The following is a 115,343-nucleotide window of genomic DNA, read 5'->3' on the forward strand; positions in this document are numbered from 1 at the left end:
GGCCCCGTCCGGCACCCCTCCGGACCCCGTGACTGTCAGGCTGGGGGCAGAATAAAGGGCATAATAGTCATTGATCCCGTCGTAATCCAGGTCCTGCGAGGGGATGTTCCCCAACCCGTCCCCGTCGGGATCTGTCCCGCTGCGAATCTCGGCGATGGAATGCTCGACCGCGGACTCGGAATTATACAGCGCCTTGAGCGCGCTGCGGTAATTGTTGGCGATCAGGATCTCGGTGCGCATGTTCGACAGATACCCCATCCCCAGGGTGATCAGGACCGTCATGATGGCCAGGGCGGCGACGAACACCACCCCTTTTCTGTTTGAACGCACAATCATTCCCTGCCCCCGTCATTTGTTGCGAAAGGTCACCCGCGAGACCATATCGACCTGGCTGACACTGGTGTCCAGCGCCTGGGCCCTGATATAAAGATCGACGGCGATCGCCAAGCTGAGAGGGTCCGCCACCGCCAGCGGGACCATATCCCCCGAAGCGTTGAGCTTAAGGGGAATCGTCTCCAGCAATATCTTGACTTCGCCCGAGCGTCCGGCGACGGCCACGGGGACGCCCCCGTCAACAGACCTGTCCAGGACATCTCCCGTGGCTTGATACCGGATCCGTTCCGTGGTCATCTCATCGGCGTCAACCAAATTGTTGGTATCGAACTCCAGGATCTGGTTGGGGATATCGCGGGTCACCAGTTGTGTCGCGTAACGCATTTCCGAGGTCATGCGGGACAGGGCGGCCTGCCCGTGCTGGATCATCTCGGCGCGTTGCGTATTTTTCCGCCAGCTGCGCCGGCCCGTTTCAAAGGTGGCGGTCAGCGTCGCCAACGCCACCGCGCCGATCGCAAAGGCCAGCATCACTTCCAGAAAAGTGAACCCGTTCGTCCGCGTCTTTTGCATCGCTGTCAAGAGATCCCTCCTCCTCGTCAACGGTCCGACACCAGAAAGCAGACGCTGTCCTGCTTGTTCGTCCCCAACGCGGTCGTCCACCGGCAGGTGACGACCACGCGCTTCAAATACTGGTTGCCGCCATAGTTCGTCGCCTGCGAGACATCGAGCCGATACTGCGTGTACGGAGCCATGAACACATCCGTGGCGGTCACATTTTTGCTGAACTCCTGGCCTTTGATCTCTTCGACCTTGGCCTGCAGCACGTTCGTGACGATCATGTCTTCCTGGATCATGGTCAGGCTCCGATTGCCGAAGGTGAACATCATCATCACAGAGACCGCCATCACCTCCATGACGGCCATCGCCGCCAGGATCTCGATGAGCGTGAAAGACCGGCGCGAACGCGGCCATTGTCCATGTAAGCGGCTAAAGAACATTGACTTTTCCCGTGACCTCCAAAATGATCAACGTCATGGTTTTCCCCTGCGGGTCGCGCAAGAGCACGCTCCCGCCCTCCGACGGCGCGCCGAACTGGTCGAAATCGACCAGGTCCGTTCCGGCGACGGTGAATGTGGTCGAACTGACGGTCACATTGTTGCGCATATCCAGGTTCTCAATGGCGGAAAAAAACGTCCCGTTATACTCATAAATGGAATAGGCGGTCGAGTTCCAGCCCACGCGGTGCGGCTTCTGTTTGGTGATGGCCAGCTGCTGGGCCTGCCGGATCTTCGCCCGCATCCGGTTCGCCTCGGTATCCAAACTCCAGGCATTGGTAAACCCGGCCATTCTCGGAAGAACGATCGTGAACGTCATGAGGATCACCCCCATGACCAAAAAAAGCTCCAGCAAAGAATACCCGGAACAGGAATCTCTCCTGCGCAGACCGGTCATGGCCATGCCCCCTCTGAACGTTTTCCTCAATAGGTACTGTACGGCGTCCCGAAAGCATCGGAACCCGACAGATTGGGATGGATGACATGGTTCCCCGGATCCCAGTGCCACCCGCCGCTGTAATTCGGGACGCTGTAAACAGTGGCCGTCCCGCTGATCGCCTCCTTGGGGATCGCGGGAAGGTATTGCGTGCCGCTGGGGGACCCGCTCACCAGGTCGGACAAACTGCTGTTCGGCCACTGCCCCTCCTCTTCATAGAACATGGCGACGGCCATGCGGATACTTTCCAGATTGGCTTTTGTGACGTTCACGTTGGTGCGCTTGTGGTGCGACTGGAAATTGGTCACAGAGATGGCCGCGATCATTCCGATGATGGCCAGGACCATCAGGATCTCGATGAGCGTGTGACCACGGCGTTTGAATGCGAAGATCATCATGCGGCACCTCCTCTCCCCGCGCATGCTTCGGCCGCCCCTAACGGATATTCTGCAGGAGACTGGCCATGGGAAGGAATATGGCGATCGCGATATACCCGATGATCAGGGCCATCGTGACCATCAGGATGGGTTCGATCAGCTTCGTGAAGGCGTCAATGGCCGCGTTCACTTCTTTGTAATAGAACTCCGCGATCTTGTTAAGCATCTTCTCGAGCGACCCCGTTTCTTCACCGACCCTGATCATGTTGACGACCATCTCCGGGAACAGCCCGCTTTCCTCCATGGGCTGCGTCATGGGCTTGCCCTGCTCAACGCTGACGGAAACCGCCTTGAGCGCCTTGACCACGGCCTTGTTTCCGATGGTGTCGGTAACAACATCCAGCGCGGTCAGGATGGGGATGCCGGAACCGGCCAGCGTGGCCAGCGTCTGGGTGAAGCGGACAGAAACGTCCTTCTTGAGGAGATCCCCCACGACGGGCACGTTGAGCTGGAACAGGTGGAAATGGTATTTCCCTTTTTCCGATGAGACCAGGATCCTCAGCACCCCGGCCGCCCCCAGCACCGCCCCGGCCGCAAGAAACCAGTACCCGGTGATGAGGGAGCTAAGGGAGAGAAGGAACCGCGTTGGACCGGGAATCGGAACGCCGATATCCCGGAAGATAATGGCGAATTGCGGGAGCACGACGGCGACCAGGAACAGGATGACCACCAAAGAAACGGTCAAAAGCATGGAGGGATAAATCATCGCCGAGAACAGCTTGGACCGGATCTCCGCCTGGCGCTCATAGAAGATGGCCAGGCGATTGATCATCTCGCCCAGGACCCCGCCGACTTCGCCGGCGTTGACCATCTGGACGTATAAGCGGGAAAAAATCCTGGGGTGCTCCTTGAGGGCATCGGAAAAAGTCGAGCCCTCTTCCACCCGCTGGCAGACCGTGCTCAAGACGTATTTGAATCTTTCGTTCTTGGCCTGCACGATCAAGACTTTCAGGCTCGTGACGAGCGGAAGGCCGGCATCCAGAAGGGTGTACAGCTGCCAGCTGAAGACCGCGATATCAATCAGCCGGACGCGCGGGGAGACCGAGAACAGACCGGAGAGGCGGAATTTCTCCCGCTCCTTTCTCTCAAAATAATCGATGATAAAGTATTCCCTCTCGACGAGCTTGCGGCGCAGTTCTTTCCCGTCGACGGCATCCAACTGGCCTTGGAGAACCCGCCCGGCTTTATCGCGGACCTTGTAAAAAAAGACCGGCATGACGAAAGGTCATTCCTCCTCGGTAAACGTCACTCTTTTCAGCTCCTCCAAGGTCGTTTTCCCCTGGAGGACTTTCTCGACACCATCGTCCCACAGCAGCTTCATCCCTGATTTTTTTGCGGCTTCGCGGATCATGTCGTTGGATTTCTGCTCGTGGATCAGCCGCCGAAGCTCCTTGTCGACGACCATGAGCTCATAAAGGCCGGTCCTCCCGCTGTAACCGGTATTCGCGCATTGGTCGCACCCTTTCCCGCGGTAAAAGGTGTATTCCTGAGGGAGGCCTTTCAGCATGACCGCGTCCAGGACCTCCTGTGTCGGCTGAAAGGGCTCTTTGCATTTTTCACAGATCGTGCGGACCAGACGCTGGGCCAGCACGCAGCAAACGGACGACGTTACGAGGTAAGACGGCACCCCCATGTCGATCATCCGGGTGATGGAGCTGACCGCGTCATTGGTGTGAAGCGTGCTCAGGACCAGGTGCCCCGTCAGGGCGGCACGGACAGCGACATCGGCCGTTTCGAGGTCACGCATCTCGCCGACCATGATCACGTCCGGGTCCTGGCGAAGGATGGACCTCAAGCCATTGGCGAACGTCACGCCGGCTTTGACGTTCACGGCGATCTGGTTAATGCCCCCCAGATCGTATTCCACCGGATCCTCGATCGTGATCACATTCTTGTCCGGCGAATTGATCGATTGGAGGGCCAGATAAAGGGTCGTCGTCTTTCCGCTCCCGGTCGGCCCGGTGGCCATGATGATCCCGTAGGGCCTCTTGATCATCTCCTCAAAACGGTTCAGGCACTCCTCGCTCAGGCCCAGCTGCCTCATCCCCATCCGGATCGTGCTCTGGTCCAGGAGGCGCATGACCACCTTCTCGCCGTAAATGGTCGGCACGGTGGAAATCCTCACGTCGATATTCTTGTTTTCGACGCGGATCCTGAACCGTCCGTCCTGCGGGGCCCTTTTGATCGAAATGTCCATGCCGGCCATGATCTTGATGCGGGAAACGATCGGGGCCTGCAGGCGCTTGGGCGGCGACATGGTCTCCCGGAGGATCCCGTCGATGCGGTAACGGATCCTCAGCCCTTTTTCATCGGGCTCGACATGGATGTCGCTCGCCCGTTCCTTGATGGCCTGGCTGATGATGGTGTTGACAAGACGGATGATCGGGGCGTCCACGGCGTCCACGACGTCCTCCGCCTCCTCCTCCCTGTTCTCCCGGATGATCTCGAGCTCTTCGGCTTCCTGGGCCATGCCTTTGACGATCTCCTCCAGTTGTTCCTTCTGTTCGAAGAACACCGCTATCGCCTTATAGATCTCGTCCTTCTTGCTCAAAACCGCTTCGATCTTGCAGCGGGAAATATTTTCCAGGTCATCAATGGCAAAAACGTCCATCGGGTCCGCCATGGCGACCGTGAGGACGTTCGCGGTTTTATAAAGCGGGAAGACGTGGTACTGCCGGCAGGTTTTCTCGGGGATGATTTTGGTGACTTCGGGATCCGCGACTTTGCCGATGAGATCGCTGCAAACCTGGATCCCGAGGACACCCGCCACGAATTCGACCATGCGGTCTTCGGTGATGAATTCCATATCGATCAGAATCTGGCGCAGCGGGACCTTCGTCTCCTGGTGCTTCTTGAGCGCCAGGTCAAACTGCTCCTGCGTGATATGCTTTTCCTCAACTAACCTCTCGCCGAGTCGCTTTCGAATATATTCAGGCATAACAGAAGGATCACCTTTTGGGATTGATTTCGATTTCCCGTATCGCCCGGACCAGTTCTTCATAATGGCGCGGGTCGTCAACATATTTGGCGGCCCCCGCCTTCAGGCTGGCCCCCTTACAGTCCACGATGCCGGAATAGGAATAAACAATAACGGGAATATCTTTAAGCGCGGGATGGCCTTTGAATGCCCGGATCAACTCATCACCGGAGATCCCTTTCTGCATGAATTCCATGAGGATAAATCTCGGGAGCGGCTGGGGGACGGCGTCCTTGAGCTGCTGGATGCTGCGGAGAAAGACCACCTGATACTGCTCTTTTTCCAGGGCTTCCGCGATCTTTGGGGAGTGGATGTTCTCGGCAAGTTCAACCAGGAGAACGGCGGGCCGGTGGAATTTCGCGAGGATCCTCCCCGTCTCGGACAGCAAATGCTCGACCAGAAAGGGTTTTGCGACAAAACCCGCCGCTCCCATGTCCTGAAAGATCGCCTCAAATTCGGCCTTGGAGGTCAGAATCAGGACAGGATAACGGACATGCCCATAACCGGTGATGATGTTTTTAAAAAACTCCAGGCCGCTCATCCTGGGCATATGGATGTCCAGGATGATGAGGTCCGGCTGAACGGACTTCAGCTTCTCCAGCCCTTCCTGGCCGTCAGGGGCCGTGACAACAGTATGACCTTGAGCCTCAAGCTGATACTTCATCAGCCCGACCAGGCTTTGGTCGTCATCGACAATCATGATGACCTTGGGTATCGTCATGGAGTCACTCCAGCATTGTGTCGATCTTTTTTTTCAGCTCCTCGACATCAAAAGGTTTGGCCACACACACGTTCGCGCCGGCCTGGAGCATCTTGTCCTCTCCCTCGCTTGCGAACGACCCTGAAACGGCAATGATCTTGACGTCTTTATTGGCGGGATCTCCGCGGATATGGGCGCAGACCTCATAACCGTCCACCCCGGGCATCTTGATGTCCAAAACCACCAAGTCCGGGTGAAAACTCGAGAATATACGGCCGGCACTGAAACCGTCGTAAGCGACATTAATATCGTAACGGGTGTCTGTTTCGAGAGTTTTTCTGACCAGTTGGACGATCCTGCGGTCATCATCCACAATCAGGACTTTTTTCTTGAGACTGACCCTCTCGAGCCCCTGGGGAATGGGCATGCGGTACTTCTCAAGGAAGTCAAGAAAGTCATTGATCCCGACACGGCTGTGCTGGCCGGGAGTGCGGTAGGCCTTCAACTTACCCTCAGCGATCCATTTGAGCACGGCCCTGTAAGTCACATGGCAATATTCCGCCACCTGCCCGGTTGTCAACGGCTCCTTGATCATATGGATCCCCTCATCCTGTTTATAAATATAATATACTATTAAGAATTTTTATACACTAAATTCCATTTTCTCGTATTGAAATCCAGCTCCCGGATTTCCGTGTAAGTCTCCTGGCTCAACAGGCCCTTGGCAAACTCAAAAATCGTGGGTTCCTGGATCTTCTTGAGTTTCATATTGTCAAAATAATAATAGTGCCCTTTGTCCTGAAAAACACAGATGGCATGCCCCTTTTCCTCTGAATGGAAGGTGAAAAATTTTGGTGAGTATCCCATGACCCTGAGCACAGCCACATTCAAAAATGCAAAATCCTCGCAATCACCAAATTTTCTGGCCAAAACACTCAACGGATCAGCCCATGCCCCTGCTTTACTATCTTTCCTATATACAATGTGCTTCTCCAACCATTTTGCATAATCTTTAGGTGTATATATTTTATTATTTTTCAATAGTTTATAGATTTTTTCGTCTATTTTACTGGGACGGGAAACGAGGACGCCGTCTTTCTGTGTCTTGACATGACGTATGCGAAATTTATATTTATTATCGGCTGAATATGCATAATCTGCTGTAAACAAATAGGATATGAAACATACAAATAGAATGATCCCCTTCATTCTTCGCATCGCAGCGCTTGGTTTTATCCTGATTTTTGGATTGATTGTTTCCATGTTTTATGTATACCCTGTTCCTGTTGTTCATTCTGTTCCTCTAATCTACATTGTATACCATATTCCTGAAGTTGTCAATACCACCACACAATATTTCACAGAAATCACAAATATAACTAATCTAATGAGTTGCGAAAAACACAAGGCTTATAAACAAAAACACTCAAATGAATAACGTCCGTATTATTGAAAACCGTATTGGGAGGGAACGCTTAAAAGGAAGGAATAATGGCAAAAAAGCGGCATCCGATACTCAACCAAGCTGCTTCTTTACTAATTCGAGAAATTTTGTCTGGTCCAGGGGTTTGGCCATGACTTGATAGCTCACGTCTTGGACTTTAATGTCCAGGTCTTTCGCGACTTCTTCCGCTCGCGTTATCATAGCTGTCAAAAAGAGGACAGGGGCACGGCAGGAGTGTTTCTCGCGAATGGCCTGGATGATTTCCGCGCCGTTCATGTCCGGGAGCATCAGGTCAACGATAATCAGGTCCGGCGGGTCTTTTTCGACTTTTGCGATGGCTTCCGCGCCGTTTGAGGCCTCCACAACCTGATAACCTTCCCGGCTGAGAATCAGAGAGCACAATTTGAGCACATGCGGCTCATCATCGATAATCAATATTTTCCGGTTTTTCATATCCATCTACCTTGTTTAAGACCATTGAATGGAACCTCACCGCCGGTATTTAACTGAATTTTATATTAACATAAAAACAGGACTTTGAAATGCGAATATTATATAAAAAGCCGCATCCACGGACGCCATCAGGCGCATGCGTTGACACAGCCATGACCTGCCCTCAAAGACTCCTGAACCGCCTATAAATCGTTTTTAACGCTTTTGGCTTTGGAGCCCCTGTGAAAAACATAATAAAGCACCGGAAGAACGATCAGCGTCAGCGCCGTTGAGGACAATATCCCTCCGATCACAACCGTTGCCAACGGCCGTTGAACTTCGGCGCCGCGCCCCATGGCCAGCGCCATGGGGACAAAACCCAAAGAGGCCACAAGCGCGGTCATCAAGACCGGACGCAGGCGGGTCAAAGCGCCCACCCGGATGGCCTCTCTGATCTCATGACCCTCCTGCCTCAACTTCTTGATAAAAGAGACCATGACAACGCCGTTGAGCACCGCGACCCCGGAAAGGGCGATGAATCCCACCGCGGCGGAAATGGACAGCGGGATGCCCCGCGCCCACAGCGCCGCCAACCCTCCGGTCAACGCCAGCGGGACGCCGGTGAAAACCAGCAACGCGTCCTTCACGTCCCCGAACATCATAAAAAGCAGAACAAAGATCAAAAATAACGCCAACGGGACAACGACGCTCAGCCGATGGCCGGCCGAAAGCATCTGTTCAAATTGCCCGCCCCAGTCTATCCAATATCCGGGAGGGATCTTGACCTGTTCCCCGATCGCGTCCCTGGCGTCCTGCACGAATGAACCGATGTCGCGGCCGCGGACATTGGCTGTAACGACGATCCGGCGTTTACCGTTCTCCCGGCTGACCTGGTTCGGCCCCGGGGCGATATGAAACTCCGCCACAACGCCGAGGGGAAAATAATTCCTGACCGGCTCTCCGTCGGGGGAGAGGTCCCCGCCCTGAGGCAGAGGGATCGGGATCCTTTTCAGCGCCTCGATGTCCGTCCGCAACTCTTCCGGCAATCGCACCACCAGCTCGAATCTCCGGTCTCCCTCAAACACCTGGCCGGCGCTGGCTCCCCCCAGGGCGATGGACACGGCCTCCTGGACGTCCGCCAGGTTCAACCCCAACCGCGCGATCTCCTGGCGGTCCACCATGATCGTGAGAACCGGAAGGCCGGTCACCTGCTCGGCCTTGACATCGGAAGCCCCGCGGACCTTCTTCAGGACTCTTTCAATGTCCTTCCCCGACCGCAGAAGGACATCCATGTCATCGCCGAATATCTTGACGGCCACGTCGCTTCTCACCCCGGCGATCAATTCATTGAACCGCATCTGGATCGGCTGGGTAAATTCATAGGCATTCCCGGGAATTTTCCGGACCATGGTTTCCAGGGCCGCCACAACTCCGGCCTTGGTCCGTTTCGGGTCCGGCCACTCGGACCGCGGCTTGAGCATGATAAACGTGTCCGCCACGTTCGGAGGCATCGGGTCCGTGGCGATCTCCGGCGTCCCGATCTTGGAAAAAACGGTTTGCACTTCCGGGATCTCCCTGATTTTTTCCTCAATGACGCGCTGCATCTCGACAGACTGCGAAAGGCTGGTTCCCGGGATGCGCAACGCGTGCATGGCGACATCGCCCTCGTCGAGGCTGGGGATAAACTCCCGTCCCATGAACATGGCCAGCAGGGCGCTGGCCAGGACAAAGGCCCCTGTCCCCAGGAACACCAACCGGCGATGCGCCAACGCCCAGTCCAGCGACGGGGCGTACCCCGCCTTGAACCATTTCATGACAGGCAGGTCCTTCTCCGACATGTCCCCGGACAGGAACACGGCCGCGGCGGCCGGGATGAAGGTCACCGAGAAAATCATCGCCCCGGCCAACGCCATCACGACCGTCAACGCCATGGGCACAAACATTTTGCCTTCGACTCCGGTCAAGGACAAAATGGGCAAATACACGACCATGATGATGAACTGCCCGAAAAGGATGGGCTTTTGGACTTCCTTGGAAGCGGCCGCCACAATATGCAGCCGCTCCTGCAAGATCAACCGCCGCCCCAAACGGTGCTGTTCTTCCGCAAGCCGGCGGATGCAGTTCTCGACAATGACAACGGCGCCGTCGATGATGATCCCGAAGTCTAACGCCCCCAAACTCATCAAATTCGCGCTGACGCCGTTGGCGACCATGCCCGTCACGGTAAACAGCATGGACAGCGGGATCACCGCGGCCGTGATCAGCGAAGCGCGGATATTCCCCAAAAAAAGGAAGAGGACGAAAATCACCAGCAGCGCGCCAAGCGCGAGGTTCTCTTTCACGGTCTCGATGGTGGCATCCACCAGAGTTGTCCGGTTATAAACCGGCTTTACAAAAACCCCCTCCGGCAATGTCTTATTGATCTCTTCGATCTTCCCGGCCACGCGCTCTGATACGATCCTGCTGTTTTCCCCCATCAGCATAAAGACCGTCCCCAGAACCGTTTCCTGCCCGTTTTCCGTGGCGGCCCCGGTGCGCAGCTCCTGACCCTGCAGCACATCGGCGACATCACGGACATAGATCGGCAGGCCTTCCTTATATCCCACAACGATCCGGAGCAGATCCTCCGCCGTTTTGACCTGCCCGGGGATACGGGCCAGATACTGCTCTCCAGCCCGCTCAATGTACCCCGCGCCGACATTGGCGTTGTTGTTCGCCAGGGCCTCCAAAACGTCGTGAAAAGTCAGGCCGTACGCCACCAGCTTTTCCGGATAGGGAGTGACATGGATCTGTTTCTCATACCCGCCGATCGTGTTGACTTCCGTGACGCCGGGAACGTTTCGCAATTGCGGTTTGACGATCCAATCCTGAATGGTGCGCAAGTCCGTGATGGAATGGGCCATGCCGTCTTCCTTGACGGCCCCCGGACGGGCCTCAACCGTCCACATGAAAATTTCGCCGAGCCCGGTCGCGATAGGCCCCATCACCGGGGCAATCCCGTCCGGAAGATTTCCCCTGGCCTCCTGGATCCGCTCGTTCACGAGCTGCCTGGCGAAATAAATATCGGTCCTGTCCTTAAAGATCACCGTCACTTGAGAAAGGCCGTACCGGGAAAGCGAGCGGGTCTCCTCGAGATTCGGCAGTCCGGCCATGACCGATTCGATCGGGAAGGTGACCCTCTGCTCAACTTCCAGAGGGGAATATCCCGGGGCTTCGGTATTGACCTGGACCTGGACGTTGGTGATGTCCGGAACGGCATCGATCGGCAGTCGCAGAAAATTATACACGCCCAGGACCGCCACACCCAAAACGCTGGCCAGGACAAACCAGCGGTGCTGGACAGCAAATTTGATCCCTTTTTCAAACATGGGTTCTCCTTGAGTGATTAATGGCTGTGCGCGTGTTCCATTTCGCTTTCCAGGAATTTGGATTTCAGGATAAAAGCGCCTTTGACGACGATCTCATCCCCCTCGGCAAGCCCTTCCACGGCGACAAATTCTTTTCCGGGTTCCCTGACGACGATTTCCCGCGCCTCAAACCCCCCGCCCCCGTCCCGCTTGAAAACGACGCTCTTGTCCCCCAGGGTCTGGACGGCGCTGGCCGGGACAGAAAGAAAACCCTCCTCTCCTCCGGCGACAATTTCGCCCTTGAGGAACATCCCGGCTTTCAATAGATTGTCCGGATTTTCAACTGCGACCTTGATCTTGACGGTGTAGGTCGATTCGTCCACGCGCGGCGAGATAAAAACGATCCTCCCCTCAAACACCCGGCCGGAATAGGCCAGCGGATAGATCAGGACCCGCTGATTCAACTGGATATGGGAGATGTCCTGCTCGTAAACGTCGAAATTGGCGGGAAGGACGCTGACATCGGCAATGGTGTGAAGCGATGTCGTCGGATCGACCCTGCCTCCCTCGTCGATGAAGTCCGCCATCACCATGCCGGAAACCGGGGCCTGGACCTCAAGATCTTCACCCCCGGCAGACCGGATCAGACACAAACGGTCGCCTGTTACGACCTTCTGCCCCAGTTCCACGAAGCACTCCTTCATGGCTCCGGACACGGGAGAAAAGACGTGCTCAACATTGTCCACATCCTGGGCTATCCGTCCGGTGACTGAAATCTTTCGCGCAGAGGACCTCTGTGTGACAGCCGCCGTCTCGATCCCGGCCAGCTCCTGCGCCTCCCCGGAAAGCGTCACCCGATCTTCCGCGGCCTCGTCATGATCGTCCTCATGCCCCTCGTGTCCCGCGCCGCCGTCGTGTTCGCCGTGCGTTTCGTGATCCGCCCCATGTTCGTCCCCATGCTCATCGGCGTGGTCCTCATGCTGCGCGACAGATGTCCGGGGCCCATCCTCCCTTAAAGCCGATGCCGTCCACATCCCGGCGAGAAAACAGGCCGCCATCAATGCGATCAATTTAAAATTTTTCATGCAAAAAATCCTCCTGCCTTAAAGGCGTGTAAATCGCGACTTCCAAGGAATTGATACTGCGTTCCAGATCATAGAGCGCCTCATAATAGTTCACTTTGGCCTGCGCGGCGGTCTTGACCTGGTCGAGATAATCCGTAAAACCGATCTTCCCCTCCCGATACCGCAGATGCGCCAGGCTTAAGAGCTCATTGGCCTCCCGCAGGGATTGGTTCAACAGATGGATCTGACTTTGGGCATACTCCGCGTTGAGAAAAAGCCGATAGACCTCCAGGCCGATCTCGCGCTTTAAGGCGTCCGTCTTTGTCTCCTCGATCGTTCTCCGGGCGCGCGCCTTTCGGACATCCCCCTGGTTCAGGTTCCACAGCGGAACATTGATGGAGACAAGGGCCGCATAATCCTTATCGTACGCGGTGTCGGTTTTTTCAAACCCGAGGCTGAAGGACGGTAACCGGCCAAGCTCCGCCCTGACCACGTCCTTTCGGCTTGAGTCGAACTGCAGCGCCTGTGCTTTCAAATCCGGCCTTTGCGCGATCGCCCGCCGGATCAAGTCCTCAAGATCAAGGGATAGGCTTTCCTCCCGCAATTCTTCCCGGATCTCGAAGGGACGGTCATAGGGGCGGCCCAGCAAAAAATTCAAGCCGGCCTTGTTCACCTTCAAGTTTCTCTGGGCGGCCAAAGATTCGCTCTCGGCCTTTCGCAATTCGATCTGGGCGCGGTTCAAATCATTTTTAAGAACCTGCCCGCTTTGATAGCGGATCTGGACGTTGCTGAAAAACTGCCGCAGGGCATTGGCATTATCTTCAGCAAGCCTGATCGACTGCTGATCGAGGACGATCTGGCTAAAGAGGCCCCTGACATCGGCATAAACCGCGGCCCAGGTCAATTTCACCATCTCCTCTTGGGCAAGAACGTCATTGCGGGCCATTTTTGTCTGGAGATACCGCACACCCACGGGGGAAAAAGGCTGTTTTATGGAAATCGAATCCAAATGCCCTCTGCGTTCCTCCGCTTCATTCTTCTTTAATCCGCCGACCTCGGCTTCCAGTTCCGGGTTAAGCCATGTCCGGACGGTCAGAAGGTCCCCTTGCGCCGATCCGATACGGGCACGGGCCTCGACCATCTGCGGATTGTCCTGATAAGCGGCGGCCAGCGCTCCCTTTAAGGACAAAACCTCTTCCGGGTCCTGTCCATGGCCCGGTCTCGGCCAAAGCAAGGCGCCTCCTATCAAAATGGCGCATAATGAGAAACGTTTAAGCATAGTTCCACCCCTGTTCAATGGACAGACTTCGGAGGTTAGAGAGCTGCGAAGGAATTACTGCGATGATTACGAGGAGACTCTCGGGGGCTGGATCTCTTGAGGCAGAACAGGCGCCTCATAAAGGAAATGCATGCCTTGGGACAAGAAAAAAATTTCGGAATTGTTGCCGGGGAGACTGGCCGTCCGGGGAAGGGCGGCGGCATGACAGGAGCAAGGACACACAAGAACGCAGTGATGGTGATCATCCGGCTGATGCTCTTCGCAGAGCGCGTCGAGAGGGATCAGCGCGATTGTCCAGGTGACGATCACAAGAAAAATGATCATTCGCATAGGACAGAATATACATTTTTTCCAGCCGTTTGTCAACAATACAGTCCCTTGAGGGGAAATGCCGCTAAAAAATCCGGAGGAACTCTTGCCTGATTTTGTCCGAGAAAACCGCCGCGCCGGTTTCCGGAAAAGGTCCCAGGGCTGCGCAGGGGCCGCCTGATCAAATCGATGGAGGAACGCGGCATTTTCAGCGGTCAATCGGGCATGAACGCTCAGGTCACCGGTTGACCAGCCAAAGAGGGACGATAAAAAGGACAAAGATCGCGGCCCCGATGATGAAGACAGCGATAAACGGCGAGACGGTTCTGCTCGATGACGCTCCGGGGTTGTGTCCGGCCGGATGGGAACCGGCAAGATAGGATCCGTTGCCGCTCTTTCCAAGTTCGTCCAGCCGCACCATGATCTCGTTCAATTTTTTATTCACTTCGTGGCACCAGATCAGGGCGACGGCCAGCAGCATCACCGCGCCCAGAATCCACAGCCCCCACATGCTCACAAAACGCAATCCCGCGGAATCCATACGCTCCTCCGTTTTTCACATTCTACCCCAAAGAAAAACCCTCTGCAACCAATCCGGTCACAAAGGGTATCGGCCATCCGGGCGGCGTCCCTGGTTATTTTTTAACGTGGGCCCTCTTGCTCCGCCCGGACACAATGTGCCAGACAAGAGCCGGCGGCAGCAGACAGCCGGCAATGCTGTGAAACCCGCTCATCCAGGACCGGACAGTTTCACTGCCGGAATAATAAAGGCCATAACCGGTCAGGACCATCAATCCGCACAATGAAAGCATGGCAATGGCCGTGGCGCGGTTTTTGCCCGCCTCCCAGGCCCTCTGCATATGGGTCGGGATCAGGGCCCCCAGGACAACCAGGGATGCCATAGCCGCCGCGCCGTGGATCCAGAGCAGCCGGGACTGGAAAAAATAAAATTTCCCGTCGAAATCGGCCTCCTCCCCTCCCCCATAATGCGCGGCGAGCCAGAACAGGCCTGAAAAAAATAATACGCCGAAAATCCCGTAAAACCACCAATTCATGGACCGGCTGAACCGGACATTACGCCTCATCCGAGTCCCCTCCATAGCGGACCACCCGGCCATCCGGATAGACGGCCAATGCCGTTGCCTGAAACTGCGGCAACACCGTCTCCGATTCCTCCTCCAGGGCCAGCACCACTTTGGTCAGGGCGTCGGCCATCAGGCAGGAACCCGCGCGAACCGACACGCTGAAGGGACGGCGCAACGGCTCCCGCGTTTGCCCGTGGATGTGCGCGCAGGGCTGTTCCCGCCACAAATAAGCATTGGCCGACGTCGCCAGAGCGCCGTTTTCCAAAGCTGGCAGCGGCAGGAATTCCCCGGGATTGCGAGGGTGCCTCACCCAGACAGGCCTGGGTTCGCCGAAACAGGCCATGTCGCCGCCCGCGTTGACGAACCCGCTGTCCATGCCGCAGGCCCGCAGTCTTCCGACGGCTTCATCCACGGCGAATCCTTTGGCGATGCCGCCCAGATCAATGCACAGCGGCCGCGAAAAGCGAACTGTCCCGCCGGGCAGGAACCGGATGTCCGCCGTCCGGCCGCAATAATCTGTCCGGCCGCCTAAAAACGTGTGACGCGGCAGGGTCCGATTCTCCATCAACTCCGGGGCAACGGCGATGTCGAAAATCCCTCGTGTCCGCTCATGCAGCTCCAAAGCGCATTGGAGGACCCGGAATGTTTCGCCGCTGACAGCGACTTCCCCGGACGCCGCCCAACGGTTGAGCCGGGAGATCTCGCTTTCAGGATCATGGAAACTCATCAGCCGGTGAACGCGTTCCACGGCGGCAAAAGCCGCGCCGATGGCCGCGTGGGCCTCTCCCGGGTCGTCATGCCCGACGGAGATCTCCACAAACGTCCCCAGGAGGGGACGGCAGCGACGGACGTTATTTTTTAATGATAAGGTCATATAGGGCCAGGGCGCGCTTCACTCCCTCCGTGACATGCCGGCAGGACAGTGTGGCTCCGCTGATATTCTTGATGTCGTCATTAAGAGAAAGCTCCGAAGCGCCGGTCTTTCCGATAAACTGCCGCCGCCATTTTTTCTGGCGGACCTCAAAGCCGTACGCCTCCCGGTAATTCAGGATCTCCACCTGGCGCACGCTCCCGTCCGGGTTGATGCCCACGGCGAACGTGATGAACTCGTGCTTGCCGATCACGTCATCAATGATGAGATGTCCGCCCTCGTCGGTCCGCCAGACCCTTTCCTGCCGGGCGCGCACCGGGATACCGCTTTTCTCCTGGACCGTTTTGCGCTGGTCTTCCGACAGCGTGACCGGGACAAGCGTAAAGTTCCGGTCCGGGAAGATCAGCTGCTGGGCCTCTTCCACGGTCAGGTAGACCGCGGCCAGCGCCGGGACGCTCGTGGACGCCACCAGGGCCGGGGCCCAGATGACCCAGGCTGGAGACATCCTGAACTCTCTTACGACAACCATACCGTCCTCATGATAACAGTTGCTAAAAACCGATGGCCATGGACGTCAGGAAGCCGTTGTTGTTTCCGCGCTCCAGGGCCTCATTATCGGTTTTATTCCATTGATATTCCAGTTTAAACACAAGATTATCGACCGGACGGTAGTTGAAGCCGAGCGTCTTCCGGGTTTCCTTATTATCTCCCAAAGACGCGTCGCTGTCATCGCTGATCAGGGCCCAGTCATAACGCCCGACGAGCGTGAACTTCGGGTCCTTGAAGCCCCGTCCCAGGAAGGAATGGTCGAGGAACCTGGGCCAGAAGTCATAGTTCAACTGCGTGTAGGCCCCCTGGTAGAAATTCGCCACGTCCGTGGTCGTCTGCTCGACGTCAAAGTAAGCATACTCGTTGATCAGTTCAAACGGTCCCCACGTGTTCAGGGTATCAAACCCGATGCCGGCCAGGCCGTTCTCGGAATTGTCATAATTGCCGTAATAACCGCTGACAGCCAGTTCCTGGTTGAGCCAGGGGCTGACGGTCAGGCGGCCGACAAAAGATTTGTCCTCGTTATTGTCCGCTTTCAGGCTGGAGCGGCCTCCGCCGAGACTCGTGTCCGTGATCCCGGCGTCAAGGCCGTTGACCACGTAAAGCTCATATTCGAGGTTCAGGTCCTCATAACTCCCCAGCGTCGGGTTGAACTGCCCGAAGAACCCGGCCCCGGCCTCGGTCCACGTCGTGGGCACGACGTCTCTGGCCATAATCGGCCGGTCCGTCAGATTCTGCAGATCGGAATCGTGATACAGATTATACCGCCCGAACGGGACCAGAAGCGCCCCGGCCCTCAAGTTCACCGCGTCCGCGATGAGGAAGTCCATGTAGGCCTGCTCCACCTTGACTTCACCGTCAGCGTTCGGGACATTCGGCCCGCCGTATTCGATTTCCAGCTCCGAGTTGAAACGCAGCCGCTCATGAGGGAAAGCGCCGATGTTGATGATCCAGCGGTGCTGGGTAAACGTGGAATTCGTGTTTTCAAAATCTCCGTATTCCAGGTCGGCATAGCCGCCCACGGAAACATTGCCGAAGCCGAACGGATTCTTGACAACCAGCCCTCCCCGGCCGACCGGCGCGTTGCCCCGGCCGACATACTCGACGTCCAGGCCCTGTTTCTCCGGCTCTCCGGCCGCGGCAACCTGATCCTCCTGCCGGGTCGTGATGGCCTCGATCCTGGCGCTGTCCTCCTGCTGCTGGGCGTTCAGATTCTCGATCTTTGTTTCCAGCTCTTTGATGCGGGCCTCGTAATCGGCCTTCATCTGCTGCATCATGACCTTGATCTCGTCAAGGTTCTCGGCCCGGGCCGGGCGCGGCCATAAAACGGTTAAACAGCAGAACATCACCAACAGACTGACTCTTCTCATAACGTTCGTCCTCCTGACGATTGGCCCCCTCTGCTTGTGCAACCGGCGGCCAAAAACATTCCGGGATATGGCCCCACGCGCGTGGTAGCTCTAAGTAAAACGCTTTTTCTTCCTTTCCTCGATCTGAACGACTTTGGAGTCGTGGACCGTGACCACCACTTCCCCGAATTTGATCCTTCCGACCGCCTCCGCGATCTCCTCCAGGATTTTCGGGTCAATCTGTCTTTGGTCGTCTTTCATAACCCCTCAAAAATGCCACCCGTAAAAATAGAAAAGCCCACACATTTTGTATGTATGGGCTCTGGATTCGAGATCGCCGTCCTCTTTACAAAAACGACAAGGCGAAATACGCCTCGTAATGACTTATATAATTCTCTTAATTTACCACGACCTTGCCATCTGTCAAGAATAATTTTTTACGCGGGAAGGCCGCGGGAAGAAAGGTTGACGGCGATGACGCCGCCGTTCGGCTTGAAACAACGCGCGGCATTGCCGGGCCAGGGCCGATATACGCCGACGCATATCGCATTTCGTACCAAGACAGGGCTAATAGACGATTTCCATCCTCAGCATCACAACGGTCGCGTTTTTCAGGGCCGGATCGGCGGAGGGGGACATGACATACTGGATGTCCGGCTGAACGGCCACGTTGTCGTTGAACACGATCCGGTAAGTTCCCTCGACCGTTGTCTCCGCTTCATCCAAATCTTCCGCCTTCCGTTTCTTGCCGCTGATGGACGCGTGGGTCACGGCGATCCCGGATCGGTCTTGGTTGCGGCCCGGAATAAGGCCGGTATAATTCAACCCGCCCGCCGCGTGAAGGGCCACGGTGTTGCGGTCCTCCGGGGCTCCCCCGCCCATCAAAAACGCGCTCAGCCCCTGCCCTTCCGCCTCCTGCCAAAGCATCTGGTCGATGATGCCGTAAGCGCCGTAATCATTGCGGTGACGGACCGGATCGCCGTTGTCGTCCACAGAGGACACATCATCAATGTCCCTGGAATGGAACCAGAATCCGGCCTTGCATGTGCCGGGAAGCCCGGCCCTGCCCCACGGGATCCGGTAATCGAAAGCCGCCTCGCTGACCACGAACGTCCCGCCCTTGCCGTTCCAAGAAAAATCCGGGCCGCCTGGATGATCGGTGCTGTCCCCCGGATCGCCGTCATAAACGCCCGTCCGCAAGGACAAACCTTCCCGCAGGGTGAACAGCACCCGGACACCGAGCGCCGGATAAGGATAGGTCGGAACGGCGACGTTGTTTGCGATGGACGGCGTGAGGCCGAACCCGCTGTTCATATACAGCCACCCATTTTCACTCACGGCGAACTCGAAATTCATGTCATGGACGCCGCCCAAAAGCGTTAGGCGGTCTTCCTGCCACGAGTGCTGATACCACAATTCCTGCAACCGGCTGATCCGGGGGGATTCATTGCCGTCGACGCCCTGAAGGTCGCCAACCAGTTCCCCCGATGGTTTCTTGTGGCCGTGGACATTCACCCCGCGGACATAAAATTGCCCGCCGGCCCACAATCCCGCTTTGCCGGTGTCGACCGACATGTCCATATCCAGCACGCCCAGCCACGTCGATTTCGTCTGTTGCCCGCCTTTGACATTGCTGACAAAATCTTCGACAGAGATCACATTAAAGCTGATCCCCTCCTCTTCCAGGAGAGGACGCTCCTTCCACAATAAATGCGTCTCCCCGGCCTGTGCGGCAGAGGACAACCCCAAAAACACAAGACACCCCAAGATCGCCTTAAAACGCCCCATGGATCTATCCTTCTTTCCCAAAAATGCATTTTGATTTGAAAACCAGCCCGCAGACTTTCCCATTATAACCTGCGAACGCGGCCAGGGCATCCTTTTCCGGGGAAAAATCATTCCCTGCTCAAGTCACCCCGGCATAAAAAAACCCCCGGCAGGGTGGGTGTCCCTGCCGGGGGAGACGTGAAACATTCCATCCCGGAAAATGATTGCTCCTAAACCCTCACGCGCTCAGGCACAGCAAAAACGCGAGGTCCTGATCGGCCTTTAACGCGTGGGGCGCGTTGGCCGGCATAAAAATGCAAACCCCTTCTTTCATCGCGATGTCTTGGTCGAAAAGCCTGAACACGCCTTTCCCCTGGATCACATAGACACAGCCGTTTTTGGTCGAGGTGTGGGTGTCGATGTCCGTCCCCCTGGCCAGGCACATCAGGGTGTAATTGTACGTCGGCGATTTCGCCAGCACTTTACTGAAGATCCCGGACTTGGGGAACTGGATCTCTTCTTTGACGTTCAAGGAAAAACCTTTCTCGGTCATCATATTCACCTCCGGCTTAGCCATGGTGGCATTGGCAGCCGCATGTTTTGTATTGGGCTTCCGGCAGGGACTCCATGCCGGCAAAAATCGCCTGTTTCTCCTCAGGGGACGTCAATCGGTCCAACGCGGGATACAGGACCTCTTCCTCTTTACGGTTATGCTCCGCCAGGATCGACGACAAAAGCGATTCCTCCTCGTCGCTGGCCGGGTCCGCCCTCCGGACCTTCTGATGCAGGAGCTCCAGCACCGCCTCGATCTGACGGTGCTCTTCGCGCATCACCCATGTGGGGCCGGAATCCACAAGCCCTGTTTTATTCTCAAAGCACGGGAACAGGATTTCTTCTTCCCAGAGGATATGGCGCTGCAATCCGAACTTGAATTGCTTAAAGAATCCCTTGGCCATCGGATAATCCAGATGTTTGCTCGCTTGGAACTCTTTGAAAAATCCGTCCAGCTGGTCATGGTCGTGCGTGTAAAATACGCTGACCGCGGCCTTTTCCCCCAAAACGTCATTGTCCATGTCTCTCTCCTTGATGGTTCTTACGGGTGCACCAAACACCCCTCGCAAAGGACCGCCTCCTGGTCCGAAACAAAGATGTCCGGATTGGACGGCCCTTCCACGTTCAGAAAACCGACAGCGCCCTTTTCCACCCGGAAAATGGCGTGGTCCACCAGCGTATATGTCCCCGGGACATCCAGCGCGAACTCGACAACGGTTGCCCCTCCGGTCGGGACCAGCGTCGACTGAATGCCTTGTCCCGGCGGGGAGATCAGATCCCCTTCCCGGTAAACCTTGTCAAAGATCTCGCCGATCACATGGAAGGACGAGATCAGGTTGGGCCCGGCGTTGCCGAAATAGATCCTCACCTTTTCGCCGACCTTGGCCTTCAAGGCCCCCTCGCCCATCAGGGAACCGTATTTGCCGTTAAACACGACGAACGTCGGGTGCTCGTCCAGCCCGGCCTGATGTGAGAACTCCAGTAAAGTGGGGCCGGTCTCGGCGCCCGCTTCATCTCCCCAGAACTCGTCCTCCGCCGCTTCTTCCTTTTTGTCCCCATGATGCTCGTGGTCCACCGGCTTCGCTTCCATCGACGCGATCTTGTTGGTGTAGAATTCACTTTGCAGGACATAGAATTCGCGGTCAACCTTCGGCAGGCCCTTCGCGGGTTCGACCAGGATCAGGCCGTACATCCCGTTGGCGATATGGTCCATGACCGGCGGCGCCGCGCAATGGTAGATATAAAGCCCCGGCGTCAGCAGTTTGAACCACGCGACCCGTTTTTCCCCTTTGACCACCGTCGTGACCGGCGCCCCTCCGCCCGGCCCTGTCACCGCGTGAAAGTCGACGTTATGCGGCATGCCGCTCGCGTCGGTGCTGGTGTGGTGGATCTCCAGGGTGTCCCCCACGCGGGCGCGGATGAACGGCCCCGGGACGTGGTCGTCAAAGGTCCAATATTTATATTGCAGGCCCTGCTTGATCTCCGCGATCTGAACGCTGGAGTTCAAATGCACCTCGACAACAGCGGGCTTCTTCCTCTTAATAGGAGGCGGGACCTCCGGGGCATACGTCACGATCGCCTTCTCCCTCAACGCCGGCAGTCGGAGATGGACCCTGTCCTGCGCCCAGCCCGTGCCGGCCCCGATCAACGGCAGCAATGACATCACGATCATCCCCAACATCATCTTCTTATTTTTCATGCCGGCCTCCTCTGCGTATAATCGCATGTTCATGTGTTATTATTACGTAAAAAAATCACTTTGCCAGGTCCTCCAGGGTTGTCGCCTTCAAGAACGCCAGATAGGATTCCCGCACGGAGGACCAGCGGCTATGGACCGCGCAAGGGGCGTTGTCCGAACACTGCTTCTTGCCCATGAAGCACCCGTCCCAGCGGCTGACCCCTTCGATGGGTTCCATGATGTCATACAGGGAGATCTTCTGCGGGGGGCGCGCCAAGCGGAAACCTCCACCGAAACCCTTCTGGGACTCCACCAGCCCTTCATTGCAGAGCCCCTGGAGGACCTTCCCCAGGTAATTCTGGGGGGCGCGGATTTTTTTGGCAATGCTGGCCGCCCCTTCCCATTTGTCATCGGGAAGTCTGGCCAGCTCGGCCAACGCCTTGATGACCTGCAGACTTGTTTTGCTGAGCATCGTTTCCTCGGCCCTTTCCGGGGGATTCCTTATCTCCCCAAGACAATAATAGCATATCTACATGCTATTATGCAATTACAAACAGGATTGTCAAGAAAAATTCCACCGGATTGAGAAACCCTCCCGGCTCTCTGCCGGTCCCAAAAAATCCCCGATGGAGAAACTCCATCGGGGATCGTCATCTGGTCTCGCCTCAACGGCCCGCGGATTTAACCGGCCGTCTGAATGCGTGGCTCTTTACACCCAGCCCCGGGCCTTCATGGCCTCGACGACGCGCCGCACCGCCACAACGTAGGCGGCCTGCCGCATGCCGATCTTGTGCTTTTGAGACGTCTCATAGACAGCCTCATAAGCGTGGCTCATCTTCCGGTCGAGTTGTTTGTGGATCTCAGCCTCTTCCCAATAATACATGTTGAAGTTCTGGGCCATCTCAAAATAAGACACGGTCACACCCCCCGCATTGGCGAGGAAGTCCGGGATGATGTGGATGTCCCGGCTGTTGAGGATCTCATCCGCCTCCGGAGTGGTCGGGCCGTTGGCAAATTCCGCCACGATCTTGGCCTTCACGTCTCCGGCATTCAGGCCGGTCAGGACATTCTCCATCGCCGCCGGGATCAGGATGTCCACGTTGAAGGTCAGGATCTCCTCGTTGTGAAGGGACGACGTTCCCGGGAAATTGACGACCGAACCGCTCTTGATCTTGTGCTCATAGACCGCCTGGGGATCGAGCCCTTTCGGATTGCAGATGCCGCCCTGGCTGTCGCTGACCGCCACGATCCGGCAACCGAACAGGTCCCGGCCCAATAACGCGGCATAATACCCGGCATTGCCGTAGCCCTGGATGGCGACGGTGGCGTCCTTCAGGTTGATGCCGCGCTTCTTCGCGGCTTCCCGGATGGTGTACCAGCCGCCGCGGGCCGTCGCGTCCCCCCGCCCGAGAGATCCGCCGACACACAGCGGTTTTCCGGTAATGACGCCGAACTGATTTTTCATGTAGATCTTGGAGTATTCATCCATCATCCAGGCCATGATCTGGGGATTGGTGTACACATCGGGCGCGGGGACGTCCTTCTCCGGCCCGATGATCTGGCAGACAGCCCGGATATACCCGCGGCTCAGGCGTTCCAGCTCGCCGAAGGACAGTTCCTTGGGATTGCAGATCACGCCGCCTTTCCCGCCGCCGAGCGGCAGGTCCAGCAGAGAAGTCTTCCAGGTCATCCACGCGGCCAGGGCGCGGACGGTATCAATGGTTTCCTCGGGATGGAAACGGATCCCTCCCTTGCAGGGACCGCGGGCATCGTTGTACTGGACGCGGAAACCTTTGAACACCTCAACTTTACCATCGTCCATGCGGACAGGGATCGTGAAATGCAGTTCGCGCAGAGGTTCGCGCAGGACTTTGTGGACGCTGGGATCGAGTTTCAGGATTTTCACGCATTCGGCCAGCTGGCGCTGGGCGATATCAAACGGATTCAATTTGGCAAGATCGACAACCATAATCAATTCCCCTTTCTTCGTTGACGAAAACACACCGTTGACCGATTCAAAACAGACTTCATCCTTAAAGCAAAGACAGAGACTCCCTCCTTTCTAATATAATACGGAGCAGCGGCTCTTCTGTGCCTTAAGGACTTTCTGTCTCGGTTCGCGGAGATTCAACGACGGAGGAAACGCGTTCCGGGGCCTTTCCCGGATCAGATAAACGTAACCCGAGGAAAATGCTTAAGGGACCAGGTTAACTTCCTGTCAAATAACACCACGCCTGCTGGCTATGCGGATCGGCGGCGATCTCGGCACGTTTGCCGCCGGATGATTCCGGGATATCAATCACTTTGATAAAATCGCTGAACTTCTGATGTTCCGGAAGAAGCCGCCCGAGGGCGTTGGGGGCCTCTGCCAGATAACGGCTGTTCAGGCTCCCTTCCTCTTCATCCGGATAAACGGACAGGTAAAGGATCCGGGACTCGACCAAGTCCAGGAAAAAATGCGTGCCATAGGACACCTCCGGGGTCTGCCCGGATTCCTCATAAGCCACTTCCACAATCGCCTTGGCGTTGTCGATGTCCGAATAACTGACGTTGACGCCGAGGTCGATATTGCTGCTGCCCCAACGGCCGGGCCCGATCATGATGATCTTCTGATCGTTGTCCCCCAGCTTCGCGTTGACGGCCCCCACCACGCGGCCCAGGGATTTTTTCAGATGGATGTCCTCCATCTTCGCGTAAATCTTGGGATCGACGTAAATGATATACCGAATGCCCCCGACAATGCCCCCGCCGAGGAATTTGCGCGTCAAAAACAGGAGATGTTCCGGAGGGATGTTCTTGGGATGGGCGACATCGGCCCCGAGGTCCGGGACCATCATGGGACGGCACTGGAGGAGATTCAACTTCAAACTCCCTTCACGCAGGATGGAAAACGTGAACTCGATTTCGACCGGCTGGCGGTAAACGCGCTCGAGCTCGGTGAGCGCTTTGTCGATCATTGTAACAAATAACGTCCTTTCAATCAACGGGTTAAACGTGAGGACATAATTCTGAATGGGCCCGTCGAGCAATTGTCCCACCGGATCAGAAAGAAAGCCGCTTTTCATCTCCGAGACAAACAGATTCAGGTTGGGGTAGTTCAGGTCCGCGACCTCCCAGACCGGGAGAGAATCACAGCAGTTGTCCTTGACATTGATCACGTCCGCGATCTTCTGCGAATAGCGGGGGATTTGCTTGGACGACTCCGGCCTCAGCCCGGGATGGCTGACGGCGATCATCCTCGGGTAGTCGTTCCCCACCCGGTTGACGGCCCGCGTCCCCAGGCCGAACACCAGCCGGATCATGCCTTTTGCGGGATTGATCCGGCCTGTCCACACGTAAAGGTTGCGCGACATCGCGACCCCGGCCACGGACGGGAAGAAAAAATGTTTATACGGCACGCCGGCCACGCGCTGGACCAGGATGGCCATCTGCTCGTCGCGGTCGCTTAAGCCCCGCTTGCGGCGATAGCTCAACGCGTCGGGACTCAGGGCGCTGGCGTAGATCAATTTGACCGCCCGGACCAAAGCGTCCAGCCGCTGATGATGCCCGCCCTGGTTCACGCAAAATTCGCTGAGATACTTGCCGGCAAAGGCGTTTCCGAAACTGTCCTCCAGCAGGCTGCTGGAACGGACGATGATCGGGGCCTGACCGTAGTAGTCCAGCATCCGGCTGAACTGCTCGAGGATCTCCGGCGGGAACCTCCCGTCAAGAAACCGCGCCTGGACATCCTCATAATCCTCATCGCCGTATTTCAGATTTTCGGACAACTGCAGGCGGAGGCGGAACAGATTGTTGTCGATGAGAAACGTAAAAAAGACATCCGAACCGATATGAAAAGAATCGTGGGGTTCCAGGACTTCGTTGAAATTGACCGGCCCTTTGCATTTCGACAAAATGCGCCTGGCCACCAGCATCCCGGCGGCCTTTCCGCCGATCTTTCCGGAACCGATCAGCCGGTTGCGGATCCGGAACAGGTCGTCCACCGTCAGAAACTGGTCGACCAGCCGGTCAAACGTCGGATGGCTTCCGAGCATCATGCGGGAGAATTCCTTCTTTAAACTTTTGACCTCGGGAGAACTCTCCGGAAGCGGCTGGTCCATGTCCCGGAATTTCATGAGCTGACGGTAAACAGCGTCCCACGGCGCGATCGAGGCCACCTGCAGGTCCAGCGGTTTTTCGCTGGCCAGGGCCGCGGCGTCCGGGGCCAAGTGGCGATGGAACACCGGCTGCCATTCCTTATCGGTGATCTCATGCGGCAGGAACATCTCGGACGAATACCGGTCCCAGACCTTCAGGGGATGGATATACCATTTGTTCTTGCCGTGAAAAACGCTTAACAGCACCTGGGTGGTGTCCCGGATGCGGGCCACGGCCGTGTACGAGTGTTTCCCGCGTGTTAACGCGAAAAAGGCCACCGTGTCCAACTCGAACAAAAACGGGCAGGTCACCTGGAAGAAAGCGGCCAGCAGCTCATCCGTCGCCCATTCCACGGCCAGGGCCGAAAGGTTGTCAAAAACATAAAACACCTCCCTGCCCCGGTTCTCGATGATCTTATGGACCGCCGTGCTGAAAACGTCGAAACCTTCGGCAGGGTCGACTTCGATGATCTCCAGCCCGTCACAGGGATCGAGGATGGGGGGATGCGAGGCAAACCGGAGATAAACACATTTTTTTCTATCCTGGAGGGACTGCGCAAGGAAGGCCCGGGTGAAGTAGCGGTAGTCTTCGATGTCATCCACTTTCCAGACGACATTGTCCCCGAGGCGCAGATCGTCGATGATCCGGTCAAGCCCCGGGACCCCTGTCTTGACGCGCGCCTTCTTGCTCTCTTCAGACATATCTTTCCTTCCGGCCGGCGAAATGATTTTTATCATTGTAAGCCATCCATAATATTACCGCAACACTTACATTTCCACCCCCTGCGCCGGCAGGCATAAAAAATCCCCAAATGCACACGTCAACGGGCAGGACGCTCTCCACATCGCCCCCTCTCGGCACTCAACAAAAAATCCTTCGGTAAAAGCCGAAGGATTCTATGCTTGGATATCAGGACGGCAGGGGACAGACACAGCCATCCCCTGATCCATCAAAAATTTGTCTTTAACCGCAGCTCCAGATTCCTGACCTGCTCCTGGAGTTCCGCTATCTTCTTAAGCTCGGTGATGTCTTTGATCGTGATAATGATCAACTTCGTACGATTGGCCTGCAGATAAACTCGCCGGGCATTCAACAGCATAACTCTTTTACCGATACGAGGGAACTGATGTTCAATTTCAAAATTATCAAAACTGGTTGTTTTGGGAAGGATCTCTTCCAATAACTGCTTCAGCTTCGGGATATCCCATTGGCGGTTCCCGAGCTCATAGATCAACTGCCCTTCGGTCTCCCCGGGTTTGACCTCGAAAGTCTGATAGAAAGATAAACTGGCTAAGGCCACCGTAAAATCTTCATACAGGATGATTAAGGGATCGTGCACGGCATTGATGATGCTCCCGGCATACTTAAGGGCGTCCTGAATATCCAGCTCTTTCAGCTTATTTTTGTGATCCATGCCTCACCTCTTGGTCAACGTCGCCCTGACTTCGGGCCGCGACCGCAAAGCCATCGTCGTCAGCGCGGGCCAGGTCCTCGGCCAATCCCCGCGTCGGCTCCTTTTCCATGTTGTCCACGGCCCTGTTCTGCAATGGACGCTATCGGGGCAGGATCTTCATTGTTAGGCAAGACAACAGACCCCGTCCTTGCCGTCTTTCTTGGCCTGGTAGAGGGCCTGGTCGGTCTTAAGGATAAAATCATGAACATTAATATTTTTACGGCTCGTCGCGATTCCCATGCTGAGAGTGACCTCCCGCTTTAATTTCAAATTGGCGACGGCTTCTTTGATCTTTTCCGCGATAGCCTTCACCTGCAGAATGTTTGTCTCGAGCAAGATGACCATAAATTCGTCGCCCGCGTATCGGCAGACAATGTCGACCTCCCGCAGGCTTTCCCTGACCACCCGGCTGATTTCTTTAAGCAGCTGGTCTCCTTCCAGATGTCCATAGGTGTCGTTGTATGACTTTAAATCATCGACATCAAACATCAAAAGGCATAACGGATTACCGTACCGGTTAGATCGCTCGGCTTCAGATCTCAGGACCTTCATGAAATGCCGGTGATTATATAACCCGGTCAAGGGGTCCGTCGTGGAAAGATGCTCCAATTCCCGGCAATAATTGGCATTTTCGATGGCGATGGCGGCCTGCTGGATGATCATCGAGATGATCTTCAGGTCCGTTTGCGTAAAAACATCCTCCCCCGTTAAACCCTTATCACACGCGCAGAAAACCCCGACGACCTTATTGCGCAGTTTCACGGGAACGCAGAGGAAAGACTTGCTTTTATAGGGCGGACTGTTTTTTCTCGCGATATTGGGCTCAACCTCAATATCCGTCACCAGGAGGGGGTTACCGTCCCGAGCGACAACCCCCGCGATAGACTCGCCGAGCTTGGTCCTCGTATTGACGACGACCTCTTCGTCCAGCCCCTTGGATCCCTTGATCAGAAGTTCCTGTGCGTCCGGGTCCAGGATCATCAGGGAGCAGCGCTGGACCCCCAGGATCTGGGTCGCTTTTTCAATGATAAAATCAATGAGGTGGTGCAACTCGAGGATCGCGCTGATCCGCTGGTCGATGACCAGAACCTGCTCGATCTTCTTTTCCGCGAACAGCGAATTTTCATACGATCTTTTCAGCTCCGCTTCCGCATGCTTGCGGGCCGTGATGTCAACCCCTGACACAACGATGCTGTACGGCTCTTTCCCCTCCTGGAATAAAAGCTGGGTCGATGAGAACAAGACCGTCTTGACGGACCCGTCCTTGGCATAAATGCCGACCTCAAGCTCGGCAGGGAACTCGCCCTTGAAACACCTTTCAAATTGAGCCAGAAAAACTCTCCTTTCATCTTCAACGATAAAATTGATCAACGGCTGGCCGATGATCTCACTCTTTGAATAATTCAAATTCGCGAGGAACGCCTTATTAGCGTTCTCGATCTTGCCGTCCGGCATGATCACCACGCTGAAGGCGAGGTTCCGTTCAAACAGCAAATCGTCCCGTTCTTCAATATTCTTGAGATGCTGGCGCAATGACGACAGTTCGGTCGCAAGCTTCACAAGATCCACCAGCGCCCGGTCATTGAACGGCTTTTGCAGAAAACCCACAGCCCCCGCTTTTAAAGCCTGCTCCGCAAAGCCCCCGTCCTTATCGACGGTTATCATAATGACCGGGCGTTGAGAACCGGATTTGACAAGGATCTTTTGCGTCTCCCAGCCGTCGATCCCGGGAATGTGGATATCCAGGATCAGGCAGCCGGAAACACTGTTGGGGACGGTGCTGAGGAATTTTTCCGCGGAAGGGAAGGTGTCCACGTCAAACCCGTATGCCAACAACAGGAATTTGAGCGCGCGGCACACCGATTCGTCGTCATCGACAACAAAAACCTGTTTGCTTTTCACAGGCGTCTTCCCCCTCTCTTGTATTGGGGTAATAACCGTTTGTCTGTTCGCCATCCTGCTCAAGGGCTCGGGACATGGACCTCTCAAACCGCTATTTTCCATTTATTAATCCTTAATCCGATCAACCTAAAAACGTTAACGATGATGTCCCGCCGGTCATAAAATGACAGGCAGGCCCTTTCGCATGGCCGCGCGATGCCTGGCCCGGATATGTCCCCCCAAGGCCTTGCCGGCCTGGCGTTGGGCCGACGGTCTTCGGCTTACGCCTCTTCGGCCCACCCCTGGATTTTTCTTTTTCATCTTGCACCCCTGTTAGAATCCTTCGCCTGAAGAACGTTTGAAAAACTTTTTTCCATTTCCCGGTTCTTGCGCATTGGGGTTCCCTTCATTGATAAAATCAGCGGTGGCCTGGGAATGCCCCATCAATATCCGCTCCGCTTCCAGCCAGTTATCCAGGGCTGACCCCCCTTTTTCAAGATAAATTTGATACGCCCGAAGCTGGATAGAACTGTCATCCACGGCCGCCATCGTCCGGATTTCCCCCGGCCCCCTCAGAAGCTCATTGGCCTGATCCGGTGTCTTCTCGTAATCAAGCGGCGCCGCGCCGCGCGATTTGCCGGAAATCCGCTCTGCCTGTCTTTGGTGACGGTGCTTTGACATTTTCTTCTCCTTTGGTTGGCACAGTGGTTATTTGCGCTGCCCGAGATCCTGGTCAAAAACCGCGATCCCTTCAACGGTATTCTTAACGAGTTTGAACTTCTCAACATTGTTTTTGGCCGTTTCCTCTTCCTCGACCTGCTCGGAAACAAACCACTGCAACATGATCTCCGTGGCATAATCACGCTCTTCTCTCGCCAGGTCTACAAGGTCATAAATCAAGGCGCTGACCTTTAATTCCTGCTCATAAGCCTCCTCCAAAACGGACAAAAAGGACTTCCACTCCGCTTTCGGGGCTTCCAGAGCGGTCAGGACCACCTTCCCGCCTCTCGCGCAGAGATACTCGTTGAATTTCATAGCGTGCTGAAATTCCTCGTTGGATTGGATCTTAAACCAATGGGCGGAACCCGGCATATAATGGGATTTAAAATGCTCGGCCATGGATAAATAGGAATAAAAAGCGCTTAACTCCGCGTTAGCTTGCCTGTTAAGCGCTTTCTCCATTTTGGGTTTTATTATCATAACGTTCTCCTTGGCCCATGGGGCCGGATTGGTCCGCCTGACCTCGCCATTCCTCATCCCAGGAACGGCGGCCCCCGGTGACATTTGCTATCGCCCAAATGACATCCAGGGGATTCAAGGGTTTCTTAAGATGCCTTTCGATGCCGCATAGAGTCAGGAGGAACCTGAATTCCTCCTTAAAATATTCTGACATCGCGATAATGGGGACTTTCCTCGTTTCCAACACGCGATTGATCTCGTCGGCAATCACAAATCCGTTTTTCCGCGGCATTTTCAACTCCAACAGGACCGCATCCGGTTGCTTCTGAACGACGACATCGACCGCTGATAAAGCGTCATTAACGACAACCGGTTCATGCCCGGTCGAGGACAGGACTTCCTCAAGATTCCCAAGGGATTCCCTGTCATCATTGATGATGACGACGACTGTTCTTCTCCCCACGCCCCCCTCCTTGTCATATTGTGAACAACCGGCTGGCCGCCACTGCCGCGCACCGGATGTTCGTTGTAATCCAAAACGATTGACTTTCCTTTTCTGGATTGCATTGTAGGCCTCACCCAAAAAGAATCAATTGAACCAAGGTATAACCACAGATCGGCAAAGTCCGCGAGAAGCCAAGGTTGCCCTTCCGGGCGCCGCTCTCCCCGGCGAGACTGACATGACCGGCTTTAGGAGCCATCGATTGTATGCGCCCCAAGAAAAGTGACATGGCCCGCCACATGGGTGTTTTTCGGGACTATGGCTCCCGCGGCGATCACGGCATGGTCCCCGATTTCTGCTCCGGGCAAGATCACGGAGTTTAATCCAATAATGACATTCCTCCCGATTTTGACTTTTTTGAGTTTTAACCCGCCTTTTTCAAAAGAATGGGCAACGATCGTGGCGTTGCCGCCGATGGCCGAGTTATCTCCGATCTCCAACAATGAAAGATCGCCCACATTTTTCGAATTGATCAGCACATTCCTGCCGATCCGGGCTCCCATCAACCGATAAAATAAGGCGCAATAGGGTGTCAATAAGATCAAATCCAAAAAGACGACTTTCACAACCATAAAAAAGGCGTTAACGAAAATCCATTTAAATATTTCGGGCGAACCGACCTGGAATTCCCCTTCTTTTAATCTTAGCCGAAAGATGACCCTGACAAGGCTGACGAGCGCCATGAGCATAACACCGGAAAAGAAATATGCCGCCACAAACCCAAAACAAAAGTATAAAACCCTCAACCCGGCGGTTAAAGACGCCGTGCAGGTCCAAAGCTGATTAAGAAAATACACCCCGGGAAAAATCGACAGCCCCAGGACCACAATGCCGGCCATATACATAAAAAGAGTAAAAAGGATTGTAACGAGTGACAGCAGGAAACGGCTTTCCGCCCGAGATCCCATAACCACGCCTCCGCGTGACCGTCTTAACTCAAAGTTTCATGGAACCATCCCCGGATCAAATGCAGCATCTCTTCGTTATGCTCCCTGAAAAGGTGTTCGGCATGCGGCCCATTCTTAATAATACTTAATCGTTTAAAAGCGGCGGTATTCTTATAAAGCTCCTCGGAATGCCAGGGCCGGACGATCCAGTCAGCATCACCATGAATATAAAAAATCGGGATCCCCGCTTTCTTAACGATCTCCAGGGGCTTTTCCTTCTTGTGCCAGAAGGGCCCTGGCCGGATCCCTTTCCCATGTTTTCCCTCGCCGAATAAATTATAGAAAAAATCGTTTTTAACATCGAATCCCCAGAGGCGGCAGTCGATTCTCGCGAATTCCGCCGGAGCGCTGATCGAAACAATGCTGTTGATGGACATCGTCTTGGAAGCGGCAATGATGCTTGTCGCCGCCCCCAGGGAGAACCCGATCAGCCCGATCCTCCCGTAATTCTTGCTGGCAAGTTCGACAATGCCTAAAAGATCCAAATATTCTTTTGCCGTCCAGGAAAAAAGTCCATCGCTCCGTCCGTGACCTCTGAAATCGAACAAAATGACGTCGTATTCATTGGCCAACGATTCCCCAAGCCTCCTTAACAGAACGGCCTGTTTGCTGTTAAAAAAGCCGTGGGCGATTATGATGACCTTCTCGTGACCGGACTGATAATGGTCATAGGAAACCTTGTGCCGATCTGCCGTGACTAAATATCCCGATAATTTCATGGCTGAGAAATCATGGCTTGAGCTTGACATCCACAATCAACGGAAGGTGATCCGAAGCTGTCTTATCCAGGTCTGTCCTTGATACGTCCACATGCGTTACCTCAATGTCCGGACCGACGAATATATGATCGATCCTTCCGACAGGATAGTGGCTGAACCAGGTCGCTTTAGGGCTATGGTGATCAAGCCCTCCTTGAGCATCGCGGAAAACCCTCTTGATGTTGCGGTATATCTGGGAATAGGGCAAAGCGTTAAAATCGCCGCACAAAATGACCGGCCCCCGGCAGTCAGGGTGAGAGACCCATTCCGGCCCCAGGAAAGCCTTGGCTTGACGGATCCCCTCCCGGGGGAAAAGCCCAAAATGCGTATTAAAAACATTGATCGGGACCCCCGCGATATGGACCGTCATCCAAATGATCCCTCTTGGTTCCACGATGGGCCTTTTAAGAATGCCCGGCAATGCCCCGGCGCGGATCAATTGCATCGGATAGCGGCTTAGCACGGCGATGCCATAACGCTCCCCGCCAATGACAACGGAGGGATGAAAATGGCAGGCCATGCCCAATTTATGCGCGATCATGCGCGGCTGATCCATCCCCCCGGTGCGCATACGTCCCGCATCCAGTTCCTGAAGCGCGACGATGTCCGGTTCGTGCCGCCCAATGACGCGCGCGATCCTGTCCGGTGAAATTTTTCCATCCATCCCGATACAAGAGTGAACGTTATATGTCATGATCCGGATCGTGTCCGAGGCCAACCTGATTTTTTCAGGAACAAGGAATTCCGCGCTTTGTTTCAGCCCTTGCGGGACCGGACGCTTTAAAAATCGCAGGGCTTCAACCCGCAGGTCCCTTGGCGTTAAATACTCCCGCCCCCCCCGTTTTGGGATGATGTCGATGGGAAGCAAGGCAAAACCATTTGTTTCCTCCGGGCCTGGCCCGCCGTGAGAGCCGTTCTCCACGGGGAAGGTCATCGGCTTATGATCGGGTTTAAACCCCATAATAGTGAAATCTCCCGCGTTGGGATGATGGCACACACGGACCAGGTCTTCCGTCAACGGCGCCAAAAAGGGGTGCCCCGCCCCTAATATCTTTTTGGCATCTTGCGGCAGGGTGAATTCCCCCTCCTCGGTCCAAACGCGGACCCGGCCCGGCTCCAGATCTTCGATCTCCATGGAGGGGTCCAGCCATCTCAGGACCTTCCACGGCATCATTTCCAGGCTCGCTTCCGCGCGGTACTCATCCTTTAAACGATACTGCAAAACCTCAAATTGCAACGGGCCCACCGCGCCTAACAGCGGCGTATGGTGCCTGGTTTTTCGCAAGAAAATGGGCTGCACAATGTCTTCCGCCAACAGGTGGTCCAGCCCTTTTCGGAACGATTTGTATGTTGACGCCGCCTTGTTATGCAAAAAGGCGAAACATTCAGGCGCAAACCGCGGGATTTCCTCGAACACCAGGGCGGGATCGACGCTGATCGTGTCGCCGATGCGATAATCCAGCTTCGTGACAAAGCCGATCACGTCTCCGGGAAAGGCCTCGTGGATCACTTCCCTCTCGCGGCCAAACAGATTGTAAGAGTCTGATAAACGTATGTTTTTCCCCGATCGGGCATGATACACCGTCATGTCCCGGCAAAACTTCCCCGAACAAACCCTGGCGAACACCACACGGTCCCGGTGAAGAGGGTTCATGTTCGTTTGGACCTTGAAAACAAACGCCGAGAAATCCGGATGGTCCAAAGGGATCACGCCGTTTTTGCCCTTCCGGGGTGTCGGCTCTGAAGAATGCTCTAAGAATCCCCTCAAAAGGAGCTCCACGCCGAAATTATTGCCGGCGCTCCCGAAGAAAACAGGCGTCGTCTTCCCTTGAAGCACGGCATTCCGGTCAAAGCCGCCATGGGCGCCGTCCAGCATCCCCAATTCCTCGATAACTTCGCGATAGGCCTGCTCCTGCAGCATGTCCTTGATAAAAGGGTCGGAAAGATCATGCACCGAGACCGGCGCGATGTACGCACCTCCCGGGACCCGCTCAAAAAGATGAACCTCCTTCTTCATCCGGTCGTAAATGCCTTTAAACCCCGGACCGTTTCCCAAAGGCCAGGTCGCCGGGAAGGCGTGTAAGTTCAGGACCTTCTCCAACTGGTCAATGAGCTCCAGCGGCGGCTTGGCGGGCCGGTCGAGCTTATTCATAAAAGTGAATATCGGAATGCCGCGCTTCCGGCAAATCTCAAAAAGCTTGAGGGTCTGGCTTTCGATCCCCTTCCCGGCGTCGATCACCATGATAACCGCATCCACGGCCATCAACACACGATAAGTGTCCTCTGAGAAATCCTTGTGGCCCGGTGTATCCAGTAAATTCAGCCGGTAGTTTTCATAATCAAACTGCAAAACGGTTGAAGAAATGGAGATCCCCCGTTTTTTCTCCAATTCCATCCAATCGGACGCGGTCTCCCTCTGTTTCTTTTTTGCCGCCACCGATCCGGCCAGGTCCAGCGCCCCGCCGTACAATAAAAGCTTTTCGGTAAGAGTTGTTTTCCCCGCGTCCGGGTGGGAGATGATCGCGAAGGTCCGCCGGCGCGCGGCCTCTGCTTTGACTTGACGACTTATCTGGGGAGAATTTTTATCCATGGCCATACCTTGGTTATTAATAAAACAGGGAAAATCAAAAACCGTATACTCATTAGCGCATCACGGGGAAAAGCAAATTGTAAACCGTGGGGACAGAGCCTAAGGTGGGGTGAGGGCGAAGAAAACAGGATTTTGTTTTGCAGTAAAAATCATGGTGCAAGTATATATGAATGGGCTAAATCCGTCAACAGCCATCCCATTGCCGGCTCATTTCCTGTCATGGAGATGGAGCATTTCTTGAACATCTCTTGAAATTGGCGACTCCGCAGATATGGAATCCCGGATTGAGTTGAGGTCTTCTTAAATTTCCTCAATTTAATTAAGGATCTTCTCAATCCGAGGCCCGAACTCGCCTATAGCATCTTTCCCGGACTGCAGTCGGGTTGCTTCATCCAATCTTCACCTCCGCAAAATGCTCTACCCGGTCATCGATAAGCCGCAAGACCTTCTCTCCCTGCTCAACGCCGTCTACGCTCACGGAAATCACCTGATCCGATGGTCCCGACCGGAGGAAAACAATGTGATAGAAGGTTTCCCGGTACCGGTAATGGAGCTTCCAAGCGGACCAACCCGCGGGAAGGCACGGCTCGAAACAGAGCCTGTCCACTTTCAACCGGATCCCCAGCAAATGCTTCACGATAAGCTGATACATCCAACCCGCGGATCCGGTGTACCAGGTCCATCCTCCGCGCCCTGCAAGACCAGGAGAGGCATAAACATCTGCGGCCATCACAAACGGTTCCACTTTGTAAACGGCGCACTTATCCGCGGTATCGGAATGATGCACGGGATTGATCATATCGAGCAACTCCCAAGCCCGCTTTTTGTCCCCTAAGACCGTGAACGCGATCGCCGCCCAGACCGCGGCATGCGTGTACTGTCCCCCGTTCTCCCGCACCCCGGGGACATAGCCTTTGATGTATCCCGGACTGGGGAGATTCTTTTTAAAAGGAGGGTCAAACAATCTCACGAGCGCATGTTTCCGGTCGACAAGCTGCCGGTCCACCTGATCCATGGCCTTTCGGGCCCGCTCCGGCTGAGCCGCGCCGGAAAGAACCGCCCAGGATTGCGGGATCGAATCGATCCGGCATTCGCTGTTCAGGGAAGAACCCAGGGGGTCCCCGTTGTCAAAATAGGCCCGGCGATACCACTCGCCGTCCCAGGCATGCTCTTCAATATTCCTGGCGAGTTTCCCGGCCTCCCCAGCACAGAGCTCCGAAAAAGCCTTGTCCTCATGCTGAGCGGCCAAGACCGCCATCGACTTAAGAACATCAAAAAGAAAAAAAGCCAACCAGACACTTTCACCTTTTCCTTCGTGTCCGACGAGATTCATCCCGTCATTCCAGTCCCCGCTTCCCATAAGCGGAAGGCCATGGACACCGAACCGCAGCCCCCTTTTCACGCTTAAAACACAATGTTCATAAAGGGTCCCGGCACGGGCAGAGGTTCTCGGCATATCGTAGTAAGATTCTTCTCCCGGATTGACCAAGGGCCCTTCCAGGAACCCTATCCTTTCATCAAGGACCCCGCTATCCCCGATCTCTTTGACATACAGGCAGGTCACAAACGGAAGCCATAAATAATCATCCGAACAGCGGCTCCTGACCCCGCGGCCCGAAGGCGGGTGCCACCAGTGCTGCACATCTCCCTCCACAAACTGGTGCGCGGCAAAGGTCAGCAATTGCCCCCGGATCATGTCCGGTTTCGAATGGATCAGCGCCATCACATCCTGGAGTTGGTCCCGGAAACCGAAAGCCCCTCCGGATTGATAAAAACCGCTTCGCCCCATGAGACGGCAGGCCAGGACCTGATATTGCAGCCATCCGTTCACGAGAAAATTGATCGAGACATCCGGCGTTTCCACATACACAACACCCAGGGTGCGTTTCCAGTATTCCCACACCCTTCCCAGTTCCTGGCGCGCCGCCTCAATACCGCCAAAACGCCGAACGAGGTCCCGCGCCTCATCCGCCGTTCTCCCGGACCCAAAAGTAAAAACGACCTCTTTCTGCTGGCCGTCCTCAAGTTCAAATTTGACCTGCGTGGCAACGCAGGGATCGATCCCCGCGCCCACTTTTCCGGAAAGCCTGTCCCGGCGCATCACGGAAGGCGAGGCCATCGTCCCGTTCCTCCCGATAAATTCGATCCGGTCCCCCGTCACGAACCGCGTCTGTTCACTGACATCCAAGAAAACAGCCCGATTCGGAAATTCCTTGTTATAAGGATTGCGGGCCAGCAAGGCACCGCTTTTAGGATCGATCTCGGTCAGGATATGCGTGTGGTATTTATCCCGAAATGTCCCCATAACCAGCTCACAGTACGCCGTCACGGAAAGACGCCTCCGCCGCCCGGAAATATTCCTGATCTTGCAGTGCGAAAATTTGACGCAATTCTCCAGGGAAACGAATACCGTCAATTCTGAAACGATCCCGTTCTCGGTATGTTCAAAAACGCTGTACCCGAAGCCATGGCGCGAGGTGTAACCGGTCTGCCCCTTCGCGGGAAGCGGGGTCGGAGACCAGAATCTCCCGCTCTCGTCATCGCGAATATAGATCGCCTCGCCGGAAGCATCCGAAACGGGATCGTTCTTCCAGGGCGTTAAACGAAACTCGTGCGCGTTCTCGCTCCAGGTGTAGGCACTGCCGCTTTCGGAAACCACCGTGCCAAAATGTCGGTTCGCCAGCACATTGACCCACGGGGCGGGGGTGGTTTTCGATCTCGAAGTCATGATCACATATTCCCGGCCATCCCCGGTAAACCCTCCCACACCATTAAAATGAATAAGGTCGGAGCGCTCCACGGGACCTTGGGCCGCTTCTTCCGGATCATCTTTCCTGGTTGGAACGAACGGCAGAAAGTTCACCTTGGGCTGTGTCATATCCGCCACCTGCTCCCCCAGCGTACCCCGGCGATCCGAAATAATGATCCGCGCGACCGTTTGAATGAGGATCCGGTCCTCCTCCGACATCTGATCGGCGCGCCTTAAGAAGACACCGCCTTTTTGGTCCTCTCGTTCTTTGGCATTCGCTGCGATCAACCCGCTGATCCTCTCCCCCAGACTGTCGCGATAAATGGAACTGTCTTCATTCCATATAACCAGATCGACCGTGAGACCTTTCAAGCGCCAATAGGCATGGGCCTGCATCATCTGCACGATGAGATCGAGATTGTCCTGATTTTCGATGCGGACGAGAACGATCGGAAGGTCCCCCGAGATACTGTGTCCCCAAAGATCGGACTGGCCCCGGTTATTCCGCTGCAAAATACTCGCGTTCGCCCGCCACGCAGGATTCGCGTACACAATGGCGCTTGATAGACGGCCGTAGAGCTGGGCGGCCGCTTCCGTGACATTGATCTGCTGCAAGCCAACCTGCGCGTGGATCCAGGCCAAGTTAAAAACACGGTCGGCGAGATTTCTGTCCCGGTATTTTTCTATGAACGCTCGCGCCGCTTCCTGGCTCTCGCACATTCCGGTCACATAATCGATCACGGCCGATTCATCGGGCGCCAGTTCGATCCGGCTTCGTATCGAAACGATCGGGTCCAGGACAGAACCCTCACTGTCCGAAAGCCGGCCGAGCCCCTCCATCGCCACGGGATCGGTCACCGTGCGGCCCCGTCCAATGAACTTACTGCGGTCCGTTTCATAGGAAGCGCCCATGACCGCATTCCCATGGACCGCCATCAGGTGAAACATCCAGGGGAACGCTTCTTTGTCGGAGCGCGGCCGCCGCCGGCAAAGGATCGCCTGGTGAGACCGGATAATTTCGGTCTGAACGAACAGATTGCTAAAGGCCCGGTGGGCTTGGTCACTGGCGGGATCATTTAAGACGACCTCCGCGTAACTGGTCACTTCGATGACCCGCCGGCCGGCGGACCGGTTGCTGATCGTCACCCGGCGCAATTCGATGTCATCTTCCGGAGAAACCGTGATCTCCGTATGCGTCTCGATCTGATGGTCCTGCCGCTTGAACTCCACCCAGGCCTGGGAAAACAAGGCTTCATAGTTCTTGGGTCTTTTTTGTGTTGGCTGATACGCCGAGGACCAGAACTGGCCGGACGCCACATCCCGGAGATAAATGAAGGTCCCGTCATTGTCCAGGGCCGGGTCCTCGCTCCACCGCGTCACGGCGATATTTTGCCAGCGGCTGTAGCCTCCTCCGGCGTTGTTGACCATCACCTGGTACCGGCCGTTTGAAATCGGATGGACTTCAGGCACCGGAGTTTGAGAAGTCGTAAAGACCCGCAAAAGGGTTTCCCGGTCGCCGGATTTTCTAAGCATTCCGGTGACTTCAAAATCATAAAGGAACGGCTCGGCCGTCGGGACCCGTTCCTGGAGAAGGAATTCAGCCGATTTGAACATCGGCTCCGCAAGAAAACGTCTTTGCATCGGGCGGCCCAGAAGCACTGAGGAGAGAGCCAGCAAACTCATGCCCTGATGATGCGCCATGTAGCATTTTACGATCGCCCGGGTTTCGTCCGGAGCAAGGCGCGCGGCCGTGTAATCGATCGCCTCGTAAAGGCCGTAAACCCCTCCGGCTCCTTCCGCGGATAACCGCTCGAGATTCTCGCAGGCTTTTTCCGGCTCCACCATCAAGGCCAGCATCGAGGCATAGGGGGCCACGACCAGATCATCCGCGAGGCCCCGTTTGAAACCCATGCCGGGGACTCCAAACGAGTGATACTGATAGACCATGTTCGCGTCGATCTTATTGTAGGCGGACTCGGAGATCCCCCAGGGGATATTATTCTTGGCCCCATACAGGATCTGACCGCTGACCGCGGCCTTGTAGGTCTGATCCAGCAGACTGCCTTCATAAGTCGACATCACCAAAAGAGGCATGAGATATTCGAACATCGACCCGCCCCAAGAGACCAGGACAGGATCTCCCTCGAACTTTGCGATCATCCGGCCGAGCTTGAACCAATGATCCTGAGGCATTCTCCCCTGGGCGATCGCGACAAAACTGCAAAACCGGGCCTCGGACGCCAGCAGGTCGTAACAGCCGCGATCCACCTTGTGCTCGCTGACATTGTATCCAATAGAGAGAAGATGCGTGCTCTTGTCATACAGAAATTCATATTCGATACTGGAAATTTCGCTGCACCGCAACACGATATAATCGATCGCCTTGATCCTTTCGGCGGACCGCGTCCCGGCATCTTTGATCGTATCGCGAAATTTTAGAAACCATTCCTGGGCCCTTTTTGACGCGTCATCCGTGACCGGCATGGCGCCCGTGATCTCCTCAATAAGCGGGACCAGCTTTTGCTCGAGTCTCGCGACTTCACCAAGGGCCGGGATCTCGTCCAGATACCGCAGCGCCTCCCGGAGCTGAACAAGGCGCTCCCGCTGGGGCTCGTCCCCCCCGTCCCACATCCCCGGAATTTCCGGCGCCACCAGGATCCAGGGCGCGATAAAAGACATGTCCTCCAGAAAATCGTAACACTGCCGTTCGAAGGCTCGGGCCCATTTTTTACTTTGCTCATAATGTTTTTGATCCAAGCCCGAAAGGACCTTTGAAATATCCGTTGAAAGCTGGCGCAAAAGCGTATAGATCTCCGAAAGACACGCGGGGGAAGATTTGGTCTTTTCTTGAAATTGCCCGATCCTTTCAAAAACCAGCCGAAGAGATCCGGCAACACCGCTCTTTTCGCTTTTCTCAAGGCCCGCGAGACTTTGATGCAGGATCTCCAGGGTATCTTCAAGCCCATCAAATATCTTGGTGGAGACGATCTTCTGAGAGTTCATTTCCGCGAGCCCCGAGCGCAGGACCATCAAGTGCCCGGCCAGGTTTCCGCTGTCCACCGATGAAATATAAAGAGGCATCAAAGGCTTAAGTGTCTCCGTGTCGTACCAGTTATAAAAATGCCTCCGGTACTTTTCCATAAGGTTCAGGGTGTCAAAAGTTTTTTCTGTCCGGTTGAACATCATCCCCATTGAAATGTAGCAAAAATCATAGGCCGTCAAATTCGCGAGAAGCGACAGGCCGATATTCGTCGGCGAAGTCCTGTGAGCCAAAACGCTGACGGGCTCTTCCTGGAAATTGTCCGGCGGCAACCAGTGGTCCTTCTCCGTCACGAAGTTCTCAAAAAACGCCCAAGTCCTCCGGGCAAGGATCCGAAGAAAAGAACTCTGCGTTTTAGAAAGCATGATCTTCCGGGGCGAAGAGGGCCGGCTGATCACATAAACCGCCGCGGGAGAAACGAACCACAAGCTTAAAAAGATCAGGGCCGTTCCGTCGAAATGCGGGAACAAAAAAGCCGAACACCCCAGCAGCAGAACGGCGGCAACCGGTTCGAGCGGCATGCTCCGGTAGCAGCCTAAGATATGATTCGGCAAGGAGGCTCTCGCTTCGAGCAGGGTCCTCCATTCCAGCAAACGCCTCCTTGACACGAACATTCTCCACAAAGTCCGCACGATCGCGTCCAAAGAATAGAACGACTCGTGCAGCAAAAAAACAAGCGAAAAGAAGAACCGGAGCGCGCTCTTCTTAAATGAGGACAACACCAATCGAACATGGGTCCTAAAGGCCAGGTCCTTGGATTTTCTCACGGCCTCCGCCAGGGACATCGGCACGATGGGAAAACCAAGCAGAGCGACGACGAAAGCCGACCACATCCAGGACGGCCGGAAAAACATCCATCCGGATACAAGCAGCAGAACTGTCGCCAAAGGAACGAGGCTGCGCCTCAAGTTATCCACTATCTTCCATTGCGACAGAAAGGAGATCGGATTTCTGACTCTTGTCCCTCTGGGCCCGGGGACCGAGGCGAACAGCCAGGGAAAGATCTGCCAGTCCCCGCGGATCCAACGGTGCCTCCGGCTCGAGTCCTGAAGATACCCCGAAGGATATCCCTCGTAGAATTGGATATCCGTCACAAGCCCCGACCGGGCGTAACACCCCTCCAAAAGATCATGGCTCAAGATAAAACTTTCCGGAAAACGGTCCTGCATGGATATTTCGAACGCATCCACGTCATAAAGCCCTTTTCCGATAAAAGACCCTTCGAAAAAAAGATCCTGGTAAACATCGGACACCGCTTTGGTATAAGGATCGATCCCGGTCTCCCCTCCGAAGATCTTCACGAACAACGAAGGATTATCTCCGGGATAGCTGGACTCAACCCGGGGCTGAAGGATCCCGTATCCGGAAACGACCCGTTGCTTTTTTTCGTCATAAACCGGCCGGTTCAAAGGATGCGCGATGACCCCCGCGAGCTCTCGCACCGCGTTCCGGGGCATCCGGGTGTCCGCGTCCAGCGTAATGACATATTTTACGTCCTGAAGCCCCTGCGGATCCCCGATGATCACGCTGAACCGGTCCTTGCCTTTTCCGCGAAGGAATGCGTTCAAATCTCCGAGCTTGCCCCGCTTGCGTTCATACCCCATCCACACCTTTTCTCTTTCATTCCACCGGCGAGGCCGGTGAAGGAGATAGAAAACATGGTCTTTCTGCCGGCGGTATTTGTCATTCAGCTGTTCGATCCCGTCGATAAGCTGCGCAAGAAGCGCTTCATCCTCAGGCGTCGTCTCCTGCTTTGCATCACAAAAATCCGTTAAGAGCGCAAACTCCGTATGCGCGTCAATATTCGCGAGATAGCGGACCTCCAGCCCTTTGAGCAGCACGTCGACCGTCCTGGCGTCACTGATCAGGCAAGGGACCACGGCGAGCGTATGGGCGTGGGCGGGAATTCCTTCTGAGAAATCCATCCGGGGAAGGTCCTGGGGACTCACAAGCATCATGGAAAACCAGTTCACCAGCGCGACCGCTGTCTGGCTTGTCGTAATGAGAAGCGATATTCCAAACAAAACAAGCCACGGCCAGCTCAACACCACCGCCATCTGCATCCAGTGCAGAATACCTGCGGTCAGAGCGAGGGTCATAAAAATAATCGAACCGAAAAAGAGGACAGACGGCCAAAAAGTTTTCTTTGCCTGTAAATACTGGCGGAACGATAAGCGCAGGCCCAATTCGCGGCAAAAAAGCTCCAATCCCCTGTCGATAAGGTAAAACCCCACATGCGCCGTGACGTGGCGGGGGCCTTTTTCCGTTTTCGCCGTATGCGCGATCCGCAGCACGCGCGCGGCGATCTCTTCTTCTCCGAGCTTGCTTCTCAGGGAAAGCTTCTCAACGACATGCCGGTAACGGTCACGGGTCGCGAACGACATCCGGCGGTAGTCCCCCGACGGGTCCTGGCCCAAAACCTTTTCGACAACGCTGAGCTCTTCGACAAAATCATGCCAATCCGTGATCTCCAGAAGACGCAGGCTCCCGATCGTATTCGCGATCGAGACCTGGTCAGCCGCCTCTTTTTGGCCGGTCGCCCGGATGATCCGATCGATGGTCTCGCCTTGCTCCAAAAGCTTCTTTTCCAGCCAGGTAAACGGAAGATTGAGCACCTGGCTTTGACCATGCAAACGCCGTATAAATTCCGCGACAAAGTCGTCGGAAAGCGTCAGGTTCGCCCTGGACATCGCCGCAATCTCAAAGATCACCCCATCAGTGTTTTCGGCCAAAACTTCCAGGATCCGCGTCGCCCAATAATTCGCCTTATCTCTTTCCTCTTTTGCGACAATCAAACGGGAAGACACGCGCCTTAAGTTCTCAATAAGCGCTAATCTCAACATGATGGGAATGGCCCACAATTCGCCAAGCTTCAAATGACTGACGGTTTGATAGGCCGCGACAAACTCCTCAAGCCCCCGGCTATCCAACCGTCCATCGCCATGAGAAACAAGCTCCATGGCAAGCTCATAAACACGCGGATAACCGGCAAACTGGCCCTGCAACAGGTGGGGTAATTCATGAATGTAATTTTTCGGAAGGTATTTTTGGGCAAGCCTTATCTGCTCTTCAATGAGGTAATAGTTATCGAGCAGCCATTCCCCGGCCAGCGAGATCTTGCGTTTGGGTTTGCCGCTCTCATTGAGGAGTTCATGGATCTTCGCAAGGACCTTTTCATTGTTCTTCAAACGGAGCAAAATCCTGTTCCGCCCCTTTTTGTAACTGACCGGGTGCCCTTGGGCCAGTTTTTTCGCATGCGTCTTGAGCTGCTCAATGCTGAGAAGCTCAGCCCGGAGGGGCTCTTCCTCGACGATCCTGTTCCAATCCAGAAAGGCGCCGAGACGCATTTTAAGAGGCAAAATATAGTTTTGCAGAAGCTTCAGAGGCAATGCGCGCTCCTATTCCTTTTCCGTGGCAATGGCCAACTCGCCATATTTAGGCGCAACAGCTTTTATTAAGCCGGGAAGGGGCCGCCGGTCGTTATCAATTATTTTTGGAAGCACACGTATCCCTTATCTCTCGATCATTAATCCCCGCCGTATTCAAAAAAAAACCGGGCGGTGTCCGTCCCGGTGTATATTGCCTTCATGTTTTGGGGTTTGTAATCTTAGCTAAGACCGCTTCCTCTAACATAAGCTCTGCTTTCGGGGGTATACATATTTCGCATTTTAGCACCGGGATTCTTGAATAACAACCTCATTTTGTGAAGGGTCCCGTGAACTGTCCAAAAGCCGGGGATTACTTGCTGTCTCTCAAAACGTAGGGCTGTATATGGATGACGAAAGGGGCGATATGCCGAGTGAGGTTTCCAACTATACGGAAAAATTCACAAACGCATAACGAGATACGCCGCAACCGCATGAAACCACCAGACAGGCAAAAAGCCCCAACCGGACATGCCGGTCAGGGCCTTATACACTTTTTTTCTCTACCAGAGAGGCAAAAACTGGGGTCGCTGGCTGAAGAAGGTTAGGACCTGTTAGATGACTCAACCCCTTAATATACCGTACACGGCCCCCATGAACAGATCAGCCGGTTTATTCCAAACAGCGCCGTGAATCACTTAACAGCGGCAGCTATTCTTTGCAACAGAGTCTCTACGTCAAAGGGCTTGCTGATCACGGCAGCTATCAAACCGGCATTTCTTTCTTTAGCGCATAACTCTTCGAGATCCAGCATTCCAGAAATAATAAATACCGCAGACTGGGGATTGATTTCTTTTGTCATGTTCAACAAATCTATTCCACTCAAGCCTTTCATCTTATAATCGAAAAGGCATAAATCATATTTATCTTTCTTAATAAGAAGCGCTGCTGCCCCGCTATCCGTTACCTCATCGACACAATACCCCTCGCCACGCAAAAGAATGGCCAAAGAATTACATATCCCTGCATCATCGTCGACTATGAGAATTTTTTTAGGCATCTTTTCTCTTGTGTATTGGCAGCGTTATGGCGACCGTTGTGCCTTTTCCCTTAGCACTTTTAAAGGTTATTGATCCGCCGTGAAGGTTAACCACCTGTTGGCATACCGCCAAACCAAGACCCGTGCCTTTTGCCTTAGTCGTAAAAAAAAGATTTGTAATATTCTTTAAATCCTTCCCGGCTATCCCTTCCCCATTGTCTTTTATCAAAATATTCACCGTGGAATCGTTGATATTTGACACGATCTCTATCATGCCGGCATCCGCATGAATCGCCTCTATCGCATTATTCAAGATATTGCGGAATAACTCTTTTATCCGAACAGGATCGGCGTCAATGGACAAATCTTTTGTGCGATCTATTTTCTTCTTAACAGATATTCTTTTCGCTAAAAACTTCTGGCACTCTTCTTCAAGAGACTTCTCGAGGATCTCGTTGATCTTGACATTTTCATAGCAAGCTATTGTTGACCTTGAATACAATAGAATATTATTTATGATGTGATTGCTTTCTGAAACTCGCGCGTCTATGTCCCTTAAAATTTCTTCAACGAAAGGATCTTTGATGATTTTTTTAATGCGGTATATCGATATTGTCATATGCGCCAAAGGGTTGCGCAGCTCATGAGCGACGGTAGCGCCCAATGTCCCCATAGCGGAAAGGTGTTTTGACTTTAACAGTTCCAGCTTAAGGCGCACTAATTCCCTGGACCTTTTTTCAATCATTTTATCCAACGTTTTGTTGTCCCGTTTCAAGATATCTTCGGCTTTTTTACGTTTGGTTATATCTTCCATGACCAAAAGGATCAAAGGACTGTCTTTGCCATGTAATTTGATCTGGCGTCCGTTGAGGAGCATGGTCTTTTGCCCTATGCTTGGAAAATCAAAGGATATCTCAAAGCTATTAAAACGAATCTTCTTAGGCAATACCTCCTCAAGCAATTTCCGCAACTCAGGCTTGTCCCACTGATGTCCTCCAAGCTCATAGAACAGCTTGTTTTTTACGTCAGATACCTGGGTCCTGAACACATCACAAAAGGATTTATTAGCCGACAGGATGCGCAGGTCTTTATCCAAGACCACCAGAGGTTCTCTCATGGTCGCGATAATGGCCTCCGTATAATTGAGGGAGCCCTGCACCTCTTCCCGGGTCCTTTTAAGTGCATCGATATCAATCAACGCCATGACCGCACCCTCGATTTTATTATCTATGGTCCGGTAAGGCCGTATACGCATGGAATACCATCGCCCTTCTTTATCCTTTATTTCTAATTCCTTTTGGGCCATATCTTCGATGACGCCCAGGATCATTTCTTCTAAATTGTAGATATCAATGTTAAGTTTAATATCGCCGATCGGCCGGTCCACATCGGTCGGTATCAAATTCATCACTTTTCTTGCTGTAGGGGTAAAACGCTTAATCCGCAGATCATTACCCACGATGATGATCGGAATGCTCGTGCTGGAGAAAACATTATTCAGATCGCTATTGAGACTGGTTAAATCAGCATTTTTATTCTGCAGTTCCTCATTGAGCGTGAGCAGCTCTTCATTGGTTGACTGGAGCTCTTCTTTGGATGTCTCAAGCTCTTCATTCATGCTCTGTAATTCTTCATTGCTGGACTGGATCTCTTCGTTTGCTGCCTTTAACTCTTCATTAAAAGTATCTTTCTCTTCGCTGATTGCATTCAGGCGCTGCTCCGTGTGAGCAAATTCCTTTCTTAACTTCACAATATCCTTCTCGGCCGCTCCAGTAATCCTTTTATCAGATCCGGCTGCCTTTGGTATTCTCAACTTCTTTGAATGGGTGATTTTAAACGGCTTATCCAGTCTTCTTTTAGGCAAAACTTTTTTTCCCATTTTTAAAGGCGCCGCTGATCCGGTTTTTGATTCTAAAATCATGGGCATCCCTTTCCGAGGGGTAATATTCTTCGAATAAATTTTCTGTTTTTTATCAACAGCGGTAAAAAGGCCCGGCACGGCCGAAACCGATTCCGCCGTTCCAAGGACAAGAAGGCCATTGGGCTTAAGAGCGTAGTGAAACAATGACAATGCTTTGTTTTGCAATAATTCATCGAGGTAGATAAGCAGGTTGCGGCAGCTTACGATATCCATATTTGACAATGGCGGGGCAGTTGTTATGTCGTGCTTTGCAAATATGCACAAATCGCGTATATGCTTGGCGATCTTATAGCCTGTTTCGGTTTTTGTAAAAAAACGACGCAGCCGCTCGGCTGAGACGCGCGTAGAAATATCTTGGGCATATACGCCGGCGCGCGCTTTCTCGATAAGCGCTTCGCTTAAGTCTGTGCCAAAAACCTGTAAATAGGGCTTAACCTTTCTCTCTTCTAAAAACTCATAAAGAAATATGGCAAGCGAATAAGCTTCCTCACCGGATGAACACGCGGGCACCCACAACCGTATCGGGTCTTGAGGCGAGCGTTTATTGCCGACAAGCAAAGATAATTTTTTTCTTAATGCCGTAAATATTTCTGGATCGCGGAAAAAATACGTAACGGGAATAAGAATATCCTTACCCAGGGCATTGACTTCAGCCGGATTCTTTTTAAGATAGTTATAATAATCGGCATGATTTTTAATATTATGGAACGACATCTGCCGGGCAATGCGCCGGTCAATCGTGGTTTTTTTATAATGCATGAAGTCCACTCCCATAAGATCCCGCAGCAAACCAAGTATCCGTTTAAGATTGTTTTGTTCACTAAAATTCTTAACAGCTCGTTTTAAAGGACGGCTATATCCATGAGTCCTCAGGTGTAGCAGTTTTCGCGCGATCTCTTTTGGTTCTAAAACAAAATCAACCGCGCCGCCGGCTATGGCGCTCTCGGGCATTGAAAAATACTGCGCCGTATTTTCATCTTGCGCGAAGACAAAACCGCCCTTGTCTTTAATCGCTTTTGCGCCCAGCGTCCCGTCAGAGCCCGTTCCTGAAAGTATAATGCCGACTGCCTTTTCTCTTTGATCTTGCGCCAGTGAAGTCATAAAAAAATCAATAGGCAAATATTTACCATCCGTGCGTTTTATACGGGAAGTGATTCTTAACTTCCCCTTAGAAATCGCCATACGAGTATTGGGCGGGATAATGTAGACGTGTGCAGGTTCAACTTTTATATTATTCTTTGCTTCACTGATATTTAAAGACGATCCCCTGGAAAGAATCTCAGCTAATGCGCTCTTATGCAGCGGTTCCAAATGCTGGATCAGCACAAAGGCCATATCAATATTTTTGGGCAAGGCATTAAACAGCGAAATCAACGCCTCTAATCCACCTGCAGAGGCACCAACGCAGACTATGGAGCATGGCTTACTGTTGACAAGATTCTTATTGCGGTTGTTAGGCACCGTATCTTCCTCGTAAAGGTTCGAATATTGCTAATTATTATATCCTCTCCCCACTGATAAACGCAACCAGAATAACTGAGTCCGGGAATCTTTACTATACGTCCTAAAATTTCGTCCCTGTCCTTTTTGGTTTTACTCTATTTTAAAAAAAGAAAAACCCTTTACAAGATCGTAAGACCTTATAAAAGGTTATAAAACTGGGGTGGGCAACGGCCTGCCTGCCGCGGGCAGGGGTTCCTTCTCCCCCGGGCTGACATTCATCAAGGATCCGGACTGCTCACCGGCTCGCAGTCGCGCATGTCAGGTTCTCCTTACTCATCGCACCATGCGCCCTCCGAAACCGGACGCCCCCGCTCGGACCGGTGGCGCCCGGAAAACTCCTCCGCCCCCCTCACATCTCGCGGGGCGCTCGTGCCAGGCGCTCCTTGTTCGTCGCGCCACGAGCCCTCGAATCCCTTTTCTTCATCAATCCAAAATAATGGCCCCCCTTCTTCACCTTTTTACAGTGAATCAAATGCTCTTTTCAGCTGGATTTCCACCGCCTCGGCAATTTTCCTTAATTCATCATTCTGGATCACCGCCATTCCAACCGTCGGCTTTATGACCGAAAGGACGACTTTGTCCCCTCGCTCATAAACAATAACATTACAGGGCAGCATCAAACCGATGTTCTCTTCGGCTTGTATGGCCTTGTGGGCGCTTGCTGGGTTACAGGCGCCGAGAATGACATAGTTGCTAATATCAACGCCCAATCTTTCCTTAAACTTCTCCTTCAGATCAATCTTCGTCAGAACTCCAAATCCTTCTTTTTTCAATTCCGCTGTTGCTTTTTCAACTGCCTGAGAAAAGGAGACATTCAACTCTTTTGTAAATCCATAATTGATCATGAGCTCACCCCTTTAAAATTAAAGTTTTATCCGGCGCAACCTCAAAGAGTTTCCCACAACCGAAACCGAACTAAAGCTCATGGCTGCCCCGGCGATCATCGGGCTTAACAGCAACCCGAAAAACGGATACAGAATTCCCGCAGCCACAGGAACTCCGACCGCATTATAAATAAAAGCGAAAAACAGATTCTGCCGGATATTTCGCATCACGACCCGGCTTAATTTCAGCGCTTTGACAATCCCCTGGAGATCGCCTTTAACCAACGTGATCCCGGCGCTTTTGATCGCAACGTCGGTCCCTGTCCCCATCGCTACACCCACCTCGGCTTCGGCTAACGCCGGAGCATCATTGATCCCATCTCCGGCCATCATAACTAAGGCCCCCTGCTGTTTGAGCTCTTTAACAATGTTCTGTTTATCTTGCGGCGCTAATTCTGCCCGGACATCATCGATCTTCATTTCCTTAGCAATGACCTGCGCTGTCTTCTTATTATCCCCGGTCAACATAATGACTTTTAACCCCAAACGGTGCAGTTCTTCAATGGCCGCAAAACTGGTCTTCTTTATAGGGTCAGAAATCCCCAAGATCCCAATGACTTTTTTGTCCACCCCGACCCACACTACCGTCTGCGCTTTCTCCTGAAAATCTGCAGCCTGCTTCAGTAAATCATCGGGGAGTTTCCCGGTCAGCCCTTCAATGAATTTATCTTTACCTAAGAATACATCTTGGCCGTTTAATTTTCCCTTGACCCCTCCTCCGGTCACAGATTCAAAACCCTCAACATCTTTGAAGTTAATTCCTTTTTCCTTTGCGCAATCAACCACGGCCCTGGCCAAGGGATGCTCGCTATTTTTTTCCAAGGATCCCGCTATCTCAAGAAAATATTTCTCATCAAGTCCCATCGATAAATAATTGGACGTCACGCGGGGTTTTCCTTCGGTCAAGGTTCCGGTTTTATCGGTTAAGACATGCGTGATCTTCTCGGCTTTCTCGAGAGATTCCGCATTTTTCACCAGGATCCCCGACTGCGCGCCACGGCCGACACCAACCATAATGGACATCGGAGTCGCTAACCCCAAGGCACAGGGACAAGCAATGATGAGCACAGAAATGGCATTCACCAAAGCATAGGCCAGAGCTGGTTTTGGTCCCCACATGAGCCAAATAATGAATGTTATCAAGGAGACCACAATAACAACCGGAACAAAATATCCAGCCACTTTATCAGCCAATCCCTGAATCGGAGCGCGGCTCCGTTGCGCGTCCGAAACCATATGAATGATCTGCGACAATAATGTTTCGGACCCGACTTTTTCGGTTTCCATCACAAACGTGCCGGTTTGATTAACAGTGGCCCCGATCACGCGGTCACCTGCTTTTTTCTCAACCGGCATAGGCTCTCCGGAAATCATCGACTCATCAAGGGTGCTCTTTCCTTCTGTAATCATACCGTCCAGCGGAACTTTTTCTCCCGGGCGGACGCGCAAAAAATCACCTTTCTGAATATCGTCAACCGGGATTTCTTCCTCTTTCCCATCTTTTAAACGATGCGCATTCTTTGCCGCCAATCCTAACAGCGCCTTGATCGCCTGGCCAGTTTGAGTTCTGGCTCTCGCCTCCAAATATTGTCCGAGAATAACCAAAACCGTAATAACGGCAGCTGCCTCAAAATAAAGCCCTAAATTTTCACCCATTCGAAATGATTCCGGGAATATTTGCGGGAAGAGAACAGCCGCGGCGCTATAAAAATAGGCAGAACCCACGCCCATGGCAATAAGCGTAAACATATTCAAGCTGCGATTAACAATGGATTTCCACGCCCTTGTATAAAAAAAACCCCCAGACCAGAAAACAACTGGAGTTGCTAAAATCAATTGAAGCCATCCGGAGAGTTTAGACGAAATAACTCCTTTAAAACTGAAGGCCGGAATCATTTCCTGCAGGGCTAAAACAAAAACCGGGACCGCGAAAACTGATCCGATCCAAAATTTGCGCGCGAGGGAACGACTCTCCTTTTGCTCCTCCTCTTCGGCGTTCTCGATGTTTTTGGATACAAGGGTCATGCCGCACTTGGGGCAATTCCCGGGATGATCCTGCTCAATTTCCGGGTGCATCGGGCAGGTGTAAACACCACTGGCGGGATTGATAGGGGAACGACCCTCTTTTTTCTCTTCTGCATGCGCATTCCCTGTATTTTTAGGCACAAGGGGCATGCCGCACTTAGGGCAATTTCCCGGATGATCTTGTTCAATTTCCGGGTGCATCGGACAGGTATAAAGACCACTGACGGAATTGATAGGGGAACGACCCTCTTTTTTCTCTTCTGCATGCGCATTCCCTGTATTTTTAGGCACAAGGGGCATGCCGCACTTGGGGCAATTTCCCGGATGATCTTGTTCAATTTCCGGGTGCATCGGACAAGTGTAAATCACAATGATATTATCCTTTGTTAGATTACGGGATTTGATCTGGTTTGCATTATTCACATCTTCGAGTGCTCTTCCGCAGACATATTATGGTCTTGGGTACTATTTTGACATCCTGAGACAGCTCCCATCATTAGTGCAATTAAGAGCAGCGATAATAATGTTTTCATTCTTTCTCCTACACAGAATTACATTTTCGTTATTTTTTAGCTTCTTCTGCTTTTGACTTTTGGATGCTAACCACAACAGCTCTTAGATTCTTTCTCGGGCTTTGCACCTGCGGGCGTGGAGAGAAGCTTTTGCCGACAGTGGTCGCTGCAAAAGTAGAATGTCTGTCCATCGCGTTCGGCATGGAGAGCGGTTTTTTCATCCACGATCATTCCGCAGATGGGGTCCTTGGTCGATTTTTTCATTTTTTCCCTCTTTCTTTATTGGTTAACATGCTTATAATTTTACTCTCGCAAAAATCATGTAAGAAGCGGGCATTTCCCCGTAGGCCGCATCAAGCTTATCAGGAAGAAAATGCCAGCTATATGTGCCGCCGACCCCCCACTGCAATTGTTTCCATTCAGGAAAGTCATAGACATAACCTACTGAGGATTTGTTAACATTAAAGATCTCTCCCCCTAAGGGATCGCCTTCGGAAAATAATTCGTCTTTTTCGGTTCGCTCAAAACGCGTAAATAGCGTATGGGTCTTTTTAAAGTGTAGGGCGGATTCAATAAGAAAAGCATCCAAACTATTTCCCGGATCATTATTATTTCTCCCCCAGGCTAACATCGTCTGCCAATTTCCGTTCTTAAAAGGTTTATTGTAGGCCGCGGAAGCTGTATAGCGCTCGGTGTCAACATCCGGATGAAGTTGTTCCGGACTATCAATATCGCCATAACTGACTTGAAACGACCAGCTGCTCGTCGGATTATAAGAAAACCGAGTCGAATAAGAATCTAATTCCGGCGATTCGATATCCCATCGGTCCTCATCTGGTTCCCGCCCGCGAAAAGCAGACCCTTCAAGTTTTAAATTCTTCCAAACATAACCTAAAGTTGTCACGCCATAAGTAATGTGCGTGGAATCTAACCAATGATGTGAAATCGGCGCTTCCGGATTGTCCATTCCGGAAAAACGATGCATGAAAGCCGGAGGGCCCAGAGCAGGCTCACCCGGCAAGGCGATATAACCAAAAATGGAACTCTCTTCGCTGATAGGCCTGCTATATGTTAAAGCCAATTCCATAAAGAGATCATGCGGATGTTGGCGATCAATAAGGCCGTTCATTCCATCGTAAGTTTCCCCTGTCTGCAATAAAAGTGGATAGCCATCTTTACCCATTAAAGGATCCAGAGATACCATACTGCGAACTCCCAAAGTTCCATTTCCCAGAGGCCTTTGCCCCATGACCATAAACATACTCTCACTAAAGGTTTTGTCGTCCCCTCGATCCCCGCCTTGATGATCGTAAATGACATTGGCAAAACCGTGAGCCATAAACATCCAATCATTCTTCATAAAATGGAGGCCTTCATGCGGGGTAGAATCCGGTTGCCAGCTTGTTCCGGAAGCTTCTCTCGTCATGGGATAAGGACCGTATAAAGCCTTCACATCCATTTTCATCCCCTGATGTTCATCGGGCATGGATTGCATGCTCTCATGATCCATATGTTCCTGCTGAGCGCGAGCAGGCATAGAGATTGAGAAAAACATTATCAAAAATATGAAAATATTCTTTCGCATTATTCTCTCCTTTATAAATTTTTATTATACGGGAGACGCAAAATGGGTCAATTGCACCCAGGTATAACAAACCGATTAAGATCGGGAGAATTCAGCGATGAGGGAGCTCTAACTTTTGAGACATCGCGATATGCAAAAAGCCCCAACCGGACGTGCCGATCAGGGCCTTATACTATTTTTCTCTCTACCAGAGGGGCAAAAAACTGTGGTGGGCAACGGCCTGCCTGCGGCAGGCAGGGATTCAATGAGGCTTTTTCTTGTAATCCCTTACGATTTAACAATTACCTTAAATTCTCGTCGAAAAATGCCTTGTAAATGCTTTCCACCCGTTACACAACTTTATACAAGATTTTACAACTTTTTCACTCTCCCTGGGACCTAAATTAATATTTCATAAGATGTGTCCGTTCCCGCTGGAAAGGTGAATTGAAACATCACGCGATCACCAAGGTTAACTGTTGAGGGAACCGCCGTGATTGTCGGCTCGACAATATCCGCCTAATCAATACGTTTGCCGTCTTTATTATACCTATGCTCTTCCCATTTCCCGCCACCGCAATCCATTTGCACGCCAAAAACTCCCCCGCCAGGTGGAGGAGCTTGGCTTGGCTCAACAATATTCCCGTTCCAATCGCGCGTGACCATCTTTCCATCCTCACAACCAAAAGATCGATAGCTTTTGCTTTTATCCGGAGAAGGTGGAATAAATACCACTTTATAATCTTTGGGGATTTTAGGAATTGCAATTAAATTTATACTGTCTACGGGCGCGCATTTAAAATAGGCAACGTTGGGATCATGTCTCTCGATGACCTGGACAGAGTAAACGATCTCTTTCTTTGCATCATCTCTGTACACTTCTTTCTTAAAATCTCTGGCGGCGCATGAGCCGCCCGCTAACTTACCTAATAATGTCTTGCTGGAAAAATCAACCGCCGGGAAATTGACATTTTTACAAGCCATGTTTCTTGCATTGCTGATCGTTTTCTGGAATTCATCATAAGCGCCGTCGGTATCAATAACTAATTCTTCCTCAAGATACGGCTTACCTTTATTACGTTCAAATTGTGGCGTATTCACTAAAATCTCAAGGACAAAACAACTCTCCTGGATATCAACTTCTTCAAATTTTACTGGGATCTTTTCTTGAGCAAAGGAAAGGCGAGAATCACATTCCAGGACTAAAAATAAAACCAATAGAAACCAGACACGCCTTTTCATGTTTTTAGTATAACATGGGAGCGTTTGGGGCAGTAAAGCAATCCAGAAAAAATAAGAAGCCGCAACTGCCTATAATGGAAGCAATTGCGGCTTCTTAAAATTTACGGGTGGCTGGCTGAAGAAGGTTAGAGCTGGATTGACTGCCAATTCACTCCCGAAAACCAGTTCATCAGGAATTGAATAAAATTTCACATCATCTAAACCAGTTTTGATCAAAAGCTCAAAAAAGGATCGCACTGCCCCCGTCTTTTCCTATTTTCTCCATCACGGTTTTTCCCCAATTCCCTTTAACCCGCCAGGAAAAGCAGGCCCGAAGATATTCTTATCGTTATCTAGGACAAAATATCCGTCTTTCTGAAAAATATCTGATGAGCGCACCGCCATTTCGATCAGGGAGTCTTCTTTCACCCTTGCCCAGGGCAGCAGGCTGCCCGACCAATTCATCCTGAAATTACTGTCGCAAGGATACGTCAGTACAATTTCGTCAGTAACCTTAAGGCCCATCCCATCGGGCTGGCGTAAAATGTCCTTAACAATATAATGCGCCGCACATACGGGGGATTTCCCGAACATCATCTTGACACGTTCCAAAAACCTCATATCGACCGAACGAAAGACGATGACCGCTTCTACCTCTACGTCCTCCTGAAAATCCTTGACCCATTTTTCATATTGTTCAAACGGCAGCGCGGCTTGTGACAAATTTGCCGAACACAATATCACCGCCAACACTACTCCGGTTATTCTTCCAACTTCCATTTTAGGCCCCCTCTCTTGAAATTTTTAAACCCGGTAAGGCCTATTTCGGGATTTTAGGGAAAATCTGAAAACTAAAGGTAAGAAATAATATAAAAATAATAATGCTGACCACGATCAATGCGGCCCGCCAAACGCCGAATTTTCCTCGGTCGGCCCAATAACCGGCAAAATACCCGGAACAGGTGGCACCCGCATGCCCAACCCGGAGACGGCCTTATGCTTTATGCCCGCTATTACGATAAGACTCAAGACGGCAACAAAGGCCAGGCCGCGCAGGAAACAATAAATGAATCCGAGGATCCTTGTTAACTTTACAATGATCTATTTCACCCGCCTGCCCTTTCCCTAATTTCCGCAACCCTGGCCCCATTGCTCGCATGAACCGCTCGGGCATCGACAGCCCGAAGCGCACGATGAATCCGGCGTTGCCCCATAACCAGCACATTCATTATAATTCCCGCCGCCACCTCCGCCTCCGGAACCACCCCCGCCCCCTGAACCGCCGCCTCCTGAACCCGTCGCCGCTTTCATAAGATCCTGTAATCCCTTTAAAAGATCCTGTGTCGCCTGAGTATTCGGCGGCGGTATCTGCCGGACCTCACATCGCCGGTTATTGTTGTTCCAAAACTGCCCGTTCGGGCAGGCGCATTCCACGACCTGTTTTCCTGCATTCCATACCTTGTGTGTCCCGGGAGACTGATCACACGTTGTATGCGCCCAATCATAATCCTTTTTGGTGACGCATCGATTGTTATCCCCATCCCAAATAAACCCGCTGGCACAGTGGCATTCCACCTGTTGTTTGTCCGCGATCCATTTGGCGGATGTCCCCGGCCACGGAGAACAGTCTGTTTTGGCCACCTGCGCCTCCGGCGAGGTCTCGACCGCGACATGTTTCTCGGCCGCATCCAGGCACGCAGCGGACTGCTGCGCGGATGATTTGACGGAATCCTCAAAGATCTCCGCCGAATCACAAGCGACCCGGGCATCTTGTGCATTCTTCTCAAACTTGGCAAAGGTCTCATCGCTCACCTCAGGCAGATCAACAAGCTGTCCGGCGCTCTCGGCGATCCGCTGATGCTCCTTGATCCCGTCCCGTAACTGGCTCGACGGCTTAGCGAGTTTGTCCTTGCCCCGCTCGCCGAATTTGACGGCCTTCTTTTCGTTGTCGGTAATTGTCCTGACAATGCCCGTCGCGGTCTTCTCAAAAGACCTGTCTTCGGACGTTATGGTCTTGCCGACCTTTTTCTTCTGGCTAACGGCCATGATCGCATTTAAGATCGCCTGGGCCTGCGCGCTGACGGTGGCGGATTCCGCCGCCGTTTCCGCAATGATGCCGGTCAATTGCTCCAGCCGCTCGACATCCCCCTTGACCACGCCCAGGACATTATCGATCTGCGCCAGTTGGGCAACGACCTCGGTACGATCCCCTTTCAAAAGCGACATCGCATCCTTGATCTCAAGGGCTTCGTCCCTGGCCGAACGCGCGGCCTTCAGGCTGTCGTCAAAATTCTTTTTAAAATCGCGGACCTGTTCATCTTCTTGACGGACGTCCCCGATCAGTTTCTTTAACTTCGCGACATCCCTGGTCTGCAGGGCCTGCTGGGCGAACGCGCAACATTCCAGGGCACGGTTCTGCACTTGAGACCGGTTGGCCGCGGCCTTTTCCGCCTCGGTTTGCGCCTGGGCGGCGTCCTTCTTCGTCAGGGCCAGGTTATCATCGACCGCGCCCGCCTTTTTATTAACCGCGGTGATCAGCTTGTCGATGCGGCGCAGGTCCTTGTCCAAACCGCTTAACGTCTTAAGCGCGTCAGCGACCTCGTTGTTAAGCATTTCGTAAGTCGCAGAAGCCCTTTCTGAGAGCGCCTGGGACCTTTCCCGCAGTTCCTCTAACCCGGACATCTGCTGTTCGCGTTCTTGCCCGTCCTCTTCCTGCCCCTCCCCTTGCGTGTATTCAAAAGAAACGGATTGCGGATACGGCTGATAGCCGCTGGCCAGCCCGTCGATCTCTGCTTTCACGTTAACCAGATACTGCCCGTCCTTGGCCTCCGGGGGGAGGATCACGCTAAACAAAGACGGCTGCTCGCCGTCAAACGAAACTTCGCGGGCGCTTGCCGGATAACATTCCGGCGTCTCTTTATCTTGTGCGTCAACCGCGGATGCGCTAAATTCCGCCGATGTCCCCTTGCTTTGAGCATAAGCAGGAACGAGAAGCGCATAAGCGACTTCAGGGATTTCATTTAAAAAATAAAGCGATTTTTGCGGCTTGGCGATGAGAGCGGCTCGTTGAACGGTAAAATCCAATGCCGGGCTGGCAAAGGCCACTTTATCCTTTGAAAAAGCTTTCGCATGCTCAATAGGATTGCGCAACGCCGCGTATCCCACTTGCCCGACGGGGTCGCTCCAGTCCCCAAAGGCAATGACTGCGACCACCTGATAAGGACCTTCCACGTCAAACTTGCCGATGATATCACCCTGACGGATATTAAGAACAGTATCCTTATCCGGATTCTCGATCTCCCAAAGCCCTTCCGTGCCAGGATTATATTTATTGGGACTCAGCCGGACATTGCCGATCGGCTTGATAAAAGCATCTTCCGGCCCGGCCGCGTAATAAAATACCCGCCAGGTGCGCTCTCCCCGGTGGATGGGGCTTACACGCGCTGACATCCCCAGCCGGAACGAATCCCCCAACATAAGCTTGTCGGTTTCCTCATATCCATTGTCCCCGCCGTAAAGATACGCGGTCAAATTCAGCGTCTGCGCTTCCTGATAAAGCGCGACGCCAAAGATAAGGTCTTGGATAAAGGCCTTGAACCCATCGAGGATCTCCTGCATCTCCTTGCGGATATCCAACTGGGACTTGCCCTGCGGCGCATAATTCTGCAGGTAACCCAGGATCCGGGAATACTCCTCTTCGAGCGTTTCTAATCCCCACGGGCTGTCTCTGATCTCGGCCGGAGCGTTTTCATAAAGCCCTTTTAAAGCCGCCATCGTCTCCATCACGATCGCGCTGGGGTCACACTCTTCCTCATCCGGTCCGGCGGCCATTTCAACGGCGCTGCCGATCATCCCGGGAGGGGAACAAGCACCGGTCACTTCCCCTTTGAGATCATTGTAGCGCTTCTCGATCAGGTCAATGAATTTTGAAAGCACCAAGTCCTGCAATTCAAGACGGATCGCAATGTTATCCAAAAGAATTTTCGCGGCCACCCTCTCAACAGGAGAAGCGGACCCTTTCTCCAGCCGCCCTTCTTGCCAAACACGGTTTTTTAACTGCCCAATATCAAACTGTTTGGCCCAATAAGCCGTTTGACTTTCTTCATCAAACTTCTCAAACCACTGCAGGGTATGCAAGGCCGCCAGGTTCGTTTTGACCTCCTCATTGCGGCTCATTAAAGACTCGACCTCCGGTTCGACCATGGAAGCCAGTTTCGCCACCCGGCCCATCCCCGGCGCGACTTCTTTGATGTATTCAAAATAGGATTCACGCTCCTTGAGCCGGTAATACCCCATATCTGCTTTTTCGAAATCATCGTCGGCAAGATCCCGCAGAGCCTCGCGCGCAAGCCCGTCCCAGACCGTATCCTCCCACCCGGTCTTGACTTCCTGGGCCGTATAATCCAGCGCCATAAATGCAAGATTGGCCAATGCCAAAGGCGGCAAAATATCCATGGCACATTCTTTGAAGGCCTCACGGAATTCGCCTTCCGAAAAACGTAACGCCGAGGCGACAAACGGGATCATCTGAAAAACAGAGATCCCCATTTGCTTCATGCCTTCCTTCTCGTCAGCCGCGCCTTCATAGGCACGCGTGGCCGCTAAAAGGATCATGCTCCACTGCATAAATTTCCCGCCCTTGTTCTCGCTGGAAAAATCGAGCATGAGGTCCAGGTTCAGGGCCCTGGCCGTTTTGGATTTCAAAAACTCGTTAAAGCGGCCGCCGCCAGGACGCGAACCGATCGCGTCCGTCAAGGCCCTGACCTTGGAATTTTTACCGATGACGAAATCCACCACCGCCATATTGTCCCCATTGATCTTAAGCCTCGGGGCCAATTCACCAATCGGAATTTCAAGCAGGTCGGCGTAACGCCGAATCTGCTTGGCGTCTCCATCTAATGCCTGGCGGACAAAGGCCTTGTCCGCTTCGGGGATATCAGAGACCTTCTCGATATGACCTAAAATCGTTGCTCTCTGCCCATCGGTCAAAGGCGCATAGGTTAAGGCCATCTGTTTTCTCAGCGTTAGGCGGTCGCCAGCCCCGGCGGACTTAAGCCATTCCGAAATCTTAAACACTTCTGACTTGGTCACCGACCCCATCATTTGAGGAAGCGCCTCGGTCAACTGAAGGGTCTGATGTATTTTCATAGCCTCGGTCATTTTATTAAAATCAATGATCCCGTTAGGGTCAATGATCTTGACCTTGTATTCCGCCTCCAGGATCTGCGCGACCCCCCGCGCGGTGGTCTGCTCACGCAGGGCATCCGAGATCTTCATGAAATTCGCATATTTTTGCGCCAAATCCGGATCCACAGCCGCCCCGATCTCCCGGAAAGGGTCGATCACCCGTTGGGAATATTTTTGATTGCGGATAAACTGGATAATATCCCCATCTGTGACAGCTTTGCCATCCTTGAATTTGACCTGATGCATCTCTGCCATCCTTAAGAAATCCGACATGGAGCCTGCCCCTTTTTGAGGATCGATCCCCGGGATCTCCAGCGGCCTGTCCACCTCCAGCCGTTTGATGGCCGCAATCGTCTCCTCCGGGCTCATCCTGACCAGCCGTCCCTCATCATCAAAGGTATAGCCCGGCACCTTATTCTGTTCAGCGCCTTCGATCAGTTTCTGCTGATTCGCATAACCTGACTGCGGATTGATATATTTTTCCTTATGCTTAAAGTCCTCAAAAGCGCCTTCCTGCGTCATGTTCCACGCCAGCCCGTTGACATCAATCCGTTGACGGTCAGCGGCTGTCATGGGGCGCCCCGCGCGTTCCTCGAGAAGCTCGCTTAAAGATTCATTGTAAAGATCTTCCAGGACGCGGCCGGTCTTTCCGGTCCCGGTAATAATATCATCATCAGAAAAAACATTGTTGTAGCTGAACGGGATGATCGGCTGTTTTAACGGTACGCCGAATTTATTCTTGTATTTGATACCCATGCGCTGGATCACATCAACTTGAAGCTCCTGCTTATATTTCAGAAAGGCCTGGACCTGTGGAGAATCGGCGGAGAACCGCTCGTGGATAACCGCCGAACGATAGGTATCCGTATGATAAAATACAACCGCTGCAATACGTTCTTTTTCGACTTCCGACAGTGTGCTGTCCAAAAGCTTGTTCATAAGTCCGTCGATATCCTGTGCGCTGGGGGATTCCGCGGCATAAGCTATGGAAGTAAAAATATAGCCCGGGAGGAAGATATGGCACAGAAAGGAAGCGGCAAGAAAGATAATGCCGGATTTTAAGGAAGGGTGTCGCCGGAAGATTTTCCGCGAGAATCGCATAAGAGAACCGCCCGCTGTCAAATGAATCAACATTTCTATAGCTAAATATTTTTTATTCTCCGACAATTATTATGATATGTCAATAAATAACCGCAGGCAGGATCGCGGCATGAAATCCCACCGCGAACTTCTGAATAGTCGGACTGCCTGAATCGGCCTTTGACCTCCCAGAAAACGGGAAAGCCCCATCCCGACGAAAAACCAAGATGAGGCCTTTAATGAACCCAACCGAACCGTGGCACTTGCGTTCCCGGGTTCGACGGGGAGAACAATCTGGGGCGGGTGACGGCCGGCCTGTGGCAGGGATTCCTTCTCCCCCGGGCTGACGTTCATCAAGGATCCGGACTGCTCACCGGCTCGCAGTCGCGCATGTCAGGTGCTCCTTACTCGCCGCACCATGCGCCCTCCGAAGCCGGCCGGTCTCGCTCGAACCGGTGGCGCTCGGGAGACTCCTCCGCCCCCGCTCACATCTCGCGGGGCGCTCGTACCCGGCGCTCCTTACTCGTCGCGCCACGAGCCCTCGAATCCCCTTTTTTCATCAATCCAAAATATAAAACCCCATGCGTTTTGCATGGGGTTTTATATTTTGGGATCCCGGGGTGGGGTCCTGAAAGGATATCTCTCCCCGGCTTCCCGATCCTCACTAAGGTTTGTGGCGATTAAAGCGTTTTTCGGCCGCTGAGGAGATTAAAAACAACCAAGATAACGGCAATAACGAGCAAGATGTGAATAAGCCCGCCCATCGTGTACGACGAAACCAACCCCAGCAACCAAAGCACCGCGAGAATAACTACAATTGTGTATAACATAAGTCACCTCCTCTTTAACTATTGAACGACATCCCTTACAGAATCCGCCACGTCACGACCAGCATCTCTAATATCATCTCCTACCGTCCTCTTAAAGAGCGGCCGTTGTCCGGCTATGGCCCAGATAAGAAAGATCACCAGCAAAACTGACAAAACACCTGTGGGAGCATATCCCCATGGCTTGCTGTATGGCCAGGTAGGTAAAGCCACAACTACCAAAGCAATCAGAATAAATAGCAATAAGGTTTCGGTAGACATTGAATTACTCCTTTCTATTTATTAATTATGGTCATCCCTTAACATCCGCTCTGCTTCCAACCAATTATCCAGATCAGTCCCCCCTTTTTCTTGATAAATCTGATAAGCCTTAAGCTGTATAGAACTCTTATCTGCGGCCGCCCTTGTTTGAATATTTACCGATGGACTTGGCTCGCTCGCTTGACGAGTGGTTTTCTCGTAATTAATTGGCGATGAGCCGTGGGCATTGCTGTAAAGACGCTCTGCCCTGTTCTTATGTTCATGCTTTGACATTTTTCTCTCCTTGCTTAAAATCAAACCGATTTCCCAAAGGCTTAACCACCAAAAATAATCCGCAACAGACCGCCGGCAATAATAAAGGGAACCACAATAACGTAACCCCTCGCGTGGGCAGTCAGGCAATCAAAGGGTCAAATCCCTGCTCCAGAACAGGGAGTCGCCCCCATTTATCCTCAAAAGATCCAGCCTATTAGACCGCCAACAAGTCTAAATGGCAAAGCAATCACCCATCCAATCGCGTGTACGGCAGAACTTAAGACCCCGGGATGCCCGGAACTTGATTCAGTTGTCGACGTGGTTGCTTCACTTTTCTCAACGGCCCCTTCATCTTGATGTCGAATGATGTACCCCTCATTATTGCGGACCTCTGCTTCATAGTCAGCCGATGGCGATGTTGTTACTGTTGTTTCTGTTGTCGTTGTTTTATGCGTACTTGCACAACCGCACCCCACTGAAATAAAAAGCATGACGAAGCCCAAATACGCGCCGTTTTTAAACCAGTATTTAATTCTTTTCAAATGAATTTGCATCTCGCCCTCCTTAGTTACTTTCTAACTTTTCTTGAAATAATATATATATTGTCCCAAACTGTGGATTGTTCGTTTCTGCTTTTAATTGACTTTTTTCTTCTTCGTCATACTTTTATGTTAACCCCCTGTTCCATAGCCACGCTCATTAAGCTGTACGGTCTCTTACTTCCTGATAATATTGTAGAAAAATACGAAATTAATTCAATTATACCGGGGTATAACCACGGACTGGCCGAGCCGCGCGCTGTTGACGTGCAGGAAAATCTTGCTTGTATATCTTGATTAATATCCTTTACTTGGCGCGGCCTGAAGTTTGAAACATCGCGATATGCAAAAAGCCCCAACCGGACGTGCCGATCGGGGCTTTATACTCTTTTTCTCTCTACCAGAGCTGTCTGGGCAGAACACCGCTGTCCTTCATTGAATGCAGAACATGTCCATTTCCTTTAATACCTGTTGGTGCGTGCGTGTACCGGCCAAACACCTTAAAGCAGACATGACTTCTCCTGGCTTGTGGATGATCAATATCATCCGATGGCGCATTCCTAATCAATCGTTTAATTTCCTAAGTATCTGAACAAGATCGGCGCTAAGTTCCTCGACAGACTTCTGCTGTTTAATATCTTTGAGCGAACCGTCCGCATTAAAAGCCTCATGAGCTTTCGAAACAGCGATTTGATCCGGCAAAACAAGGACCTTAATGTTCTGCAAAATTGTACGAACGTGAACCAAAGCCCTCAAACCACCCAAAGCCCCGGGTGACGCGCTTAAAAGGCCCGCCACTTTCTTGGTAAAACAGGATAGCGGCGCTTCGCCGGGAAGCGCGCGGGAGGCCCAATCAATGGCATTTTTTAAAACACCGGGAATGGAGCTGTTGTATTCGGGAGAAGAAATAAGGAGTCCTTGATGCGCGAGTAAAATTTCTTTAAATTTCTGTACGCTGGCGGGGATGCCTTCTTTAATTTCCAAATCCCCATCGTAAAGCGGCATTGGGAAGTCCCGCAGATCAACGCAAGTTACTTGGGCGCCTGCCGCTTGTGCTCCGGCCGCCGCAATTTTAACCAATTTCTTATTAAAGGAATCTGTGCGTGTGCTGCCGGCAAATGCCAGGATTTTGGGTAGGTAGGCCATCTCCAGGATTTCTCTTGATACTCTGCTTTATTGAGCAAAGATGGTTAAATGAATACCTTAGAACAACTATAGAGACTATCCTTTATTGCCCAATTTGCCATCGACAACTGAATCAAGCACCTTCTGAATTCCACAAAACTTCACCCAGGTTTCTTCTCTGGATAAATAGAAAAAGATAATTACCGCCCCCAAGAACTCAATCCCGCCCAATACCAGAGCCGCGATAAATTTCATCTGAAAGCTCCACATAGAATAAGTGAAGAGCGCTGTGTGGATCAGAAACAATCCGCTTCCCAGGAGAACAAAGGAAAACATCACCAACAAAACACCTAAAAAGAAAATCCTTACTTTCTCAACTCCCGTGATATAAACTTGAGCGGCCTTAATTTTCATCAAGGAAGATCTCCCCTTGTATCTACTGACGATATTGAGAAAAAGCAAGGGAGAAACAATCTTACGAATTAATGTGTATGGTGACATATTCGTTCCGCTTTAATATTATTTGCGGCTTGAACCCACTAAATATCCTAAAAGAAGAGAAAATGCCGCTGCATTGACGATGTAGGGCCACGGATCTTGATGCACCCTCTTATCGGCCTCACTCACAACCTTTTTTATTTTCTTTTCGCCGTCGACAATGGCATCTTCAGTTAAGTGCTTTGCCTTATCGAAAATTTGCCTGCCTTGTTCCGCTTCAGCGATCAACGCCTGCTTGATATGGGAATATTTGTCAGTGAATAGCCCTTTTAATTCATCTTTTCTCTCCTGGGCAGCCTCATTGAGCAATTCGAGGGCCTCCGTAATCTTGATGCTACTATCTCTAGGTTTAATTTCTGTCTGTATCATACTGCCCCCCTTGATTAATTTCTTTTTTAATTATGATAATACACATGAAACACTTTCATCCTTGAATATCTTCAGCCCAAAATGAAGAATAGCTTCAAGATGGTATTCTACGGGAGGCAGAAAGAAAATCAATTGTACCGAAGTATAATAGGCACATTTCAGTAAGACAGGTATACTGGGTTCACCATGATTGATATATCCAAAGTAACCGATTACTTATACGTCGGCTCCAGGATCGGGAAAGACCATGCTGATGAATTGAAGGTTTTAAATTTCAGCCTGATTATTTCCATGATCGGACAAATGGCGCCGGATGAGATCTACACCCTTCCTCCATTTAAAACATTATGGATCAGAACCTATGACACATTTTTTACTCCCATCTCAGTCAAGAAATTGCTTGTGGGGACCCAAGCAGCCTTGCCGGTCATTCAAAATAACGGTAAGGTTCTGATTTTTTGCCTGCAAGGCAGGCGTCGAAGCATTGCCATGGCAGCCGCCATCCTTATCAGCATGGGTCATACCAGTGAACAGGCCATCAACTTATTGACCACTGCTCGCGAGGTAGCTGATCCAAGAAGGTGGTATATCCAAATTCAGATCAGGGCCTTTGAAAAATATTGGCAAAAAAATAAATCACCGCAGAACCACGCCCAAAAAAGTTGACCGCCATGAGTTCTCCAACAGGAAAAAAAATAAAGAATATTCACATCATTATTAATCCCGGCTCCGGGAAAGGAGAGTCTATCTTGCCGGTTATCAATGCGTCCATGAAAGAAGCCGGCATTACGTGGGAAGCATCCATTACCCACAAAGCGGGCGATGCGATCCATCTTGCAAAGACCGCCGTCCAAAAAGGGATCGATGCCCTCGCTGTGTACGGCGGGGACGGCACGGTGATGGAGGCGGTCAGCGGCCTCATAGGATCAGAGGTCCCTTTGATCATTCTGCCCGGGGGATCGGCGAATGTCATGGCCAATGAACTTGGCATACCCAAAGATCTTAAGGAAGCCTGCGCGCTCATTAGCCAAAGCCCCGTCGAAATGCGGACCTTTGATGTAGGGCACTTTAATAACCTTTATTTTATTACCGGAATAAGTATCGGTTTCGGGGCAGACGTGGTCAAAGGCACGAATCGTGAGGCCAAAAATAGATTCGGCATCTTGGCCTATTTCTTTTCGGCGGCCGAGGCTTTAAAGAGACTCAAACTAGCCCGCTACCATTTTAAGATCGATGGAAAAAAATACGAAGCTCAAGGTTTGACCTGCATGATTTCTAACGCGGGGAATCTCGGGTTTAGTAAAATATCTTTAGATAAACATATAGATGTCAACGATGGGTTACTGGATGTTGTTGTCGTGCGAAAAGCGAACCTCAATCTGTTTAAGCTTATTATCGTCACTTTGCTTAAAAGAGAACGGCCGGACAATTATGAATTAGTGGGGCATTGGCAGGGCAAAGACATCAGCCTTTCCTCGAGTCACAAACAAGTAGTTCAATGTGATGGGGAGACATTAGATAAAATCCCTTCCCGTATCAAGATCATTCCGGCCGCCATCCAGGTTTTGGTTCCTAAAAAAGAAAATAAACCCATCAAATAAACACCTGTTAGCTTTTTACGCCTTAGCCGCGGTTAGTGTTATTGGATTGACTTTCTTTGTCCAGAATTATCCAATATCCAACGTTGATCTCTATATGATCCGGGAGTTCAGTAACTCCACAATCGCTTAGAACCGACTTATCCTTGAGAATGTTGAGCTTTGAAAGATCAATACGCCTTAAATGAAAAATGAGGCGGCTGGCTGAAGCAGGTTCGAACTTGTTTGACGGCTTCAAGAATTTAATGCAGCACAAAAATAATTATACCCGGGTTCAATCGTATGCATCCAAAGCTAATTGGGTCCTTCCTAATGCGTGATAGGCCACCGCCATCTCCTGAAAAGGGACTTTATCCTTGTTCATAATTCCGACTTGATTGCCTAAAGCAATAATTTTGTTCCAAGCGATTTCATTCTCATAACCTCGCACCAAAGTCCCAGAAATTATACATGGTTCCGAATAAATACCTATTAAGTTAATGTAAGCTTCGATATTCTCTGGGAATTCAAGAATTATACTTTCATAAAATTCAATTGCCTCTGTTGTCTTATTCATTAACTGCAAAATTCTACCCCTTAGAATATGCCCTTCGTAATTCTTTCTATTAAAATCTAAGAACTTACTTGTTGCTGTTAACGCTTCTGCGTATTGACTGATTTCAACTAAATGACGAATATCATCGAGCCCCTGATTAGTATTTTTGCGAAAAAAGGATAAAAACATACGAAAGATGGATATTAAATGATGGCCACTCAGGAATTTCGGAGACAAGTACACCTACCTATTAGTATAACTGCTATCATCGAAGAAATAATTTATTCCATATTTATAGCATTAAATAGGGCCAAAGACCACTGATAGGTTTTGGCCAGTTTTCGGCATAATTCAACCTGCTGCCTTCGAACCAAACCTATCACTTTTTTCTTTTAAACTTTTCGATTAATCGCTAAATTATTTCTGCCCTAACTCTTTGACCCCTTAGGTGATAAAAAATCCCCGACGGATATGATCCATCGGGGAGCAATACTCAGCCTTAAGTAAACTGAGAGAGAAATTACTGGGGTCCGTGCGTGGACGGCATAGGGACAGATACATCTATCCAACCCTGTATTAGCTTACTGAAAAAACTGGCTTGTTTATGGTTTTATCTCTTAAACTGATCCGGAAACTGTTTTACGATCCCGTCGGTGAGCATATCGGCGAACATAAGCATGTGAACGTGGCCTTCGTCATAAGAAGCTATATCCGCTGCCCAGTCCTTTTTGAGCCTGGAGACAACCTCTGCGGTCGTAAGCTCTAGATGTTTCTTGAGCATATCGGTCAGGTCTTTTTTAGGCCAATTCGGATTGGCGCCGCTTAAGAAGGCAGCGATATCGTCACCGTTGGCATCCCATTTTTTGCTAGCCGTCGCTAAATCTTCGTTGTTACCCATCTTGGCCGCTTTGACAACTTCGGTGGCTATTAATATATGATCTCTTAGAAGACTCGCTAATTTATTTCCCGCATCTTCACCATAATACGGTTTTACCGCGTTGCCGATGTCATCCTGATTCTTAAGAAGTCGTCCGGCAATAGCATCCACATCTTCCAGATCCGCGAGCGCACTGATAATATAATTTCGCGTATATTCAATATGATCTTCCCAGAGTTTTCTCATTGCCAATCGCAGATCAAGGCCTGCCTTAGTGCAACTCATCTCGCTGCCCATTTTATCCATCATCTTGTCTTTCATAGCTCCCTGCGCGAATGCGTTTGAACATAACAATGACAGTCCCAAAATGAGGACTAAAACCGACATGAATTTAAAGGCTTGTTTTAACATTTTCGTCTCCTATGTAATTATGCAGTTATTAATAAAAATATTCTAAGGAGAACCTAAAATGAATCAATTGTACCTTGGTATAACAGGACGATTAAAATCCGAAGGATTCAGGAACGCAGGAGTTCTAATTCCTGCCAAGGGTATAGCAAGAAGCCCTTGCAACTTATTTAATTTGCAAGGGCTTTATAGAAGGGGCGCTGGCGGGATCAGGTTAAGACCTGTGGGATGTTGCAGTAGTTTCTTTAAGAAAGGCCAGAAGATCGGCGTTGAGTTGTTCCTTGTGCGTGTCGGTCAGGCCGTGAGGTGCGCCTTTATATACCTTTAGGGTCGAATTCTTGATGATTTTCGCAGAGGCCAAAGCTGCGGCGCCGATCGGTACAATCTGGTCATCGTCACCGTGAATGATCAGCGTCGGCACGTCAAACTTATTAAGGTCCTCGGTAAAATCCGTCTCGGAAAATACTTTGATGCAGTCTAGAGTGTTCTTATGTCCTGCCTGCATCCCTTGTAGCCAGAACCAGTCAATCATGCCCTGTGAAATCTGCGTGCCCGGTCGGTTGAAACCGAAGAACGGCCCGCTGGCGATATCCTTGTAGAGCTTGGAGCGGTCAGCAATTGAAGCGGCGCGAATTCCGTCGAATACATCAACCGGTAGGCCGTCGGGATTAGCAGCGGTCTTGAGCATCAGCGGCGTAACCGCTGAAACCAAGACGGCTTTGGCCAATCGCTTCGTGCCGTGACGACCGATGTAACGCGCGACTTCGCCGCCGCCGGTAGAGAAGCCGATCAGAACGGTATGCTTTAGGTCCAATGTATCCATCAGGGTTGCGAGGTCATCAGCGTAGGTGTTCATTTCGTTGCCATTCCATGGCTGACTGGACCGGCCGTGACCGCGACGGTCATGGGCGATGCAGCGATAACCATGGGACGCCAAAAAGAGCATTTGCGCCTCCCAGCTGTCCGAACTCAACGGCCACCCGTGACTAAATACGACGGGCTGACCCGAGCCCCAGTCCTTATAATAAATTTGTGTGCCATCTTTCATGGTGATCATGTTCATGTGATAGCTCCCTCAGTTGTTGCTGTATGGATGCTGGTATTTGGCAACAATCTGTTGCCAGGATATATCCTGTATATTTCACTGGTATTCCAGAGGAGCGGCGGGCTCTTTCTATTTATGACTCAACTCCATAGGCAGATCATTGATCCTCGAAGCTACATTAAAATCACTTTTAGAAAGTCCGCCCACCTCGTGCGTTGTCGTCCCAACACGCAGATTACGATATTGCGTTAAATGAATATCCGGATGGTGTTTTTCATCTTCCGCAATCTTAGCGATACGGTCGATGAGATCAATAGCTGCCATAAAATCCCGCAATATGTATTCACGATAGATCATTTTGTTATCGTTATTCGATTGCCACCCGAGGAGATTCTCTAAAGACGCCCTAATTTGGTTGGCATTCAATAAGGTTGCTTTCTCAACCTTCTTGTCAGATGACTTCAAAATTTCAGGCGCCTTGTCTTGATCTTCTTTTGGGCGCTTAATAACTTTTTTATTCTTTGGTAAAGACGCTGTTTTCTTTTTATGTACTATCTTTCTGGTTGATTTTTGCATGCGAGATACCTTTCTTATTTTATTGTTTAAACTGTCACCTGACATATTCGTGATTACTATTTACTCCCAATTGTTAATTGATTATCAACGTGATCTACGCCCGCCATATTTTCAATCTGCTGAACGATATTTGCTCTCACGTCTTCACTACTAACCGTCCCCTGTAAAATCACCGATCCTTCCACGGCGGTAATTTTAATATTCGCCAATTTTCCGGCAAGCTGAGGATTGCCGGTAAGCGCTTGTTGCACCTGAAGAGAAAGGGCTCTATCGGCTTGCTTTTCAAATTCTGATTTGGCATCATAATTTCTATTAATACCCTCGTCGTTATTGTGCCCCATAATTTCTGGAGGAGCGCTGGCTGGAATAGCTTTGGCATTTTCCAAAGCGTTTAAGCTTGAATCTGTTGTGTTGGCTTGTTCCATCTTATTGACGGCTTCGGCTGGAATACTTAATTGCGCAGCATCAGAGCTACCAAGACTTTCTCGTACGGTAAAAACGACGAAAGGTAAAGAAATAACGACCATCAGAAAAAACATCTTTTTCATTTCACTGCTCCTTTTTCGATGAAAAATTTTCTATTCAACGGTACGCTTGATGGAATCCCCCACCTCACGGCCCGCCGCTTTAATATCTTGCCCGGCATCTTGGACCGTCGATGTAATACCCTGCCCTGAACTCCTAAAAAGCGGCCGGCCTCCGGCAATAGCCCAAATAAGAAAAACTACCAGCAAAAGTGTCAAGACACCTGTAGGGGCATATCCCCATGACCGGCTGTGAGGCCAAGCGGGGAAAGCCCCGGCGATCAAAACAATCACTACCAAGAACAATAAAGTTTCTGTAGTCATTTTAACTCTCCTTGATTTCAAGACGATTGAGTGCTGAATGAAGTAACTTCACGATGTTAGTTTAGGCAGGAATCCAGAATGAATCAATTGTACCGCGGTATAATTCCAAATTTTGCTATGTCGATGCAAAAATAAATGCCCTAAGTCTTTGAACCTTTTTCTTAATTATGATCGCCATTCCGCGTGAAGCATTGAGGCAAAAAAACCAGCCCCAAAAGAAAAACAGGCAACGGGATCTGTATCCCGCAATCCCTGTCTTAAAATATTCTTTAGGACAAATAAAACCGATGGGGAAGACATATTTCCGTATTCCCTCAAAATCTGGCGGGAAGGCCGCATGTCGTCATCCGAAAGACACAGGCGCTCCTGGATAGCATCTAAAACTTTTCGTCCCCCGGAATGAAAAGCATAATGGGTATTGTCTTCCGAAGAATTCTTATGAAGCGCATGGATTGCTTGGACCACGATCTCGGTTACCTTCGGGGAAATCACATTACACAGACGCGCATCAAGGTATTTAAAACGCAATTCATCACGAAATTGGGGCCAAAGGATTGAAGAAATATTATTGATTCGCAGACCAGGGATTTTCTCTCGATTCGTCAGTAAAACCGCCGCGGCCCCGTCAGAAAAAATAGCATTTGATAAAATAAGCTCTGGTTTCTGCGCCCAATGAATGGCGGCAGAACAAATCTCTACCGCTACCACTAAAACGGTAGAATCCGGATATCGATTTAAATAATCATCAGCGACTCGTAAACCTGGCAAAGCACCCGCACATCCTAGGCCCACCAAATCCAAGGTATGAATATTTTCCGATAATTCAAGCTGTTGGCTAACATAGGTGCTTAACCCCGGGCACAGATAACCTGTACAAGTCGATACAAAAAGTGCGTTGATATCGCGCGGCTGGTAATTCGATTTTTGCAAGAGCTTCTGGACAGCCTCAACCGATAAACGCACAGCCCCTTGTTCAAAGCGCTGCATTTTTTCATCTACGGATTCCGCTAACAACACCTGCAGATTGTTCCAAGCAAAATAACGGCGATGAATTCCATCATCCAGTAAAAATTTCTTATAAAGCTCTAACGCGCGGGCCTGCGGTTTGACCGTATCGGTGATCATCGCCAAAACTTCCCGCTGTGTCAGGCTATTGGGCGGATTGGCTGTTTCAACGTCTTGAATAATTGTTTTCGAGGGCAGCGGTTTCATAATTGCGATGATTATCCTCTATTGCTGGAATCCTGGTTTTCTTAAAAATTGTTTCTATTAAAAAAGGGCCGAACCCTGGGATGGCCATACACATTTCTGTCAAAAAGGAAGATTTCAAAATAGCATGGGCCATAAGCGCCCAGCGCATTTGTTTCGTTAATGTCTTTTGCATCGGTTCCGTTGGAAATGGTATGCCTTTTTGATGAGAATCGAATTCACAGACACAGTTTTTAGCCGTGCTTAAAGCAATTGCCATCCCGTCACCGGTAAAAGAAGGAATAACGGCTCGCTGATCTCCCAAAGAATATACATTTTCCTGATGGCTGTGGCGGCTCAAAAATCCGTAAGGAATATAGCCGACGGCACAAACCGGTTCAATAAAGCCAGCTTCCTGAACAACAGAATCTAATTTCGGATTTGATCGGCGTAAGAATGCAATGACCCCATCAAAGCTACTATTCAAAAGTTTATAAACTTTCTTATCAATAATGAAACAAAAATTCATCATATCGTTTTCCACCGGACAAATCCCTCCGTAGCCTCCAGGAAAAGAAAACAACATGGTTGTTTCTTTGAACTCCCTGCGTAGAGATTTAAGACGGATATGCGTCTTAAGCCCTAGATAAGACTGGTCTTTCCCCCGACGCTTGTGCTCTTTGGAGTAATCATGCTTTCCAATAGCCATAAATAAATACCGTGCATAAAAATCACCGGCGTTTGTTTCAACCTTAAAGAAACCTTCAACCTCTTTATGATAGCCCCTCATGCAAACAGCGCGAAGAACATCCGCACCGGCGGACTCGGCATTATTCAAAATTTCCTCATCAAGTTTATAACGAGATATCCCCCGGCCCGGGGAAGGGAATGTGAAACCGGTATTTGACCGCGGCGAGAACAATTTAAAATACTTAACGACCGGGCTATCGTCGTTTAAAGTAATCCCCATCCCCTTAAGGTAAGCAAGGGCTTCAAAACTCAAAAACTCCCCGCAAACCTTATGATGCGGCCCCTGGGTCTTCTCGAGGACTGCGACATTATATCCGAGTTTTGCTAAATGATAGGCAGCCGTTGAACCGGCAACCCCACCGCCGATAACAATACATTCATAATTATTTTTCATAACGGATCCCATATCGGAAATTAGGATACCAGAAAATTTTGGTAGAATTTAAATTAAGCTCTGCTTGAGTTAAAAGATCGGCCCATTCTTTACGACGAAAGCTGCGGGCAACGGACAGGGGCGCATCATGGCAAATGACCGGATTGAATCTGCGGAGTTTGACAAAATATTTGATAAAATAATACGCGATCGCGTGCCGACTAAGGTCGGAAATAAACCAACCCACACGCGCGCGGGTTGTCATCCATCTCATCAGTTTCACAATCTCCTGGTTAGTTAGATGATGCATGGTAAGTGAATTAATAATCACATCGTAGGTGTCATTTCCATCATTAGCCAATATATCGCCGTGGATGAAATTGATATTGGAAGTCGTTGTATCGACAGCCGCAATGATTGCTTCACGGTTTAGATCGATCCCGGTTAATTGTAAGGATAATTTTCTACTGCGTCCGTAAGCATCGATCCGTCTTAGGGTCTCTCCGGCCCCGCATCCAATATCCAAAATCTTTATAACGCGATCACGGTCGTATCGGGCCAAAAAATATTTGACGGCACTCATCGTTGGCCAATAACCGAACGTGCAAACATTGATGCTGTTTATTTCTTGATGGGTTTGGCGTAATATCTTTGCGTCGATATGCGGATCATCGATACGTTCCTTGGCATCACTGCGATGATACAGTTTAATCATAAATTTCTTCTCCGCATCAATTTACCATACGGACTATTATTTATCTATAAACAAAAACCCTCTGCAGCCTATTCGGCTACAAAGGGTTAAGATCTGGGGTCCGTGCGTGGACGGCATAGGGACAGATTGAGCTATCCCCGTTTTCCCGATCCTTATTATAGAAACATTCGCTGTTTTGTCGATGAAATTCTTGAATCAGAGAACATTTACTCATGATTCTTGTCCAATTTGTCCACTTTTTGAGAGGTCAAAAAGTCGCAACTTATTGATGCTCATTGCATTAAGTGTTGTCCACGCGTTAGAGGTGGACAAAGTTCAAAACTCACCATGCATCGCACGTCGCGACCACTGCGTTCGACAGACGGTCTTCGGGCGGAAGATCATTGACTCGTCCAAACATAATGGCCCCCTCTTCTTCACCTTTTTACAGTGAATCAAATACTCTTTTCAGTTGGACTTCTACCGTTTCGGCAGTTTTTTTTAATTCAACGTTCTGGATCACCGCCATTCCAACCGTCGGCTTTATGACCGAAAGAACGACTTTGTCCCCTCGCTCATAAACAATAACATTACAGGGCAGCATCAAACCGATGTTTTCTTCGGCTTGTATGGCCTTGTGGGCGCTTGCTGGGTTACAAGCGCCAAGAATGACATAGTTGCTAATATCAACGCCCAATTTTTCCTTAAACTTCTCCTTTAGATCAATCTTGGTAAGAACACCAAATCCTTCTTTTTTTAATCCCTCTGTTGCTTTTTCAACCGCCTGAACAAAGGAAACATTCAATTCTTTTGTAAATCCATAATTAATCATGCGCTCACCCCTTTTAATTAAGAAAATAAACTACCCCGCACAAGCTGCGAGGAATTCTTTTGATTAATCACCGGGATGTTAACCACAACAGCCCGATAGATTTTCCCTCAATCATTGTGCCCGCAGGTACGAACAGAAATTTTTGCCGACAGTGGTCGCCGCAAAAGTAGACGTCTCCCCATCGCGCTCAGCACGCAGAGAGGAATATTCATCCGCCGTCATGCCGCATATCGGATCTTTGATCATAGATCGGTCTTTCTTTGCTGCCAAGCGTGCCGCACAACCTTCACCACTTCCAGAACCAATAGCGGTATCGCGCCCACGGCGAGCAGTAGGAAGCAATCGGCGAGCGGCATGAATGACGTCTTCAGGAAGCGGCCCAGGATCGCGTTGTGATGGCTCCACACTTGGAGGCCGAACGAAACGGAAACCACGATGGCGAGGTTGATGTTCGTGAAAAAGGGGATGCGCCAAATAGGTTTAGTTTCGCTGCGGGCGCCAAAAGAACGCAGGAGTTCGGCGAAGACCAGAACAGCGAAGGCATGAGTACGGGCCATTTCTTCGGTTCCCGTCTTCAGCACATAGAAGTAAACCGCGAACGCCACAGCAGCTGTGAGAAAGCCGGTGAGGAACATCGTGCCAAGGAAACTGCGGTTCGTAATGCGCTCCGACCGACGGTGCGGGTGGCGCTTCATCACGTCGGGGTCGACGGGGTCGGTGGCCAAGCAGAGCGCTGGCAGACCGTCGGTAACAAGATTAATCCAGAGCAGGTGAATCGGAAGGAGCGGCGTCGGAAGACCCACGACCACGCAGACGGTCATCAGCAGCAGTTCACCAGTGTTGCCTGCCAATAGGTATTGCAGGGCCTTGCGGATGTTGTCGTAGATGCCGCGGCCTTCTTCGACGGCGGCGACGATCGAGGCGAAGTTGTCATCGGTGATAATCATGTCCGACGCCTGCTTGGTGACTTCCGTTCCTGATTTCCCCATGGCGATACCGATGTCGGCGCCTTTGATGGCCGGGGCGTCGTTGACGCCATCGCCGGTCATCGCGACCACCGCATCATTCGCTTTCCAGGCGCGAATGATGCGCAGTTTGTGCTCGGCGGTGACGCGCGCGTAAACAGCGATCTTAGGCGTGCGTTGCCGGAGTTCATCGTCGGTCATCTTGTCCAACTCGAAACCTGCAATAGCCATGTCGTCGTCTGAAGCGATGCCGAGTTCCCGCGCAATGGCCGTCGCGGTATGCGGATGGTCACCGGTTATCATCACCACGCGAATGCCGGCGGCGCGACATTTTGCGACGGCCTCTTTGGCCTCCTGACGCGGCGGATCATACATCCCCGACAGACCAACGAACACGAGATCGTGCTCCACGGCGTCCACAGTGAGGTTGGCGGGCGAATCGTTGTCCAAGTCGCGATAGGCCGAGCCAAGCACGCGCAGGGCTTGCTGCGCCATCGCGGTGTTTTGCGCCACGATATTCTGGCGATCCTCGTCCGTCATGGGGCGAACCCCGGTGCTGGTGTAGAGGTTTATGCAGCGCTCTAACAGCACGTCGGGCGCGCCATTGATAAAGGCGCGGAGCTTCCCGTCCGGCATCCTGCGAATCACCGTGCTGCGTTTTCGGTCGGAGTCGAAAGGTATCTCGTGATGTTTCGGAAGCTCCTTCTCGATGCGCTCGCGGTCGCCGCCCGCTTTGGGACCGGCGGCAAGCAATGCGCCTTCGGTGGGGTCTCCGATGACTTTCCATGCCCCCTCTTCCTGGGTGAGATGGGCGTTGTTGCAGCCGAGGATGCCGGTCGCGAGTTCAAGCAACGGCGCCGCATGCTGCGCTTCCGTCTTCTTGCCCTCAAAACGCGCTTCGCCGTCCGGCCCGTAGCCTTCACCGGTAATTTCGTAGCGTTGGCCTGAGACGTAGAGAGCGCGTACAGTCATTTCGCCCACCGTCAATGTGCCGGTCTTGTCCGTACAGATGACCGTCGTCGAACCTAGTGTCTCGACTGCCGGCAGTTTGCGCACGAGCGCCCGGCGGCGGGACATACGCAACACGCCGAGTGCAAGCGAAACCGTGACGACGGCCGGCAGCCCTTCCGGCACGGCGGCCACAGCGAGGCTGACTGAGGTCATCGTCAATTCAAAAAACTTCGTCCCCCGAAGCAGCCCCAGCCCAAAGAGTAGTGCGACGATGCCTAAGGCCACCCAGACGAGGATGCGCCCGAACGAATCGAGTTTCTGCTGAAGCGGTGTCCCCTCTTCCGCACCCGCCTCTTCCAGCAGTCCAGCGATGCGGCCCAACTCGGTATTCATCGCCGTAGCCACAACGACGGATTGACCAGTCCCCGCCGCGATGCTGGTTCCCATGAACACTATGTTCTCGCGGTCGCCGAGCGGGATGTCGCCCTGTTTCAAAGTCGCTGGCTGCTTCGTCACCGACTCGGACTCGCCGGTAAGCGCGGACTCGATGCACTTAAGCGAAGCAGCTTCCAGGATCCGTGCATCAGCCGCGACCAGGTCGCCGGCTTCCAGCACGAGGATGTCACCGGCGACGATTCCCGAGGCAGGAATTATAGTGACTTGCCCGTCGCGCCGCACCTTAGCCTGGGGCGCGGTCATCTTTTTGAGCGCCGCGATGGACCTCTCCGCGTTGAACTCCTGGTAGAAGCCGATGACGGCATTGAGGACGACGATGGCGAGGATGGCGATGGCGTCCACCACTTCGCCCAGCACGCCGGAGATAACACCGGCAGCGATGAGAATCCAGATGATGAGGCTCTTAAACTGGCCGAGGAAAATCTGCAGCGGACTGATGCGTTTGCCTTCTTTCAGCTCGTTCGGGCCATTGGCCGCGAGGCGTTGTGCTGCCTCCGTCGCCGAAAGTCCGGTCGCTGCGGAGCCAAGTTTTGCCAACACTTCCTCGGCAGACTGGTTGTGCCAGGCCTCTGATTTTGGTTGTGCGGCGATAACGGGTGCCGCGGTCATACGTTCTCCTTTCTTGGTTGTTGCTATCACTATCTTTGGTTTATTCCTTATCAGCCAAAGGTTTCTTTTTCTTTGTAATCACCGGAAGCTGCGGGGCTCTCACGGCATTAAGTTTTATATACCCTTTCCATTTTCCCGGCACATCACTTTCAGGATATATCGCTTGAACAGGACATTCGGATACACATGCTCCGCAATCAATGCAAACTTCAGGATCGATCACAAGCATCTCTGCATCTTCATGAAAACAATCAACGGGACAGACAACCACGCAATCGGTATATTTCTTTTTTATACATGGCTCAGTAACAATATACGCCATCGTTTCTCTCCTTTTTATTTTTTAGGTCCCGACCCTTTGTTCTTTCCATACCAATACCGCGATTCCTAACATTATAATTCCTGTCAAAAGATAAGGCAGATGAAAATACCAGTTTAATACTAATGCCCCTAATGCCGGCCATTAATTTCTGCACAGTGCCCAACATCTCTTGTGTATTCATTTCCAATATGCCTGGCATTGGAACTCCTATATGATTATCTGCTCATTTTTCAAATTTTGTTTTTGTACCGTTTTTCCCAGGGTCTTCATCAGCTTGTCAAAAGATTTGCTGAATTTTTCAACGCCTTCATTCTCAAGCTGTTGAGCCACTTGGTCAATACTGATACCAATCTTGGGCAATTGATCCAACATCCATCGGGCCTTCACGACCTCTTGTTCGATACGGTCTTGCGGCTTACCATGGTCACGATAATCGTCAAGGGTTTCGAGGGGAACCGTGTCGACGGTGTCATGGCCAATGAGTGATTCAATATATTTCACATCGCTGTACTCTGGATTCTTCGTGCTGGTGCTGGCCCAGAGCAGCCGCTGAGTAGCAGCTCCTTTATCGGCCAATTTCTTAAATCGAGCACTGTCGAAAATTTCCTTGTAGATTTGATAAGCTGCCTTTGCGCTGGCAATAGCGACCTGACCATGCAGCATTTTTGCTAAATCGGTATCCTTATCACCTTGGGCGATAAATTTTTCCAACAACGGATCTACCAAAACATCAATGCGGCCTACAAAAAAGCTGGCCACTGAGGACACAGTCTTTACCGGCTTCGCTTGTGCCACTCGCGCTTCGACACCCGCAAGGTAAGCTTCTACAACCTGCCGATAACGAGGAATCCCAAAGAGCAATGTCACATTAACATTAATTCCTTCACTGATAAGTTGCTGGATGACGGGCAGCCCTTCCACTGTTGCTGGTACCTTAATCAAGACGTTTGGCCGGTTCAATGCGGCCCATAATCGGCGGGCTTCCTCCATCGTGCCTTTGGTGTCATGCGCCAGGTGGGGATTTACCTCCAGACTAACATAACCATCCATTCCTTCCGTTTTGTCGTACAGTGGCCGGAACTCATCAGCGGCGCTCTGAACGTCCCGCTGGCTGAGAGCTTCATAGATTTCCTTGACGTCTTTTCCCTCAAGCGCCATGGCTCTAATATCCTCATCGTAATCATGACTGCCCGCAATCGCCCTCTCAAAAATGGATGGATTCGAGGTCATACCCCGCAGCCCATCTTCCTCAATCAGACGTCGAAGCTCGCCGCTGACCATTAAATCGCGCCGGATATAGTCGAGCCAAATTGACTGGCCGATAGTTCCCAATTCCTTCAATGGATTATTTTTCATAATTTTCTCTCCATATTTTCCAGTTTCGATATTTTCGCAAGGCGGCGTTTGAACCGTTCGGTTCCCTTGAATCGAGCCTTTAGGAACGTCTGGACTAGGTCCCAGGCTAAAGCATATCCAATGACCTGTCCGCCCAGACACATAATGTTCATGTCGTCATCCTGTACTCCCTGATGAGCAGAGAAGGGATCCGTGATCAACGCCGCACGTACGCCTGATACCTTGTTGGCTGCAACAGAAGCTCCTACCCCACTGCCGCAGATGGCCAGGCCCCGGATGATTTCACCACTCGCCACCGCCCTGGCCATAGGCACGACAAAATCCGGATAGTCATCTCCTATAACCAGCTCATGGGCGCCAAAGTCCGTCACCGCATAACCAGCGGCCTTGAGGACCGCAATCAGTTGCACTTTCAACTCAAACCCGCCATGATCTGCGGCTATACCAATGCGCATCATTTTCCCTCCACGCTCAGAACTTTCTCTTTCGACGTTACGTCGGGAGTCCACTTCCAGTCCCGGATTTCCGGCATATCTTGGCCATACTTGTCGATGTACTGCTTATGCTCAATGAGCTTGTCGTTCATAATCTGATTCAACTTAACACCTTTAACGCCCAATTGTGGCAGTCGCTTGATCACATCTTGCACCAGATGGAACCTGTCAAGATCATTTAAAACTGTCATGTCAAAGTATGTTGTAATGGTGCCCTCTTCCTTATAGCCATGAACATGCATGTTTCCATGGTTGGCACGACGGTATGTTAGCCGGTGAACTAACGAAGGATATCCGTGGAACGCAAATATAATCGGCTTGTCTTTAGTGAATAATGCATCGAAGTCTTGATCACTCAAACCGTGCGGATGTTGCGTATTCGGTTCCAATTTCATCAAATCGACAACATTGATCACACGGATTTTTAGACTGGGCAGATGCTTACGAAGGATGGAAACAGCGGCCAAGGCCTCGAGCGTGGGCACGTCGCCGCAACAAGCCATCACCAGATCCGGTTCCATGCCTTGATCGTTGCTGGCCCATTGCCATATGCCAATCCCTTGGGTGCAATGTTCGATCGCGGCATCCATGGCCAACCATTGAGGCGCCTGATATTTACCCGCGATCACGACGTTAACGTAATGCCGGCTCCTCAAACAATGATCACCAACCGATAGTAGGCAGTTGGCATCCGGCGGAAGGTAAACGCGCACTACAGAGGCCTTCTTGTTTGCCACATGATCAATGAAGCCAGGGTCTTGATGGGTAAAACCATTATGAGCTTGCTGCCAAACGTGCGAAGCGAGCAGATAATTAAGCGAAGCGATTTCCCGCCGCCACGGCAATTCCGCCGTGACTTTCAGCCACTTGGCGTGTTGGTTAAACATCGAATCAATAATATGAATAAAGGCTTCGTAACAGTTGAAGAGTCCGTGCCGGCCCGTGAGCAGATAACCCTCCAACCAACCTTCACATTGATGCTCGCTTAACATCTCAACGACTCTGCCATCGGGTGCAAGAAACTCATCATTTTCTTTCGTTGGGGCTTCCCACTGCCGGTTAGTGACCTCAAAAACGGCATTCAACCGATTGGAAAGCGTCTCATCGGGACCGAAGATCCGAAAATTTCGTTGCTCCCGATTGAGATTAACCACATCGCGCAGGAACTCTCCAAGTACATGTGCATCGGCGGCCTGAACGGATCCTGGTAATGGCACATTCACTGCGTATTTCCGAAAATCTGGCATAAACAGGTCGTGCAGTAATAATCCGCCATTGGCGTGAGGATTGGCGCCCATTCTTCTCTCGCCTTTAGGCGCCAGCTCGACCAGTTCCGGCAAAAAACAACCTCTCTCATCGAAGAGTTCTTCAGGCTTATAACTTTTCATCCAATTTTCAAGGAGCTTTAAATGATCGGGATGCTCGGAATCCACCAGTAGTGGCATCTGGTGGGCTCGAAAGGTGCCCTCGATTTGTAGTCCATCGACGACTTTCGGTCCCGTCCAGCCTTTGGGTGAATTAAGGACGATCATCGGCCAGCGTGGACGAGCGGCATCGTTTTTATCTCGCGCATTGCTTTGTATTTGCCGGATTTCCGTAATGACCTTTTCCAAAGCAGCAGCCATGAGTTGATGCATCATCTCCGGTTCATCACCTTCCACAAAGTGTGGAGTCCAGCCATAGCCGCGGAGCAACTGATCCAATTCCTCATACGTGATACGGGCCAACACCGTTGGGTTGGCTATTTTATAGCCGTTGAGATGCAGAATGGGCAGTACGGCTCCATCGGTGATCGGATTGAGAAATTTATTGGAGTGCCATGCCGTCGCCAAGGGGCCGGTTTCCGCTTCACCGTCACCGATAACGCAGGCGACGACCAGTTCGGGATTGTCGAAGACTGCCCCAAAGGCATGGCTGAGCGAGTAGCCCAACTCTCCACCCTCGTGAATCGACCCCGGACACTCCGGTGAGACATGGCTGGGAATCCCTCCTGGAAAAGAGAACTGCTTGAACAGTTTTTTTAGCCCTGCTTCGTCTTGACTGATATCCGGATAAATTTCACTATAAGTGCCTTCAAGGTAAGTATTACCCACCAATGCCGGACCGCCATGGCCAGGGCCGGAAATGTAAATCATATCCAGGTCAAACTTTTTGATTACCCGGTTCAAATGCACATAGATAAAGTTCTGCCCCGGTGTCGTGCCCCAATGCCCGAGCAGCATCGACTTCACATGTGACAACTTCAGCGGCTCCCGAAGCAAAGGATTGTCGTAGAGATAGAGTTGCCCAACAGACAGATAGTTGGTGGCACGCCAGTAGGCGTCCATTTTGTGGAGCAGTTCCGGTGAAAGAGTTTTTGTCTTCATGGTTCAATTCTCCTTTTTCAGCCGAGGCCGAGGATGCGGATGACTGATCTTGCGATCATAAGTTCTTCGTCGGTGCGAATGACACGCACGGCGACTCGACCACCGTCCGTCGAAATCAGCGACGCGTTCTCGGTGTTACGGCCCTCGTTCAATTCAATCCCAAGGAAGCCGAGTCCATCGCAGATGCGTGCGCGGATGAGCGGCGCGTTTTCGCCGATGCCTCCGGCGAAGACGAGCGTGTCCAATCCGCCGAGTGCCGCAGCGAAGGAGCCGATCCATTTTTTGACCTGATAACAGAACAGTGCCACTGCTTCCGCCGCGCGAACGTCATCGGATTCCCGCGCGAGCAAGTCGCGCAGATCAGAACTGATCTCGGAAACTCCAAGCAGCCCAGACTCGTGGTTGATCATCTCGTCAAATTGCGACGCCGTCATCTGCTCGCTTCGCGCCATAAACGAAAACAGACCCGGATCCAAATCACCGGAGCGCGTGCTCATCACCAGACCCGCTGCAGGCGTGAAGCCCATGCTGGTGTCGATGCTCTTGCCGTCGCGCACGGCGGATAGGCTTGCGCCATTGCCGAGATGGGCAAGGATCACGCGACCCTTCGTTGCCGCCGGGTCGCCGAGGTGCGCGAGTTCCTCCATGAGGAATTCATAAGACAAACCGTGGAATCCATAACGTCGAACGCCCGCTGCCTCGTAGCGTCGCGGAATCGGCAGCAGACTGGCGACCCGCGGCATGGGGCGGTGAAACGCGGTGTCAAAGCACGCCACCTGAGACAATGAAGGATGGCGTTGGCGGAATGCCTCTATCAACTCGATCTCAAGCGGAAGATGCTCCGGGTCATACGGCGTGATGCGGTGCAATTCATCAAGCAACTCTGGCGTGACCCGCTCTGGTTCTGTATGCGTCATTCCATGCACCACCCGGTGTCCCACGGCTTTGACCGAAACGAAAACCGGCTGCGTTTCGAGCCAATCCAGTAGAAAAGCGACCGCCGAACGGTCATCAGATTGGTCGATGGCGCGACTATCCTGTGGTTTTCCAGTAGAGTCCTTGAAGGCCAAATTCGTGCCGCTCAGACCGACGCGGTCCACTTTTCCATCCAGCAACAGCCGCAGAGGTTCGCCCTCCTCATACAGCGCGAACCGAATGCTCGACGAGCCGCCGTTTATTGTCAGAACAGAAAACGGCTCACGGCGTGCTGAACCTCTCAACTGATTATTGATGGGCATGTCGGGATTCCTCCTTTACCGGCAACGTGCGGATGTTATCCACAGCAGCCTCCAGGATTGTTCTCCGTCTTAGCACCGGAGTGCGTGGACAGAAATTTTTGCCGACAGTGGTCGCCGCAAAAGTAGAACGTCTTTCCATCGCGTTCGGCGTGGAGAGCGGTTGCTTCGTCCACGGTCATTCCGCAGATGGGGTCTTTGGTTACAGGTTTCGATGTTTTCATGTTTTCCTTCTTTCTTTATTTAGAGATCGCTCAAGTGTCAAACGAATCGCTGCCTGACACCCAGCGTTTGATTTGTGCGTTCGATGGAAGCCTGCGCATTCTGTTCGTATCCCGCGAGCGCGCGAATCGCATCAACGTTTTCCGGAATGACGATTGCCTGATTGTCAACCTGATAAGCGTAATAGGCTTCGCGCCCTTCGACCGTCAAAATGTCCTCCCAGATGGCGACTTCATACATATCGTTGCGCGGGCGACCAATTTCCTTCATCAGCTCGACGGTTGAATTAAGAGCCGCCACGCCTTCATCCGCTCGAATGAAAGCGATGCGCGAGTTACGCTTAAAAGCCTCCAAAACTTCTGTTCGTGAGGCATTGCGCTCTAAGTCAATTGTCCAGAAATGCAGATGCCCGATTGTTTCTGGAGAGGTAACGGCCATAGTGACCACGTCGAGTTCCGGCACCACCGTTTTCGCGTCCGGTCCCTGATGACTCGGAATCTTGCGTTCCGGCAGCATCGTGTTGATGATGCCATTCAGATGACTTTCCCACGGATCTGTCGCACGGCGAATCAGCACGCCACGGGCGCGACGAAGCAACCCAGCGTTTCTAAGAGCGTTTAGAGTTCTTACGGTCGCCGTTGTGTTACAGGAAACGACGCGGGTCGAACTGCGTCCGATTGCCGTTTCGTAATTTGCCGAGGCGACGAAACTGTGTCCGGTTAACTCGTGCTTCGCGCCGCCTTGATAAATGAATTTAACGCCCGCCGCTTCATAACGCGGTTTGTTCTTGGCGTCAATGCCTTTCGGTGTGCAGTCAACGATGATTTCAGCCGACTTGAAAAGGTCGTCGAGCGTGCCGCGTACGTCAATTCCAGCTTCGCGCATTTCGTCCGCCTTTTCGCCCAGTGCGGCATAAATCGGGTAGCCGTGCGATTGCGCACGGCGAACCCGATAATCGCTCACGATGTCGGCGATACCAACAATCTCCATATCCGCTTGCAACGAAACGGCGTCGGCTACTCTGCGCCCGATAACGCCAAAACCGTTGATTGCCACCCGAATTTTGCTTGACGCCGTAGAATCTTGACGAATGCCTGAATTCATAATCAAACTCCTTTTTTATAAGCCGACTTCTTTAATAACTTCTCTAAGAGCGCTGGCAGATTTCTTGAGCGCCGCCTCTTCTTCTTTAGTAAAGTCGAGTTTCAAAACTTCTCTAATGCCTTTTTTGCCAATTACAGCGGGAAGACTCAGGTATACATCACGCATATCCAGATAATTGGTCACTAGACTTGATATCGGCAAAACTGCATTTTCATCATGAAGAATGGCCTGTGTTATCCTTGCCAAGGACAAACCAATTCCATATGATGTCTCCCCCTTTTTCTCTATAATTTTACCGGCAGAATCTCTGACTTCGGAAAATATCTTTTTTAACTCTTCCTCGGGGTGACGGGAATGTTTGTTGCCGCACGATGAACAGTAATTCTTAAACAAAACTCCCCCGATCGTAGTGTGGCTCCAAATAGCCGACTCACTATTCCCATGTTCGCCCAAAATATAGGCGTGAACACTGTGCGGATCTATTTTACAGTGCTGCCCCAAAAGAAACCGAAAACGCGCCGTATCCAAAACCGTCCCTGAACCGATGACTTCATTGGCCGGCTTGGAGGAGAATTTGTACGTCGCGTACGAAAGAATATCTACAGGATTAGTCGAGACTAAGAAAATTGCCGAAGGAGCATATTTCATTATTTGTGATACGATCTGGCGGCAAACTTCGACATTGTCTTTAGCAAGTGCAATCCTGGTCTGCCCAGGCTTTTGCTTCTTACCAGCGGTTATCACCACCAAGTCAGAACCTTTTATGTCGCAATAGTCTCCGGCAATGATTTCAACCGGGGAGACATATGGTGCGCCGTGGGATAAATCCATGACTTCTCCTTCAAGCCGCTTTTTGTCGATATCGGTTATAACAATACTTCTCGCGAGCCCTTTCATAATAAGCGCATACGCATAACGCATCCCCACATTACCGCAACCTATAATGGATACCTTTGGTTTTAATTCATTAATTTTTGTCATATCTCCCGTCCTCCTTAACTGCCGATCCTTGATTAATTTTCATGAGATTTGGGGACGGAGCCCTATTTCCCTTTGCCATAAAATCACATTAATTAGGGCTCCGTCCCGAATATTTCGAATATTTCTTCATAGGTTATCTCCTGTCAAGTCCTCCATAGGTCTAACAGTTCACTTCACAGCGGGTCGTGAACGAGCTATTTTTATTGGATAGTTTTGTAATCACTCCCTCATTCGCCGTATTTTTATCCACAGCAACCTCCAGACTTGTTCTCCGCCTTAGCACCGGAGTGTGTGGACAGAAATTTTTGCCGACAATGGTCTCCGCAAAAGTAGAACGTCTTTCCATCGCGTTCGGCGTGGAGAGCGGTTGCTTCGTCCACGGTCATTCCGCAGATGGGGTCTTTGGTCACGGATTTTGATTCTTTCATGGTCATGTTCCTTTCTTGATTTCTTTAGGTATAGGCTTTCACAATGTATTCCTGAACCATCCGCTGAGTGTTGAAATGCGCTGCGTTGCGTGCGATGGCGTTGCGCATCACTTCAATAAATCCTTCGCGGTTGCCGTAGTAGAGTGGGATGACGACGCGCTCCAGTTGGCGATAGAGCGAAGCGGCATCTCGGGGCGTGCGGTTCTCGATTTCCTTGCTTCCTGCCACCCCGTCAATGGCCCAGCCGGTGATGCCTTCGATGCAGCCCTCAATCCACCAACCGTCGAGCACGCTGAGGCTGGGGACGCCATTCAACGCGGCCTTCATCCCGCTGGTGCCGCTGGCCTCCATCGGCGGCAGCGGGGTGTTGAGCCACACGTCCACGCCCGAGGTGAGGAGACATCCCAGCTCCCAGTCGTAATTTTCCAGGTAAACGATGCGCACCTCCGGACCGAGCGAGTCGCGCGCCTGATTGATCTGCTGGATGACTCTCTTGCCTGCGTCGTCGCTTGGATGAGCTTTGCCGCCGTAGATGATTTGCAGACGGCCCGCGCGGGACGCAATCCCCCTTAGTCTTGACGGCTCGGTGATGAGAAGGTCGGCACGCTTGTAAGTAGCGGCTCGACGGGCAAAACCGATGGTGAATGTCTCAAGGTTAAAGTCCGCGTTCGCCCGGCGATTGACTTCTTCGATGGTTCGTGTCTTGGCCGCCTGGTGCGCCTGCCACACCTCATCCTTGGGAATGCTCAGCGCCGCGCGCAGACTGGCGTTGTCTTCCCTCCAGCCGGGAACATGGCGGTCGAACATTTCCGCGAACGACGGTGACGCCCACGTGGCCAGATGCACGCCGTTGGTGATGGAATCAATTTGGTAGTGATGGGTTGCGTCGTGCGGCGTGAGCATTTGGCGGGAGACCTCGCCATGCTTTTTGGCCACACCGTTGACGTAGTGACTAAGATTGAGCGCGAGGTAGGTCATGTTCAACTCGCCGTCGCAGCAAAACACGTCGCGCATGGTGAACACGTCCGAGCGCCCGAGCACGCGGGCCACATGGTCGAGCGGAAATTTGTCGTGGCCAGCCGGGACGGGCGTATGCGTGGTAAAGACGCACTGGGCGCGAACGGCCTGCACATCCTCCTCGTTGAACGCGGCGCGTTTGAACCAGCGCGCTCGTTCGTCGAGTAACTCCAGTCCGAGCAACGCGGCGTGGCCTTCGTTCATATGGAACCGGCGCACGTCGTGATAGCCCAGGGCGCGAAGCATTCGCACACCACCTATACCAAGAATTATTTCCTGGCAAAGCCGGTAGTGAAAATCGCCCCCGTAGAGATGATGCGTGAGCGCGCGGTCCCACTCGGAGTTCTCCGGCAGGTCGGCGTCCAACAGAACCACCGGCACGGCATGGCCGCTGACGCCGTTGACCGTGTATTGCCAGGCGCGCAAGTGAACCGTTCGGCCTTCGATGCTCACCTGCACGCGCCCCGGCAATTCCCGGCAAAACTTTTGCACGTCCCATCCGACCGCTTCCTCGGTCTGCCAGCCGGTTGGGTCGAGCCGCTGCCGAAAATAACCTTGACGATGCAACAGCGTCACCGCGACCATCGGCACCTTGAGGTCGGCGGCGGAGCGAATCGTGTCACCCGCAAGCACACCCAAGCCGCCGCTGTAGGTTGGCATTCCCGGCTCCAAGGCAATTTCCATCGAGAAATAGGCTATGAATTCGTTGGTCATTTCAGTTCTCCAAGTTTGCGGGCAGCGCTTATGAGCCCGGTGCCTCGAAAATCGGTCCAGTCTTGGCTGCCAATGCAACCGCGCCATTCTCCCCCTTTTGAGCCCGTTTCCATTTCCACTCTTCCACCGCGGAAAACAGGCACGGCACGATCCAAATCGTAATCAGAAGGCTGACAACCATTCCACCAACGGAAGGAATAGCCATCGGTTGCATCACATCCGAGCCGCGGCCAGTCGCCCAGAAGATGGGCATCAAACCGAAGATGGTCGTTGAAATCGTCATCAATGCAGGGCGTATTCTCTTGAGGCCCGCTTCGACCACCGTTTGCCGGATTTCAGCGATAGAGTTGAATTTTCGGTCATTGAACATCCCTTCCAAATATGTCGAAGTGACGACGCCGTCGTCGTCCACCACGCCGAACAGAACGAGGAACCCGACCCACACGGCGATGGAAAGATTCACACCCCACAGCGCCAGCATGATGAATCCGCCCGACGCCGACACGAGGATACCGAAGTAGATGATGGGCGCGATCCACCAACGCTTGAAGCCGAGGTAGAGCATTACGAACATGATGAAGAGGCAGATCGGCACGAGAATGCTCATCCGTTTTGTGGCGCGGACCTGGTTCTCGAACTGGCCGCTCCATTCCCAATAATAACCAGGCGGCAGCTTGAGCCGGCCATCACGCACGGCGCCTTGGAGAACCGCCTCGGCATCTTCGACCACACTCACTTCGTCGCGGTCGCGAGTGTTCATCGTCACGTAGCCCACCAGCAGGCCGCGCTCGCCTTTGATTTCCTGCGGGCCGAGGACGCTCTTGATGGTGAGGACTTGCGCGAGGGGGATTTGCGCGCCGGTGGAGCTGGGCACCAAAATCTTTTCCAGCTCGGGAATATCTTCGCGAAACTCCCGCAGGTAACGGACGCGGATCGGGTAGCGCTCCCGGCCCTCGACGGACTCCATGATGTTCATGCCGCCAATGGCGATTTCGATGACATCCTGCACGTCGCGAACGCTGACGCCATAGCGGGCGATTCGGTCGCGGTCGATTTCGAATTCCAGATATGGCTTGCCGACAATGCGGTCAGCCACAATGTCGGTCGCGCCGGGAACCTGCGAAAGAAGCTGCTCGATCTCCAGACCGATGCGTCCGATTTCCTTCAGGTCGCTCCCGTAAATTTTCACACCCATCATGGCACGAAAACCGGTTTGTAACATGATGAGGCGCGTCTGTATCGGTTGCAGGAATGTCGGCAGAACGCCGGGAATGGCCGTCTTCTCTTGAAGCTCGGTGAGGATTTCGTTTTTCGTGATGGGGCGGTGTTCAGGCCAAATCCACGTGAGCGGTCTCTTCAACCAGCCCGGCCAGTTGGAGAACCAATGTTTGACCGGCATGTGCCGCCATATCGATTCCGGCTTGAGGATGATAATGCTCTCCATCATGCCGATGGGCGCAGGGTCGAGCGCGGATTCAGCGCGACCCAGTTTCCCAACCACAGACTCAACTTCGGGCACACTGGCGATAGCCATGTCCTGCCGGGCGCTGACTTCAAGCGCGGGGCCAAGGCCGGCTTGTGGCAGCAACGACGGCATATAAAGAAACGAACCTTCATCGAGCGGAGGCATAAACTCGCGGCCAATGCCTGAGAGGATTTTTCTCTCCTGCACGACTTCGATGCCGCGTGCCGTCTCAGCGTCGCGCTCCTTGGGGTCTGGCCGCCGCCACTCGATGCGCCGGTACGTAGAGCCGTCGGAGCGTTTCACTTTCTGCCAGCGTACTTGGTCGAACTCGATGAGCGGACGCGTCACGTCATTGGTCTCCTTCAGAGACATCGCCTGCTTCAGTTCGGGCGACGCCTGCTCGCGGGCGAACAAATTGATGGCCCAACCCACCGGTGCGAGCATGACACCTATACCTAACCAAATGGTCAGCCCCGTAAATAGAATCGTCACCGGCGCGATGAGAAATGTCTTTTTGTGCGCCAGAATCCAACGCAGTGTCGGGGTGTAAACCCTGGCGATGCCCCGTGATACGGGATTTTCTTCGAGCGGCAGAAACCGCTCACGCGTCATGCGTACGAACGCTAATGCGACAATCACGCCAACAACCATGGACATTGGCCAACCGCTGTAATGGTTCCCCGACACTACCTGCATGAAAATCGCATGCGCGGCGAGGACCGAAACGAGGCCAAGCGCACCGGCGATAATCCACACCGTTCGCTTCGACCACTTAACCGGGCGGAATAAAAAATAGCACACTAGGGGAACCACCGTGAGTGCGAGGATGACGGATGCGCCAATGGCAAAGGTTTTCGTGTACGCGAGCGGACGAAAGAGTAACCCTTCCTGGCCGGCGAGAAAGAAAACCGGGATGAACGAAACGAGCGTGTTCGAAACGGCGGTGACAATCGCACCTCCGACTTCAGACGCACCGTCGAAAACTTTCTGAAAATGACTCTTCTCTTTGTCGTCAGCGGCGATGTGACGGTAGATATTTTCAGTCATGATGATACCCATGTCACCCACGTCGCCGATGGCGATGGCCAGGCCGGCCAGCGACATGATATTGGCATCAACGCCGAAGAAGTACATCAGGATGAAACAAAGCCCGACCGAAAGCGGCAACGTGACAATGACCGAAAGCGTGCTGCGCAGATGCAACAAGAAGATGAAAATGATTACGCTCGCCATCAACGCTTCCTCCAGCAACGCCTCTTTGAGCGTGCTAACGGTCTCTTTGACGATGTCGGTGCGGTCGTAGAAGGCGACGATTTTTACTTTTGAGACGCGGCCATCAGGGAGCGTTTTTTGTGGAAGGCCCAGTTCCAGTTGTTTGATTTTTTCTTTCACCCGTTCAACGACGTGTTGCGGGTTTTCCCCGTAACGCATCAAAACCACGCCGCCGACAGCTTCCACGCCGGCTTTGTCCAGCGCCCCCCGGCGGAACTCCGGGCCGAGGCTCACGGTCGCGACGTGTTTGACCTGGATGGGCGTGCCCTTCTCCTGACGGATAACGACTTTTTCCAAATCTTCGACTGACTTGATGAAGCCAACGCCGCGGATAAAAAACTCGATGCCGTTTTTCTCCAACACCTTTGCGCCGACATCTATGTTCGAGTTGCGCACAGCCTCGTAAACGTCCATGAGCGTGATACGGTGCGCGCGCAACTTGTCCGGATGGACGTCAATTTGATATTGCTTCACATGGCCGCCGATGCTGGCAACTTCGCTCACGCCGTCGACGGAGTTAAGTTGGTAACGCAAATACCAGTCCTGGATGGAGCGCAGTTCAGCGAGATCGAAGCCTTCCGCCTCAACGGTGTACCAAAAGACCTGGCCCAGCGCAGTGGCGTCGGGACCGAGCACCGGCGTGATACCGGCCGGGAGCCGTTGCTGGGCGACGTTGATACGCTCCAGCACGCGCGACCGCGCCCAGTAGTAATCCACGTTGTCCTTGAAGACAACAAAGACCATCGAGAAGCCGAAGCCGGACATCGAGCGGATGGACTTTACGCCCGGTGTGCCGGTAAGACTGGTCGTAAGCGGATACGTGACCTGGTTATCCACATCCTGTGGCGAACGACCGGGCCAGTCCGCAAAAACAATAACCTGTTTCTCGCCGATGTCGGGGATGGCATCCACCCGCGTGTTCAGGATCGCATAGTAGCCCACAGCCACAATGGCCACGACTGCGAGCACAACGAGGAACGCGTGTTTCAGACACCAGCGGATGAGAGCGTCAATCATTGGCTTTATTCCTTACGCTGCTTTTGCTGAGGCGTGTGTTGTTGATGCTCTTCAGCTCCCGAGCTACTCGCCGGTAGCGCTGACGATGCCTCATTCGCCGGCGGAGCGGATGCCGCTCCGCCGTGTTGATGGCTGGCGCCGGCTGCCTGGCCTTCCTTGTAGAACAGGCTCGGTAACCCGCGAATCTGAAATTGGCTATCGAGGAGAAAATTCCCGCGTGTCACTACCTTGTCGCCCTCGCTTAGTCCGCTCAGCACAGGATAGGAATCGTCGGTGCGCGGACCGGTCTCAATCTCCATCGAAACAAACTGACCTTTGCTCTTCTCGACATACACCAGTTTGCGCACGCCGCTGTCGAGCACCGCGGTCACGGGCACGGCGAGGAGAAGTTGGTCCCCTTCCGGCTTGACGCTCGCTGGCGTGCCAGGAATCTGCACGAGTGTCATTTTGCAAACCGGGCATTGGCCGGCTTGCGGTTGCAGCACGAGCGGGTGCATTGGACAACTCCACTGACCTTCGAAGCCGCTAGGCGCGGGCTTGCCATCCGCCAGAAGCTCCGCGTGAATCACTGCGGTGACATACATTCCGGGCTTCAATTTATTCTCCATGTTGTTGATATTAAGCAGCACTTTGACCGTACGCGTTTCCTCGTTTAGTACCGGGCTAATGAACCAGACGCGGGCTGTGAAACTCTGGCCGGGAACCGCCTCCGATTTGATTTCGACCATTTGGCCATATTGCACCCAGGGCAGTTCGTATTCATAGATGTCGAGATAAACCCAAACCGATTCGAGGTTCGCGAGCCGGTAAAGCATCTCGCCCGGCTTCACCATCGCCTTCTGCACGACCATTTTTTCCGTGACGGTGCCTTTGATGGGAGAGAACAGCGTTAAGCGTTCGTGGATTTTTTTATTTTGCACCAGCTCGTCAACCTGTTCCTGCGTCAACCCCCAACGGAGGAGTTTTCGCGTAGACGATTCGACGAGGATGGAACTGCGTGTACTCTCCAAGGCGATCAGCATTTCCTGCTGCGCCACGACCAGGTCGGGACTGTAAATCTCCAATAGATGGTCACCCTGTTTCACCTCGACGCCGGTATAATCTACGAATAAACGCTCGACGTAACCCTCGACCCGGGCAGTGATGTTGGCCAGCCCGGTCTCATTGTATTGCACCTTGCCGACCGCGCGAATCTCGCGGCTCAGTTTGCGGCGCTGGACCAAAACGGTTTCCACGCTCGCCATTGCGCGGGCGTGTTCGGACAGTTCCAGCATCGAACCTTCCGATTCGTAAATCGGCACCATGTCCATCCCCATACTGTCCTTGCGAGGCGTCTGGCTGACTTCGCCAGGCATCATGGTGGACCGGTAGGACGTGATTTTGCGTGAAACGGTCTTTTCCCCCGTCCCGTCGTTTGTGGTCACCGCCGTGCCTGGCGTGGGCGCTTCTTTTGCGTGCCCGGTGTGGTCTGGACGGGAAGCCTCGTTCTCGCGCGAAGAGTATGGAAAGAACAGAAATGCGCCGAGGACAGCGACGGCCACCACCGCCAGGGCAATGAGAATATTTCGTTTTATGAAAATACTTTTAAAGTTCATCGCTTCCTTTCCTTTCCAAGAGCAGCATTGGGTGATAACACGGGTGCGTTGGTCGGCGGCACGCCCAGGATGAGCAACGACAGTTCCGCCAAAGCCAGTTCGCGCTGGAGGAGGAATTCGACTTCCGACAATTGAAAATCGAGGAGCGTCCGCTCGGCATCAATCACATTGAGAAAATCTACCTTGCCGCCGACATAGCCTGATTGAGCGACTTCCAGCGACTGTCGGGCCATGGGCAGCAACCGCTCGTTTAGCAGTTCGAGATTGCGACTGGCTTCGCGGAACATAAATGACTTCTCCGCGAATTCCACCGCGAGCGCGATTTGCTCCGCCGAGAGTCGCGCCTCCGCCGCGCGCTTGCCAGCCTGCGCTCCCGCAATCTGTGCCGTAATTTTGTCACGCCAAATCGGAAGAGTAACGCCAACCGATGGCCGCATCATCACCGGGTAAGCTTTGACATCCGCCTCAATCCCCGCGCTAAAGTCCGGCACTTTCGCTTTGGTCGCGAGGCGCAGGGACGCTTCGGCGAGCTGCACTTCCGCTTCCATCGCCTTTAATCGTGGGTTCCGCGCCAGCGCCGTGACAAAAAGCATCTCCGCACTCAGACCGAGCGGCGCGGTTTCCAACTTCTGCGGCACGGGCGGCGTCGCGTCCTCATCTTTCAAACCCAACGATGCTTTGAACTGCGCGAGCAACGGCTGGCGCGAATCGTCGAGGTTAGCAATCTCCGTGGTAAGCCGCTCCTGTTCAATCTGCGCCCGCAGCACGTCTTGCAACGTGACCTTACCTACTTCGTTCTGTATCAGCGCCAGCTTCTCAAGTTCGCCCATCAACCGCAGAGTCTCGTGAGTCACGCCAATCTTGGCGTCGAGGAAATTCAGTTGGTAGCAGGCCTTCTTGACCGCGAAGGCGGTTTGAAGAACGCTCGACTCGAACGCGAAGTATTTTGCCTCGCTTTCGGCCGTGGCGACGTTCGCCGCCGCCTTGAGCTTGCCGGGACCAGGGAAGTCCATCATCAGCCCTGGCATCAGCGATATCACCATGTCCGCGATGTCGCTCTGAAAAGTCAGTCGCGGATCCGGCAACGACCGCTCCACCGTGATGCGCTGCACAGCTGCTGCCCAGTCGTAATATGCCGCTTCGACCTGCGGCTGGCTCAACATGGCGAACAGGAGGAAGTCATTCAGCGGTGAGTTGGTCGTGAGCGTGGGCAACGTGGGGCGCTGGCCACTGGGGCGATAAACATTCTGGATGGTTTGCTGGTTTTGGCGGGCGGCCTTTTCTCCGGCCGTGCGGACGCCCGCGCAGCCAGTGAAGAGCACGACCATCGCCGCACCGCTGACGGCAAACCACCACCAGTCCCTGCCGTAATGCTGATTTGTCTTCATTATTTTTTTAGTAGGATTGGAACCCATTCTTTGGATTTATCCCGAATCATTTTATTATAGGATTTGCTTTCATTGCGGTGAACCCCCGTCCTTGTCGCGGACCAGCACGACAACGGCCCTGCCCGGTACTCGATAATGCAACGACTGCAATGGGCTTTCGTTACCGGGTTCGAGAAAGTCGAACGGGCTTTCGAGGCTGGTATCAACCACTCGCCGCCACGAATTCGTTGCGCCCTCCTGTATCTGAAAAGTCAGTTCCTTCCCATAGGCGTTGATCATCACATAGATGTCGATGTCCTGTTGCGATCCGCCGTGCAGAGCAAAGGCGAGACTGCGAGAATCGTATGCAAGGTCGGCATCGTGGCCCACCCCATACCAACGGACATCCTCACGCCAGAACCGGCTCCTCGCCAGCGACGGGTGTGCCTTGCGAAACGCAATCATGCGTTTAAAGAAGCGGAACATGTCCGGGTTCGCTTGCAGACGGCCCCAATCAATCCAACCCACTTCGTTGTCCTGATTGTAAGGATTGTTGTTCCCGGCTTGGGTGTGCATGAACTCGTCTCCCGCACGGAGCATGGGCGTTCCGTTCGAGAGGAACAGCAGGCAACAGAAATTCTTGATCTGTCGCTTGCGCAGTTTCATGACCTCCGGCGGTGCGCCATCGTCCCCTTCCCAGCCGCAGTTCCAACTGTGGTTTTCCGCCATTCCGTCTGTGTTGCCGTGGCCGTTCGCCGAGTTTCGCTTTTGGTTGTAGGCAACCAGATCGTAGAGGGTGAATCCGTCGTGAGAGGCGAGGTAATTGACGCTCTGATGTGGGTGATAGGCGTTCATCCGATCGTCGGGGAAAAGATCGTCGCTGCCGTACAGGCGGCGCATCAAGGCCGCCGTCATTCCGGGATCCCCCTTGACGAAGCGACGGAGATCATCCCGGTATCTGCCGTTCCACTGGCAAGCCATGATCCCCGGAAACGCCCGGCCCAGTTGATACACCCCGGCGGCATCCCAGGGCTCGGCAATCAAACGCAGATGTGCCAGATCCGGGTCGGAGGCCATATCGCTGAGCAGCGGTGCATCGCTTACATTGACCGATCCATCCTGATTTCGGGTAAAGAGGGAAGCAAGGTCGAAGCGAAATCCGTCGACATGCATCGCGTGTGCCCAATGACGGACGCTGTCCATGATCATTTTGCGTACGTAGCGGTTTGCACAATTGAGCGTGTTGCCGGTGCCGGAGAAATTTTCGTAGGGCGCACCCTGTCGGTCCGCCATCAGATAGTAGGTGCTGTTGTCGATCCCCTTGTAACTATAGACCGGACCCGTGTGATCGCCCTCTCCCGTGTGATTATAGACGACGTCGAGGACCACCTCGATATTCGCCTGGTGCAGCGCCTTGATCATGTCGCGAAACTCGTTGTGTTGCGCCTTACCCGTGCGGTCGCTGAGATAGCCATGGTGGGGGGAAAAGAAGTTCAGCGGCATGTAGCCCCAGTAGTTGTCATCGGAAGGGTCATATTGAAACACCGGCATCAACTCCACCACGGTGACGCCAAGGTCCTTCAAGTACGGGATTTTCTCTACCAGGCCCGCAAATGTTCCGCGCGCTTCATCCTTGACTCCGGAGTTGGGATTCTTGGTAAATCCGCTGACATGTAGCTCGTAGATGACAGTATCGGCCTCGTGCTGAGGGCGATGGTCGCCTTGCCAGTCGAAGCGTTCGCTGTCGCCCGCAAGGACACCCAGGGGCGACTTGCCTGCGTTCGAACCATGCCGGACGGCGGTGAGCCGGTCGAAAGCCGGGGGAAAAAACACAGACTTTGCATAGGGGTCGATCAGGATTTTGTCGCGATCGAACCAGTGCCACTCGAATCGACCATTGGGCTGAGGTCCGTCGATGCGGTACGCATAGTAGGACGCGTCCTTCATTGACACAAGGGGGATGCGGCAATGCCAGATCCTGCCGGTTTTGTTCTTAAGGTAATCGAACTGATATTCAAATACGGGAGCAACAATGTCGCGCTCGGTATAGAGCAACAATGTGACGCTTCCCGCATGCTTCGAGTAAAGCGCGAAGTTGTAGGCATCCTCTTCTTCTATCTTTGTCGCGCCCAGGGGAAATGGAAGTCCCTCCGCAGCCGCCCACCGAAACGATGTTTTCTCACGTAACGTCATGTTTCCTCCTACCATTTCTCTATGGATGTCGCACGTCATTCTCGAATAAACGCCAGCCAGGGCGCTCGGCCCGAATATCTGTGGTAACCTTTGCCGATGATAGACATCTTCTTTATGCCGAACCTCGACTTTTGGAGTTCACGGACAGCTTGCTCTGCCTTTTCGTAAGTGTTGTAGAGGGCGACGATCTCACTTTTCTCTGCCGTTTTTTTAAACCTTTCGACATCCCTGCGATGTGTCCTGTATGTGCTTGCATGGTTATCTCCTTTTAATTAATTTGTCATTAGTTTTGCGGGAGAGGCTACGACGGCATTTCCTGCCTTTTCAGGTCGCGGGGTTGCCGTTGCGGCAGGCGCTTCACTTGGCTTCTTAGCTGCCACGTCAGGCGTCCCGGGCGCCGCTATCTTACCAGGCTGACGAATGCCCGCCAGTTTAGTTCGCTTGAGCATCAGCGCATTGATCGCCACGATCAGCGTGCTGCCTGACATCGACAACGCTGCGACTTCCGGACTCAACACGAATGGATATAAAACACCCGCGGCGAGCGGGAACGCGATTAAATTGTAGCCAACCGCCCATCCAAGATTCTGATGCATCTTTCGCAATGTCGCGCGTGATAGTTCAATCGCGGCAACGATGTCATAGGGGTCACTCTTCATTAGCACTACGTCAGCACTTTCCATGGCGACATCGGTTCCGGCACCAATAGCAAACCCCACGTTAGCTTGGGTTAGCGCTGGCGCGTCGTTGACACCATCGGCCACCATCCCGACTTTTTTTCCGGTTGCCTGCAACTGCTTAACCTTTTCGGCCTTCTGGGCCGGCAGTACATCAGCTAATATGCTATCGATGCCGAGATCCGCGGCAATACGCTTGGCCGTGACTGCGTTGTCACCGGTCAACATTACTACTTCGATTTTACGTTGGCGCAATTTTGCCACGGCTGCCTTGGACGTTGGTCTGATCGCATCGGCAATGCCTATGAGTCCGATGACAAGACCGGCCTGCGATACATGAACGACAGTACGACCGTCTCCCTGTAAGCGAGTAGCTTCAGCCTCCAAGGGACCAAGTGCCAGCTTTTGCGTATCCATGAGTAACCGGTTGCCAAGGAATACCGTTCCACCAGCAGTTTCAGCGCGCGCCCCCATACCGTCAAGACTTTCGAACCCTGTCGGTGGCGTGACAGTAAGGTTTGCCGCTCGACGTACGATTGCCTGGGCCAGCGGATGACCGGACCCTTGCTCGACGGCTGCGGCGGCGATCAACACTACATCCTCGGTAACCCCGTCTGCCGTCACGATCTCGACTACTTCCGGCTGACCAACGGTAAGAGTACCCGTCTTATCGAACACGATAATATTAAGCTTGGTAGCATCTTCGAGCGCCGATGCGTTCTTAAACAAAATGCCATTTTTTGCACCCAAACCTGTACTCACCATGACTGCCATTGGCGTTGCAAGTCCCAACGCATCTGGGCAAGCGATTACGAAGACTGTGATGGTCAGGGTCACCGCAAAGAGCAGCGACTGTCCGATCATCCAAAACCACACCCCAAAGGTCACAAGACCGATGACGATCGCGGAAATCACCAGCCATTGCGCGGCCTTATCTGCCAAGAGTTGCGCCGGTGCCTTTGAGTTCTGCGCCTCCTGTACCAATTTTACTATCTGCGCCAACGCCGAGTCAGCTCCGACTTTTGTTGCCTTGTAGCGAAAGCTTCCGCTCTTGTTGATCGTCGCACCAATCACCGTGGCACCCGGTCCCTTCTGGACCGGCATCGACTCGCCGGTGAGCATTGACTCATCGACCAGTGATTCACCGGTTTCTATCGTGCCGTCGACTGGAATCTTGTTACCCGGCCGAATTACGACAATCTCGTCTGCTAACACCTCTGCTGTTGGAACTTCAATTTCAGTGCCATTACGAATAACATTCGCCATCGCCGGAGTGAGATTCATCAGAGCATTGATCGCGGACGAGGCTCCCGCACGGGCACGCATTTCCAGCCAGTGTCCAAGCAAGATGAAAACCAAAAGGACGCTTGCGGCTTCAAAGAATTGCCCGCCTCCCTTAAAGAAAAAGGTACTACCAATACTAAAGAGATACCCAGTACCAACACTCAACACGATCAGAGCTGCCATGCCCAGGATACCCTTCTTGAGACCGCGCCAGGCGGAAACAAAAAAAGGCCAACTCGGATAGATAATCGCAGCGCTTGCAAAGAAAAACAGCCATAGGTTGAGCTCCAACCCGAACGGCGGAGCCGGCGGCTTGAAGAAGCCTCCCTTTGGGGCGTAGATAAATATTGGTACAGTAAAAATCAGGCAGATCCAAAAACGATTGCGCATGTCGCGGACCATGGCCGGAAGGTCCTTACCGCTATGACCCATCTCATGCGCCATATCCGATGACATCGGGGAAGGCTCTCCCGGCGCTGTGTGACCCTCGTGGCCCTTGCCTGCAGGATCGGCAGTGGCGGACTTCGGCGCCGCGGACGCTTTAGACATTGGCATATCGGGAACTTTTGCTTTTGCGTCACTTGCGGGCAGCTGAGTTTCAGCCTTTACTTTTTCCTCTGGCGGTTTTACGACTGGTGGCGCTAAAGGGACTTCCGCTTTTATTTTTTCCTTGGAGTCGTCATCTAAGGGTGCGGCAGGCGCAGACACCGCAGATTCTTGGTCGCTTTGGTGGCGCACACCTGATTTGATATCGGCGACCTCTATCCGGGTTTCGTCGTAGCGTACTGTGGCGCTTTTCGCAGCGTAATTCACTGTAACGCTTTCGACACCCGGCACCTTTCCAATCCGATCTTCCACTTCCTCCACACTCAATACTGAGAGCATACCGTGAATTTCAATAACACTTGTTTTCATCGTGCCTCCTTCCCCCTCTACAAATTTCAATATTTCTTGTTACATATTATGTTTGCCATATCTCTCTTTACCGTCCTGTCCCTTTTCTGATTGTCATGATGTTCTCCTATTTAAATGTTGTCCTAACTTTTGTCCGGCATCACTTTGTTTGGTTGTTTATCCCCTGCATTACCGGCTGCAGGTGTTGCCGGAGATGGTTTCGGGGTTGTTGACGGCGCCGTTTTGTCTTGTGCGGCACCCGCAGGGGCAGGTGCGTCTGGGGGAGTTTTTGGCGTAGCGGGTGCCGGGGTTGCAGGCGGCGCGACCGGAGCTGTATGGCCTTCGTGACCTTTACCTGCCGAATTAGGAACGGATGCGCCGGATTCATACCCGCCTTGGCGTACGCCTGACTTGATATCGTTAACCTCAAGTTGGGTTTCGTCGTAGCGTACTGTGGCGCTTTTTGCAGCGTAATTCACTGTAACGCTTTCGACACCCGGTACCTTGCCAATCCGATCTTCTACTTCCTCAACACTCCATACCGACAGCATGTCGTGCACTTCAATATTGCTGGTTTTCATAGGGCCTCCTTAACTTTTTTCATGTTTATAATTTCAACGGATGTATCATCTACAATAGACAATCATTCCGTCTATTTAATTTGGATCACCGGACTTAACCTAATTTGACTATTTCATATTCTTGTGTTCTTCCGCAGACATGTTATGGTCTTTGGCGCTACTTTGACATCCGGCGACAGTTCCAAGCATTAGTGTCATTAAAAGCAGTGATAGTAACGTTTTCATTTTTTCTCCTCTGTTTTTATATGTTCATTGATTTTGCTTCGTTATCGAATTTAATAAGATGGAAATTATAAATACTTGCGATACTTGCTCCAGTCAACCATCCCAAAATAAATATCTGGATAATTCCATAGGTCATTTCCAAGGCAGACATTCCCGTTCTTAAAATCGAACTGACATCAAGCCCGTGTAAGAGCGTATTAAAAAATAAAACTGACTGTTCTCGGGTGGTTGTTAAAAGAACGATTACACATCCCGAGCGTAAAATGACGAAAGTTAATCCCACGGCTAATCCAAGCTTTTTAACATTGATGGCACCCATAATTTTCTCCTCTCAGTCTTGAACAGTTTGTTCTCCTGCGATTTTAATTAAAGGAATTTAATGACAGCCCCCATGACCAGCAGCAGGCCCTTCCTTCTTTTCATGCCCTTCATGGCCTTCTTCCTTTTTATCTTTATCGTGATTTTCATCTTCATGCTGATGCCCTTGCCCATGACTGCCCATCATCAAAAAATGGCAGGCAAACATCGCAATGACAAAAAACAAAAATGTATTGTTACTTCTGATCCCAAAAGCCGGTAATAAAAAAATAAAAAGTAACGGCAGTACGCAACCGATGACCATCCATAACCCGTGATTGTGATTTTTCATTTCTTACCTCCTCGGAGTCAATGCGATAGCAATAGCACCTGTGAGAATGAGTATTCTTTTGATTTTGAGTCTCCATTTTAAAAACTTCAAAATTGATAAAGGAATAAACTAAAATGAATCAGAATTTTGAAGAACAATGAACTACCCCGCATTAAGCTGACGGAGTATCCACAGTTAACTGCAAAAAAGGAAACGCAGCAAGCTGCGGGGAATTTACCCGCTGAGATTAAAGACGGAAGACTCGATTGGAGAGATAAATCGGAGGGTCACTTTGACTATATTGGGTAAGAGAAATATAAAAAACTCGGCCAGATGGACCACCTGAAGCGATAATGGAGTTGCCGATCTCAGCGACAAAAGGGCTAGGATGGGGTAACCAATTCGTCTTTGGGCTAACAACGACTTTTTGTGACATGCCATTCTCGACTGTACCAACAATGTGCTGGCAGTCGCATTTTTTATTATGCGGACTTTTAGTTGGCGGGCAACATGTATGATCTTGCATCGCTCCCTTTGACTGCTGGGGAAATATTCCCATTATCGCCGCGTTAGCCTCCCCCCTGAGACAGCAACAATAAATCATGGAGAACACCAAAGGAAGGATCAAGCCACATTGTATTAAGCGAAAATTTCTCTTCATAAGGCCTGCCACAATTAGTCCTGAATTTTTTCAGCGCTAACCGATTAAATATAAATTAGGTAATTATTGTCCTACCCCGGACGATAGACAGTGACCTTCTTTGCAATGGGCTACTGCCCTAATCATCCAGCGAATTTCGTTCCTTACCATGTTAAGTCTTCTTTTTTATTTAAATAATTAAACACACCTTTTTCTACAAATGCCGGCGTCTCAATGTTGACTTTCGTAAAGAATCAATCTTTCATGGAAACTAGAACTGCTTCCAATCTATCTTTCCTAATCTCGTTCAGAGCGCGATTCTCTACACGCAAAACTTATGCTGCGGCGCTTAAACCTTAATTGTGGCACCTTTATCTCCACGATTATCGCAACAAGCAAGGATCAACCTCATGCTATTATATTAAGAACGAAACCAAAAAAATCAATTGTACCCAGGTATAATCGCAAAGTTTTGTCTCCGACAAAGGGATTCGTTTTGGCGGCCTGCAATTCAAAAACACCGGAATTCAATTAATCCTAAAGAACGTCCTTTATACCGGAAAGGTCCGTTATCATGATGAGATCTATCCCGGCGAACATGAAGCGATCATCACTGATGAGGATTTTCAGAAAGTTCAGCAAACCCTCGCCGATAATTGGCGTGAACGAAAGGTCGCGGGCACAGCAAAAAGCATCGGTCTCTTGAGTCAGATCCTCCGGTGCAAGGCGTGCAACTCGAGCACCTACTATATTTATTCACAGAAAGGCACGAACCGCTACCATTACTACGTCTGCCTGAACGCCCAAAAACGCGGATACCATGTCTGCCCCACCCGCAACGTCGCGGCTCATGCCATCGAGAACAAATTTATGGAATGCCTAAGGACGCTCGTCACGGACAACACCTTTGATAGCGAGCGCTGGAATATCCTGACGCTGGAACAAAAGATCACCCGAGTTAAATCCGTCGTCAAAAAAGCCGACTTTGATGCGCATAATGTCACGCTCGAAATCATACTCCTCAATGACGAAAGCCATTCACTCCCGCTACGCATTGATGAATTGAAACGCATCCCGGCACACAAGAAGTCAATCGAAGTCGGGAAAGAACCTTTCGTCAGGCAAGATCTCATCCTGGCCCACCAAATCAGGGAACTCCATGAACAAAAAGGCCATTCCTTACCCCGGATCGCGGAATGGATCGAGCTGGCCCATGCTCGAGTGTGCCAGACCATGAACATGCTCAACCTCTCTCCCGATATTCAAGAAGCGATCATCTTTTCAGATGAAAAGCGTCTCTTCAAAATCCCCGAGTACAAAATGCGTCCAATCACCGCCGAAGGTGACTGGCAGAAGCAGCGTGCACTTTGGGATTCCCTGCTCCAATCGATCGCCCAATAATCCTGCTTATCTCTACCCATCGATAGTAAATGCCGACTGAGGACATGGTATCTACACCGATCTTGCTTGTATATTTTGATTAATACCATTTACTAGGCGAGGCCTAAAGTCGGCCGAGTTAGAGATACTTTGGCATTATTCCGACGAACAGGAGCTTATTTTTGAAGACTGGAAATCGGCAGGCACAAACTAACGGAAAGAATTCACAAACGCACAACAAGATACGCTGCAACCTTTTGAAACATCGCGACATGCAAAAAGCCCCAACCGGACGTGCCGATCAGGGCTTTATGCTATTTTTCTCTCTACCAGAGAGGCAAAAAACTGGGGTGGGTGACGGGATTCGAACCCGCGACCACAAGAGCCACATTCTTGTACTCTAACCAGCTGAGCTACACCCACCACATACCTTTAAACTAACAAATCTTACATCCAGAGTTTGTGGTGGAGTTGTCCCGATTACCTGAAGCCTTTATCTAGAGACTTCGGGGCACCCACCACATACCTTTTCACTACTAAATCTTATATCTAGAAAATGTGGTGGAGTTTCCCAGCTTCCTCAATGCTCCATCAAGAAACCGCCGGGACACCCACCATTGATTCTTTCAAACCTTTGAAACCGAAGGCCTATATTCTACCAAAAAAACGTCATTTGACAACTTCGGCATTCACTCCCTCCAGCCCGGCGCCGGGCAGGGCGTTGGCGGCCGGCTGGGTCATTCTTTCCTGATAAAACTGTTTGCCGAATTCTTCAACGCTCTTGCCGATCTCCTTCAGTTCTTCGCCCCGCGGGATCCCGGGCTTCTCTTCATATTCGATCTTTCCGGTAAGGGACACGGGCTCGATATGGAAGTCGTCCATCTTGGTCTTAAAGGAAAAATTTAACCCGACCTTCAGCCCGCTGGACTGCAGGGCGCCGATCACAAAATCCTGGATGGAACCCTTCGACGTTTCCGCCTGGACTCCGGCCATCTGGCTGAGATCGATCTTTCCTTCCACCGCCATGTCGTTGCTCTCCGACTTCAGGTCCACGGAGAGCCACGTCTTCCCCTGGGGATCGGAGACCTGGAGCTTGCCGTCCATGTTGCGTTTGACAAAATTCGCCCAGCCGCTGCCTTCCACCCGGCTTTCCGCGAGACCGGGGTTACCCGATTCGATCAACGCGTTGAAATTGAACCGGGTCCGGATGGGCTTGATCGGGTAGGACACCGACTGCGCTTTGAGACTAAAATCCTTCAGCCCGACCTGATACTCCGCGCTGAAAAACGGCTCCAGGAATTCCACCCGCCCTTTGTCCACCTCGAGGTAATAGATCAATATCCCCTGGATCATCGCCGGACGGGCGGAGGCCGGAGATGATGCCGCCTTCGGGGTGGCGGTTTCAGATTCCGGCGGCGCCGTCTGCCTTCCCAGGCGGAATTTCCCGTTGCCGGACTCCACAAGCACGGCGACGTCCTCGATGTGCAGACTGCCGATGACCAACTGTTTGTCGCTGATGACGGGAAACCCCAGGTGGATCCTGACGCTCTGGGCGGACAGCAAGCCCTCCACCTGCAGTTCGTCCAGCATGATCCCCAGCGGGAACAACCCCTGCACGTGCTTTGTCGTGACCGGACGGTTGAACACCCGGCTCAAATTTTCCTCAACAAGCTGTTTGCCGTTCATCTGGATGTAGACGTAAAACCACGCCAGCGCGATGACGGTGAGGATGAAGAAAACAGCGAGGGCTCTTTTAAAAATTTTCACGCGGCTTCACTCCTGTTATATTCCCGAACATGGTTACGGAAAAAATTTCGCGCGCCTGGCCCGAATCGAACGGGCGACCCTTTGCTTAGAAGGCAAATGCTCTATCCATCTGAGCTACAGGCGCTCAAGTTTTATCAATTTTAAATATTCTTTACCGGCCCCGGATTTCCATTTCTTTTCAAGTTCCCGGGCTGCAATTCTGCTCTCAACACTTTGCAGGCACAGCAACTGCCAGGGCCGAAACCCCTTGGTGGACCTGGTTTTTCCAGCATTGTGCTCTTTGATCCTGCGTTCAAAATCCGATGTTATCCCAACATAAATACGCCCATCTTTTTGGGATATCAACGAATAAACGGTATACATATGAAGCAAATGCTCCCTGCCTGCCGGCAGGTATCCAACTGAGCTACAGGGACAAAGATTTCTTTAGAAAAACATTTAGATGCGGCTGATATTTTACAACAAAAATGTCATTTATTTTATAGATTTCTGCTATGTGCTTTCCAATAAAAGCTTGGCAAAACGATGAACTTCTGGGTTAGCCAAAGCCAAAAGCTTTTTCTTTACTGTACGGGAGAAATATTCTCTTTCTGTTTTATTCAAATTCTCTCCCTTAACTCGCTTTAAAAAAAGCTCCTTCTGCTTGGGGGAAAATACTTGAGATAGCGCATACTCCACAGAGAAGTCCTCTTGTTTTTCTGTTTGTTTCTTAACCTCTTCTACCTCATTTCTTAAATAAGCTGTGAATACATCTTTCAATTTCTCGGTCGAGAAAGCATACCCCATCAAATTAAAATTAGCGTTGTGGGCAAAGGAATTTCTCAACTCTTTCAGCTTATTCAAATTTTCTTCTGATAATTTTGAGTACAAATTCTTTCCAAAATAAAAATCTAAAGACTTATACAAGCTTAACGAAAGGAGCAGAAGGCCTTTTAACAGATTCTTATCATCATCTCGAGTTAAATAACTCTCTACTTTTTCGTAACCAAAACTTTCGTCTCGTACGGCATTTGCCAACAAAACAGAGAATCCTTCAAACAATCGAGCATCTCGACTTTTAACGACTTCCGCCAATGTTCGGTTAACGTCATCCTTTTCCTCAACCTCAAGAAGAGGGAAGCCCAATTTACTCACTTTTTGCAATAACTCTTTATTTTCCATTTTACTTCACCTCTTTCCCCCATCTAACAAGAAAACTTTCTAAATTTCCACGAATCCTGCTTTCCGAGACATCATAACTTATTAATTCGTTATATCTTTTCCTTAATAGATCTTTATTGATTTCTTTTCCTTTAGATTTAACTAACATCAGACAATCTTCATAATCAACACTATTACCTCTAATCAATTTACTGGAAATTAAATCATAAAAGTTCAGTATCCCAAGATAAAGACGCCCTATACTCTGTGAGAAGATGTGATTCCCCTGTTCCAAAGGGGATTCCAATAATTCTGTTGTATGAATACTTTTCCCTGCAAATAAATCTATCTCAAAGAATTCATTTTCTTTTTCCCAACGAAATCCACCCTCATTTTTATACCCAATATCTCTCAATATTTTTGCTAAATAAATATATTCTTTATCGTCAGGCACCATGAAATCAATATCTTTAGTTGAAGCTTTTACATCTAATAAAGTCATTGCAGTGCCACCGCAAGCTATAATACGTACTTTTCTTTTTATAAATTTACTCCATCCAGCAAGAGTCCTTACCAAATCATTTTTTGTTAATCTGTATACCATATGAACAATATATTGTATGTATTCATACAATATGTTGCATGTTTTCGTGCAATTAGAATATAGTATATTCTCCCTAATTTGTCAAATTTAATTCACAGGATGATAAATGGCATACCTACCATTTATCATCCTGTGTTGTAATCATCCCGACATTTAGGTATAGTTGCAAAAGCGTCGAAAGTTGGTCTTCCCACGAAAAAGTGGACTCTTTGAAAAGTTGGCATGTGGCAATCCCCCGCTTTTTTGTGCTACCGGGACGATTTCTTAAAAAATAAAGACCAGATCACCTCACAATACCGGCTTCCCATCTCATGGATATTGAGCTTGGAAATCCCTTCCTTGCGGCTTACCCAGGAAACGGGAATGACGGCATACGAATACCCCTTGAGGATGGCTTTGAGGGGAAGCTCAACGGTCAGTTCAAAACCACGGGAGGTCAACGGCGAAGTCCCCTCGATCACGGTCCGGCGGTAACATTTGAAAGCGTTGGTGGTGTCGTTATATGCGAACCCGAACAGCCGCTGAATGAGATGGTTCCCCATCCGGTTGAGGGCCAGCTTGTGCCACGGATACCCCGTCACAGCCCCGCCCGGGATAAAACGCGAACCGAAAACGCAATCGTATCCCTCCTCGAGCTTGCGGGCATACCGCACAAGGTCCTCCGGATCGTCCGAACCGTCCGCCATGACGATGGCGACCGCGTCCCCCTGGACATGCTCCAGCCCCTTGCGGACCGCGAAGCCGAACCCATGGGGCGGGGGATTGTTCACATACCGGAACATTGGCAGCCGCGCGCGGAGGGACTGCAGGACCCCCTCTGTGCCGTCGGAACTTCCGTCATTCACCGCCAGGATCTCACAGGCGATCCCCGCGGCGTCCAGCCGCCGGACCACGGCATCAACGGTTTTTTCAACCGCTGCTTCCTCATTGCGGCATGGGATCAGGACGGACAGTTTCATGGCTCATTCTCCCCTGCCGGCAGGCGGCCAGTAAACTTGCGTTCGCCTTTAGTCCCGCAAGTTTGGGACTCATTAAAAGAATGTGTACAAAAATGGCGACAACGATGAACCCTGCGCGAAAACCATCAGCAGTCCCAGCAGAAGCAGGACCAGGGCCAGCGGCACCAGCCAGTAATGCTTCTTTGCTTTCAGGAAAAACCAGAATTCGGCGAGAATGGAAAGTTTGGACATAAAATGATCGCTCTGTAAGCCTCATGAACCCCGGCTGCCCTCCCCGCTTCGCAGGGCAGGCGCCGGGGCTAATTCCGGCATTGACTTGCGTTCGCTCCCGCTCCGCAAGTCAAGCCGTCATTAGAATTGCCTCTTATACCGTTCCGGCCCCAGCTCTTCCGGCGGGCGGACGATCCAGTAAGATCCCGCGTCCCGGCGAACGGCCTCATCCAAAAGGTCCTTCTTCAGGATCCGCAGGACAGCCCCGAACAGCGTAAAAAAAACATAAAAAAGAAGCGACAGAATGACCGTGGAGACAACAAAACCGATGGCATGCGCCGCCTTCATCCAGGGGCGGTAGATCATTCCCACCGCCGGAAGCCGGAGCGCCGTGAGCAGGGCCAGCCCGGCGGCGGCCAGCAGAAGAATCCCGCTGACCTCGGCCCAGCCGTGCTTCATGCCGTGCCGGATCCCGATAAACGAAAGGATCACGGCCAGGCCGTAACCGAAGACACGCAAATTTTTTTGTTCTTTGTCGTTCATGCCGTCAAGGGACCTCGCTTCGCTCGGCCACTTGGCCGTGGGATGACCACGGCCAAGTACTGCATCAAGCCACGGGCAAAGCCCGTGGCATCTGATTTGTCAATCCAGGACCCGTGAAATTTCTTCCAATTTGTATTTGTCCCTGTCCGGCTGGTGTTTTTTGTCGAACAGATAATCGCCCATCACCAGATAATCCATGTTCGTGCACATGAAACACCTGTAGGCGTCTTCCGGCGAGCAGACGATCGGTTCTCCCCGAACGTTAAAAGACGTGTTGATCATCACCGGGCACCCTGTCAGCCGGTCGAATTCGGAGAGCACGGCGCTGAAGAACGGGTTCACGTCGCCGGCAACGGTCTGGACCCTCGCGGAGTTGTCCACATGGGTCACGGCCGGGATCACCGAGCGCTTGATCTTCAATTTCCCGAGCCCTTCGGCCTTCCCGCCGTCCGCGGACAGCCGCTTGTCCTCGCGGACATCCGCCACGAGCATCATGTAAGGGCTGGACGTCTCCAAATCGAAGTACTCGCCCTTTTTCTCCTCCAGCACGCTCGGCGCGAACGGGCGGAACGATTCACGGAATTTGGTCTTGAGGTTCAGGACGCTCTGCATTTGTTCGGACCGGGCGTCGGCGATGATGCTGCGGCTGCCCAGGGCCCTCGGGCCGAATTCCATCCGCCCCCGCAATATCCCGACCACGTTCTGGTCGCGGACCAGTTCGGCCACCCGCAAAGGCAAACGGGCCGCGTCGATCTTTTCACAGACCGCGCCCGCCCTGTTCGCGAAAGATTCGATCTCCTCGCGGCAGTCCGGGCCGAGAAACGAGCCCTTCTGCCGGTCATGGACATTGTCCGCCCTCCGTTCATTGCGCAAATACTGGTGCCAGATGAGCATCGCCGCGCCCAAGGCCCCGCCCGCGTCTCCCGATGCCGGCTGGATCCAGATGTTCTTGAATTTACTCTCCCGCAAAATCCGGCCGTTGCCCACGCAATTGAGGGCCACCCCGCCGGCCAGGCACAGGTTCTCTTTTCCGGTGACGCGGTGGACATGGTCCGCCATTTTCAGCATGATCTCCTCGGTCACGTCCTGGATGGACCGGGCGATGTCCATGTCTTTTTGCGTGAGGGGACTCTCGGGCCTGCGCGGCGGCCCCCCGAACAGCCGGTGGAATTTCGGGCTGGTCATGACCGTGCCCACACAATAATCGAAATACGACAAGTCCAGCTTGAACGAACCGTCATCCTTCAAATCCAGCAGATGGTCCCGGATGAGCTTTGCATACTTCGGTTCCCCGTAAGGCGCCAGTCCCATGAGCTTATACTCCCCGGAATTGACACGGAACCCCGCGTAGTAAGTGAACGCCGAATACAGCAATCCCAGGGAATGGGGAAAACGCAGTTCCTTGAGCAGTGTGATCTTGTTGCCCTCTCCGGCGCCGATCGAGGTCGTTGTCCACTCGCCCACGCCGTCCATGGTCAGGATGGCCGCGTCGGAAAACGGAGACGGATAGAAAGCCGAGGCCGCGTGGGATTCGTGGTGCTCGGGGAACAGGATCTCGCCGGAGTACCCCAATTTTTCGCCGATCATGTCTTTGAGGAAGATCTTTCCGCCCAGCCAGGCCGGCATGGCCTGCAGGAACGTCCGCACGCCTCGGGGCGCGTGCATCAGATAGGTGAACAACAGCCGCTCGAATTTCAGGAAGGGCTTCTCGTAAAATCCGGCATAATTCAGGTCACGGGCCGTGATCCCGGCTTCTTTCAGGCAATACCGCACGGCGTTCTCCGGAAAAAGCGGGTCGTGCTTCCGCCGGGTGAAGCGCTCTTCCTGCGCGGCCGCGACGATCTCCCCGTCGCGGACAAGGCAGGCCGCGCTGTCATGATAAAAAGCTGAAAGTCCGAGGATCCAGGTGCTCATGCGCCTTCCATCCTAATCTTTAAGATCCGGATTGTGCGGCCGCGCGTCCGATAATATAATAAGGACACTCATGGCGCGACCATCCGTCAAACACATCGTTTTCTCTCTCATTTTTCTTATTCTTCTGCTCGCGCCCGTGGAGATCGCGTCCCGGGCCTACTGGGTCCGGAAGGCCGGGCTTTCGTTCTGGGCGCCGGACCCCATCGACCTCTTTTACCCGCAGATCAAAAAGATCCGGCAGGCCTCCATCCGGCAGGACGACGGTTCCTTCGACATCCTCTTTCTCGGCGGCTCGGTGCTCTACGACGTCGCCCGGCAGGACAAGTCCCGCGAGATCCTGCAAACCATCCTGGGCGATCCGGCGGGGAAGACCGTCCGCGTCTTCAATGCCTCCTACCCGGGGCATTCCTCACTCGACAGCGTTTTCAAATACGAGTCCCTGAAAAAACAAAGGTTCGATCTGGTGCTGATGTACGATTCGATCAACGAGGTGCGCGCCAACAACTGCCCGCCGGGGATGTTCCGGGACGATTACTCCCATTACTCCTGGTACGGCAAACTGAATTTTTTCCGGCATTATCCGTTCTTCCGTATTCTCACCTTCCCGTATACCGTCCATTCCCTAACGGTCGACATCCGGGTCAAGAAGAACCCACGGAGTTTCGTCCCGACCGACATCCCCGACGCCGAATGGACCCGGTACGGCCACGACATCCGCACCGCCGGGCCGTTCCGAAAAAACATGGAGAAGATCACCTCCCTGGCCCGGAAAAGGGGCGAACCGGTCCTGCTCATCGGCTTCGCGTTCCATGTCCCCCGGGACTACTCGGAAATAAAGTTTAACCGAAAAATGCTCGATTACGGCTACGGCGAAAACGCGTTCCCCCTGGAAATCTGGGGCCGCCCCGAGAACGTCATCAAAGGGGTCCTGGCCCACAACGATATCCTGGCCGGCCTGGCAAGCCGGGAAAAAACGCTTTACCTCGACGCCAATGCCTTCCTCCCCCACGACGGACGATTTTTCCGCGACGTCTGCCATCTGACGGACACGGGCGTGGAAACCTTCGCCGGCATCCTGGGGCTTTTCCTCCGCGATCAGGCCGTGGGCCGGCCCCGTTAAAATTCTCAACGGAAGATCATCTGCACAGACTCGACCCTCATCCCCTGGGCCGCGCCGTCCATCTCGAAAAGGACGCGGTATTTCCGGTAAAAATGCGGGACCCCCGTCACGTAGTATAATCGCGCGCCGGGCTCCGCATCCGGCGCCTGATCAGCGGCGAGAGGCAATTCTTTCCAGAAATCCCCGTCATCCGAGCCCTGCAGGCGGCCATTCGGCAAAGTGATCATCGGAACGCCGTAGTACTGATATCCCACCACCCGTATCCCGGAGACATCCTTGGGGCCTCCCAGGAAATCGACCCTCAGCCAGGACGGAGATTTTTTATCCGTGATATCCCAAAACCCGAAAATCCCCTGATCGGTGAATTGGGCGAACTTGAACAGCGCCGATCTCTTCAAATTGATGGAAACAAGCCTGACCTTCCACGGCAACGGCTCGGGGAGAGAAACCCAGGCGCGCTCCCGCAGGTAAGGGGCCGAAGGATTCCCCGGGCGATGCTCGTTAAAATCGATGACCTCGCTTTTGTCATCGAAATAAATGATTTCTCCCGGCATGGCGTTCACGAAAATGAATTCCACCGTCAGGGGCTTCGGGATTTCCCGCAGGAATTCCATGAGGGCCGGCTGGAAATGATCGCGGGACGTCATCATATAGCTGAATTCAAACGGGAGGTCGCGGCCGATCAGGGTGAGGCCCTGATCCGGGGGGATCATGACCACATTGAACTGCTCGATCCTGGAGAAATCCGAGGTCGCCACCTTGGCGCGGATGATGCCCAGCTCCCGCGTGAGATTGCGCACGACGTCCACGACGTTGCGCTGGGCCGTCAGGGTCCAGGCCAGCAGTAAAACGACGGCCCAGGCCCTCATCACGCCGGAGCGCGCGCCCCTCTGCCGCAAGGCGCGGTCGGCGCCCTGCAAAAGGAGGACCTGAACGATCAGCGCGAGGACAGACCCGGCAAACAGGACCCGGTACCCCACGATGCTGAAGCACCCCTGGGCCAACAGCGTCGGCGCGTTGGCCGAGAGAAAAATGAGCCCGCCCCCAAGGACGGTCCGGAACAGCGCGCCGGAAGATATCTGCCCGGGCCGGGACTTTGCCAACAGGATCAAAGCGCAAACAAGGATTGTCGCGGCCGGCGGCACAGCCCCCCAGGGGCCCAGCAATTGATGCCAGGTCCCGGCCAGGGACAACGTCAGGATATCCCACAACAGCGGCCCTTTGGCCACAAGATTGTCCGTCAGACTGACTTTGTAAAGGCACGCCTGCGCCGTCAAAAACCCCTTGCCCGCCCTCATCATCGGCAGAGTCACCAGCAGCCAGTTCAAAAGGAAATAAACGGCCATGCAGAAGCCAAAAACCATAAAATCCGCGATCAGGACTTTCCAGGCTTTTGTTCCGTTTCGCCCCGGCAAGGCAACGAAATTCAAGAATGAAAATGCAAAAACGATCAGGGCCGTCGGAGGGTAGATAAAAAGAGCTGTGATGAAGAAAACCGAGGAAAGGGCCAGCAGGGCAACGGAACGGACGCGCGGCCTCCGGGCCGACAGGACAGCGTTGTCCCCCCTCGCCTTTTCAAACAGAAAATAAGACAACGCGGCCAGCGCGATCGTCACCGTGCCCGGGAAAAAGCTCATGCACCAGAGGACGTTGACCTGGCTGTACGGCAGGAGGAAAACGGCGAACGCCAGGGACGAGGACCAGAACCAGTCCATGCCGTGCCGTTCCTGAAGATAGCGCGCGGCCTGCCACAGCAGGACCAGCAGGACCAGGAATGACGCGAGCCGGAAATACGTGAAATCCGCTATCCTCTGGACGCACCAGGTCTGGACCGACGCGGCGACAGCACCGAGAAAACGCCCGGACTGGACCAGGATGTCCCATTGATAAAACCACCGGTGCCCGTCATGCGCGTGGAATAGAAGCGAATAATCGCTGTGAAAACCGAACGCGGCGAAAAACGCGGGCGCGTACACCAGCAAGGCGGCTCCGGTAAAAACGGCGAAACGCCAATGATCGCGGGGATTGCGTAAAAACATGCGGGAGAGGTCTCCTGGCCCTTAAGGTTTTTCCGCCACAACGGCCATGTTCTCGACGCTGGCCTTGATGACCTTGCCCGAAAGCCCCAGCCGTTTCACCAGGGCCCGGGTCCCCTCTTTCAGGGGGCGGGGCAAAGGCAGCATGCGCAAAACATGGTCCAGCTGGTACCGGCTGCGGACATTGCGGATGGAACGGACGCGGAACCCGTTCTTTTCCAGAATTTTCCGCATCGTGGACTTGTCCCAAAGATGAATGTGGGAAATGTCATACGTCGACGCCCTGGCCCCCAGCACCGACGGCATCAGGGCGCGGATGTCGTGATGGACCGCCAGGAGGGTCCCTCCCGGCTTGAGATAGTGATGGGCCGTTTGCAGGAAACGGTTCGGGTCGATCACATGGTCGAAGACCTGAAAAAAACAAACAGCGTCGAAATGCCCCGGAGGGAATATCCCTGTCCGGAACTCGTCGTTGACAATGCTCCCGCGCACGGACTCGGGGGCGTTGGCCACGGCTTCAACGCTCAATTCAACCCCCCGGACGTTTTCAAACCCGGACCTGCGCGCCGCGTCCAGAAAAAAACCGCTGGAACATCCGACCTCCAGCAAATTCTCCTTGTTCATCAGCGGCAGAATTTCCTCAAACTGCTCCAGATAATCCCGCAGCATGTTCCCGAGCTGTTCCTCATGGATGAACGCGCTGCGCCGGTAAAGTCCCCGGATATCCTCTTCCGGGAGGATGGGATTGGAATACACCAGCCCGCAGTTGTTGCACTGCACGATGCGAAAATGCGTGTGGTCCGGAGTCTTGCGGGCGACAAAGGCCAGCGACGAACGGTCGAACTTTTCCGGATAGCGCACGCGAAACGGCGTTCCGGGGCCGCAGATGGGGCAGGACGTTTCTTGCATTGCGTTGTCGGTGGACACAGGTGTCTAACTCCGGATGAATGCTACCCCGGCTGCTTTACCGCTCCTGAATCAGAGAACGATTCAGGAGCAAAGCAAGACGCCGGGGTGAATGGTTTGGCCCTTCTGGGCCAAACCACCCTGAATGAAGTGAACGGGTTCCGGTATTGGTTTACGTTCACTGCGTTCCGTAAACCAAATTCTTCACCCCGCATGATTGCTTGCGCAATCACTTCTGCGGGGTTAATTCCTGCCTACCGGCAGGCGGCCATCAAACTTACGTCGCTAACGCTCCGTAAGTTTGGGCCTCAAATCCCGGCTGCTTCAACCGTTTCCGAATTGAAAAACAATTCGGAAATGAAGCAAGACGCCGGGATGAATTCGGCCATCAAACTTACGTCGCTAACGCTCCGTAAGTTTGGGCCTCATTCACCACTTAAACGAAATCCCTTTGCGCAGGCACTTCGTGCACATGGGGATCGCGCCCCGGCCTTTGCCGGACATGGTTTCTCTCATGGCCATGCTCTCGGGGCCGTTCCAGACGTCCATGAGCCGGCTCTTTCCGGCTTCAAATTTTTCATAAACCTCGGGCTTGCTCCACACGACCGCTTCACAGCACTGCAGGACGTCGCCGTTCCAGTTGATCTGCATGCCCTTCCAGAGCCAGTCGCAGGACATCTTCAGCGGCAGCGGCTCGGTGGACAGCGCCGGCTCCTTGTCCTCAAGCCCGTGGATGGGATTCCCGGGACGAAAATTGAGCATCACCCCGTTTTCCTTGCAGAACTGCCGGACCATCGGCACCTGATGACGGTTGTAATTGTAAAGGATGTAATCCACAAGGATCAGGGTCTTGTAGCCGCCTTCGCGTTTCATCCGCGCAAAATTGCGGATGTTCTCTTTCAGCCGC

Annotated in this window: 97 protein-coding genes, 2 tRNA genes and 2 pseudogenes (2 of these 101 running past the window's edge); 4 read left to right on the top strand and 97 right to left on the bottom strand. The window is 52.4% G+C overall.

Translation table 11 applies throughout. The annotated features are described in order from the left end of the window. The 54 genes and pseudogenes from Q8Q08_03835 to Q8Q08_04100 form a co-directional block, all read right to left on the bottom strand. Positions 1-336, bottom strand: partial view of a hypothetical protein gene (locus Q8Q08_03835; protein ID MDP2653144.1) — the start only. The gene continues 687 nt to the left of window position 1, outside the view; 336 of the gene's 1,023 nt are visible here — the first part of the coding sequence; its start codon is at positions 334-336; its stop codon lies off the left edge, out of view. Positions 337-348: 12 nt separating this feature from the next. Beyond that, on the bottom strand, positions 349-903 hold the full coding sequence (locus Q8Q08_03840) for a prepilin-type N-terminal cleavage/methylation domain-containing protein (GenBank protein MDP2653145.1): 555 nt from the start codon (positions 901-903) through the stop codon (positions 349-351). 26 nt (positions 904-929) lie between these two features. Next, positions 930-1,331 carry a hypothetical protein gene (locus Q8Q08_03845; protein ID MDP2653146.1) on the bottom strand — a complete coding sequence of 134 codons (402 nt, stop codon included), beginning with the start codon at positions 1,329-1,331 and terminating at the stop codon, positions 930-932. Further along, positions 1,321-1,791, bottom strand: a complete 471-nt coding sequence (locus Q8Q08_03850) for a hypothetical protein (GenBank protein ID MDP2653147.1) — start codon at positions 1,789-1,791, stop codon at positions 1,321-1,323. Before Q8Q08_03850 ends, Q8Q08_03845 begins: the two co-directional genes overlap by 11 nt. A gap of 20 nt (positions 1,792-1,811) precedes the next feature. Next, entirely contained in the window at positions 1,812-2,222 is a 411-nt protein-coding gene (locus tag Q8Q08_03855) for a prepilin-type N-terminal cleavage/methylation domain-containing protein (protein MDP2653148.1), read from the bottom strand. Between the two features lie 37 nt (positions 2,223-2,259). Next, a complete protein-coding gene (locus Q8Q08_03860; protein MDP2653149.1) occupies positions 2,260-3,477 on the bottom strand; it encodes a type II secretion system F family protein in 1,218 nt (405 codons plus the stop codon). Between the two features lie 9 nt (positions 3,478-3,486). Further along, complete coding sequence (gene gspE, locus Q8Q08_03865) at positions 3,487-5,199, bottom strand: type II secretion system ATPase GspE (GenBank protein ID MDP2653150.1); 1,713 nt, start codon at positions 5,197-5,199, stop codon at positions 3,487-3,489. 10 nt (positions 5,200-5,209) lie between these two features. After that, a complete protein-coding gene (locus Q8Q08_03870) occupies positions 5,210-5,959 on the bottom strand; it encodes a response regulator (GenBank protein ID MDP2653151.1) in 750 nt (249 codons plus the stop codon). 4 nt (positions 5,960-5,963) lie between these two features. Beyond that, positions 5,964-6,533 carry a response regulator gene (locus tag Q8Q08_03875; GenBank protein ID MDP2653152.1) on the bottom strand — a complete coding sequence of 190 codons (570 nt, stop codon included), beginning with the start codon at positions 6,531-6,533 and terminating at the stop codon, positions 5,964-5,966. A gap of 38 nt (positions 6,534-6,571) precedes the next feature. Then, entirely contained in the window at positions 6,572-7,201 is a 630-nt protein-coding gene (locus Q8Q08_03880; GenBank protein MDP2653153.1) for a transglutaminase-like domain-containing protein, read from the bottom strand. A gap of 253 nt (positions 7,202-7,454) precedes the next feature. Then, positions 7,455-7,835, bottom strand: coding sequence for a response regulator (locus Q8Q08_03885; protein MDP2653154.1), 381 nt, complete (start codon positions 7,833-7,835; stop codon positions 7,455-7,457). A gap of 182 nt (positions 7,836-8,017) precedes the next feature. Next, a complete protein-coding gene (locus Q8Q08_03890) occupies positions 8,018-11,182 on the bottom strand; it encodes a CusA/CzcA family heavy metal efflux RND transporter (GenBank protein ID MDP2653155.1) in 3,165 nt (1,054 codons plus the stop codon). Between the two features lie 17 nt (positions 11,183-11,199). Next, positions 11,200-12,246, bottom strand: coding sequence for an efflux RND transporter periplasmic adaptor subunit (locus Q8Q08_03895; protein MDP2653156.1), 1,047 nt, complete (start codon positions 12,244-12,246; stop codon positions 11,200-11,202). Beyond that, positions 12,233-13,459, bottom strand: coding sequence for a TolC family protein (locus tag Q8Q08_03900; GenBank protein MDP2653157.1), 1,227 nt, complete (start codon positions 13,457-13,459; stop codon positions 12,233-12,235). Before Q8Q08_03900 ends, Q8Q08_03895 begins: the two co-directional genes overlap by 14 nt. Positions 13,460-13,570: 111 nt before the next feature. Beyond that, positions 13,571-13,834, bottom strand: coding sequence for a hypothetical protein (locus tag Q8Q08_03905; GenBank protein ID MDP2653158.1), 264 nt, complete (start codon positions 13,832-13,834; stop codon positions 13,571-13,573). A 217-nt stretch (positions 13,835-14,051) separates the two neighbouring features. Next, the gene (locus Q8Q08_03910; GenBank protein MDP2653159.1) at positions 14,052-14,354 is read right to left on the bottom strand and encodes a hypothetical protein; all 303 of its coding nucleotides are present in this window, start codon (positions 14,352-14,354) and stop codon (positions 14,052-14,054) included. Between the two features lie 94 nt (positions 14,355-14,448). Beyond that, positions 14,449-14,898 (bottom strand): hypothetical protein, encoded by a 450-nt coding sequence (locus tag Q8Q08_03915; GenBank protein MDP2653160.1) that lies wholly within the window; start codon positions 14,896-14,898, stop codon positions 14,449-14,451. Then, on the bottom strand, positions 14,888-15,772 hold the full coding sequence (locus Q8Q08_03920; protein ID MDP2653161.1) for an FAD:protein FMN transferase: 885 nt from the start codon (positions 15,770-15,772) through the stop codon (positions 14,888-14,890). Before Q8Q08_03920 ends, Q8Q08_03915 begins: the two co-directional genes overlap by 11 nt. Continuing rightward, positions 15,750-16,274, bottom strand: a complete 525-nt coding sequence (locus Q8Q08_03925) for an FMN-binding protein (GenBank protein MDP2653162.1) — start codon at positions 16,272-16,274, stop codon at positions 15,750-15,752. The genes Q8Q08_03920 and Q8Q08_03925 overlap by 23 nt, the downstream gene beginning before the upstream one ends. Positions 16,275-16,320: 46 nt before the next feature. Next, positions 16,321-17,688 (bottom strand): porin, encoded by a 1,368-nt coding sequence (locus tag Q8Q08_03930; protein ID MDP2653163.1) that lies wholly within the window; start codon positions 17,686-17,688, stop codon positions 16,321-16,323. A 90-nt stretch (positions 17,689-17,778) separates the two neighbouring features. Beyond that, positions 17,779-17,928 carry a YezD family protein gene (locus Q8Q08_03935; protein ID MDP2653164.1) on the bottom strand — a complete coding sequence of 50 codons (150 nt, stop codon included), beginning with the start codon at positions 17,926-17,928 and terminating at the stop codon, positions 17,779-17,781. Between the two features lie 306 nt (positions 17,929-18,234). Further along, a complete protein-coding gene (locus tag Q8Q08_03940) occupies positions 18,235-19,455 on the bottom strand; it encodes a carbohydrate porin (GenBank protein MDP2653165.1) in 1,221 nt (406 codons plus the stop codon). 217 nt (positions 19,456-19,672) lie between these two features. Then, positions 19,673-20,011 (bottom strand): cupin domain-containing protein, encoded by a 339-nt coding sequence (locus Q8Q08_03945; GenBank protein MDP2653166.1) that lies wholly within the window; start codon positions 20,009-20,011, stop codon positions 19,673-19,675. Further along, positions 20,004-20,507, bottom strand: a complete 504-nt coding sequence (locus Q8Q08_03950) for a hemerythrin domain-containing protein (GenBank protein MDP2653167.1) — start codon at positions 20,505-20,507, stop codon at positions 20,004-20,006. Before Q8Q08_03950 ends, Q8Q08_03945 begins: the two co-directional genes overlap by 8 nt. 20 nt (positions 20,508-20,527) lie before the next feature. Then, positions 20,528-21,685, bottom strand: coding sequence for a multicopper oxidase domain-containing protein (locus Q8Q08_03955; protein MDP2653168.1), 1,158 nt, complete (start codon positions 21,683-21,685; stop codon positions 20,528-20,530). Between the two features lie 55 nt (positions 21,686-21,740). Beyond that, complete coding sequence (locus Q8Q08_03960) at positions 21,741-22,136, bottom strand: Rrf2 family transcriptional regulator (protein MDP2653169.1); 396 nt, start codon at positions 22,134-22,136, stop codon at positions 21,741-21,743. A gap of 237 nt (positions 22,137-22,373) precedes the next feature. Next, complete coding sequence (locus Q8Q08_03965) at positions 22,374-23,633, bottom strand: Glu/Leu/Phe/Val dehydrogenase (GenBank protein MDP2653170.1); 1,260 nt, start codon at positions 23,631-23,633, stop codon at positions 22,374-22,376. A 238-nt stretch (positions 23,634-23,871) separates the two neighbouring features. Next, positions 23,872-26,502, bottom strand: coding sequence for a PEP/pyruvate-binding domain-containing protein (locus tag Q8Q08_03970; protein ID MDP2653171.1), 2,631 nt, complete (start codon positions 26,500-26,502; stop codon positions 23,872-23,874). Positions 26,503-26,750: 248 nt separating this feature from the next. Further along, on the bottom strand, positions 26,751-27,215 hold the full coding sequence (locus Q8Q08_03975) for a PAS domain-containing protein (protein ID MDP2653172.1): 465 nt from the start codon (positions 27,213-27,215) through the stop codon (positions 26,751-26,753). Positions 27,216-27,377: 162 nt separating this feature from the next. Further along, positions 27,378-29,156: a diguanylate cyclase gene (locus tag Q8Q08_03980; GenBank protein MDP2653173.1), complete on the bottom strand. Its 1,779-nt coding sequence runs from the start codon at positions 29,154-29,156 to the stop codon at positions 27,378-27,380. A 156-nt stretch (positions 29,157-29,312) separates the two neighbouring features. Continuing rightward, on the bottom strand, positions 29,313-29,456 hold the full coding sequence (locus Q8Q08_03985; protein MDP2653174.1) for a hypothetical protein: 144 nt from the start codon (positions 29,454-29,456) through the stop codon (positions 29,313-29,315). 12 nt (positions 29,457-29,468) lie between these two features. Further along, positions 29,469-29,816 carry a DUF2934 domain-containing protein gene (locus tag Q8Q08_03990; protein MDP2653175.1) on the bottom strand — a complete coding sequence of 116 codons (348 nt, stop codon included), beginning with the start codon at positions 29,814-29,816 and terminating at the stop codon, positions 29,469-29,471. A gap of 27 nt (positions 29,817-29,843) precedes the next feature. Further along, complete coding sequence (locus Q8Q08_03995; GenBank protein MDP2653176.1) at positions 29,844-30,254, bottom strand: ferritin; 411 nt, start codon at positions 30,252-30,254, stop codon at positions 29,844-29,846. Between the two features lie 46 nt (positions 30,255-30,300). Then, entirely contained in the window at positions 30,301-30,897 is a 597-nt protein-coding gene (locus Q8Q08_04000; protein ID MDP2653177.1) for a response regulator, read from the bottom strand. Positions 30,898-31,004: 107 nt separating this feature from the next. Continuing rightward, entirely contained in the window at positions 31,005-31,724 is a 720-nt protein-coding gene (locus Q8Q08_04005) for a DapH/DapD/GlmU-related protein (GenBank protein ID MDP2653178.1), read from the bottom strand. A 23-nt stretch (positions 31,725-31,747) separates the two neighbouring features. Next, complete coding sequence (locus tag Q8Q08_04010) at positions 31,748-32,482, bottom strand: alpha/beta fold hydrolase (protein MDP2653179.1); 735 nt, start codon at positions 32,480-32,482, stop codon at positions 31,748-31,750. 10 nt (positions 32,483-32,492) lie between these two features. Next, positions 32,493-35,111, bottom strand: coding sequence for a peptide chain release factor 3 (locus Q8Q08_04015; protein ID MDP2653180.1), 2,619 nt, complete (start codon positions 35,109-35,111; stop codon positions 32,493-32,495). 388 nt (positions 35,112-35,499) lie between these two features. After that, positions 35,500-44,259, bottom strand: a complete 8,760-nt coding sequence (locus tag Q8Q08_04020; GenBank protein MDP2653181.1) for a glucoamylase family protein — start codon at positions 44,257-44,259, stop codon at positions 35,500-35,502. A gap of 700 nt (positions 44,260-44,959) precedes the next feature. Further along, positions 44,960-45,325 (bottom strand): response regulator, encoded by a 366-nt coding sequence (locus tag Q8Q08_04025; protein ID MDP2653182.1) that lies wholly within the window; start codon positions 45,323-45,325, stop codon positions 44,960-44,962. Continuing rightward, a complete protein-coding gene (locus tag Q8Q08_04030) occupies positions 45,318-48,686 on the bottom strand; it encodes a chemotaxis protein CheB (GenBank protein ID MDP2653183.1) in 3,369 nt (1,122 codons plus the stop codon). The genes Q8Q08_04025 and Q8Q08_04030 overlap by 8 nt, the downstream gene beginning before the upstream one ends. 500 nt (positions 48,687-49,186) lie before the next feature. Beyond that, complete coding sequence (locus Q8Q08_04035; GenBank protein ID MDP2653184.1) at positions 49,187-49,570, bottom strand: DUF302 domain-containing protein; 384 nt, start codon at positions 49,568-49,570, stop codon at positions 49,187-49,189. A 21-nt stretch (positions 49,571-49,591) separates the two neighbouring features. Further along, a complete protein-coding gene (locus Q8Q08_04040; GenBank protein ID MDP2653185.1) occupies positions 49,592-52,060 on the bottom strand; it encodes a copper-translocating P-type ATPase in 2,469 nt (822 codons plus the stop codon). Positions 52,061-52,236: 176 nt separating this feature from the next. Next, positions 52,237-52,380: a hypothetical protein gene (locus tag Q8Q08_04045; GenBank protein ID MDP2653186.1), complete on the bottom strand. Its 144-nt coding sequence runs from the start codon at positions 52,378-52,380 to the stop codon at positions 52,237-52,239. Between the two features lie 64 nt (positions 52,381-52,444). Next, positions 52,445-53,734 carry a hypothetical protein gene (locus tag Q8Q08_04050; protein ID MDP2653187.1) on the bottom strand — a complete coding sequence of 430 codons (1,290 nt, stop codon included), beginning with the start codon at positions 53,732-53,734 and terminating at the stop codon, positions 52,445-52,447. A gap of 498 nt (positions 53,735-54,232) precedes the next feature. Then, positions 54,233-54,955, bottom strand: a complete 723-nt coding sequence (locus tag Q8Q08_04055; protein MDP2653188.1) for a hypothetical protein — start codon at positions 54,953-54,955, stop codon at positions 54,233-54,235. Positions 54,956-55,219: 264 nt separating this feature from the next. Then, positions 55,220-55,714: a hypothetical protein gene (locus Q8Q08_04060; protein ID MDP2653189.1), complete on the bottom strand. Its 495-nt coding sequence runs from the start codon at positions 55,712-55,714 to the stop codon at positions 55,220-55,222. A 345-nt stretch (positions 55,715-56,059) separates the two neighbouring features. Continuing rightward, positions 56,060-61,060 carry a hypothetical protein gene (locus tag Q8Q08_04065; GenBank protein ID MDP2653190.1) on the bottom strand — a complete coding sequence of 1,667 codons (5,001 nt, stop codon included), beginning with the start codon at positions 61,058-61,060 and terminating at the stop codon, positions 56,060-56,062. 821 nt (positions 61,061-61,881) lie between these two features. Next, the gene (locus tag Q8Q08_04070) at positions 61,882-62,031 is read right to left on the bottom strand and encodes a lmo0937 family membrane protein (protein ID MDP2653191.1); all 150 of its coding nucleotides are present in this window, start codon (positions 62,029-62,031) and stop codon (positions 61,882-61,884) included. Between the two features lie 105 nt (positions 62,032-62,136). Next, a pseudogene (locus tag Q8Q08_04075) lies at positions 62,137-62,289 on the bottom strand (DUF3309 family protein). Positions 62,290-62,310: 21 nt separating this feature from the next. Then, positions 62,311-62,562, bottom strand: coding sequence for a DUF2934 domain-containing protein (locus Q8Q08_04080; protein ID MDP2653192.1), 252 nt, complete (start codon positions 62,560-62,562; stop codon positions 62,311-62,313). A gap of 179 nt (positions 62,563-62,741) precedes the next feature. Then, positions 62,742-63,098 carry a hypothetical protein gene (locus Q8Q08_04085; GenBank protein ID MDP2653193.1) on the bottom strand — a complete coding sequence of 119 codons (357 nt, stop codon included), beginning with the start codon at positions 63,096-63,098 and terminating at the stop codon, positions 62,742-62,744. A gap of 549 nt (positions 63,099-63,647) precedes the next feature. Further along, positions 63,648-64,229 (bottom strand): NAD(P)H-dependent oxidoreductase, encoded by a 582-nt coding sequence (locus Q8Q08_04090; GenBank protein ID MDP2653194.1) that lies wholly within the window; start codon positions 64,227-64,229, stop codon positions 63,648-63,650. Between the two features lie 75 nt (positions 64,230-64,304). Beyond that, positions 64,305-64,622, bottom strand: a complete 318-nt coding sequence (locus Q8Q08_04095; protein MDP2653195.1) for a hypothetical protein — start codon at positions 64,620-64,622, stop codon at positions 64,305-64,307. A gap of 105 nt (positions 64,623-64,727) precedes the next feature. Then, positions 64,728-65,075, bottom strand: a complete 348-nt coding sequence (locus Q8Q08_04100) for a DUF883 domain-containing protein (protein ID MDP2653196.1) — start codon at positions 65,073-65,075, stop codon at positions 64,728-64,730. Positions 65,076-65,261: 186 nt separating this feature from the next. On the opposite strand from Q8Q08_04100, the gene Q8Q08_04105 reads away from it, so the two are divergent. After that, complete coding sequence (locus Q8Q08_04105) at positions 65,262-65,741, top strand: dual specificity protein phosphatase (GenBank protein MDP2653197.1); 480 nt, start codon at positions 65,262-65,264, stop codon at positions 65,739-65,741. 5 nt (positions 65,742-65,746) lie between these two features. Then, complete coding sequence (locus Q8Q08_04110) at positions 65,747-66,676, top strand: diacylglycerol kinase family lipid kinase (protein ID MDP2653198.1); 930 nt, start codon at positions 65,747-65,749, stop codon at positions 66,674-66,676. A gap of 271 nt (positions 66,677-66,947) precedes the next feature. Here Q8Q08_04110 and Q8Q08_04115 read toward each other — a convergent pair whose 3' ends face one another. The 30 genes and pseudogenes from Q8Q08_04115 to Q8Q08_04260 all read right to left on the bottom strand — a co-directional run bounded on the left by Q8Q08_04115 (position 66,948) and on the right by Q8Q08_04260 (position 101,238). After that, on the bottom strand, positions 66,948-67,397 hold the full coding sequence (locus tag Q8Q08_04115) for a hypothetical protein (GenBank protein ID MDP2653199.1): 450 nt from the start codon (positions 67,395-67,397) through the stop codon (positions 66,948-66,950). Between the two features lie 421 nt (positions 67,398-67,818). Continuing rightward, positions 67,819-68,496 carry a glycosyltransferase gene (locus Q8Q08_04120; protein MDP2653200.1) on the bottom strand — a complete coding sequence of 226 codons (678 nt, stop codon included), beginning with the start codon at positions 68,494-68,496 and terminating at the stop codon, positions 67,819-67,821. Positions 68,497-68,707: 211 nt separating this feature from the next. Next, the gene (locus Q8Q08_04125) at positions 68,708-69,556 is read right to left on the bottom strand and encodes an alpha/beta hydrolase (GenBank protein MDP2653201.1); all 849 of its coding nucleotides are present in this window, start codon (positions 69,554-69,556) and stop codon (positions 68,708-68,710) included. A 111-nt stretch (positions 69,557-69,667) separates the two neighbouring features. Continuing rightward, positions 69,668-70,114 (bottom strand): 4a-hydroxytetrahydrobiopterin dehydratase, encoded by a 447-nt coding sequence (locus tag Q8Q08_04130; GenBank protein ID MDP2653202.1) that lies wholly within the window; start codon positions 70,112-70,114, stop codon positions 69,668-69,670. Between the two features lie 56 nt (positions 70,115-70,170). Beyond that, positions 70,171-70,662 carry a BON domain-containing protein gene (locus Q8Q08_04135; GenBank protein ID MDP2653203.1) on the bottom strand — a complete coding sequence of 164 codons (492 nt, stop codon included), beginning with the start codon at positions 70,660-70,662 and terminating at the stop codon, positions 70,171-70,173. A 150-nt stretch (positions 70,663-70,812) separates the two neighbouring features. Next, positions 70,813-70,962: pseudogene (locus Q8Q08_04140) on the bottom strand (DUF3309 family protein). A 165-nt stretch (positions 70,963-71,127) separates the two neighbouring features. Further along, positions 71,128-72,174, bottom strand: a complete 1,047-nt coding sequence (locus Q8Q08_04145) for a type III polyketide synthase (protein MDP2653204.1) — start codon at positions 72,172-72,174, stop codon at positions 71,128-71,130. Continuing rightward, a complete protein-coding gene (locus tag Q8Q08_04150; protein MDP2653205.1) occupies positions 72,134-73,294 on the bottom strand; it encodes an FAD-dependent oxidoreductase in 1,161 nt (386 codons plus the stop codon). The genes Q8Q08_04145 and Q8Q08_04150 overlap by 41 nt, the downstream gene beginning before the upstream one ends. After that, on the bottom strand, positions 73,284-73,988 hold the full coding sequence (locus Q8Q08_04155) for a methyltransferase domain-containing protein (GenBank protein ID MDP2653206.1): 705 nt from the start codon (positions 73,986-73,988) through the stop codon (positions 73,284-73,286). The genes Q8Q08_04150 and Q8Q08_04155 overlap by 11 nt, the downstream gene beginning before the upstream one ends. A 424-nt stretch (positions 73,989-74,412) precedes the next feature. Next, positions 74,413-74,796 carry a DUF302 domain-containing protein gene (locus Q8Q08_04160; GenBank protein ID MDP2653207.1) on the bottom strand — a complete coding sequence of 128 codons (384 nt, stop codon included), beginning with the start codon at positions 74,794-74,796 and terminating at the stop codon, positions 74,413-74,415. A gap of 114 nt (positions 74,797-74,910) precedes the next feature. Next, positions 74,911-75,045, bottom strand: a complete 135-nt coding sequence (locus Q8Q08_04165) for a hypothetical protein (GenBank protein MDP2653208.1) — start codon at positions 75,043-75,045, stop codon at positions 74,911-74,913. After that, positions 75,042-77,780: a cation-translocating P-type ATPase gene (locus tag Q8Q08_04170; GenBank protein MDP2653209.1), complete on the bottom strand. Its 2,739-nt coding sequence runs from the start codon at positions 77,778-77,780 to the stop codon at positions 75,042-75,044. Before Q8Q08_04170 ends, Q8Q08_04165 begins: the two co-directional genes overlap by 4 nt. Before the next feature lie 40 nt (positions 77,781-77,820). Then, positions 77,821-78,102, bottom strand: a complete 282-nt coding sequence (locus tag Q8Q08_04175) for a 4Fe-4S binding protein (GenBank protein MDP2653210.1) — start codon at positions 78,100-78,102, stop codon at positions 77,821-77,823. Positions 78,103-78,309: 207 nt separating this feature from the next. Continuing rightward, positions 78,310-79,458 carry a transaldolase gene (gene tal, locus Q8Q08_04180; protein ID MDP2653211.1) on the bottom strand — a complete coding sequence of 383 codons (1,149 nt, stop codon included), beginning with the start codon at positions 79,456-79,458 and terminating at the stop codon, positions 78,310-78,312. Next, entirely contained in the window at positions 79,455-79,913 is a 459-nt protein-coding gene (locus Q8Q08_04185) for an RpiB/LacA/LacB family sugar-phosphate isomerase (protein MDP2653212.1), read from the bottom strand. Before Q8Q08_04185 ends, tal begins: the two co-directional genes overlap by 4 nt. Beyond that, positions 79,913-82,318: a phosphoketolase family protein gene (locus Q8Q08_04190; protein ID MDP2653213.1), complete on the bottom strand. Its 2,406-nt coding sequence runs from the start codon at positions 82,316-82,318 to the stop codon at positions 79,913-79,915. Before Q8Q08_04190 ends, Q8Q08_04185 begins: the two co-directional genes overlap by 1 nt. A gap of 17 nt (positions 82,319-82,335) precedes the next feature. Then, positions 82,336-83,556, bottom strand: coding sequence for an acetate/propionate family kinase (locus tag Q8Q08_04195; protein ID MDP2653214.1), 1,221 nt, complete (start codon positions 83,554-83,556; stop codon positions 82,336-82,338). 35 nt (positions 83,557-83,591) lie between these two features. Further along, positions 83,592-83,777 carry a YHS domain-containing protein gene (locus tag Q8Q08_04200; protein ID MDP2653215.1) on the bottom strand — a complete coding sequence of 62 codons (186 nt, stop codon included), beginning with the start codon at positions 83,775-83,777 and terminating at the stop codon, positions 83,592-83,594. Between the two features lie 37 nt (positions 83,778-83,814). Next, positions 83,815-84,879, bottom strand: coding sequence for a type II glyceraldehyde-3-phosphate dehydrogenase (locus Q8Q08_04205; protein ID MDP2653216.1), 1,065 nt, complete (start codon positions 84,877-84,879; stop codon positions 83,815-83,817). Between the two features lie 15 nt (positions 84,880-84,894). Continuing rightward, on the bottom strand, positions 84,895-85,860 hold the full coding sequence (locus tag Q8Q08_04210) for an L-lactate dehydrogenase (protein MDP2653217.1): 966 nt from the start codon (positions 85,858-85,860) through the stop codon (positions 84,895-84,897). Positions 85,861-86,102: 242 nt separating this feature from the next. Next, entirely contained in the window at positions 86,103-86,288 is a 186-nt protein-coding gene (locus Q8Q08_04215) for a YHS domain-containing protein (GenBank protein MDP2653218.1), read from the bottom strand. A 24-nt stretch (positions 86,289-86,312) separates the two neighbouring features. Further along, complete coding sequence (glgP, locus tag Q8Q08_04220) at positions 86,313-88,019, bottom strand: alpha-glucan family phosphorylase (protein MDP2653219.1); 1,707 nt, start codon at positions 88,017-88,019, stop codon at positions 86,313-86,315. A gap of 28 nt (positions 88,020-88,047) precedes the next feature. Then, entirely contained in the window at positions 88,048-91,773 is a 3,726-nt protein-coding gene (locus Q8Q08_04225) for an efflux RND transporter permease subunit (protein MDP2653220.1), read from the bottom strand. Positions 91,774-91,778: 5 nt separating this feature from the next. Next, a complete protein-coding gene (locus Q8Q08_04230; protein ID MDP2653221.1) occupies positions 91,779-93,368 on the bottom strand; it encodes an efflux RND transporter periplasmic adaptor subunit in 1,590 nt (529 codons plus the stop codon). Further along, positions 93,365-94,756 (bottom strand): TolC family protein, encoded by a 1,392-nt coding sequence (locus Q8Q08_04235; protein ID MDP2653222.1) that lies wholly within the window; start codon positions 94,754-94,756, stop codon positions 93,365-93,367. The genes Q8Q08_04230 and Q8Q08_04235 overlap by 4 nt, the downstream gene beginning before the upstream one ends. A gap of 69 nt (positions 94,757-94,825) precedes the next feature. Then, a complete protein-coding gene (locus Q8Q08_04240) occupies positions 94,826-96,928 on the bottom strand; it encodes an isoamylase (GenBank protein ID MDP2653223.1) in 2,103 nt (700 codons plus the stop codon). Positions 96,929-97,200: 272 nt separating this feature from the next. After that, positions 97,201-99,804 (bottom strand): heavy metal translocating P-type ATPase, encoded by a 2,604-nt coding sequence (locus Q8Q08_04245; protein MDP2653224.1) that lies wholly within the window; start codon positions 99,802-99,804, stop codon positions 97,201-97,203. Between the two features lie 122 nt (positions 99,805-99,926). After that, positions 99,927-100,364, bottom strand: coding sequence for a heavy-metal-associated domain-containing protein (locus tag Q8Q08_04250; protein MDP2653225.1), 438 nt, complete (start codon positions 100,362-100,364; stop codon positions 99,927-99,929). Between the two features lie 241 nt (positions 100,365-100,605). After that, complete coding sequence (locus Q8Q08_04255) at positions 100,606-100,908, bottom strand: DUF5676 family membrane protein (protein ID MDP2653226.1); 303 nt, start codon at positions 100,906-100,908, stop codon at positions 100,606-100,608. A 57-nt stretch (positions 100,909-100,965) separates the two neighbouring features. After that, positions 100,966-101,238 (bottom strand): hypothetical protein, encoded by a 273-nt coding sequence (locus Q8Q08_04260; protein ID MDP2653227.1) that lies wholly within the window; start codon positions 101,236-101,238, stop codon positions 100,966-100,968. A gap of 1,321 nt (positions 101,239-102,559) precedes the next feature. Here Q8Q08_04260 and Q8Q08_04265 point away from each other — a divergent pair. Continuing rightward, positions 102,560-103,258, top strand: coding sequence for a zinc ribbon domain-containing protein (locus Q8Q08_04265; GenBank protein ID MDP2653228.1), 699 nt, complete (start codon positions 102,560-102,562; stop codon positions 103,256-103,258). 325 nt (positions 103,259-103,583) lie between these two features. On the opposite strand, the gene Q8Q08_04270 is transcribed toward Q8Q08_04265, so the two are convergent. The 10 genes from Q8Q08_04270 to Q8Q08_04315 form a co-directional block, all read right to left on the bottom strand. Then, positions 103,584-103,660, bottom strand: a tRNA-His gene (locus tag Q8Q08_04270). Positions 103,661-103,906: 246 nt separating this feature from the next. Next, positions 103,907-105,004: a hypothetical protein gene (locus tag Q8Q08_04275; protein ID MDP2653229.1), complete on the bottom strand. Its 1,098-nt coding sequence runs from the start codon at positions 105,002-105,004 to the stop codon at positions 103,907-103,909. 50 nt (positions 105,005-105,054) lie between these two features. Then, a tRNA-Arg gene (locus Q8Q08_04280) sits at positions 105,055-105,128 on the bottom strand. Further along, complete coding sequence (locus Q8Q08_04285) at positions 105,119-105,367, bottom strand: GIY-YIG nuclease family protein (protein MDP2653230.1); 249 nt, start codon at positions 105,365-105,367, stop codon at positions 105,119-105,121. Before Q8Q08_04285 ends, Q8Q08_04280 begins: the two co-directional genes overlap by 10 nt. Positions 105,368-105,496: 129 nt before the next feature. Further along, the gene (locus Q8Q08_04290; protein MDP2653231.1) at positions 105,497-106,165 is read right to left on the bottom strand and encodes a hypothetical protein; all 669 of its coding nucleotides are present in this window, start codon (positions 106,163-106,165) and stop codon (positions 105,497-105,499) included. A 1-nt stretch (position 106,166) separates the two neighbouring features. Then, the gene (locus tag Q8Q08_04295; protein MDP2653232.1) at positions 106,167-106,748 is read right to left on the bottom strand and encodes a hypothetical protein; all 582 of its coding nucleotides are present in this window, start codon (positions 106,746-106,748) and stop codon (positions 106,167-106,169) included. Positions 106,749-106,996: 248 nt separating this feature from the next. Further along, positions 106,997-107,707 carry a glycosyltransferase family 2 protein gene (locus Q8Q08_04300; protein ID MDP2653233.1) on the bottom strand — a complete coding sequence of 237 codons (711 nt, stop codon included), beginning with the start codon at positions 107,705-107,707 and terminating at the stop codon, positions 106,997-106,999. Positions 107,708-107,779: 72 nt separating this feature from the next. Further along, positions 107,780-107,938 (bottom strand): DUF5989 family protein, encoded by a 159-nt coding sequence (locus Q8Q08_04305; GenBank protein MDP2653234.1) that lies wholly within the window; start codon positions 107,936-107,938, stop codon positions 107,780-107,782. Positions 107,939-108,058: 120 nt separating this feature from the next. Next, complete coding sequence (locus Q8Q08_04310; GenBank protein MDP2653235.1) at positions 108,059-108,460, bottom strand: hypothetical protein; 402 nt, start codon at positions 108,458-108,460, stop codon at positions 108,059-108,061. 99 nt (positions 108,461-108,559) lie between these two features. Then, a complete protein-coding gene (locus Q8Q08_04315) occupies positions 108,560-110,374 on the bottom strand; it encodes a carbamoyltransferase (GenBank protein MDP2653236.1) in 1,815 nt (604 codons plus the stop codon). Between the two features lie 70 nt (positions 110,375-110,444). On the opposite strand from Q8Q08_04315, the gene Q8Q08_04320 reads away from it, so the two are divergent. Beyond that, positions 110,445-111,494 (top strand): hypothetical protein, encoded by a 1,050-nt coding sequence (locus Q8Q08_04320; protein MDP2653237.1) that lies wholly within the window; start codon positions 110,445-110,447, stop codon positions 111,492-111,494. Between the two features lie 5 nt (positions 111,495-111,499). On the opposite strand, the gene Q8Q08_04325 is transcribed toward Q8Q08_04320, so the two are convergent. The 3 genes from Q8Q08_04325 to Q8Q08_04335 all read right to left on the bottom strand — a co-directional run. Then, on the bottom strand, positions 111,500-113,533 hold the full coding sequence (locus Q8Q08_04325; GenBank protein MDP2653238.1) for a discoidin domain-containing protein: 2,034 nt from the start codon (positions 113,531-113,533) through the stop codon (positions 111,500-111,502). A gap of 21 nt (positions 113,534-113,554) precedes the next feature. Then, complete coding sequence (locus tag Q8Q08_04330) at positions 113,555-114,439, bottom strand: class I SAM-dependent methyltransferase (protein MDP2653239.1); 885 nt, start codon at positions 114,437-114,439, stop codon at positions 113,555-113,557. A 426-nt stretch (positions 114,440-114,865) separates the two neighbouring features. Continuing rightward, positions 114,866-115,343, bottom strand: partial view of a radical SAM protein gene (locus Q8Q08_04335; GenBank protein MDP2653240.1) — the final stretch only. It continues 557 nt past the right edge of the window; the window shows 478 of its 1,035 coding nt (coding positions 558-1,035); its start codon lies beyond the right edge, outside the window; its stop codon occupies positions 114,866-114,868.

The sequence above is a fragment of the Candidatus Omnitrophota bacterium genome (genome assembly GCA_030688425.1).
Classification (GTDB): Bacteria; Omnitrophota; Gorgyraeia; order Zapsychrales; family JANLHA01; genus JAUYIB01.

What these genes read in the sequence shown, in the direction of transcription:
- Q8Q08_03895 (MDP2653156.1), bottom strand. Translation starts at nt 12,246, where the DNA reads ATGAAAAATTTTAAATTGATCGCATTGATGGCGGCCTGTTTTCTCGCC.
- Q8Q08_03920 (MDP2653161.1), bottom strand. Translation starts at nt 15,772, where the DNA reads ATGACCTTATCATTAAAAAATAACGTCCGTCGCTGCCGTCCCCTCCTG.
- Q8Q08_03960 (MDP2653169.1), bottom strand. Translation starts at nt 22,136, where the DNA reads ATGCTCAGCAAAACAAGTCTGCAGGTCATCAAGGCGTTGGCCGAGCTG.
- Q8Q08_04065 (MDP2653190.1), bottom strand. Translation starts at nt 61,060, where the DNA reads ATGAACAAGCTTTTGGACAGCACACTGTCGGAAGTCGAAAAAGAACGT.
- Q8Q08_04015 (MDP2653180.1), bottom strand. Translation starts at nt 35,111, where the DNA reads ATGGATAAAAATTCTCCCCAGATAAGTCGTCAAGTCAAAGCAGAGGCC.
- Q8Q08_03850 (MDP2653147.1), bottom strand. Translation starts at nt 1,791, where the DNA reads ATGGCCATGACCGGTCTGCGCAGGAGAGATTCCTGTTCCGGGTATTCT.
- Q8Q08_03990 (MDP2653175.1), bottom strand. Translation starts at nt 29,816, where the DNA reads ATGTCAAAGCACCGTCACCAAAGACAGGCAGAGCGGATTTCCGGCAAA.
- Q8Q08_03970 (MDP2653171.1), bottom strand. Translation starts at nt 26,502, where the DNA reads ATGTCTGAAGAGAGCAAGAAGGCGCGCGTCAAGACAGGGGTCCCGGGG.
- Q8Q08_04175 (MDP2653210.1), bottom strand. Translation starts at nt 78,102, where the DNA reads ATGGCGTATATTGTTACTGAGCCATGTATAAAAAAGAAATATACCGAT.
- Q8Q08_03910 (MDP2653159.1), bottom strand. Translation starts at nt 14,354, where the DNA reads ATGGATTCCGCGGGATTGCGTTTTGTGAGCATGTGGGGGCTGTGGATT.
- Q8Q08_04145 (MDP2653204.1), bottom strand. Translation starts at nt 72,174, where the DNA reads ATGAAACCGCTGCCCTCGAAAACAATTATTCAAGACGTTGAAACAGCC.
- Q8Q08_03935 (MDP2653164.1), bottom strand. Translation starts at nt 17,928, where the DNA reads ATGAAAGACGACCAAAGACAGATTGACCCGAAAATCCTGGAGGAGATC.
- Q8Q08_03840 (MDP2653145.1), bottom strand. Translation starts at nt 903, where the DNA reads ATGCAAAAGACGCGGACGAACGGGTTCACTTTTCTGGAAGTGATGCTG.
- Q8Q08_03975 (MDP2653172.1), bottom strand. Translation starts at nt 27,215, where the DNA reads ATGGATCACAAAAATAAGCTGAAAGAGCTGGATATTCAGGACGCCCTT.
- Q8Q08_04185 (MDP2653212.1), bottom strand. Translation starts at nt 79,913, where the DNA reads ATGCGCATTGGTATAGCCGCAGATCATGGCGGGTTTGAGTTGAAAGTG.
- Q8Q08_03915 (MDP2653160.1), bottom strand. Translation starts at nt 14,898, where the DNA reads ATGAGGCGTAATGTCCGGTTCAGCCGGTCCATGAATTGGTGGTTTTAC.
- Q8Q08_04320 (MDP2653237.1), top strand. Translation starts at nt 110,445, where the DNA reads ATGGCGCGACCATCCGTCAAACACATCGTTTTCTCTCTCATTTTTCTT.
- Q8Q08_04055 (MDP2653188.1), bottom strand. Translation starts at nt 54,955, where the DNA reads ATGAAAAGGCGTGTCTGGTTTCTATTGGTTTTATTTTTAGTCCTGGAA.
- Q8Q08_04080 (MDP2653192.1), bottom strand. Translation starts at nt 62,562, where the DNA reads ATGTCAAAGCATGAACATAAGAACAGGGCAGAGCGTCTTTACAGCAAT.
- Q8Q08_04085 (MDP2653193.1), bottom strand. Translation starts at nt 63,098, where the DNA reads ATGCAAATTCATTTGAAAAGAATTAAATACTGGTTTAAAAACGGCGCG.
- Q8Q08_04215 (MDP2653218.1), bottom strand. Translation starts at nt 86,288, where the DNA reads ATGAAAGAATCAAAATCCGTGACCAAAGACCCCATCTGCGGAATGACC.
- Q8Q08_04315 (MDP2653236.1), bottom strand. Translation starts at nt 110,374, where the DNA reads ATGAGCACCTGGATCCTCGGACTTTCAGCTTTTTATCATGACAGCGCG.
- Q8Q08_04165 (MDP2653208.1), bottom strand. Translation starts at nt 75,045, where the DNA reads ATGATCAAAGATCCGATATGCGGCATGACGGCGGATGAATATTCCTCT.
- Q8Q08_04300 (MDP2653233.1), bottom strand. Translation starts at nt 107,707, where the DNA reads ATGAAACTGTCCGTCCTGATCCCATGCCGCAATGAGGAAGCAGCGGTT.
- Q8Q08_04005 (MDP2653178.1), bottom strand. Translation starts at nt 31,724, where the DNA reads ATGGGATCTCGGGCGGAAAGCCGTTTCCTGCTGTCACTCGTTACAATC.
- Q8Q08_03925 (MDP2653162.1), bottom strand. Translation starts at nt 16,274, where the DNA reads ATGTCTCCAGCCTGGGTCATCTGGGCCCCGGCCCTGGTGGCGTCCACG.
- Q8Q08_04310 (MDP2653235.1), bottom strand. Translation starts at nt 108,460, where the DNA reads ATGAACGACAAAGAACAAAAAAATTTGCGTGTCTTCGGTTACGGCCTG.
- Q8Q08_04240 (MDP2653223.1), bottom strand. Translation starts at nt 96,928, where the DNA reads ATGACGTTACGTGAGAAAACATCGTTTCGGTGGGCGGCTGCGGAGGGA.
- Q8Q08_04325 (MDP2653238.1), bottom strand. Translation starts at nt 113,533, where the DNA reads ATGTTTTTACGCAATCCCCGCGATCATTGGCGTTTCGCCGTTTTTACC.
- Q8Q08_04115 (MDP2653199.1), bottom strand. Translation starts at nt 67,397, where the DNA reads ATGTTTTTATCCTTTTTTCGCAAAAATACTAATCAGGGGCTCGATGAT.
- Q8Q08_03945 (MDP2653166.1), bottom strand. Translation starts at nt 20,011, where the DNA reads ATGGCTAAGCCGGAGGTGAATATGATGACCGAGAAAGGTTTTTCCTTG.
- Q8Q08_03880 (MDP2653153.1), bottom strand. Translation starts at nt 7,201, where the DNA reads ATGGAAACAATCAATCCAAAAATCAGGATAAAACCAAGCGCTGCGATG.
- Q8Q08_04225 (MDP2653220.1), bottom strand. Translation starts at nt 91,773, where the DNA reads ATGATTGACGCTCTCATCCGCTGGTGTCTGAAACACGCGTTCCTCGTT.
- Q8Q08_04125 (MDP2653201.1), bottom strand. Translation starts at nt 69,556, where the DNA reads ATGAACATGATCACCATGAAAGATGGCACACAAATTTATTATAAGGAC.
- Q8Q08_03940 (MDP2653165.1), bottom strand. Translation starts at nt 19,455, where the DNA reads ATGGGGCGTTTTAAGGCGATCTTGGGGTGTCTTGTGTTTTTGGGGTTG.
- Q8Q08_03955 (MDP2653168.1), bottom strand. Translation starts at nt 21,685, where the DNA reads ATGAAAAATAAGAAGATGATGTTGGGGATGATCGTGATGTCATTGCTG.
- gspE (MDP2653150.1), bottom strand. Translation starts at nt 5,199, where the DNA reads ATGCCTGAATATATTCGAAAGCGACTCGGCGAGAGGTTAGTTGAGGAA.
- Q8Q08_04250 (MDP2653225.1), bottom strand. Translation starts at nt 100,364, where the DNA reads ATGAAAACCAGCAATATTGAAGTGCACGACATGCTGTCGGTATGGAGT.
- Q8Q08_04330 (MDP2653239.1), bottom strand. Translation starts at nt 114,439, where the DNA reads ATGCAAGAAACGTCCTGCCCCATCTGCGGCCCCGGAACGCCGTTTCGC.
- Q8Q08_04305 (MDP2653234.1), bottom strand. Translation starts at nt 107,938, where the DNA reads ATGTCCAAACTTTCCATTCTCGCCGAATTCTGGTTTTTCCTGAAAGCA.
- Q8Q08_03870 (MDP2653151.1), bottom strand. Translation starts at nt 5,959, where the DNA reads ATGACGATACCCAAGGTCATCATGATTGTCGATGACGACCAAAGCCTG.
- Q8Q08_03885 (MDP2653154.1), bottom strand. Translation starts at nt 7,835, where the DNA reads ATGAAAAACCGGAAAATATTGATTATCGATGATGAGCCGCATGTGCTC.
- Q8Q08_03890 (MDP2653155.1), bottom strand. Translation starts at nt 11,182, where the DNA reads ATGTTTGAAAAAGGGATCAAATTTGCTGTCCAGCACCGCTGGTTTGTC.
- Q8Q08_04235 (MDP2653222.1), bottom strand. Translation starts at nt 94,756, where the DNA reads ATGAAGACAAATCAGCATTACGGCAGGGACTGGTGGTGGTTTGCCGTC.
- Q8Q08_03845 (MDP2653146.1), bottom strand. Translation starts at nt 1,331, where the DNA reads ATGTTCTTTAGCCGCTTACATGGACAATGGCCGCGTTCGCGCCGGTCT.
- Q8Q08_03950 (MDP2653167.1), bottom strand. Translation starts at nt 20,507, where the DNA reads ATGGACAATGACGTTTTGGGGGAAAAGGCCGCGGTCAGCGTATTTTAC.
- Q8Q08_04285 (MDP2653230.1), bottom strand. Translation starts at nt 105,367, where the DNA reads ATGTATACCGTTTATTCGTTGATATCCCAAAAAGATGGGCGTATTTAT.
- Q8Q08_04120 (MDP2653200.1), bottom strand. Translation starts at nt 68,496, where the DNA reads ATGTTAAAACAAGCCTTTAAATTCATGTCGGTTTTAGTCCTCATTTTG.
- Q8Q08_04070 (MDP2653191.1), bottom strand. Translation starts at nt 62,031, where the DNA reads ATGTTATACACAATTGTAGTTATTCTCGCGGTGCTTTGGTTGCTGGGG.
- Q8Q08_04100 (MDP2653196.1), bottom strand. Translation starts at nt 65,075, where the DNA reads ATGATACAGACAGAAATTAAACCTAGAGATAGTAGCATCAAGATTACG.
- Q8Q08_03855 (MDP2653148.1), bottom strand. Translation starts at nt 2,222, where the DNA reads ATGATGATCTTCGCATTCAAACGCCGTGGTCACACGCTCATCGAGATC.
- Q8Q08_03930 (MDP2653163.1), bottom strand. Translation starts at nt 17,688, where the DNA reads ATGAGAAGAGTCAGTCTGTTGGTGATGTTCTGCTGTTTAACCGTTTTA.
- Q8Q08_04025 (MDP2653182.1), bottom strand. Translation starts at nt 45,325, where the DNA reads ATGCCTAAAAAAATTCTCATAGTCGACGATGATGCAGGGATATGTAAT.
- Q8Q08_04210 (MDP2653217.1), bottom strand. Translation starts at nt 85,860, where the DNA reads ATGACAAAAATTAATGAATTAAAACCAAAGGTATCCATTATAGGTTGC.
- Q8Q08_04195 (MDP2653214.1), bottom strand. Translation starts at nt 83,556, where the DNA reads ATGCCCATCAATAATCAGTTGAGAGGTTCAGCACGCCGTGAGCCGTTT.
- Q8Q08_04260 (MDP2653227.1), bottom strand. Translation starts at nt 101,238, where the DNA reads ATGAAAAATCACAATCACGGGTTATGGATGGTCATCGGTTGCGTACTG.
- glgP (MDP2653219.1), bottom strand. Translation starts at nt 88,019, where the DNA reads ATGACCAACGAATTCATAGCCTATTTCTCGATGGAAATTGCCTTGGAG.
- Q8Q08_04230 (MDP2653221.1), bottom strand. Translation starts at nt 93,368, where the DNA reads ATGAACTTTAAAAGTATTTTCATAAAACGAAATATTCTCATTGCCCTG.
- Q8Q08_04135 (MDP2653203.1), bottom strand. Translation starts at nt 70,662, where the DNA reads ATGAAAAAGATGTTTTTTCTGATGGTCGTTATTTCTTTACCTTTCGTC.
- Q8Q08_03995 (MDP2653176.1), bottom strand. Translation starts at nt 30,254, where the DNA reads ATGGCCGAGCATTTTAAATCCCATTATATGCCGGGTTCCGCCCATTGG.
- Q8Q08_04105 (MDP2653197.1), top strand. Translation starts at nt 65,262, where the DNA reads ATGATTGATATATCCAAAGTAACCGATTACTTATACGTCGGCTCCAGG.
- Q8Q08_04295 (MDP2653232.1), bottom strand. Translation starts at nt 106,748, where the DNA reads ATGGTATACAGATTAACAAAAAATGATTTGGTAAGGACTCTTGCTGGA.
- Q8Q08_04190 (MDP2653213.1), bottom strand. Translation starts at nt 82,318, where the DNA reads ATGAAGACAAAAACTCTTTCACCGGAACTGCTCCACAAAATGGACGCC.
- Q8Q08_04010 (MDP2653179.1), bottom strand. Translation starts at nt 32,482, where the DNA reads ATGAAATTATCGGGATATTTAGTCACGGCAGATCGGCACAAGGTTTCC.
- Q8Q08_04090 (MDP2653194.1), bottom strand. Translation starts at nt 64,229, where the DNA reads ATGGCCTACCTACCCAAAATCCTGGCATTTGCCGGCAGCACACGCACA.
- Q8Q08_04045 (MDP2653186.1), bottom strand. Translation starts at nt 52,380, where the DNA reads ATGATCGTGGATGAAAAAACCGCTCTCCATGCCGAACGCGATGGACAG.
- Q8Q08_04060 (MDP2653189.1), bottom strand. Translation starts at nt 55,714, where the DNA reads ATGGAAGTTGGAAGAATAACCGGAGTAGTGTTGGCGGTGATATTGTGT.
- Q8Q08_03985 (MDP2653174.1), bottom strand. Translation starts at nt 29,456, where the DNA reads ATGAAAAAGAAAAATCCAGGGGTGGGCCGAAGAGGCGTAAGCCGAAGA.
- Q8Q08_03860 (MDP2653149.1), bottom strand. Translation starts at nt 3,477, where the DNA reads ATGCCGGTCTTTTTTTACAAGGTCCGCGATAAAGCCGGGCGGGTTCTC.
- Q8Q08_04170 (MDP2653209.1), bottom strand. Translation starts at nt 77,780, where the DNA reads ATGACCGCGGCACCCGTTATCGCCGCACAACCAAAATCAGAGGCCTGG.
- Q8Q08_03965 (MDP2653170.1), bottom strand. Translation starts at nt 23,633, where the DNA reads ATGGTTGTCGATCTTGCCAAATTGAATCCGTTTGATATCGCCCAGCGC.
- Q8Q08_04290 (MDP2653231.1), bottom strand. Translation starts at nt 106,165, where the DNA reads ATGGAAAATAAAGAGTTATTGCAAAAAGTGAGTAAATTGGGCTTCCCT.
- Q8Q08_04095 (MDP2653195.1), bottom strand. Translation starts at nt 64,622, where the DNA reads ATGAAAATTAAGGCCGCTCAAGTTTATATCACGGGAGTTGAGAAAGTA.
- Q8Q08_03905 (MDP2653158.1), bottom strand. Translation starts at nt 13,834, where the DNA reads ATGCGAATGATCATTTTTCTTGTGATCGTCACCTGGACAATCGCGCTG.
- Q8Q08_03875 (MDP2653152.1), bottom strand. Translation starts at nt 6,533, where the DNA reads ATGATCAAGGAGCCGTTGACAACCGGGCAGGTGGCGGAATATTGCCAT.
- Q8Q08_04205 (MDP2653216.1), bottom strand. Translation starts at nt 84,879, where the DNA reads ATGAATTCAGGCATTCGTCAAGATTCTACGGCGTCAAGCAAAATTCGG.
- Q8Q08_04155 (MDP2653206.1), bottom strand. Translation starts at nt 73,988, where the DNA reads ATGATTAAACTGTATCATCGCAGTGATGCCAAGGAACGTATCGATGAT.
- Q8Q08_04130 (MDP2653202.1), bottom strand. Translation starts at nt 70,114, where the DNA reads ATGCAAAAATCAACCAGAAAGATAGTACATAAAAAGAAAACAGCGTCT.
- Q8Q08_04255 (MDP2653226.1), bottom strand. Translation starts at nt 100,908, where the DNA reads ATGGGTGCCATCAATGTTAAAAAGCTTGGATTAGCCGTGGGATTAACT.
- Q8Q08_04245 (MDP2653224.1), bottom strand. Translation starts at nt 99,804, where the DNA reads ATGAAAACAAGTGTTATTGAAATTCACGGTATGCTCTCAGTATTGAGT.
- tal (MDP2653211.1), bottom strand. Translation starts at nt 79,458, where the DNA reads ATGAAAAATAATCCATTGAAGGAATTGGGAACTATCGGCCAGTCAATT.
- Q8Q08_04150 (MDP2653205.1), bottom strand. Translation starts at nt 73,294, where the DNA reads ATGAAAAATAATTATGAATGTATTGTTATCGGCGGTGGGGTTGCCGGT.
- Q8Q08_04200 (MDP2653215.1), bottom strand. Translation starts at nt 83,777, where the DNA reads ATGAAAACATCGAAACCTGTAACCAAAGACCCCATCTGCGGAATGACC.
- Q8Q08_04110 (MDP2653198.1), top strand. Translation starts at nt 65,747, where the DNA reads ATGAGTTCTCCAACAGGAAAAAAAATAAAGAATATTCACATCATTATT.
- Q8Q08_04050 (MDP2653187.1), bottom strand. Translation starts at nt 53,734, where the DNA reads ATGCGAAAGAATATTTTCATATTTTTGATAATGTTTTTCTCAATCTCT.